Source organism: Paractinoplanes atraurantiacus, from assembly GCF_900215205.1.
GTDB classification, from domain to species: Bacteria; Actinomycetota; Actinomycetes; order Mycobacteriales; family Micromonosporaceae; genus Actinoplanes; species Actinoplanes atraurantiacus.
On sequence record NZ_OBDY01000010.1, the window covers coordinates 185,542 to 287,237 of the forward strand.

Annotated in this window: 91 protein-coding genes, 3 tRNA genes, 2 pseudogenes and 1 riboswitch (1 of these 97 running past the window's edge); of the genes and pseudogenes, 55 read left to right on the top strand and 41 right to left on the bottom strand. The window is 70.2% G+C overall.

Annotation, left to right across the window (positions count from 1 at the left end; all coding sequences use genetic code 11):
* From CRP55_RS23525 to CRP55_RS23535, 3 genes are all read left to right on the top strand, one after another.
* Positions 1-760 carry the 3' portion of a TIGR03620 family F420-dependent LLM class oxidoreductase gene (locus CRP55_RS23525; protein ID WP_097322282.1) on the top strand. 26 nt of this gene lie to the left of the window's left edge, so the window shows 760 of its 786 coding nt (coding positions 27-786); its start codon lies beyond the left edge, outside the window; its stop codon occupies positions 758-760.
* A gap of 2 nt (positions 761-762) precedes the next feature.
* Positions 763-1,500, top strand: coding sequence for an SDR family NAD(P)-dependent oxidoreductase (locus tag CRP55_RS23530; protein WP_097322283.1), 738 nt, complete (start codon positions 763-765; stop codon positions 1,498-1,500).
* Between the two features lie 274 nt (positions 1,501-1,774).
* Positions 1,775-2,314, top strand: a complete 540-nt coding sequence (locus tag CRP55_RS23535; RefSeq protein ID WP_143234832.1) for a DUF6232 family protein — start codon at positions 1,775-1,777, stop codon at positions 2,312-2,314.
* On the opposite strand, the gene CRP55_RS23540 is transcribed toward CRP55_RS23535, so the two are convergent.
* Positions 2,241-3,140 (bottom strand): helix-turn-helix domain-containing protein, encoded by a 900-nt coding sequence (locus tag CRP55_RS23540; protein WP_179855306.1) that lies wholly within the window; start codon positions 3,138-3,140, stop codon positions 2,241-2,243. The two genes, CRP55_RS23535 and CRP55_RS23540, sit on opposite strands and share 74 nt — an antisense overlap.
* A 286-nt stretch (positions 3,141-3,426) precedes the next feature.
* Here CRP55_RS23540 and CRP55_RS23545 point away from each other — a divergent pair, with 286 nt between their 5' ends.
* Complete coding sequence (locus CRP55_RS23545) at positions 3,427-3,642, top strand: DUF397 domain-containing protein (protein WP_097322377.1); 216 nt, start codon at positions 3,427-3,429, stop codon at positions 3,640-3,642.
* Here the strand turns inward: CRP55_RS23545 and CRP55_RS23550 are convergent.
* The 4 genes from CRP55_RS23550 to CRP55_RS23565 all read right to left on the bottom strand — a co-directional run bounded on the left by CRP55_RS23550 (position 3,626) and on the right by CRP55_RS23565 (position 5,049).
* Positions 3,626-4,264 (bottom strand): DUF5753 domain-containing protein, encoded by a 639-nt coding sequence (locus tag CRP55_RS23550; RefSeq protein ID WP_143234833.1) that lies wholly within the window; start codon positions 4,262-4,264, stop codon positions 3,626-3,628. The two genes, CRP55_RS23545 and CRP55_RS23550, sit on opposite strands and share 17 nt — an antisense overlap.
* Before the next feature lie 510 nt (positions 4,265-4,774).
* Positions 4,775-4,846, bottom strand: a tRNA-Val gene (locus CRP55_RS23555).
* A gap of 20 nt (positions 4,847-4,866) precedes the next feature.
* Positions 4,867-4,937: transfer RNA gene (locus CRP55_RS23560), tRNA-Cys, on the bottom strand.
* Between the two features lie 39 nt (positions 4,938-4,976).
* Positions 4,977-5,049, bottom strand: a tRNA-Gly gene (locus CRP55_RS23565).
* Positions 5,050-5,226: 177 nt separating this feature from the next.
* On the opposite strand from CRP55_RS23565, the gene CRP55_RS23570 reads away from it, so the two are divergent.
* The 3 genes from CRP55_RS23570 (at position 5,227) to CRP55_RS23580 (ending at position 7,517) form a co-directional block, all read left to right on the top strand.
* Positions 5,227-6,408 carry a GNAT family N-acetyltransferase gene (locus CRP55_RS23570; RefSeq protein ID WP_179855307.1) on the top strand — a complete coding sequence of 394 codons (1,182 nt, stop codon included), beginning with the start codon at positions 5,227-5,229 and terminating at the stop codon, positions 6,406-6,408.
* An 11-nt stretch (positions 6,409-6,419) separates the two neighbouring features.
* Positions 6,420-6,668, top strand: a complete 249-nt coding sequence (locus CRP55_RS23575) for a hypothetical protein (protein WP_218854682.1) — start codon at positions 6,420-6,422, stop codon at positions 6,666-6,668.
* Between the two features lie 267 nt (positions 6,669-6,935).
* Positions 6,936-7,517: a TetR/AcrR family transcriptional regulator gene (locus CRP55_RS23580; RefSeq protein ID WP_097322289.1), complete on the top strand. Its 582-nt coding sequence runs from the start codon at positions 6,936-6,938 to the stop codon at positions 7,515-7,517.
* A 165-nt stretch (positions 7,518-7,682) separates the two neighbouring features.
* Here the strand turns inward: CRP55_RS23580 and CRP55_RS23585 are convergent, their stop codons facing one another.
* From CRP55_RS23585 to CRP55_RS23600, 5 genes and pseudogenes are all read right to left on the bottom strand, one after another.
* Positions 7,683-9,398, bottom strand: coding sequence for an ABC transporter ATP-binding protein (locus CRP55_RS23585; RefSeq protein ID WP_097322290.1), 1,716 nt, complete (start codon positions 9,396-9,398; stop codon positions 7,683-7,685).
* Positions 9,395-10,984, bottom strand: a complete 1,590-nt coding sequence (locus tag CRP55_RS23590) for an ABC transporter transmembrane domain-containing protein (protein WP_245923322.1) — start codon at positions 10,982-10,984, stop codon at positions 9,395-9,397. Before CRP55_RS23590 ends, CRP55_RS23585 begins: the two co-directional genes overlap by 4 nt.
* A gap of 258 nt (positions 10,985-11,242) precedes the next feature.
* A pseudogene (locus tag CRP55_RS56280) lies at positions 11,243-11,422 on the bottom strand (hypothetical protein); the annotation flags it as partial.
* Between the two features lie 273 nt (positions 11,423-11,695).
* Positions 11,696-12,649 (bottom strand): MBL fold metallo-hydrolase, encoded by a 954-nt coding sequence (locus CRP55_RS23595; protein WP_097322292.1) that lies wholly within the window; start codon positions 12,647-12,649, stop codon positions 11,696-11,698.
* Positions 12,650-12,770: 121 nt separating this feature from the next.
* Positions 12,771-13,634, bottom strand: coding sequence for a serine hydrolase (locus CRP55_RS23600; RefSeq protein ID WP_097322378.1), 864 nt, complete (start codon positions 13,632-13,634; stop codon positions 12,771-12,773).
* 40 nt (positions 13,635-13,674) lie between these two features.
* On the opposite strand from CRP55_RS23600, the gene CRP55_RS23605 reads away from it, so the two are divergent.
* The 8 genes from CRP55_RS23605 (at position 13,675) to CRP55_RS23640 (ending at position 22,597) form a co-directional block, all read left to right on the top strand.
* On the top strand, positions 13,675-14,628 hold the full coding sequence (locus CRP55_RS23605) for a LysR family transcriptional regulator (RefSeq protein ID WP_097322293.1): 954 nt from the start codon (positions 13,675-13,677) through the stop codon (positions 14,626-14,628).
* Positions 14,629-14,684: 56 nt separating this feature from the next.
* Positions 14,685-15,656, top strand: a complete 972-nt coding sequence (locus CRP55_RS23610; RefSeq protein ID WP_097322294.1) for an NAD-dependent epimerase/dehydratase family protein — start codon at positions 14,685-14,687, stop codon at positions 15,654-15,656.
* 3 nt (positions 15,657-15,659) lie between these two features.
* Positions 15,660-16,262, top strand: a complete 603-nt coding sequence (locus tag CRP55_RS23615) for a hypothetical protein (RefSeq protein WP_097322295.1) — start codon at positions 15,660-15,662, stop codon at positions 16,260-16,262.
* Between the two features lie 25 nt (positions 16,263-16,287).
* Positions 16,288-16,785 carry a riboflavin biosynthesis intermediates N-glycosidase gene (gene ybiA / locus CRP55_RS23620; RefSeq protein WP_097322296.1) on the top strand — a complete coding sequence of 166 codons (498 nt, stop codon included), beginning with the start codon at positions 16,288-16,290 and terminating at the stop codon, positions 16,783-16,785.
* Positions 16,786-16,789: 4 nt separating this feature from the next.
* Positions 16,790-19,780, top strand: coding sequence for an NACHT domain-containing protein (locus tag CRP55_RS23625; protein ID WP_143234836.1), 2,991 nt, complete (start codon positions 16,790-16,792; stop codon positions 19,778-19,780).
* Positions 19,781-19,886: 106 nt separating this feature from the next.
* Positions 19,887-20,627, top strand: a complete 741-nt coding sequence (locus CRP55_RS23630; RefSeq protein ID WP_143234838.1) for a hypothetical protein — start codon at positions 19,887-19,889, stop codon at positions 20,625-20,627.
* Between the two features lie 24 nt (positions 20,628-20,651).
* Positions 20,652-21,263 carry an NADPH-dependent FMN reductase gene (locus CRP55_RS23635; RefSeq protein ID WP_097322299.1) on the top strand — a complete coding sequence of 204 codons (612 nt, stop codon included), beginning with the start codon at positions 20,652-20,654 and terminating at the stop codon, positions 21,261-21,263.
* A 140-nt stretch (positions 21,264-21,403) separates the two neighbouring features.
* A complete protein-coding gene (locus tag CRP55_RS23640) occupies positions 21,404-22,597 on the top strand; it encodes a protein kinase domain-containing protein (RefSeq protein ID WP_097322300.1) in 1,194 nt (397 codons plus the stop codon).
* Here CRP55_RS23640 and CRP55_RS23645 read toward each other — a convergent pair.
* Positions 22,594-24,279, bottom strand: coding sequence for an alpha-keto acid decarboxylase family protein (locus CRP55_RS23645; protein WP_179855309.1), 1,686 nt, complete (start codon positions 24,277-24,279; stop codon positions 22,594-22,596). The genes CRP55_RS23640 and CRP55_RS23645 overlap by 4 nt on opposite strands.
* Before the next feature lie 103 nt (positions 24,280-24,382).
* Here CRP55_RS23645 and CRP55_RS23650 point away from each other — a divergent pair, with 103 nt between their 5' ends.
* Together CRP55_RS23650 and CRP55_RS23655 are read left to right on the top strand one after the other, a co-directional pair.
* Entirely contained in the window at positions 24,383-24,865 is a 483-nt protein-coding gene (locus tag CRP55_RS23650) for an Lrp/AsnC family transcriptional regulator (RefSeq protein ID WP_097322379.1), read from the top strand.
* A gap of 309 nt (positions 24,866-25,174) precedes the next feature.
* Entirely contained in the window at positions 25,175-25,777 is a 603-nt protein-coding gene (locus CRP55_RS23655; RefSeq protein ID WP_245923324.1) for a GNAT family N-acetyltransferase, read from the top strand.
* A gap of 23 nt (positions 25,778-25,800) precedes the next feature.
* Here CRP55_RS23655 and CRP55_RS23660 read toward each other — a convergent pair whose 3' ends face one another.
* The 3 genes from CRP55_RS23660 to CRP55_RS23670 form a co-directional block, all read right to left on the bottom strand.
* Positions 25,801-26,415 (bottom strand): GNAT family N-acetyltransferase, encoded by a 615-nt coding sequence (locus CRP55_RS23660; RefSeq protein ID WP_097322303.1) that lies wholly within the window; start codon positions 26,413-26,415, stop codon positions 25,801-25,803.
* A 32-nt stretch (positions 26,416-26,447) separates the two neighbouring features.
* Positions 26,448-27,986, bottom strand: a complete 1,539-nt coding sequence (locus CRP55_RS23665; protein WP_438865809.1) for an APC family permease — start codon at positions 27,984-27,986, stop codon at positions 26,448-26,450.
* Positions 27,987-28,048: 62 nt separating this feature from the next.
* A complete protein-coding gene (locus tag CRP55_RS23670) occupies positions 28,049-28,687 on the bottom strand; it encodes a GOLPH3/VPS74 family protein (RefSeq protein ID WP_097322305.1) in 639 nt (212 codons plus the stop codon).
* 229 nt (positions 28,688-28,916) lie between these two features.
* On the opposite strand from CRP55_RS23670, the gene CRP55_RS23675 reads away from it, so the two are divergent.
* The 3 genes from CRP55_RS23675 (at position 28,917) to CRP55_RS53200 (ending at position 30,435) form a co-directional block, all read left to right on the top strand.
* On the top strand, positions 28,917-29,765 hold the full coding sequence (locus CRP55_RS23675; RefSeq protein WP_097322380.1) for a helix-turn-helix domain-containing protein: 849 nt from the start codon (positions 28,917-28,919) through the stop codon (positions 29,763-29,765).
* Positions 29,766-29,807: 42 nt separating this feature from the next.
* Positions 29,808-30,041 (top strand): DUF397 domain-containing protein, encoded by a 234-nt coding sequence (locus CRP55_RS23680; protein ID WP_245923337.1) that lies wholly within the window; start codon positions 29,808-29,810, stop codon positions 30,039-30,041.
* Positions 30,042-30,258: 217 nt separating this feature from the next.
* Positions 30,259-30,435 (top strand): hypothetical protein, encoded by a 177-nt coding sequence (locus tag CRP55_RS53200; RefSeq protein WP_179855310.1) that lies wholly within the window; start codon positions 30,259-30,261, stop codon positions 30,433-30,435.
* Between the two features lie 160 nt (positions 30,436-30,595).
* Here CRP55_RS53200 and CRP55_RS55730 read toward each other — a convergent pair whose 3' ends face one another.
* From CRP55_RS55730 to CRP55_RS23695, 3 genes are all read right to left on the bottom strand, one after another.
* Entirely contained in the window at positions 30,596-33,715 is a 3,120-nt protein-coding gene (locus CRP55_RS55730) for a CLIPPER-2 domain-containing protein (RefSeq protein WP_179855311.1), read from the bottom strand.
* Between the two features lie 50 nt (positions 33,716-33,765).
* Positions 33,766-34,260 carry a CAP domain-containing protein gene (locus CRP55_RS23690; RefSeq protein WP_245923325.1) on the bottom strand — a complete coding sequence of 165 codons (495 nt, stop codon included), beginning with the start codon at positions 34,258-34,260 and terminating at the stop codon, positions 33,766-33,768.
* A gap of 126 nt (positions 34,261-34,386) precedes the next feature.
* On the bottom strand, positions 34,387-36,288 hold the full coding sequence (locus CRP55_RS23695) for a M4 family metallopeptidase (protein WP_097322307.1): 1,902 nt from the start codon (positions 36,286-36,288) through the stop codon (positions 34,387-34,389).
* A 202-nt stretch (positions 36,289-36,490) separates the two neighbouring features.
* On the opposite strand from CRP55_RS23695, the gene CRP55_RS23700 reads away from it, so the two are divergent.
* Entirely contained in the window at positions 36,491-37,420 is a 930-nt protein-coding gene (locus tag CRP55_RS23700; RefSeq protein WP_097322308.1) for a helix-turn-helix domain-containing protein, read from the top strand.
* On the opposite strand, the gene CRP55_RS23705 is transcribed toward CRP55_RS23700, so the two are convergent.
* The 6 genes from CRP55_RS23705 to CRP55_RS23730 form a co-directional block, all read right to left on the bottom strand.
* Positions 37,400-37,966: a peptide deformylase gene (locus CRP55_RS23705; protein WP_143234839.1), complete on the bottom strand. Its 567-nt coding sequence runs from the start codon at positions 37,964-37,966 to the stop codon at positions 37,400-37,402. The genes CRP55_RS23700 and CRP55_RS23705 overlap by 21 nt on opposite strands.
* Before the next feature lie 102 nt (positions 37,967-38,068).
* Positions 38,069-38,830 carry a class I SAM-dependent methyltransferase gene (locus CRP55_RS23710; protein WP_097322310.1) on the bottom strand — a complete coding sequence of 254 codons (762 nt, stop codon included), beginning with the start codon at positions 38,828-38,830 and terminating at the stop codon, positions 38,069-38,071.
* A gap of 127 nt (positions 38,831-38,957) precedes the next feature.
* Complete coding sequence (locus CRP55_RS23715; protein WP_097322311.1) at positions 38,958-40,154, bottom strand: CynX/NimT family MFS transporter; 1,197 nt, start codon at positions 40,152-40,154, stop codon at positions 38,958-38,960.
* A 31-nt stretch (positions 40,155-40,185) separates the two neighbouring features.
* Positions 40,186-41,010, bottom strand: a complete 825-nt coding sequence (locus CRP55_RS23720; protein ID WP_097322312.1) for a siderophore-interacting protein — start codon at positions 41,008-41,010, stop codon at positions 40,186-40,188.
* A 150-nt stretch (positions 41,011-41,160) separates the two neighbouring features.
* Entirely contained in the window at positions 41,161-42,810 is a 1,650-nt protein-coding gene (locus CRP55_RS56515; protein WP_097322313.1) for a hypothetical protein, read from the bottom strand.
* Between the two features lie 311 nt (positions 42,811-43,121).
* Entirely contained in the window at positions 43,122-43,889 is a 768-nt protein-coding gene (locus CRP55_RS23730; protein ID WP_097322314.1) for a glycerophosphodiester phosphodiesterase family protein, read from the bottom strand.
* 151 nt (positions 43,890-44,040) lie between these two features.
* Between CRP55_RS23730 and CRP55_RS23735 the strand changes: the two genes are divergently transcribed.
* The 8 genes from CRP55_RS23735 to CRP55_RS23770 all read left to right on the top strand — a co-directional run bounded on the left by CRP55_RS23735 (position 44,041) and on the right by CRP55_RS23770 (position 53,195).
* Positions 44,041-44,823, top strand: coding sequence for an L-type lectin-domain containing protein (locus CRP55_RS23735; RefSeq protein WP_097322315.1), 783 nt, complete (start codon positions 44,041-44,043; stop codon positions 44,821-44,823).
* 82 nt (positions 44,824-44,905) lie between these two features.
* On the top strand, positions 44,906-45,736 hold the full coding sequence (locus tag CRP55_RS23740; protein ID WP_097322316.1) for a glycosyltransferase family 2 protein: 831 nt from the start codon (positions 44,906-44,908) through the stop codon (positions 45,734-45,736).
* Positions 45,733-46,836 carry a glycosyltransferase family 4 protein gene (locus CRP55_RS23745; RefSeq protein ID WP_097322383.1) on the top strand — a complete coding sequence of 368 codons (1,104 nt, stop codon included), beginning with the start codon at positions 45,733-45,735 and terminating at the stop codon, positions 46,834-46,836. The genes CRP55_RS23740 and CRP55_RS23745 overlap by 4 nt, the downstream gene beginning before the upstream one ends.
* Positions 46,833-48,734 carry a hypothetical protein gene (locus CRP55_RS23750; protein ID WP_143234841.1) on the top strand — a complete coding sequence of 634 codons (1,902 nt, stop codon included), beginning with the start codon at positions 46,833-46,835 and terminating at the stop codon, positions 48,732-48,734. Before CRP55_RS23745 ends, CRP55_RS23750 begins: the two co-directional genes overlap by 4 nt.
* Positions 48,731-49,528: a hypothetical protein gene (locus tag CRP55_RS23755; protein ID WP_097322318.1), complete on the top strand. Its 798-nt coding sequence runs from the start codon at positions 48,731-48,733 to the stop codon at positions 49,526-49,528. The genes CRP55_RS23750 and CRP55_RS23755 overlap by 4 nt, the downstream gene beginning before the upstream one ends.
* The gene (locus CRP55_RS23760) at positions 49,522-50,826 is read left to right on the top strand and encodes a lipopolysaccharide biosynthesis protein (protein ID WP_143234842.1); all 1,305 of its coding nucleotides are present in this window, start codon (positions 49,522-49,524) and stop codon (positions 50,824-50,826) included. Before CRP55_RS23755 ends, CRP55_RS23760 begins: the two co-directional genes overlap by 7 nt.
* Positions 50,771-51,988, top strand: a complete 1,218-nt coding sequence (locus CRP55_RS23765) for a glycosyltransferase family 4 protein (RefSeq protein WP_245923326.1) — start codon at positions 50,771-50,773, stop codon at positions 51,986-51,988. Before CRP55_RS23760 ends, CRP55_RS23765 begins: the two co-directional genes overlap by 56 nt.
* Positions 51,972-53,195, top strand: coding sequence for a glycosyltransferase (locus CRP55_RS23770; protein WP_245923327.1), 1,224 nt, complete (start codon positions 51,972-51,974; stop codon positions 53,193-53,195). Before CRP55_RS23765 ends, CRP55_RS23770 begins: the two co-directional genes overlap by 17 nt.
* Here CRP55_RS23770 and CRP55_RS23775 read toward each other — a convergent pair.
* The 4 genes from CRP55_RS23775 to CRP55_RS23790 form a co-directional block, all read right to left on the bottom strand.
* The gene (locus CRP55_RS23775; protein ID WP_097322319.1) at positions 53,129-54,634 is read right to left on the bottom strand and encodes a cellulase family glycosylhydrolase; all 1,506 of its coding nucleotides are present in this window, start codon (positions 54,632-54,634) and stop codon (positions 53,129-53,131) included. The genes CRP55_RS23770 and CRP55_RS23775 overlap by 67 nt on opposite strands.
* 137 nt (positions 54,635-54,771) lie before the next feature.
* Positions 54,772-56,670 (bottom strand): precorrin-2 C(20)-methyltransferase, encoded by a 1,899-nt coding sequence (locus tag CRP55_RS54875; protein WP_097322320.1) that lies wholly within the window; start codon positions 56,668-56,670, stop codon positions 54,772-54,774.
* Between the two features lie 2 nt (positions 56,671-56,672).
* Positions 56,673-57,290 (bottom strand): precorrin-8X methylmutase, encoded by a 618-nt coding sequence (locus tag CRP55_RS23785; RefSeq protein ID WP_097322321.1) that lies wholly within the window; start codon positions 57,288-57,290, stop codon positions 56,673-56,675.
* Positions 57,290-58,489 carry a 4Fe-4S domain-containing protein gene (locus CRP55_RS23790; RefSeq protein ID WP_245923328.1) on the bottom strand — a complete coding sequence of 400 codons (1,200 nt, stop codon included), beginning with the start codon at positions 58,487-58,489 and terminating at the stop codon, positions 57,290-57,292. Before CRP55_RS23790 ends, CRP55_RS23785 begins: the two co-directional genes overlap by 1 nt.
* A 129-nt stretch (positions 58,490-58,618) precedes the next feature.
* Positions 58,619-58,691: riboswitch (cobalamin riboswitch) on the top strand.
* 52 nt (positions 58,692-58,743) lie between these two features.
* On the opposite strand from CRP55_RS23790, the gene cobN reads away from it, so the two are divergent.
* The 8 genes from cobN (at position 58,744) to CRP55_RS23830 (ending at position 70,351) form a co-directional block, all read left to right on the top strand.
* On the top strand, positions 58,744-62,367 hold the full coding sequence (gene cobN / locus CRP55_RS23795) for a cobaltochelatase subunit CobN (RefSeq protein ID WP_097322323.1): 3,624 nt from the start codon (positions 58,744-58,746) through the stop codon (positions 62,365-62,367).
* Between the two features lie 289 nt (positions 62,368-62,656).
* Complete coding sequence (locus tag CRP55_RS23800) at positions 62,657-64,378, top strand: galactose-binding domain-containing protein (RefSeq protein WP_097322324.1); 1,722 nt, start codon at positions 62,657-62,659, stop codon at positions 64,376-64,378.
* Positions 64,375-65,622 (top strand): DUF1996 domain-containing protein, encoded by a 1,248-nt coding sequence (locus CRP55_RS56020; protein ID WP_097322325.1) that lies wholly within the window; start codon positions 64,375-64,377, stop codon positions 65,620-65,622. Before CRP55_RS23800 ends, CRP55_RS56020 begins: the two co-directional genes overlap by 4 nt.
* A gap of 371 nt (positions 65,623-65,993) precedes the next feature.
* Positions 65,994-67,295: an RNA-guided endonuclease IscB gene (gene iscB, locus CRP55_RS23810; RefSeq protein WP_097322326.1), complete on the top strand. Its 1,302-nt coding sequence runs from the start codon at positions 65,994-65,996 to the stop codon at positions 67,293-67,295.
* 97 nt (positions 67,296-67,392) lie between these two features.
* Positions 67,393-68,391 (top strand): LacI family DNA-binding transcriptional regulator, encoded by a 999-nt coding sequence (locus CRP55_RS23815; RefSeq protein ID WP_097322327.1) that lies wholly within the window; start codon positions 67,393-67,395, stop codon positions 68,389-68,391.
* 35 nt (positions 68,392-68,426) lie between these two features.
* Positions 68,427-69,158 (top strand): tetratricopeptide repeat protein, encoded by a 732-nt coding sequence (locus CRP55_RS23820; RefSeq protein WP_097322328.1) that lies wholly within the window; start codon positions 68,427-68,429, stop codon positions 69,156-69,158.
* 47 nt (positions 69,159-69,205) lie between these two features.
* Positions 69,206-69,595 carry a hypothetical protein gene (locus CRP55_RS23825; protein ID WP_245923329.1) on the top strand — a complete coding sequence of 130 codons (390 nt, stop codon included), beginning with the start codon at positions 69,206-69,208 and terminating at the stop codon, positions 69,593-69,595.
* An 81-nt stretch (positions 69,596-69,676) separates the two neighbouring features.
* Positions 69,677-70,351: a DUF6766 family protein gene (locus CRP55_RS23830; protein WP_097322330.1), complete on the top strand. Its 675-nt coding sequence runs from the start codon at positions 69,677-69,679 to the stop codon at positions 70,349-70,351.
* On the opposite strand, the gene CRP55_RS23835 is transcribed toward CRP55_RS23830, so the two are convergent.
* Positions 70,348-71,250 carry a GNAT family N-acetyltransferase gene (locus CRP55_RS23835; protein WP_097322331.1) on the bottom strand — a complete coding sequence of 301 codons (903 nt, stop codon included), beginning with the start codon at positions 71,248-71,250 and terminating at the stop codon, positions 70,348-70,350. The genes CRP55_RS23830 and CRP55_RS23835 overlap by 4 nt on opposite strands.
* 114 nt (positions 71,251-71,364) lie before the next feature.
* Between CRP55_RS23835 and CRP55_RS23840 the strand changes: the two genes are divergently transcribed.
* The 8 genes from CRP55_RS23840 (at position 71,365) to CRP55_RS23875 (ending at position 82,070) form a co-directional block, all read left to right on the top strand.
* Positions 71,365-72,795, top strand: a complete 1,431-nt coding sequence (locus CRP55_RS23840; protein WP_097322332.1) for an Hsp70 family protein — start codon at positions 71,365-71,367, stop codon at positions 72,793-72,795.
* Positions 72,796-73,477: 682 nt separating this feature from the next.
* Positions 73,478-74,359 (top strand): TIGR03619 family F420-dependent LLM class oxidoreductase, encoded by an 882-nt coding sequence (locus tag CRP55_RS23845; RefSeq protein WP_245923330.1) that lies wholly within the window; start codon positions 73,478-73,480, stop codon positions 74,357-74,359.
* A gap of 640 nt (positions 74,360-74,999) precedes the next feature.
* A complete protein-coding gene (locus CRP55_RS23850) occupies positions 75,000-76,025 on the top strand; it encodes an ABC transporter permease (protein WP_218854683.1) in 1,026 nt (341 codons plus the stop codon).
* 31 nt (positions 76,026-76,056) lie between these two features.
* The gene (locus CRP55_RS23855) at positions 76,057-77,802 is read left to right on the top strand and encodes an ABC transporter substrate-binding protein (protein ID WP_097322334.1); all 1,746 of its coding nucleotides are present in this window, start codon (positions 76,057-76,059) and stop codon (positions 77,800-77,802) included.
* 162 nt (positions 77,803-77,964) lie between these two features.
* Positions 77,965-78,942, top strand: coding sequence for an ABC transporter permease (locus tag CRP55_RS23860; RefSeq protein WP_097322335.1), 978 nt, complete (start codon positions 77,965-77,967; stop codon positions 78,940-78,942).
* A gap of 46 nt (positions 78,943-78,988) precedes the next feature.
* Positions 78,989-80,077 (top strand): ABC transporter ATP-binding protein, encoded by a 1,089-nt coding sequence (locus CRP55_RS23865; protein WP_097322336.1) that lies wholly within the window; start codon positions 78,989-78,991, stop codon positions 80,075-80,077.
* A gap of 9 nt (positions 80,078-80,086) precedes the next feature.
* The gene (locus CRP55_RS23870; protein WP_097322337.1) at positions 80,087-81,145 is read left to right on the top strand and encodes an ABC transporter ATP-binding protein; all 1,059 of its coding nucleotides are present in this window, start codon (positions 80,087-80,089) and stop codon (positions 81,143-81,145) included.
* Positions 81,146-81,416: 271 nt separating this feature from the next.
* A complete protein-coding gene (locus tag CRP55_RS23875) occupies positions 81,417-82,070 on the top strand; it encodes a carbohydrate-binding protein (protein ID WP_281260806.1) in 654 nt (217 codons plus the stop codon).
* Positions 82,071-82,107: 37 nt separating this feature from the next.
* Here CRP55_RS23875 and CRP55_RS23880 read toward each other — a convergent pair whose 3' ends face one another.
* A complete protein-coding gene (locus CRP55_RS23880; RefSeq protein ID WP_097322339.1) occupies positions 82,108-82,506 on the bottom strand; it encodes an Hsp20/alpha crystallin family protein in 399 nt (132 codons plus the stop codon).
* A gap of 211 nt (positions 82,507-82,717) precedes the next feature.
* On the opposite strand from CRP55_RS23880, the gene dinB reads away from it, so the two are divergent.
* Positions 82,718-83,899: a DNA polymerase IV gene (gene dinB, locus CRP55_RS23885; protein ID WP_218854687.1), complete on the top strand. Its 1,182-nt coding sequence runs from the start codon at positions 82,718-82,720 to the stop codon at positions 83,897-83,899.
* Here dinB and CRP55_RS23890 read toward each other — a convergent pair.
* Complete coding sequence (locus tag CRP55_RS23890) at positions 83,896-85,311, bottom strand: caspase family protein (protein WP_097322341.1); 1,416 nt, start codon at positions 85,309-85,311, stop codon at positions 83,896-83,898. The two genes, dinB and CRP55_RS23890, sit on opposite strands and share 4 nt — an antisense overlap.
* On the bottom strand, positions 85,308-85,694 hold the full coding sequence (locus CRP55_RS23895; protein ID WP_097322387.1) for a hypothetical protein: 387 nt from the start codon (positions 85,692-85,694) through the stop codon (positions 85,308-85,310). Before CRP55_RS23895 ends, CRP55_RS23890 begins: the two co-directional genes overlap by 4 nt.
* A 111-nt stretch (positions 85,695-85,805) precedes the next feature.
* Here CRP55_RS23895 and cobF point away from each other — a divergent pair, with 111 nt between their 5' ends.
* The 3 genes from cobF (at position 85,806) to CRP55_RS23910 (ending at position 87,989) form a co-directional block, all read left to right on the top strand.
* Positions 85,806-86,555: a precorrin-6A synthase (deacetylating) gene (gene cobF, locus CRP55_RS23900; RefSeq protein WP_097322342.1), complete on the top strand. Its 750-nt coding sequence runs from the start codon at positions 85,806-85,808 to the stop codon at positions 86,553-86,555.
* Positions 86,556-86,558: 3 nt separating this feature from the next.
* On the top strand, positions 86,559-86,969 hold the full coding sequence (locus CRP55_RS23905) for a hypothetical protein (RefSeq protein WP_097322343.1): 411 nt from the start codon (positions 86,559-86,561) through the stop codon (positions 86,967-86,969).
* Between the two features lie 126 nt (positions 86,970-87,095).
* Complete coding sequence (locus tag CRP55_RS23910) at positions 87,096-87,989, top strand: helix-turn-helix domain-containing protein (RefSeq protein WP_097322344.1); 894 nt, start codon at positions 87,096-87,098, stop codon at positions 87,987-87,989.
* A 32-nt stretch (positions 87,990-88,021) separates the two neighbouring features.
* Here CRP55_RS23910 and CRP55_RS23915 read toward each other — a convergent pair whose 3' ends face one another.
* On the bottom strand, positions 88,022-88,228 hold the full coding sequence (locus tag CRP55_RS23915) for a DUF397 domain-containing protein (RefSeq protein WP_097322345.1): 207 nt from the start codon (positions 88,226-88,228) through the stop codon (positions 88,022-88,024).
* A 722-nt stretch (positions 88,229-88,950) separates the two neighbouring features.
* On the opposite strand from CRP55_RS23915, the gene CRP55_RS53210 reads away from it, so the two are divergent.
* Entirely contained in the window at positions 88,951-89,100 is a 150-nt protein-coding gene (locus CRP55_RS53210; RefSeq protein WP_179855313.1) for a hypothetical protein, read from the top strand.
* A 58-nt stretch (positions 89,101-89,158) separates the two neighbouring features.
* Here the strand turns inward: CRP55_RS53210 and CRP55_RS23920 are convergent, their stop codons facing one another.
* Positions 89,159-90,403 (bottom strand): hypothetical protein, encoded by a 1,245-nt coding sequence (locus CRP55_RS23920; protein ID WP_245923332.1) that lies wholly within the window; start codon positions 90,401-90,403, stop codon positions 89,159-89,161.
* Positions 90,390-93,104 carry a putative bifunctional diguanylate cyclase/phosphodiesterase gene (locus CRP55_RS23925; protein WP_179855314.1) on the bottom strand — a complete coding sequence of 905 codons (2,715 nt, stop codon included), beginning with the start codon at positions 93,102-93,104 and terminating at the stop codon, positions 90,390-90,392. The genes CRP55_RS23920 and CRP55_RS23925 overlap by 14 nt, the downstream gene beginning before the upstream one ends.
* A 136-nt stretch (positions 93,105-93,240) precedes the next feature.
* Between CRP55_RS23925 and CRP55_RS23930 the strand changes: the two genes are divergently transcribed.
* Together CRP55_RS23930 and CRP55_RS23935 are read left to right on the top strand one after the other, a co-directional pair.
* On the top strand, positions 93,241-93,729 hold the full coding sequence (locus CRP55_RS23930; protein ID WP_143234845.1) for a permease-like cell division protein FtsX: 489 nt from the start codon (positions 93,241-93,243) through the stop codon (positions 93,727-93,729).
* Between the two features lie 55 nt (positions 93,730-93,784).
* On the top strand, positions 93,785-94,285 hold the full coding sequence (locus CRP55_RS23935) for a hypothetical protein (protein ID WP_097322347.1): 501 nt from the start codon (positions 93,785-93,787) through the stop codon (positions 94,283-94,285).
* A gap of 52 nt (positions 94,286-94,337) precedes the next feature.
* On the opposite strand, the gene CRP55_RS23940 is transcribed toward CRP55_RS23935, so the two are convergent.
* From CRP55_RS23940 to CRP55_RS23960, 5 genes are read right to left on the bottom strand one after another with little or no spacing between them, the layout of a single operon-like run.
* Positions 94,338-95,345, bottom strand: a complete 1,008-nt coding sequence (locus CRP55_RS23940) for a DNA glycosylase AlkZ-like family protein (protein WP_245923333.1) — start codon at positions 95,343-95,345, stop codon at positions 94,338-94,340.
* A complete protein-coding gene (locus CRP55_RS23945) occupies positions 95,342-95,764 on the bottom strand; it encodes a PPOX class F420-dependent oxidoreductase (RefSeq protein ID WP_097322348.1) in 423 nt (140 codons plus the stop codon). The genes CRP55_RS23940 and CRP55_RS23945 overlap by 4 nt, the downstream gene beginning before the upstream one ends.
* Before the next feature lie 10 nt (positions 95,765-95,774).
* Positions 95,775-96,290 (bottom strand): P-loop NTPase family protein, encoded by a 516-nt coding sequence (locus tag CRP55_RS23950; protein ID WP_097322349.1) that lies wholly within the window; start codon positions 96,288-96,290, stop codon positions 95,775-95,777.
* Complete coding sequence (locus CRP55_RS23955; RefSeq protein WP_097322350.1) at positions 96,287-96,937, bottom strand: response regulator; 651 nt, start codon at positions 96,935-96,937, stop codon at positions 96,287-96,289. The genes CRP55_RS23950 and CRP55_RS23955 overlap by 4 nt, the downstream gene beginning before the upstream one ends.
* 13 nt (positions 96,938-96,950) lie before the next feature.
* Positions 96,951-98,060, bottom strand: a complete 1,110-nt coding sequence (locus tag CRP55_RS23960; RefSeq protein ID WP_097322351.1) for a sensor histidine kinase — start codon at positions 98,058-98,060, stop codon at positions 96,951-96,953.
* Positions 98,061-98,182: 122 nt separating this feature from the next.
* On the opposite strand from CRP55_RS23960, the gene CRP55_RS23965 reads away from it, so the two are divergent.
* The 3 genes and pseudogenes from CRP55_RS23965 to CRP55_RS23980 all read left to right on the top strand — a co-directional run bounded on the left by CRP55_RS23965 (position 98,183) and on the right by CRP55_RS23980 (position 100,979).
* Entirely contained in the window at positions 98,183-98,710 is a 528-nt protein-coding gene (locus tag CRP55_RS23965) for a hypothetical protein (RefSeq protein ID WP_097322352.1), read from the top strand.
* Between the two features lie 4 nt (positions 98,711-98,714).
* On the top strand, positions 98,715-99,329 hold the full coding sequence (locus tag CRP55_RS23970) for a dihydrofolate reductase family protein (protein WP_245923334.1): 615 nt from the start codon (positions 98,715-98,717) through the stop codon (positions 99,327-99,329).
* 406 nt (positions 99,330-99,735) lie between these two features.
* Positions 99,736-100,979: pseudogene (locus CRP55_RS23980) on the top strand (IS256 family transposase).
* A 16-nt stretch (positions 100,980-100,995) separates the two neighbouring features.
* Here CRP55_RS23980 and CRP55_RS23985 read toward each other — a convergent pair.
* Together CRP55_RS23985 and CRP55_RS23990 are read right to left on the bottom strand one after the other, a co-directional pair.
* Positions 100,996-101,310 carry a transposase gene (locus CRP55_RS23985; protein WP_097322353.1) on the bottom strand — a complete coding sequence of 105 codons (315 nt, stop codon included), beginning with the start codon at positions 101,308-101,310 and terminating at the stop codon, positions 100,996-100,998.
* A 36-nt stretch (positions 101,311-101,346) separates the two neighbouring features.
* On the bottom strand, positions 101,347-101,696 hold a 350-nt coding region (locus CRP55_RS23990; protein WP_179855316.1), incomplete at its 5' end, for a transposase.

The following is a 101,696-nucleotide window of genomic DNA, read 5'->3' on the forward strand; positions in this document are numbered from 1 at the left end:
GAAGTTCCGGGACGTGGCCGAGTTCGAGAAGCTCGGCTGGGACACGTTCTGGACGCCCGGCCTCGACGGTTCCGGCGCCCTCGGCAACGTGGCCCGGCTGCTGGCCGCCGCGCCGAAGAGCACGGTCGCCACGGGCGTGCTGAACATCTGGGGCCAGACACCCCGCGAGCTGTCCGACTTCTACGCCACCCACAACGACCGGCTGCTGGTCGGTCTCGGCATCGGCAACGCGGCCGGCGCCGCCGCCCGCGGCCAGGACTACGGCAACCCGATCGCGTCGATGGGCCGCTACCTCGACCAGCTGGAGATTCCGGCCGAGCGCCTGCTGCTGGGCGCCCTCGGCCCGAAGATGGTCGACCTGGCCGTCGCCCGGACCGCCGGCTGGCACCCGTTCCTGGTGACCCCGTCCTACGTGGCCCGGGAACGTGCTCGCGTCGGCCAAGGTCCGCTGATCGCCCCTCACCAGGCCGTCGTCGTCGGCCTGCCGCCGGCCGAGTCCCGGGCCCTGGCCCGCGCCCAGGTCGGCATGTTCATCGGCTTCCCCGCCTACCGCAACAACCTGCGCCGCCTCGGCTTCACCGACGACGACCTCGTGCCCGGCGGCAGCGACCGCCTCATCGACGCCCTCGTCGCCCACGGCAGCACGTCCGACATCGCCGACCGCGTCCAGCAGCATCTGGACGCCGGCGCCGACCACGTGGCCCTGCACGTGCTCGGATCACAGACCCCCACTTTCGCTTCAATCGTCAAGGAGAACTGATCATGGGACAGCTCGACGGCAAGACCGCCCTCGTCACCGGCGCCACCGCGGGCATCGGCCTCGCCTCGGCCCGCCGCCTGGCCGCCGAAGGCGCACACGTCTTCGTGACCGGCCGCCGCAAGGAGGCCCTGGACGAGTTCGGCGAGGGCTTCACGGCGATTCAGGCCGACGTCGCCAACCCCGACGACCTGGACCGCGTCTACGCCGCCATCGCCGAACGGGGCAAGGGCCTGGACGTCCTGTACGCCAACGCGGGCGGCGGCGAGTTCGCGGCGCTGGCCGACATCACGTGGGACCACTACGCCACCACGTTCAACACGAACGTCGGCGGCACCATCTTCACGGTCCAGAAGGCCCTCCCGCACCTGAACGAGGGAGCCTCGGTCATCATCACGAGCTCCAACATCGACGTGAAGGCGGCCCCCGCGTTCAGCGTCTACGCGGCGACGAAGGCGGCCCTGCGCTCCTTCACCCGCAGCTGGGCGGCCGAGCTGGTGGACCGCAAGATCCGCGTCAACGCGATCGCCCCCGGCCCCATCAACACCCCTGGCCTGTCCGGCCTGGCCGGCACCCCCGAGGACGCCGCCCAGCTCCTGAAGGGCCTGGCCTCCGGCGTACCCATGGCCCGCCTCGGCACCCCCGACGAGATCGCCGACACGGTCCTGTTCCTGGCCACCCCGGCCAGCGCCTACGTAACAGGCTCCGAGATCTACGTGGACGGCGGCGCCAGCCAGGTCTGACCAGTCTCACCCGCACCGGCCCAGGCCTTCACCGGTCTGGGCCGCCTGCACTACGCAGTCCTCCCGCCGACCGGGTGGAGGCGCTGCTCGCGGAGAAAGTCATAAAGACCCGCCAAAGTGGACGTAGTTAGCGAGCACAATCGCCCGTGAAGGCGTACAAAATAGTGGGTAACGGGTTTCTGCAATCCGCAGATTGGGCTACGCAGTCAGCAGATGCACGTGTGATGGTTGCTGACTGCGTATTGATCGGCGACCATGGCGGTAGGAGGTCGCCATGGCACAACAGTCCGTATCCCCGGCTTCCCGACCCGATCCGGAAGTCGTCTACTACCCCGGCCCCGGCATCGTAGTGACCAGTCGGCGCGTCGACACCGACCAGGGCCGTTTCCTCGTCCGCGACCTGACCCACATCTACCGCGAGTACCAGGAAACCCACCTCCCCTTCAAGATCGCACTGTTCTGCGGCGGAGTCGAAGTGGCACTGGCCGTGCCGCTGGCCGCCGCCTACGGCGCGGTGTCCCTGCTCGCCGCCGGCGTCCTCGCCGCCGGTGGCACCGGCATCGCGGCGGCGATCGAGAGCCGGAGCCGTCCTTCGTGGATGGCGCTGGTGGCCGAGCACCAGGGCCGTACCGTCACGCTCTACAGCACCAACGACCACCAGAGGTTCAACCAGGTGCGGCGGGCGGTGCTCCGGGCGGTCGAAGCAGGCGAGACACCGACGTGGCCGGCGGTCACCGACCTCACGGCCGCGTCAGGTCGGCCCGCGCTCTCCGCAGCATCTCGATCGCATCCTCGCCGGTCCGGCCGTAGGTGAGCATGTCCTGCATGATGTCGCGGAACAGGGGAGTACGGCTCATCTGCAGCGACGACGCGCCCGCGGCAGCCTCGACATAGAGAACGTCGTCATGGTCGGGCGCGTCGAACTGCAGGAGCTCGAAGGTGCCACCCAGACCGGAATGGTGAACGAGGTCCAGCGGGGTGATGCCGATGGTGTACACGTCCGTGTCCTCCGCCAGCTCGAGCAGATGATCGATCTGCCGGCGCAGACAGTCCGGGCCGCCCACCGGGCGCTTCAACACCGATTCGTCGATCACCGCGACGATGCGCGGAGCGTTCGGCCGGGCGAGCCGCTCGTGGAAGGCCTGCTGCCGGTCCATCCGCAGACGCACCCGGGACAGCACCTCTTCGTGGTGAGGGCTGCGCCGCATGGACAGCGCGGTAATCTCGCGGGCGTACTCCTCCGTCTGCAGGAGTCCGGGGAAGAAGAGCAACTGCCAGATGTTGATGACGGAGGCTTCGTACTCGTACGCGACGAAGCGCTGGAAGGCCCCGGTCAGGCGGTGCTTGCTGTACCACTGCCGGGCCCGCGACGCCTGGGACAGCCGGGCGAGCGCCGTCACCTCGGTCTCGTCCTCGACGGCGTAGTACGACAGCAGGGCGCGAAGCTCGAACGGCTGAACCGTGACCTCGCCGTTCTCGATCCGGTTCAGTTTGGACACCGACCAGCCGGTGTGCTGGGCGACGGTCGCGGCACTGAGCTCGCTCGCCTCGCGCAGATTCTTCAGACGGGCCCGGACCAGTTCCCGGGCGACGATCGGGCCGACCTCAGCCGGTTCCGAACCGGACCTAGTCACTGCCACCCCGCCCGCCCTTCCCTTCTCCGGCCGACCGCTGGACGCAAACAGCGGAATGCAAATTCAGGCGAGTCTATCGCAATGCTCTCGCCATTCCTCGAGTGTCCGGCAGCGGACTCCGGGCGCTTATCCACCAAGCTGAATCTCGGGTACTGTAAGTGATCGGTTGGCTCCAACGATGGGGCCTTCGCCCACGAGCGCGGCAAACACCGGCAGCCGCGCTGCGGCCAAGACCTCGCGCGACTGGAGAGCTTCCGTGCGCGGGTTCTTGCTGGTGCACGCGGGAGGCGCGATGACTGACCGGCGCGAGCTCAACTGGCGAACGAGTTCCCGAAGCGGTGGGGGTGACTGCGTGGAGGTCGCCCTCGAGGAGGAAACCGGCCTCGTTCACATGCGCGATTCCAAAGACCGCTCGGGACCTGTCCTGACATTCGACCGAGAGACGTTCCGCGCCTTCATCGCATTCGTCGCGGAGACCGGCGCGAACGACCTCACAGCTCGCGGCTGATCGTCTCCAGCAGCGCCCGCGCGTCGTCGCCGGAGACGACCGACGCCATCATCGAATCGACGACTCGGCGGCGGCGCTCGGCCTCGGCCTCGTCCAGCACGATCTTGCTCTCGTCGGTGCTCTCGAAGTAGACAGCGTCGTCGCCCTGCGCATCCCGGTGCACCTCGAACGGCCCAGCCAGCCCCGAGTAGGCGCCGAAACCGAACGGAACGATGCCCAGCTCGACGGTGGGCAGCTTCGCGACGTCGCTCAGATGGGCCAGTTGCTTGCGCATGGTCTCGCGGCCACCGACCAGGCGCCGCAGCGCCCCCTCGTCGATCAGCACCGACACCCGCGGCGGCTCTTCGCCCTCCAGTCGCTCGGCCAGGCCGGCGGCCCGCTTCATCCGCGTCCGGACCCGGTCGGCCAGCTCCTGGTCGCCCGGATCGAGCGACCGGATCCGGCCGATCATCTCGGTCGCGTAGCCCTCAACCTGCAACAGCCCGGGCACGTAGTTGGTCTGCATGAGGTGAATCTGAACCGAGGCCGCTTCCCGCTTCAGCAGCTCATCCAGGGCGGCTTGCCCTCGAGCCTCAGGTGAAGTGGTCGCGTCGCCGGTCCGCGTCATTGTCAAGCCCCTCATCCGAATCAGCCTAGACCGGTCTGCCGGTGGCTGTCTGCACTTTGCAGATGGTTCAACGCAGACGGACCTTAGCGACCCGCGCACCCCGAGTCGACCCCCAACGCGCCCGTGTCCGATTTTTGTCCCTTTTACCCCAAAGCGATCACACCCGAGACGGACTACCGCCGTCAATCCCTGGCCGCCTCGGCCGCGCCGGCTCGCGATCCCAGGTCGCAGTGAGCTCCCGGGCGTCGTCAGATTCACATTCGGGGGTGTGGGGTGCCCAGGCGCCTTGCTTCCGCGAGGCCTTTCTCCGGAGAGACCTCGAGGGTTCTTACCGACGACAAGCCAAGGGGCCGGCCCTGGTGCGCGCTTCGGCCCCTGGCGCGGCTGAGACCCGGCAGGAAGCGCGACCGTCGCTCCCGCGCGCCCACCGCACCGCGGGGCTTCCGGGGGCTCGGCCCCCGGAGCAGATATGACGAGGCGGCCTGGGTTCGCGCGTTACGCGAACACAGACCGCCTGCCGTCTCGTGGGCGATACTGGGATCGAACCAGTGACCTCTTCCGTGTCAAGGAAGCGCGCTCCCGCTGCGCCAATCGCCCTTCGGGTACTGCATACTGCGAGGTGGAGACGGGATTTGAACCCGTGTACACGGCTTTGCAGGCCGTTGCCTCGCCTCTCGGCCACTCCACCGAGCCAGCCCTGCACACGTGTCCTGTGAAGGCCTCTCCGAGCGGACGACGGGATTCGAACCCGCGACCCTCACCTTGGCAAGGTGATGCGCTACCAGCTGCGCTACGTCCGCTTGTCTGTCCGGGCCGTTGTCCCGGCGACGGATGAAACATTAGCGGGTCCGCGGGCGCCTTGCCAAACCGGGGTACCCCGGCGCGTCGCGGCACCGCGTTCACCAGGTGTTTCCGGGTTATCCACAGGCCGGGAAACAGGGCAGCGGGCGTACGGCCCTCCGGTGTTGGATGGGCTCATGGACTTCCGGCAGATCAGCGCGGCGGAGCGCACGGCGACGATGTTTCCCCTCCAGACGTATGCGTTCATGCCGTCGCCGTGGCCGGAGGAGGAGGTGGCCGCCTACCGGCGCCGGCAGCCGTTCTTCGAGTCCACGATCAGCATGGTCGCGGAGGAGGACGGCGAGGCTCTGGCCTGCGCGGCGGCCCTGCGCATGCGGCAGAACGTGCGCGGCCTGGTGCATGACATGGCCGGTGTGGCGTCGGTCGCGTCCCATCCGTCGGCTCGCCGTCGGGGGATCGTGCGGGAGCTGCTGACGAGGCTGCTGCGGCAGTCGCGGCAGGAGGGGTTCGCGGTGAGCGCGCTCTACCCGTTCCGTCCCAGCTTCTACGCGCGGTTCGGATTCGTCGGGATTCCCCGCCACCGCACGGCCGGCTTCGCCCCGGAGGGGCTGTCCCATCTGGTGCGGGCCGATCTGCCGGGCGAGGTGGAGCGGCTGTCGATGTGGGATGGCCATGAGGCGTACGAGGAACTCAATCGCCGTTTGCTCGGTGAGCGTCACGGGTTCTCGGTGTTCGACGCGGTGCGCAGCGCTGAGTTCCGCGAGGAGAAGCAGTGGGTCGCCGTCGCCCGCGTGGGCGGCGAGGTGGTGGGCGCCGTCAAATACCGGATCGATCGGTACGGCGGTGACCTGACCGGGTCCGACCTGCTGGCCACGGGGCCGCTGGGGCGGGCGTTGCTGCTCCAGTTCTTCAGCCGGCATGTCGACCAGGTGTCGCGGGTCGTGGTGCGGGTCGGCCCCGACGAGGTGCCCGAGTTGTGGGGCACCGATTTCGCGGTGACCACCGAGGCGCAGGTGAACCATCCGCGCCGCGGCGGGGCGATGGTGCGGGTGCTCGACATGGAGGCGCTGACCGGCACGGCGGTCGGCGACGGTGACGTGACGATCGAGATTCCCGACGACGAGCATGTGGCCGGCGTCTGGCGGCTGACCGGCGAGGGCGGCCGGTTGTCGGTGACGAAAGGCACGTCCGATCCGTCGGCGACGCTGACGGTGGGCGGCTTCAGTGGGTTGCTCTACGGCGTGCTCGACCCGGTCGAGGTGGTGACGCGCGGCCTCGGGCGGGTCGACGGGGCGGCAGTCGAGTCGCTGAGCAGTCTGTTCCCGCGCCAGATGCCGTACATCTGCGCGGACTTCTGAGAGGGGTGGGTGTGCGGAAGGGTTCGATCCTGTCGTACAAGTCCGAGGATTCGGTTCTGAGCATCTATTCGAAGGGCTCGGTGTTGTCGATCGGCTCCACCGGCTCGGCGCTGTCGGTGGGCTCTGTCGGCTCCTTCGGCTCGATCCTGTCGATCGGCTCCTGGCTGTCGGCGGGCTCGGTGCTGTCGGCGCTGTCGGTCGGCTCGGTCCTGGCCTGGCGCGCCCGAAAGGCGGTCATGAAAGCCGGCGGCCAGGACTGAGACCGCGCCGCGGGCCGGGGCCGCGCCGGCGCTGGGCCGCGCCGAGGCCGAGGCCGCGCTATGGGCCGGAGCCGCGCTATGGGCCGGAGCCGCGCTATGGGCCGGGGCTGCGCCGCGGGATGGGGCTGGGCGAAATCGTGGGGCGCCGGATCGGTGGCGTTCCCGCGATGGAGCGTGGGCGGGGTACGAACCTGTTCCGAGAAATTGAACTTCATGACATTATCGTTACTTGCCAGTAACGTTGGTCATCTCGGAGAGGGGTGGGCCTTGATCTACGGCGTACAGACCCCGCGCCGCCGGGACGCGCAGCGGAACCGCCAGGCGATTCTCGAGGCGGCCAGTGACCTCATGACCGGGCGGCGGGACGCGGTGGGCATGCCGGAGATCGCTCGCCGGGCGGGTATCGGGCAGGCCACCCTTTACCGGCATTTTCCCGACCGGTATGCGCTGACCTCGGGGGTCATCGCCTTTCAGGTGGAGCGCCTCGAAGCCTGCGTCGACGCCAACCGGCATCAGCCGGCCGCGTTCCGGCCGTTGCTCGGCGCCGTCCTGAGCTCACAGGTCGCCATGCGCCCGCTCGTGCATCTGGCCCGCCGCCTCGAACCGGCCGTGCAGGGGCGCTACCTTCGGCAGATCGTCGGGCTGCTCGCCGGTCCGTTGCAGCGGGCCCAGGAACAGGGCTTCGTGCGCCGAGACCTCGTGCCGGCCGATCTGCTCCTCTTCTTCGGCATGGTCGAGGGCGTGGCCGAAGGCATGATCACCGACGGCGCCGCCGAGCGGGGCGGCGCCGTCGAGCATGCCGCGAAGGCCATCGAACTCGCCCTGGACGGCCTCGCGCCGACCCCGTGAGGCCGGGTGGCCGCGCGCCGGCCCCGTGAGGCCGGGTGGCCGCGCGCTGACCCCCGTGGGGCCGGGTGGCCGCGCGCCGACTCCCGTGGGGCCGGGTGGGCGCGCGCCGACTCCCGTGGGGGCCGGGTGGCCGGGCGGTCGCGCGCTGCTGGGTGGCTGGGCGGCTCAGGCGGGCTCGTGGCCGTGCCAGGAGTGCCACAGGGCCGCGTACGGGCCGGCGGCTGCGACCAGCTCGTCGTGGGTGCCTATCTCGATGATGCGGCCGTCGTCCATGACCACCACGCGGTCGGCGTCGTGTGCTGTCTGGAGGCGGTGGGCGATCGCGATCACCGTGCGTTCGTGCAGGACCGCCGCCAGCGCCCTCTCCGCTGTTCTGGCCGCCGTCGGGTCCAGCAGCGCTGTCGCCTCGTCCAGGATCACCGTGTGCGGGTCGGCCAGCACCACCCGGGCCAGCGCCAACTGCTGCGCTTGCGCCCCGTCCGGCGGCTCCTCGCCGAGGTCACGGTCCAGGTCGTCGGCCCAGTCCGCGCCCACCGTCTTCAGCGCCCGGCGCAGCTCCTCGTCCGGCGCCGCCACCATCAGGTTGTCCCGCAGCGTCTCCCGGAACACGTGATGCTCCTGCGTGACCAGCACGACCTGGCGGCGCAACTCGTCCGGCGGCAGCTCCGCCACCGCCACCCCGCCCACCGTCACCGAACCCGCGCCCGGCCGGTCCACGCCGGCGATCAGCCGGCCCAGCGTCGACTTGCCCGCCCCCGACAGCCCCACGATCGCCAGCCGCTCACCCGGCTGCACCGTCAGGTCGACGTCGTGCAGGACGTCACGGCCTTCGTCGTACGCGTACCGGACGTTCCGGACCTCGATCCGGTCGCCCTCGGGCAGGCGCGTCTCGAATCGGGGCGCCGGGATCTCGGCCAGCCCCTCGACCCGGGCGAACGACGCGCTGCTGCTCTGCAACTGCTCGATCCAGATCGTGATCGTGTCGAGCGGTCCCACCAGCTGCCTCAGGAACAGCACCGCCGCGCTCACCGTGCCCAGGCTGACGTGACCGTCGATGTAGAGCAGCCCGCCCACCAGCAGCACCAGCACGCTCGGCAGCGCGTACGAGATCTCCACCGAGGGGAAGAAGAAACTCCGCAAGCTCAGCGTGGCCAAGCGGGTGCGGCGCGTCTCGGCGAGTGCCGCACGGCCCGCCGCGAGGCGGCGTTCCGCCAGGTCAAAGGCTTCGATGGTACGGGCTCCGGCCGTCGTCGCCGCGAGTTCCTCGGCCAGCTGCGAGTTGGCCTCGCCCTCCTTGAGATAGGCCGGGCGGGCCCGCTTCAGATACCAGCGGGTCGAGAACCAGATGCCCGACAGCCCGATCAGGCCGATCACCCCGAGGAGCGGGTTGAGCAGCAGCAGCGCCGCCACCAGGAAGATGATCTGGACGAAGCCGATCAGCAGGGTCGGCAGGATGTCGCGCAGCGTGGTGGCGACCGCGTCCACGTCGGTGGTGCCGCGGGCCGCGATGTCGCCGGCCGGCACCCGCTCCACCACGGCGGCGGGCAGGGCCAGCGAGCGCCGGAGGAAGTTCTCCCGGATGCGGGCCGCGGTGCGCTCGCCGAAGCGGTAAGCGATCGCCAGGGCGTACCGGGAAAGAAAGGTTTGAAAGATCGCGCAGGCCAGGACCGCCGCGGCCAGCTTGTCGACCGAGGCGACCCCGCCGCCGTGCGTGACCTCGTCGATGATGCGGCCGAGCAGCCACGGGCCGGCGACGCCGGCCAGCGCGACCAGCGAGTTGAGGGCGAGGATGATCACGACCGAGCGCCGGTCGAGCGCGATCAGGCGCAGCGCCGCCCGCGCCACCGTCCGCTGATCGGCGACGGGGAGGACCGAGCTCATTCTTCCCCCTCCTCGCCGAAGACGCGGGTGACCAGCGCGCGGTAGCCGGGCTCGCCGGCCAGCAGGTCGCGGTGGGTGCCGGAGGCGGCGACCCGGCCGTCGACCAGGTAGTGCACGACGTCGGCCTTGTCGAGCAGCACCGGCGACGTGGTGGCGACGACCGTGCCCCGCCCCCGGCGGGCTTCGACGAGGCGCTCGGCGATGGCCGCCTCGGTGTGCGCGTCGACGGCCGAGGTCGGCTCGGCCGCGAGCAGCATCTCCGGGTCGGCGTGGACGGCGCGGGCCAGGCGCACCCGCTGGCGCTGCCCGCCGGAGAGGTTGCGGCCGGCCCACTCGACCGGCCGGCCGAGATCGTCGGCGACGTCGTGGGCGACAGCGGTGCCGATCGCGGCCCGCACCTTCGCGTCGTCGGGCTCGTGGCGGCCGGCGACCACCTGGCGGAGCTCGCCCGCGAACAGGTCGGCGCTCGGCTCGGTGACCAGGATCCGTTCCCTGATCAGCGGTGGGGAGATCTCGGCGAGCTCGACGCCGCCCCAGGTCGCGGTGGTCGGACCGTACCGCCCGAGCCGGTCGATCACCTCGGCCGCGTCGGCCGGGCGGGAGCCGGCCAGCGCGGTGAACCGCCCCGGCTCGGCGACCACACCGGACTCCGGATCGTGCAGCACCGCCGGCCCCTCGGGCGCCGCCCGGCCGGCCGGGTCGTCGACCGGGATGCGCAGGAAGTTGACCACCCGGCGGGCCGCGACCAGCCCGCGGGTGACGTCGAACGAGCAGAAGATCAGCACGTTGACCGGGATGACGAGCATCGCCGTGTAGCCGTACACCGCGACCAACTGTCCCGCGGTCAGCTGCCCCTCGGCCGCGAGCCGGGCCGCGAGCCAGACGACCACGGCCAGGAACACGACCGGCAGGCCGTCGCCGAGGGCCCCGATCCAGCTCGACGGGCCACCGACCCGGTAACCCTGCGCCCTCAGGCGGCCGGACTCACCGACGTACCTCCGCAAATGGGTCTCTTTGCCCCCGAGCCCGTTGAGGATCCGCAGGCCGCCGAGCACGTCGACCAGGCGGGCGTTGAGTTCACCCTGCTGATGCCGGTAGCCCTGCGAGGCGCGCTGGCTGCGCTGCAGCAGCGGCCCGACGAACAGCGCCAGCACCGGAACCCCGGCCAGCACGACAACCGCCAGCGACGGCGCCGTCCGCGACAGCAGGACCGCCACCACGATGTACGCCAAGGTGGACGCCACCCCGACGCCGCCCACGTTCATGGCCCGCCCGATGGTCCACACATCCGAGATGCCGATCGTGACCACCTCGCCGGCCGTCACCCGCCGCGGCAACGCCGACCCCAGCCGCGTGGCATGCGTCATCACGAGATCGGCGGTCCGCAGCGCCGCCGCCATCCGCAGCTTCGACATGCTGCGGTGCCGCATGATCCCAAGCACCGCACTGGCCACACCGACGATCAGGACCGCCGCGACCCAGCCGATCAACACGCCTGGTTGCCGCGCGCCCAGGCCGCGGTCGATGGCTTGCGAGATGAGGTACGGGGTGGTCGCCAAGCTCACGAACCACAACGACCCGAACATCGCCCCCAACCCGACTCGTCCTCTGTGCTCCCGCCCCAGCCACCACAAAAACCGTCCCGGTCCCCGTATCTCCACTCGGCCACTCTGCCCCAGAGCGACCCAAGACCGCTGCCCGATTTCGGTCGATGTGACAGGTGCAGCGGGCGCTCGGCCGTTCATAGGCGACTCGGCGGAGCTGGACGGTGATGGCGGGGTCGGCGATTTTGTCGTCGGCGTCAACCGGTGGACCTCGCGGAACGCCTGCTTGACCGGCTGCTTCTCAGTCCGGGCCCGCCACCGGGCCACCTCGCTCGGACCGGCCATCGCCGGATGCCAGAGCCGCACCCGCCAGCCCGCCCCGGGTGCCGTGTCGTGATCGGACGGGATCCAGCCGTCGTCGACGCGCTCGGGCAGGCCCGACGTCCACTTCGCGCGGTCCGGTGAGGTTTGCCAGATCAACCGCCGGCCGATGGCGCCGGTGATCGGGTGTCCCGACCCCAGAGCCTTCCTGCGAGAACAGCCCCTCCAGGCGCAGCCGCTCCAGGCCCAGCGTCTGGTTGATCTCGCTCACCAGGCGGCGACAGGGCGCGAACCCGTCACAGGCCGCCGCGGCCTGCGCCTCCCAGCCGGGCCGCATCGTCTCGTCGCGCACGACCACCTCGGCATGACCCCTCCCGTTCCGTGTGCGCCAGATGGTGCCGGAGGGGTACGACAATTCCTCGGAACCCCGCGTCAGAACGTGTAGGGGGTCAGGTACTCCGGTAGCTGGATCCTGGTGCGGGGTGCTGTCCGGCGGACGGCGGTCACGAACGCGTCGAGACGGGCCCGGTCGGTGGGGGTGGTGGCCGGCGGGTTGGTCAGCGGAGTCTCGAAGTTGTCCCAGTGGACCGGCACGACGGTCGGCGGCCGGTTCAACGCGGTCAGCAGGCGTGGCACGTAGTCGTGGGTGACGTCGGTGGACGGCACCGCGATCATCGCGACGTCCGGGCTCAGGCCGCTGAGATTGCGCTCGGCGAAGTCGCTGGCGCCCATGAAGAACACCGACGGTCCGCCCTGGACGCTCACCTGATAGGTGAGCGTGTCGCCCTCGGGCAGGTCGGCGATGGTCGCCGGCCGGTCCGGCACCGCCGTGCGGACGCCGGGAAAGGCCAGCGAGTACGAGGCGTTGCGGCTGTGCAGCCCCGCGATCACCTCGACGGTGTGGTCGCCGAAGTCCAGCACCTCGCCGCCCTTGACCGGGCTCAGCTGTGCGGCCGGCAACCCCAGGGCCAGACCGAGGTGGTACGAGGTGAGCGTGCCGAATACTCGGGCGCCGGTCCGGCCGGCGATGTGCGGCACGTCGGTGAAGTGGTCCCAGTGGGTGTGGGTGACGAGGATCGTTTTCGGGCGGCCGGCGTGCCGGTCGACAGTGGCCGCGTCGACCCGCAGCGGGGTGGCCGGATCGAACGCCCCGGCGAACAGCCCGGTGCGGAAGCGGCTCAGATAGGGGTCGACGAGCACGGAGCTCCCGCCGATGTCGATGCGCCAGCCGGAGGTGCCCAGCCAGCGGAAGGTCGCGGCGGACGTCCGGCGCCGGGATGCTGTGGAGGCGGCGGAGGCGGCGGACGGGATCGTGGGCGCGGCGGCCGCGGCGGCCAGGGCGGCGGTGCCGAGCAACCGGCGCCGGCCGAGTCGTGGGTTGGTCATGGCGGGCAGACAATCACCGGCCGGTGCGCCCGGTCCAAGAGCATCCGGCCGCGTCGCCGATATCCGCGGGCGTATCAGCCGAGGCCGGGCGCGGCCGGCGCCGGCCGCGCCGAGGCGTGGATCACATCCGCCGGAGCTGCTCGACGGCGGCGTGGGCGGCCTCGCCCATCGCGAGGTCGACGTCGATCTGCCGGGTCGCCAACCGCGGGGTCCGGGCGAAGACCGCGATCGCGTACCGGCCGCCGTCGGGGTACTCCGCGACGCCGGCCTCGATGTGCAGACCGGGCAGGGTGCCCGTCTTGGCGGCGACACGGACCTCGGGCGGGAAGCCGGACGGCAGCCGGGTCCAGGCCATCTGCCGGGCCATCAGGTCGCGCACCATCGCGCACGCGGCGGCCGGGCCGGCCTCGTCCCGCCAGATCAGGCCGAGCAGCCGCGTGATCTCCCGTGGGGTGCTGGAGGTGGTGTGCTCGGGGTCGAAGACACGCAGCGACCGGATCCGCTCCTCGGGCAGGGCGGCGAAGACGCGGGCGAACTCGGCGGCGTCGCGGGCGCCGACATCGTCGAACATCGACTCCAGCACCTGCCGCGGGCCGCCGATCAGGCGTGTGCGGGTGAGACCCAGTTCCGCTGTGAGCAGAGGCAGGACGTCCGGTCCGATCCGGCGCAGGAGAAGGTCGGCCGCGGTGTTGTCGCTGACCGACATGGTGAAGTACGCCAAGTCGCGCAGCGACAGCTCCACATCGTCCGCGCATCCGGCCGTGCCCCAGCCGCCCAGCCGGTCGGCCGCGCGCACCAGGACCCTTTCCGTGGGATCGAGCTGCCCGGCCACGGCCTGCCGGGCGAACTCCAGAACCAGCAGGATCTTGAAGACGGACGCGATGACGACCTGCTCGTCCGGGCGCGCTCCGACGTCGTGACCGGTGTCGATGTCGACCACGTGGGCGTGGGCGCCGGCGCCCACCTTGTCGAAGATCGTCAGCACGCCGCCACGGTAATGGGCGCGGCCCACGTACCGTCGGGTCGTGGATCTTTCCCGGCACCTGCGTTACTTCCTCGTAGTGGCCGAGGAACTGCACTTCGGCCGGGCCGCCGAACTGCTCGGCATCGCCCAGCCTCCGCTGAGCCAGTCGATACAGAGGCTGGAGCGGGAGCTCGGGGTCGAGCTGTTCGACCGGTCCCGGCGCCAGGTCGGGCTCACCGCCGCCGGGCGGCTCCTGCGCGACGAGGCCCGCGCCCTGCTCGCCGCGGAGGGGCGACTTCGCGGCCTGATGCGGTCGGTGCGGGACGGCAGGCTCGGCACCCTGCGCGCCGGCGTGCCACCCGAGACACCCGCTCCGGTCCTCCAGGCACTGCTCCAGCACGTGGACCGCCGATTGGCGGGGCTCGATGTCGACCTGCGGGAACTGACCACCGCCGAGCAGGTGCGCCTGCTCGGCGAGGGCCACCTCGACGTGGGGCTGGTCCACCACCCGGTCGACGCGCCCGGCCTGCGGTTCGGCCCCACGGCCGGGGTGCGGCTGGGCGTGGTGCTACCCCGTGGCTCGCCGCTCGCCGCGACCGGCGAGCTCGCCCTGGCCGCCCTCGCCGGGAACGATCTGATCCTGCCTCCGCGCGCCGCCGCGCCGGGCTGGCACGACCATGTCCTGGAGGTGTGCCGCCGGCACGGCTTCAGTCCTCGGACGATCCGGCCCGCCCGCAATCCCGGGTTCCTGCTCGGGCTGGTGCTCGCCGGCCAGGGGGTCGCCTTCGAACCGGAGGATGCCGTCCGCCGCGAGCCGCGGGTGGCCTGGCGCCCGATCGCCGGTCATCCGCTGCGCCGGACGATCACCGCGGCCTGGCCGGCGCCGTCGCCGCATCCCGCGGCGGAGCGGTTCGCCCAGATCGCCGCCGAGACACTCGACGACGCCGCACCCGTCCCGATGGCCGTCCCGGCCGCGGACGCGGCGCGCCCCTGGAGCGTCGTTTTCGGGCAGTAGCCCGTGCCGGTGAGAACAGAGGTCGACAGGGGACGCCGCAGGCTTATGGTGACGTCATGAGGATCGTTGTCATCGGTGGCAGTGGGCATATCGGCACGTTCCTGGTTCCGCGGCTGGTGCGGGCGGGACATGACGTGGTCAACATCAGCCGGGGGCAGCGGAGCCGCTATGTGGACGACCCGGCCTGGGCTCAGGTGCGTCACGTGGCCGCTGACCGGGAGGGCGAGGACCGGGACGGCACCTTCGCCGATCGGGTCGTGGGGTTGCGGCCCGATGTGGTCGTCGATCTGATCTGCTTCACGCTCGAGTCGGCCACCGCGCTGGTCGAGCGGCTTCGGGGGGAGACCGGGCACCTGGTGCACTGCGGGTCGATCTGGCGATTCGGGCCCAGCCTCAAGATTCCGATCACCGAGGAGAACGGGGCACCCCCGATCGGTGAGTACGGGATCGGCAAGGCCGCCATCGCGAAAATGCTCCAGGAGGAGTCGCGCCGGGGCGGGCTGGTCACGACGTCGCTGCATCCGGGGCACATCGTGGGGCCGGGCTGGCATCCGGTGGGTCCGCTCGGCAACCTCGACCCCACCGTGTGGCGCAAGCTCTCCAACGGGGAGCCGCTGGAGATCCCCGGGATCGGCGCCGAGTTCATGCACCACGTCCACGCCGACGATGTGGCTCAGGCCTTCGAGGCCGCCGTCGCGCGGCGGGAGGCGGCGGCCGGCGAGGACTTCAACGTGGTCGCGCCGTCGGCCCTCAACGTTCGCGGCTTCGCCCAGATCGCCGCGTCGTGGTTCGGGCAGACGGCGGAGCTGCGCACCGTGACGTGGGAGGCGTTCCGCCGTACCACCGAAACCGAAGCCGCACAGGCGAGCTGGGAGCATCTGGTACGCAACCACTACTTCAGCATCGACAAGGCGCACGCGCTGCTCGGCTACGCGCCGCAGCACGAGCCCGAGGACGCGGTGCTGGAGTCGGTGCGCTGGCTGGTCGAGCACGGGCAGCTGGACGTCGCCGGCCCGCTCAAGATCTGACCCATGGACCGGGTGATCGATACGGATGACCGGCTCCTCGAACTGATGGCCTCGGTCATCGCCATCCTCACCGTGCCCGCCCCACGGGAGACCGACGCCCTCGCGGTGCCGATCGGCCAGGGCGAGGAGTGGCGCCTCAGCCATGCGATCCAGCTCTGGGAGACCTCACCGCACATCCGCCACCTGCTGATCGCCAACGGCAACCCGGCCGAGCGGACCTACACCGATCTCACCCCCGCCTACCTGCGGAGCCTGGGTCTCCGCCGCCTTGACGGGGTGCAGGTCCAGCCCGAGCCGGCCCCCAACACGGGCTTGCAGGCCACGTGGATCGCCACCCAGGCGTCCCGGCTGGAGATCGAGCATCTCGGGCTCGTGGTCACCCCGTACCACCTGCCCCGGGTCTTCCTGACCGTCCTGAAGGCCCTGCGAACCCCGGTGCGGCTCCACCCGGTGCCGGTGCCCGTGCCCCCGGGCGAGAAGATCCCGGAGACCGGCGCCACGTCGTACGACCTGGTACCCGGCGAGATGCTGCGCATCCTCGACTACGCCGGCCAGGGCTGGCTGGCCACCCCCGCCGAGCTGCGCGAATACTTGATGGCGCGGTAGCGGGCCGACCGGCACACTGCTGTCCATGCCGAAGTACCTGTTCTTCTGGGGGCACCAGCCCGAAGCCGACGGCCGGGCCGGGGCCGGGTGCCTCAGCCAGTGGTGGCCGTCGCCGTTCGAGGTGGACGGGGTGCGGTTCGCCACGGCCGAGCACTACATGATGTGGCGCAAGGCCGTGCTCTTCGGCGACGAGGACATGGCCGGGCAGATCCTGGCCGCCGAGCATCCGCACGCGGCGAAGAAGCTCGGTGGGCGCGTCGCCGGCTTCGAGCAGCAGACCTGGAACGACAACCGGCTGCCCATCGTCGTCGCCGGCAACGTGGCCAAGTTCGGCGCCCACGACGACCTGCGCGCCTTCCTGCTCACCACCGGCGACCGGGTCCTGGTCGAGGCTAGCCCGCTCGACCGAGTCTGGGGCATCGGCCTGAGCCGCGACGACCCGCGAGCCCAGGACCCGAAGCAGTGGCGCGGCCTCAACCTGCTCGGCATCGCCTTGATGCGGGTCCGTGAGGTCTTAGCCTGACAGCATGCCGAAGGGTCTGTCCTACCTCGACGCTTGTCGCATCCTTGGCGGTGATCGTGTCTCGGCGGCCGTTGTCCGCGGTCACAGCCGTCACAACCGCAATGAACGGCTCCAGGCCGCCCACGTGGTCCTGGTGTTCGAGGCCTTCGCCGGATGTCTCGGCCCCACTGCCGAGAGTGTCCTGGTGGAGCGTCTCGGCGACCTCCCCGTCCCCCTTCCGTCGGCCGAGCGCGGCTACGACCAGCTTCTGACCGCCCTCGGACGTTGGTTCGCGACCGCCACCGCCCGCGTCACCGACGACCTGAAGGACCTTTCGGCGGGTGAACAGATCACCGCCGACCTGCCGGACCGGGCTGTGACCCGTTACGACGAGGCGCACGAAACGTTTTCCGGGCAGATCCCCGAGTTCGCCATCGGAATCCCGGAGCCCGGATCGGGCGCCCGGGGCCTGGATCGTCTCGAATCCGCTCTGCGGCGTGCCACCTCGGGCCGCGACCCGAGTCGTCACCGTGCCGCTCTGGCCCGCGTCTATCGCGCCGAACTGGCCGAGCCCGTCCTCGGTGGCGACGTCGGTGACCTGGTGCTGCCCACACTGGGCGACGCTTATCTGGATCCGTTCTTCCGCGTCAAGGCGGCCGACCCGGCCGCCCGGCCCGCTGACGAGCATTGGTGGGACGACGACGTTCGGACCGACCTGGCCGAATTCCTGGCCGCGTACCTGACGACCACTCAGGCCACCGAGGCCCCGTTGCTGTTGCTGGGTCAGCCGGGTGCGGGCAAGTCGTCCCTCACCAAGATCCTCGCGGCCCGCCTGCCCGTCGCCGACTATCTCGTCGCCCGAGTCGCCCTCCGGGACGTGCCGGCCGAAGCCGAGATCCAGGATCAGATCGAGCAGGCGTTGCGCGCTGCCATCGGTGAGACAGTCTCCTGGGCCGATCTGACGAGCGCGGCGGACGGCGCCCTGCCGGTGATCCTGCTCGACGGGTTCGACGAGCTTCTTCAGGCGACCGGCCTGCACCAGTCGGACTATCTCCAGCGGGTGGCGCGCTTCCAGCAGCGTGAGGCGGCTCTCGGCCGGCCGGCCGCGGTCATGGTGACGAGCCGGCTGGCGGTCGCGGATCGGGCGAAGCTGCCGATGGGAGGCCTGGCCGTACGTCTGGAGCCGTTCAACGAGGACCAGATCGCCGGATGGGCGGAGGTCTGGAACGAATCCAACGCCGGCCGCCTGCCCCAGCCACTCGCCCTGGCCTCGCTCCTGCGATTTCGTCAGCTGGCCGAGCAGCCGCTGCTCCTGCTCATGCTGGCCCTCTACGAGGCCGCCGGCCACGCGTTGCGGGACACGAGGGCCGACTTCGACGACGGGCGGCTCTACGAGCGGCTCCTTTCCGAGTTCGCCGAGCGTGAGGTGCGGCGGGTGCATGACACCCGGCCTGGCGCCGAGTTGCCGGCGCTCGTCGAGGCTGAGCTGCAACGGCTCTCCGTGGTGGCGTTCGCCATGTTCCATCGGCTGCGGCTGTGGGTCACCGAGCGTGAGCTCGACGATGACCTGACAGGTCTCGGACTGGCGCCGTCCCGGTCGGCGCCGACCGAGATGTTCCGGACTCCGCTGAGTGCCGGCCAGGAGATGGTCGGCCGGTTCTTCTTCATCCAGAGATCGCATGCCATCCGCGACGACCATGTCCTTCAGACCTACGAGTTCCTGCATGCCACCTTCGGCGAATACCTCGTGGCGCGACTGGTCGTGCAGGCGGTTCGCGACACGGAAAGGCGTGAGTCCGCCGGCACGATGACGCTGCGGGTCGACGCGAACACCGGAGACGATCTGCTTCAGACCCTGCTCGGCTACACCCCGCTGAGCGCGCGACTCAACGTGTTGTCCTTCATCGAGGTCTTGATGAGACAACCGGACACCGGACGTCTCCGAGCCTGGCTCGTACGGCGGGCAAGCAGTGCCCTGACGCGACCGCAATACACACCGCGCAAGTACCAGCCCGTCGACAAGCGCATCGACCATTGGATGGCCACCTATTCGTTCAACCTTGTCCTGCTGATCCTGAAGTGTGGCGGAGAGTTGAGGGCGTCCGACCTCTTCACCGAGACCGATGATCCGGCCGACTGGCTGCAGGGCGCCGCTCTGCAATGGCGTGCGGCCGTCCCGTCCCGCATGTGGCTGGAGACCATGGCGATCCTGTCTGTCGGGCGGGAGTGGCACGGAGACCGCCGCGACATCGTTGTCTCGCCGTTGCCGGCCGCCCTCGGGGCGATGGCCGACCCCAACTGGTTCAACCGGCGGCCCCCGGCGGGCGACCATTCGGCCGGCGGCGCCTATGACAGCGAGTTCGAGCTCGTTCCGGCATTGAATTCGATGAGACTGAGCAACGATCTGGCCGATGACGCCCTGCTTCACGCCGTGACACCGTTGCTTCTGGGCCTCGCCGGATCGGTTTCGTCGTTCGTCGTTCAGGAGGAGAACCGGGTCGAGTCCGCCGGATTCAGCCTCACCGAACTGTGGATGGCATCGGCCCTCGACGCGCCGCGGGACGTCAAGATCAGCGCCTACCGTCGCGCGATCCGAGCGGCGCTGGGCAATTCCCAGGGCATGGCCGACAGCGCCGCCCTGCTCATGCACTCTCTCTATGTCGACACGACGCGGCTCGAACCCGCGGATGTGCTGCGTCTGATCAACGACATGTTGGTCGCGAAGGGGCTCGACTTCGAACGAGCCGCGACATTGGCCGTCCACTGCCTTCTCGCTCCCGGGATGGATTCCGGACCGGGCTGGCACAGCGTCCTCACCGATGTGCTCCTCTACGGCATCGACGTGCTGGAGGTACCGCTGCTGGCAGCCGCCTTGCACGCCGTACTGGACGACTCACCGGAGGAGGCGAACAGATTTCTGATCGACCAGCTCTCAGCGGTCGGCGACGGCGATCGCATTGTCGCGCTCGAGCGTTTTGATCCCGTACTCAAGGTGAAGTTGGCGCGCTACCGCTGAGCCGCGGCCGGGAGCGGTCGGGGTGCGAGTCGGTAGCTGTGCTCAGATCCCCATCGCGGGGGCCGAACCTGAGGGCCTCACGTAACGCCCCCGGAAGGAACCCCGCATGAAGCGCCGACTTGCTGCTGTCACGGCTGTTGCCACGATGACGGTGCTGTCGATGTCCGGTACGGCCATGGCCGCCGGCCACAAGGCCAAGCCGAAGGCGAAGCCGGCGGTGCAGGCCGCCAAGGACACGGATCGCGACGGGATGCCGGACGCGTACGAGAAGGCCAACGGGCTCAACGTCAAGAAGAAGGACGCCGGTGGGGACAAGGACGCGGACGGGCTGACCAACCTGGCCGAGTTCAAGGCCGGCACCAGCGCGGCCAAGGCCGACACCGACGGGGACACGCTGCCCGACGGCTACGAGGTCAGCAAGAAGCTCAACCCGAAGGGCAACGACGCCAAGTCGGACCCGGACGCGGACGGGCTCATCAACAAGACCGAGCGGATGCTGGGCCTCAACCCGCGCTCCGCCGACAGCGACGGCGACGGGGTCAAGGACGGCGACGAGGACGCCGACGGCGACGGGGTGGTCAACAGCAAGGATTCCAAGCCCAAGGTGTACGACCGTCCGGCCGCGGCCAAGGCGACGATCAAGACGTTCGACGCCGCGACCGGGGCGCTCGTCGTGGCGTACCCCAAAGGTCTGTCCCTGACGGTGACCGTGACCGAGGCGACCGAGATCGAGTGGCACGGGAAGTCCGCGGCCTGCGCCGAGCCGGCGACCGTGGCCGACCTGACGCCGGGCCGTGGTGTGCACGAGGCGTCGGCCGAGGAGATCAGCCTGATCTGCTCGGCGTAACCGAGAAGCTCTATCGTCTGCGGCATGACGCGCATCCTGCTGATCTCGGGCAGCACCCGCGATGAGTCCCTGCACAACGCCGCGCTGCGTACCGCCGCTCATCTCGCCCCGGAGGACATCAACGCCGGCCTGTTCGAGGGTCTGCGCGGACTGCCGGCGTTCGTGCCGGGCGAGCAGAGTCCGCACGACACCGTCGTCCTGCTGCGGCACCAGGTGCGCATCGCCGACGCGGTTCTGTTCAGCACGCCCGAGTACGCGGGGTCCATCCCCGGCAGTCTGAAGAACCTGCTCGACTGGCTGGTCGACGACAACCTGCTCGACGGCAAGCCGGCCGCGTGGCTCTCGGTGGCCCACGCGGGCGAGGACGACCTCGCCCGCGCCACCCTGGAGGCCGTGCTCACCCACGCCAACGCCAAGATCCTGCGGGCGGCCTGCATCCGCATCCCGATCGCGGCCGAGTCGGTCGACCGGCACGGTTTCGTCGCCGATCCGCTGCTGCACCAGGCCCTGCGGGACGCCCTGCAGGGCCTGGCCCGGGTGCTGGCGCTGAGCGAGAAGCCGGCGCGGCCGTCGTGGCAGACCTACTCGAGCGTCTTTCCCGTCATCGAGCGCCGCGACGGCCCGCTCACCTTCTAGTCCTTCTTACTTTTGGGGGAATCAAGTGACGGGCATTTGACCGTACGGGGTGTGAGCTCCCGGAGAACCTCCACCCTGGGGTGTCCCCATCGCCTTTCGCGAAGGCACACCATGCTTGTTTCACTTTTTCACGGTCCGGCATGAGCGATTTCGAGCGTGCCCATCCCCGGCAGGCCCTCGCCGACTTCGAGCTCGCGGCGAAGCTCGGCGAGTCGCCGGCGGCCGAGGTGTTCCGCGCCCGCAACCGCACGTTCGACATCGTGGTGGCCCTGAAGCGGTGGCGGCGGCCCTTCGCGCCGTCCGCCCAGCGGGCGTTCGACGAGACGTGCCGTCTGCACTACGAGCTGTCCGAACACCCGAACGTCGTGCGCCTGCTCTGGGCCGACCTGGCCGGCGACCCGCCGTGGCTGGCCACCGAGCTGCAGCCGGGGTCGCTGGCCGACCTGCTGCGGCGGGGGCCGGTCCCGCCGGCCCAGGCGTGGCGGATCGCGGTCGACGTGCTGCGGGCCCTGTCCGCGATTCATCATCGGCGGCGGCCGCACGGAGCGCTCAAACCGGCGAACGTCCTCGTGTCGGAGGGCCGGGCCATGCTCCGCGACCTGGCCCCGGCGACGTCGTCGGTGCCGGACGTGGGCTTCCCGGTGGCGGTGCCCGACATGCAGGCGATCGTCGCCCTGATCGGCGTGCTGTTCCCCGACCCGCCGCCGGCGTTGCGGGCCGTGCTGGCCCGGCCGCCGCGCACCGCCGACGCGTTCCTGACCGCGGTGGAGGGTGCGCGCGGGGAGGGCCGGGAGCCGTACGTCGAGAACGCCGGCCCTTTTCGGGCCGGCCCGGGGACGCAGCCCACCCGCACCGGCCCGGCCGTCACGGGAGGCCGCGCGGGCATGGCGGCCGGAGACCGAACGGGCCCGGCGGCCTCGTTGGATGGCCGGCTCAGACCGGGCGGCGCCCAGAACACCGGCGCCTACGGCGTGCCCCGCCCGGCCGAGCCGGGTGACCTCCCGGCGAACCTGCACACCCCGGCTCCGGCGTCGCGCCGCGAGAACGCGCGGAGCTATCCGGAAAAGCCGCCACAAACGGGCGGATCGCTCCCCGCGGGTATTTCCGGGCAGGCAGGTCCGGCGGGTGTGGCTTTCCCGGGGACGGCCGTTCAGCCGTTCCGGCGCCCGGAGCCGGTTCGGGCCGGGCGCCGGTGGCCGCGCGCGGTGGTCATCGCGGCCGGCGCGCTGGTGCTCGCGGCGGTCGTGGCCGTCGTCGTCGCGTACGGCCGGAGGAATGACTCGCCGGGCCCGGCGCCGCCGGTCGAGTCCGTCCCCAGCCTGATCCGCTCCTAGGACGCGCCCTTCGCGGCGGCCGTCGCGCGTTCGGCCAGGCGGCGCAGGAGCGGGGGAGTGTCGTACGCGTCCAGCTGCACCTCGATGAAGGCCAGCCGGTCCGGGTGATCGCCGGCCCCGCGCAGGGCCTTGTCCAGCTCGGTCGGCGTCGCCGCGTGGTGGTAGTCGGTCTCCGGGCCGGTCAGGCCGGCGACCAGGGCGCGCCAGTTCCACGGCGTCACGTCGTTGTAGACGGCCTGTGGGCTCTGCAGCGCCCGCTCGATCGTGTAGCCGCGGTTGTTGAGCAACAGGATCACCGGCCGGAGACCGGCGGCGGCGATCGTGCCGAGCTCCTGGATGGTCATCTGGGCGGCGCCGTCGCCGATCATCAGGACCGGGCGGCGGTCCGGCTCGGCCAGGCCCTGTCCGAGGACGGCGGGCAGGGCCCAGCCGATGGAGTTCCAGATCGGCTGGCCCACGAACGTCGTGCCGGCCGGCAGCCGCAGCGACAGCGCGCCCCAATAGGCCGTGCCGGTGTCCGCGATCAGCGCGGTGTGCTCGGGCAGCCATTCCTGCAGCGCCCGCCACAACCCTGCCTGCGTCAGCTCGTCGTCGTCCGGACCCGAATGAGGCGCGGACGCGGTCGGGGAAGCGCCAACGGTCGCGGCCGGGGAAGCGCCAACGGTCGCGGCTGGGGATGCGCCGAGGGCCGCGGCGACCGCTTCCACCGCGTCGGGGAACAGGACGTCCTCGAAGCGCTGCTCGCCTACGCCGGAGACCGTGGCCGACGTCCACACCGTGCGGTCGTCGATCGGGCGGGCCGAGAAGAATCCGGTCAGCTCGGCCGTCTGCACCGAGCCGAGGTGCAGCACCACGTCGGCCGCGTCGACCGCGGCGGCGGGGACCGGGTCGAGCATCGTGCCCGCGTAGTCGCCGAGATAGCCGGGCGTGCCCTCGTCGATCACGCCCTTCGCCGCCAGTTGGGTCACCATCGGCAGGCCGAGGCCCGCGATCCGCTCCCCGAGCCGGTAGCGCGCGGCGAGTTGACCGACGACCAGCACCGGACGCTCGGCCCGGGTCAGGAGCTCACGGACGGCCGCGCTGAATCCCCGTACAGCAATCGGGTCTGAAGTGATCTTCAGAGGCTCTCGCAGGGGCGCCGCCGGAATGTGGTGCAGCGCCAGGTCCTGCGGCACGCTCAGATAGGCCGGCTTGCGTTCGCGGCGCGCCGCCACGATGACCGCGTCGATCTGCTCGCCCGCGCGGTCCGCCGTCAGCACCTCGGTGGTCACGCTTATTTCGGCGTACGCCCGGTGGAAGTGCCCGAAATCGCCGTCGGCCAGCGTGTGGTGCACGAGCGCGCCGGCCGCGACCGTGCCGGTCCGCGGCGAGCCGACGATGTGCAGCACGGGCGCGTCTTCGGCCGCGCTGCCGGCCACCGCGTTGATCGCGCTCAGCTCGCCCACGCCGTACGTGGTGATCAGCGCGGCCAGGCCGCGCGTGCGGGCGTAGGCGTCGGCCGCGTATCCGGCTCCGAGCTCGTTGGGCGACCCGGTCCAGCGCAGGCCGGGCACCTCGGCCAGGCCGTCGAGCAGGTTGAGGTTGAAGTCGCCGGGCACGCCGAACAGGTGGGACACGCCGGCCTGCCGGAGCCGCTCGCCCAGGTAGGCGGCGACGGTCACCGTGGAGGCATAGTCGATCATGGGGGCGAGCCTGGTAGCTGTTGCGCATCCTGCACAATGTGATGTCTCCTGCTTGTGCGTTCTGCTCAGCTCAAGGGGCCGACACGGGGAAGGATTGCGCACCATGCGAATCTTGGACGGCACCGACGCGCGGATCCTGCTCGCCCTGGACGAGGACCCCGACGCCACCGTGGTGGCGCTGGCCGACCGCCTGAACATGTCTCGCAACACCGTGCAGGCCCGGCTGCGCCGCATGCGCGAGTCGGGCGCGCTCGGCGCCTACTCCCGGCGGCTCGACCCGGCCGCCCTGGGCTATCCGCTGATGGCTTTCATGACCCTGTCGCTGAGCCAGCGCGAGGGCGACCGGGCGGCCCAGCTGGTGGCCCGCATCCCCGAGGTGGTCGAGATCCTGGCCACCACCGGCGACGGCGATCTGCTGGTGCGGGTGGTGGCCCGGGACACGGCCGACCTCTACCGCATCACCAACCTGATCGTGGCGGCCCCGGGCGTTGTCCGGACCTCGACGTCGATCGTGCTCCACGAGGTGGCGCCGAGCAGTCTCGACGGCCTTCTGCTAACGGTGCGTAATGTGGACCGCGGCGCGTAGAGTGGGTCCCTGTGGCCGCTGATCTCTCATTCTGAAGATCAACGATCTATTGGCCGTGATGAATTGAAAAGCGTGATTCCTGAGCGGTAATCGGGGCCTGGACCAGGAGTAATGCGCAGCGTGCGTAGTACTCGAAGGCCATAACCGTCTGCTGGATCGAGGGCGATTTCGTGCCGGTGATTGCAACTTGCACACCAAAACGGGCACGGAGGGCATCCGGTAGATGAATTGGCACATTCAATCGGCGCACACGCATTGTCATGACGCGCTCACTCTTCGTACAGTGATGAGCACAGATCATCGATCAAGATGAGTGCGACAAGCGGGCCGACCTGGCGGCGGCCTGCGGGGGAGCCGAACATGCTTATCAAAGTCATCGACCAGATCACCGATGCAGAGCAGAACCAGGCAATGTGGACCATGTACACGGACGCCTTCGAGGAGTTGAACCACCTCGCGGTCCAGCGTCACCTGATGTACAAGTCGGAGTTCGACGAGGTAATGGCGGATCCGCGGGTCGGCAAGTATCTGGCCCTCGATGATGACGGCACGATGTGCGGCGTCGCCACCTACACCAACGATCTCAACGCGGTTCCGTTGATCGCTCCCCAGTACTTCGAACGGCATTGGCCAGAGCACTACGCGGCCCGGAAGATCTGGTACATCGGATTCGTCGCCGTGAGTCCGCATGCCCAGGGTCGTGAAGCCTTCTCCCAGCTGGTCGAGCAGATGTACCACATCGCCTCGGCCCAGAACGGGCTCGTGTGCTTGGACATCTGCAACCACAACGACGAGGTTCGCCGCATGTCCCGAGTATTCCGGATGATGGTCAGCCGGCTCTCGGACAACATGAAGTTCACCCGGATCGACCAGCAGTCGTACTGGCTCTACGAGTTTCCGGCAGCCGCGTAGTAACTCGGCAGGGGGCACCACTGTCAGTTCATAGGCATCCTCCACATGGACCACAGAGGTGGTCCGCCGGGAAGCTCGATGACTGACCGGATCCGGTATCCGTGCCGGAGGTAGAGGTCCCGGTTACGCGGGTCGTTCGCCTCCAGATACGCGGGAATGCCGGCCTCGTCGAGTCGGGCGTGATGGCGGTCGAGGAGCGCACTGCCGATCCCACGGCCCTGGTTCTCCGGATGGACGGCCAGGAAAGCCAGATAGTGGTGGGGATCGGTGGGATGGCGCGCCTCGATCGCCGCGTCCAATTCACAGTTTCGGTCGTACGCCGGGCCGGTCACCTCCTTCATGCGCTGCTCATAGTCGAGCGGCGGCGGAATTTCGGCGGTCAAGGGGAACCACAGCGCCACTCCGGAGACGCGGCCGGTGTCGTAGTCCGAGGTGGCGTACACCTCGCCGTACCGGACGGCGTGCTCGACGAAGATCTCGAAGTAGCGCGGGCTGTCGCGCCGGCGCACCTCGGCGTCCGGGTGCAGCCAGCGGGCCACCGGCCCGTCCCACATCGCCGCGGCGACGAGGCCGGTGATCTCCTCGACGTCCACGGGTGCGACGTCGCGGATCACCAGTTCCTGGATCGCGTAGGTCATGACTTCCTCTCGTGGGGGGCCGGTGGGGCTGTCTAGTAGGGGTATCCGCCGCGCGCGCCGACCGGGTCGGCGTGCAGCGCGCGCATGAGCTCCTGGGTCTCGGCGGCCACTGTGGACCGGCTGTCGGAGCCGCGGCCGATCGCCGCGTACACCTCGGGCCGGGCCGCCCGCATGATCAGGGCCCAGACGATGCCGACCAGGCCCACGGCCAGGTAGCAGACCGGGATGAGCCACTGGAACGGTGAATCCCCGGAGACTTGCAGTAGCTCGCCGAAGCCGATGCAGGTTGCCGCCAGCACGACCGTGAGCAGCAGGAACGCGAGTCCGGGGGCGAAGTAGGCGCGCCAGATGTTCTCCCCTCGCCGCTTGTGCACGAAGAACGCGATGACCGCGGCCGACGCGGCCCACATGAGGATGAGGACGCCGAGCCCGCCGATCGTCGTGAGCCACGCGAACACGTAGACCAGCGGGTCGGCGCCGGCCAGGGCGTACGCGCTGAGCACGATGATCGCCAGCACGCTCTGGGTGATGGAGCCGAGGAGCGGGGCGCCCGTCCGCGGGTGGGTGCGACCCCACGCCGCCGGCAGGACGCCCTCGCGGCCGAGGGCGAACTGATAGCGCGACACGGCGGCGTGGAAGGCCAGCAGAGCCGCGAAGACACTGGTCAGGAACAGGATGTAGCCGAGGTCGACCATGACCTTGGGCAGATGGGGCCCGACCAGTGTGAAGACGAGGTCGGTGCGGTGCTCGGCGGCCTTCGTGGCGATCTGGTCGGGGCCGGTGTTGACCGACATGGCCCAGGCCGAGACCGCGCAGAGGATGCCGGCCAGCAGCACGGCGATGTGGGTGGCCCGGGCGATCGTGCGCTTCGGGTCCTTCGCCTCCTCGGAGAGCACCACTGTCGCCTCGAAGCCGACGAAGCCGGCGATGGCCAGCACCAGCAGCACGCCGACGACCGGGGTGGCCAGCGGCGCCGGTGAGAACTGCGAGAAGGTGACCTCGCCGTTGGCCGGGTTGCTGACCATCACGAGGTCGTAGATGAGCACGATGCCGATCTCCAGCAGGAGCAGCACGGCGAGAACCCGGCCGCTCAGATCGACCCACAGAAGGCCGAGCACTGTCACGGCGGCCCAGGCGCCGACCGCGCAGGCGTACCAGGGAACCGAGAACCCCAGAGCCGCGAGGATGCCGGAGGCAGCCGACCCGAAGAGGCCGAAGAGGCCGATCTGCATGAGTGAGTAGGCCGGCAAGGCGACGAAAGCCGCCCCGACGCCGACCATCCGGCCTAAACCGTGACTGATGTACGAGTAGAAGGCGCCCGTGTTCACGATATGCCGGCTCATGGCGACGAACCCGACGGTGAACAGCGACAGCAGCCCGGCCACCACCACGTACGCGATCGGGACGGCGGTGCTCCCGATGATCGCGTAGATCGTGGTGATGGACCCGATGATCACGGTGAGCGGTGCGGCTCCCGCGACGCCGAAGAACACCACCGAGGGCGTGCCCAAACGGTTCTTGGCCAGCGCCTGTGTGACGATGTCCGGCTCTGCGGGTTTCGTACGCTCCATCAACATCCTCCCGGCCCAATGGTCGTGGTTGTGGGGCCGGAGGTGATGGCGCCCGACGCCGCTCACCGTCGGCCGACGGTCAGTACCGAGCCCACTGAGGTCTCGGTGATCTCGACGAGCTCCCGAAGGTCGCCCGGAAGCGACCCGACCGCACTCGGCAGCGAATGGAACGCGTGCCGGTGCATCTCGAAGTCGTAGAGCACGTGTCTGGTGAGGCCGGTGGCGGCCACCAGTCCGATGAGCACCCGGTCGCTGGTGCTCATGCCGATGCCGCGCACCAGCAGGTTGGCCAGCCGGGCCGGAGCCCAGGCGGCCGCGTTGCGCTGGGCCGCGGTGTTCGGCATGTACAAGGTCTCGGTGGAGAGCATGCGGCGACGGGTCACGGCCTCGACCGCGCCGAGGCGCGAGAGCCGCTCACCGACCCGGATCGCCGCGTCCTGCGACAGGAACGCCAGCCACACGCGGACATCCCGGTGTTGTGGTTGTGCGATGAGAAGGTCGAGGATGTCGTGTGCGAGCGCGTCCGTCGGAGGATGCCGGTCGAGGATGACCAGATCTCCGTCGGTGATGCCGATCCGTCCTTCGAGGACCAGCTCGCCGAGGAGAGCGGCGGCCAGGCCCAGGCCGGTCGCGCGTGGATGGAGACGGGACCGGCCGGTGCGGTCCTCGTGTGCGATCAGGAAATACTGGTCAGCCAACACGCCGCCACGCCCCTTAGACAACGTCTTGATGTGGTGTCGGTGTCCCTTTTGGTGGGATTACATCGAAGATCACTCTCTGTGCAGAAAGGTATGACTCGATGTGCTCCGCATCATGTACCCGACAGCAAGGTCATGACAAGAAGTACTAGACTTTTTGTGGAGTCCTCCTTGTTTGGATCATCAGCACGGCGGTCGTACTATCGGCATCATCAGGACCGAGGGAGTCCAGGTGTCCGTTGATGAAGGACCCACGCTGCGCCGCCGTCGTCTGGGCGCGGAGCTGAAACGGTGCCGCGAGGCCGCCGGATTGACGCAGGAAAATGTGTCGCGTCATTTCGAGTGGCACGCCGCCAAGGTGACGCGCATCGAGACCGCGCGCGTCGCCGTGACCCCGCGCGACGTGAAAGACCTGCTGACGCTCTACGGCGTCGGCGATCAGGAGTACCGCGACGCGATGGTCGAGCTGGCCCGCCTCTCGCGCGAGCGCACCTGGTGGACGGACTACCGCGACATCATGCGCCCCGGAAACTTCGTCGGCCTGGAGGCGGCCGCCGCCTCGATGCGCTGCTGGGAGCCGGTGCTGGTGCCCGGGCTGCTGCAGACGGAGTCGTACATGCGCTCGCTGATGGAGGCCGGCCGCACCAACGACACCCCGGCCCACATCGATCGACGGGTGAAACTGCGCCTGACCCGGCAGGCCCGGCTGCGGGCCGACCGGCCGCTCGAGCTGGAAGTCGTCATCGACGAGTCGGTCGTCCGCCGCGTGGTCGGCGGCCCCCGCGTCATGAATGAGCAGCTTCGACACCTTATCGAGGCCGCTCAATTACCGAATGTGACGTTGAGGATTCTCCCGTTCCACGCCGGCGAACACACGTTCCTCGGCGGGTCAGCGGCCCTTTTGGAGTTTCGGGAGACCACCCATTTGGATGTTGTCTATCTTGAAGGTCTTGCGGGAGACTACTACGAAGAGCAACCATCCGAGGTTGCCCGTTACCGGCAAGAGTTCGAGCGATTGAGCGCTATGGCGCTCGACCATCGCATGACCATCAAGATGATCGAGAGCCTGCTCGTCGCGTAGGGCTCCCCGAGACAACCGCATATCCGAAGGGGGGTGCTTGAATTGCTCACGCACCAGCTCGCCGATGCCACCCTGCTTGCCGAGGCCACATGGCGCAAGGCCAGCCGTAGTAATGGCAACGGTGGCAACAACTGTGTCGAAGTCGCCTTCCTCGACACGGGCGTCGCCGTCCGGGACAGCAAGGACCGCTCCGGTCCTGCGCTCCTGTTCACCCAGGCGGAGTGGACCGCCTTTGTGGACTCCGCCAAGGAAGGCGAGTTCGACATCAATTCCTGAGGCTAGAGACTAACCATAGGCACGGACCGATGGGAAGTGCCTACGCAAAGTCAACTTCTCAGTAATGGGGCCCGCGGCTCCGCTCACCGGGAGTCGCGGCGCCCCTACTCTGCATAATTGCTATTTCGTTCCAGCAAACGCGAAGCTCCTTCGGGTGAATCCCCTCGTCGGATCCGCGACCCTCCCCCACGCTCGGCGTGGGCGTACCTTTGCCGGCGTGACTGATCTTGCGGGAATCCTCCTGTTCGCCGGCATTCCGCTCGCCGTCGTAGGCCTGATCTTCGGCCTCGTCTTCCTGACCAGCGCGAAGCCGAGCCGCGAGCCGATCACCAAGCCGGTCATGGACAAAGACGCCGAGAAGCCAGTCGACTCCGGCGAGCCGGCCACGGACTAGGACTCCGCGGGCCGAGGCCGTGCCCGCCTTGCCCGTGCCCGCCTTGCCCGTGCCCGCCTTGCCCGTGCCCGCCTTGCCCGTGCCCGCCTTGTCCGTCGGCTCGCCACGGCCGGGGTCTGGGGCATCAGCCAGAACCGATCAACTGATCGGCGAGACGTGCCTAGCCCTTTCCGGCCTTTCGAGGCCACCAGCGGCCGCGCAGTGAGGCCAGGACGATCAAGCCGCCTGCCAGTAGGGCCAGGCCGAAGATGGTGGCGGTGGCCAGAGGGCTGCCGCTGAACGGGACCGGGTCGGGGATGGGATCGGCCCAGTACTGCTCACGGGTGGGTACGACCGCCGGCGGTGGAGTGATGACGGTCGGGGTCGGGTTCGGGACCGAGGGGTCCGGGGTGGAAGGGCTGCCGAGCTGCGGGACCGCGCCCCGGGCGGGGACGGCGGTGGTGGCGGTCGGCGCGGGGGCGGCCGGAAGCATGGGGGTCTGCTGCCCGGGGGCCTGACGGGCGGGAGCCTGCTGCGCGGATCCGAGCCGGGCGGCGCCCTGCTGGCCGACGTTCTTTTGGGCGGCGCCCTGCTGGCTGACGTTCTGTTGGGCGGCGCTCTGCTGTGCGGCGCTCTGTTGGGCGGCGTTTTGTTGGGCGGCGCTCTGCGCGGCCGGTGTGTTGGGCAAGGGCTTTGCCTGGCTTTGGGCTTGGCCCCGGGGATGTTCGGTTCCCAGGCCGTTGGCCGGTGTCTCGCCGGCGCCGGCTGGAGGCCCGGTTTGTCCCTGTGCTTCGCCGCCGGCTGAAGGCCCGGTTTGTCCCTGCGTTCCAGTGCCGGCTGGGGGGTCGGATTGTCCCTGCGCGTTGCCGCCAGATGAGGGCTCGGGTTGACCTTGCGCTTGGCCTCTGGGGGGAAGGCCGGTCTGTCCCTGCGTTTCGTCGCCGGACGAAGGCGCGGCTCCTCCCTGCGCTTCGCCGTTGGCTGGCGGGATGGTTTGACCTTGTGCTTCGCCGTTGGCTGGCGGGCTGGTTTGACCTTGTGCTTCGCCGTTGGCTGGCGGGCTGGTCTGACCCTGTGCTTCGCCGTTGGCTGAGGGGTGGGTCTGGTCTTGGGGACCGTTGTCGGCTGAGGGCTTGGTCGGGGAGGTGCCGGCGGACTGGGGGCGCGGTGTGGTGGTGAAAGGGCCGAAGGCGGTTGCGGTGGTTGCGCCGGGGGCGGTGCCGTAGGCGTAGGTGCGTTCCGTAAGAGCGGCGGGGTTGGTGGGCGTGCAGGTGGTGGAGGCGCCGGGAGGTAGAACGGTGCGGGTGCATGTGGCCCGGCCTGCGGTGGTGCTGGTGACTCGGACGTTGCTCAGGGTTTGGTTGCCGTTGTTACGGAGCAGGTAGGCGCCATCGAGCGAGGCCACGGTCAGTGACGGAACCGCGGTCACGATCGGTATGTCGGCGGTGATGGGGCCGAAGAAGAGAAGGTCGGGGGCGTACGCCTCGGCGGTGACGATGTTGGTGAGGGGGCCGGCGGCGTCCACGTCGTCCTGGGTGACCGTGTAGGGCGGAGCCTCGCACAGCATGGTGGCGGTGGGGGCCAGGAAAGTGGCGGGGCAGGTGGCGGGGCCGGAGAGCGTGTCGATGACCACGATGCGGTCCAGAGGATCGGTGCCGTTGTTGGTCAAGCGGTAGCGGAACGGGACCAGGGCGCCCACGTCGTACGGGCGGGGGGAGCGCGGGCGGTCCACGGTGACGGCCAGCGAAGAGCTGCTGGGAGCGGCCGTGATGGTGGCCTTCTTCTTCGTGCCGGTGGTGGAGACGGTCAGCGACAGCCGGCCGGCGGTCAAGGGGGTCGCGGTCAGTTCCAGGTGGGCGGTGGCGCCGGAGGCGAGGCCGGGCAGCGTCCAGGTGCCGTCGGTGTAGGTGCCCTGGTCGGGGGTGCCGGTAGTGATGGCCAGGCCGGGGGCGGGGTGGACACGGATGGTGGCCGGGGCCGTGGTGGGGGTGTCGTTGCGTACGGTCGCTTGGAAACTGGCTGTGCCGTTGGGCTCGACGGTGGGGGTGCTGGTGGTGACGGCGAGCGCGAGAGGGCGGGTGGCCGGGGGAGCGGCGCCGGGCTGCGCGGGATCGAAGCCGATCACGTTGTCGCCGGGGGTGAGCTCGTCGGTGGGGCTGGAGGCGGTCACCGTGATCTCGTCCGTGGACGACGCGGTGGATACGGCGGTGACGGTCATGGTGCGGGTCTCGCCGGGAGGCAGCGTGGGATAGGTGCACTCGGCGGTGGTGCTGGTCAGGGAGCAGGTGCCGCCGGGGGAGGAGGCGGAGACGGCGGTCGTGCCGTCGGGGAGGGCGGCGGTCACCTGGGCGGCGGTGGCGGGGCTGGGGCCTTTGTTGCCGGTGGTGATTTTGTACGTGGTGACGTCGCCGGGTGAGGTGGTGGCGTCGACGGTGAGGTCGGCGGCGGGGGCGATCTCGGTGCTGACCGTGTTCGAGGTCGAGGTCAGCTCGTCGTCAAGACCGGGGAGGGCCGCGAGGGACGTCGAGTAGCCGGCGGTCGCCCGGGTGCGGATCGTGGAGCCGGCGCTGGCGGGGGCTACCCGGACGTCGTACGAGAAGGTGTGGCTCTGCCCGGGGCGCAGGACGCCGACCGGCTGCGAGTGTGGACCGGACGTGATGGTCGTGGAGCGGGCCGGGTTTCCGCCCGCGTTGCGCGCCGTGACGGCGTACGTCAATCGGTCGTTGACCTTGGCCGTTGACGGCGACGCCGTGATGGTGGTGATCAGGCAGGCGGGGGTGCCGAAGGAGACGGCGTCGACCCCGGTGCGGCCGGAGGCGCGCAAGGCGAAACGCGTGGTGGTCTGGCCCTCGGGGACCGTGTAGACGCCGGCGTAGGTGGCCCAGGCGGCGCGGTCGCCGGTGATGTCGTCGCCCTGTTGGGCGAGAGGGGCCGTGGGGGCGCCGGCCAGGACGGTCAGCGTGCCGCCGCGATGGCGGAGCTCCCAATGCAGCCTCTGGCCGGGGACCGTGGTCAGGTCCTGGTGGATCGTGCCGGTGGTGAGCTCGGCGTGCTGGCCCTCGCCGGTGTGGCGGAGCAGCGTCCGGGCCGGCTGCCAGCCGGGGAGGTTCACGGCGGCGACCGAGCCGTCGGCGATCAGCGGGGACTCGAAGTCGCCGTTGCGGAGCGCGACGGGGGAGGCGCAGGTGCTCTGCGCGGCCTCCACCGGATGCTGGTCCAGTGGATCGGCGGCTCCGACGACGTACAGGACGGCGGCCATCATGATGACCGCCATCCACCGGGAAAACGCAGCCCAAGGCACATCAGCACGCTAACCGTGGGTTAGGTACCTTTCGGGCTGTATCGGCAAAATCAGACGCGGCCGAAGTCCTGCGTCCAGTACGGTGCGCCGCCCGACGTGTAGGCCACGCCCACCCCGACCGCGGTGTTCGCGCAGTTCAGGATGTTCTTGCGGTGGCCCGAGCTGTTCATCCAGCCGGTGACGACCTGCTGCGGGGTGCGGTAGCCCCAGGCGATGTTCTCGGCGGCGGCGCCGTTGCGCGGGTAGCCGGCGCGGACCTCGCGGGTGACGAAGTTGCTGCCGTCCGAGCCGGTGTGGCTGAAGAAGCTCTGCTTGACCATGTCGGTGCTGTGGGCACGGGCGGCGGCGGTCAGGCGGGCGTCGGTGCGCGACGCCTTGCAGCCGTGGGCGGTGCGCTGGGCGTTCGTGAGCTTGACGACCTCGGCCTCGTACGCGGCGGGTGTCGTCGGCGCGGCCGTGGCGGCCGCGAAAGCCGGAGCGCCGAACAGCGTGGGAACGGCGGCGAGGGCGGCGGTGACGACGGCGCGGCGGACGAAACGCTTCAAGAGGTGGCTCCTTCTGTCGATCGGGCTGTACGCCAGTCAGATCGGGGCCCGGGAACGCTGATGAAGCGGCGGAACCGGGAAGCAACCTGGGGCAACCCAGGTGCTCCCCGGCACCGTCAGAATCGGTCAGAGAGTCAAGGTCCAGGTGTTGATGTAGCCGGTGTCGGCCGAGTACACGTCCTGCGCCCGCAGCTTCCAGGCGCCGTTCGCGGCCTCGCTCGACAGGTTCTTCGTGTACGTGGTCACGATGTTGTCGGCGCTGTCGGTCGACGACGTGGCCTTCAGGGCGTAGACCGTGCCGTCCGGTGCGACCAGGTCGAGCTTCACGTCACCGCGGTAGGTGTGCACCACGTTGACCGCGATGGTCGAGGTCGCCGAGGCCGACCGGGCACAGTTGGCGATCGTGATCGTGCTGGTCACCGCGGCTCCGGCGTCGGGGATCGTGACGTCGGTGGCGTTGGTACCGCTGCAGCCGGTGGTCGGCGGCGGCGTGGTGGTGGGCGGCGGGGTGGTGCCGCCGCCGGTGCAGGTCGGGTCGGCCGACTGGGCCGGCACGCTGACGGCGTCCCACGCGGCCTTGACCGTGTTGAACTCGGTGCAGCTGTTCGGGAAGAGGTTCTTGGCCGCGGTCAGCGTCCAGGTGCGGTACTTCAGGTACGACGAGCTGGACGTCTTCATCAGCATCGCGTTGTACATGATCTTGATGGCGTTCTGGATGCCGAGGCCGGTGATCGTGCTGCTGTTGCAGGTGGTGCTGGCCGGCTGGCCGTTGCCGCTGGTGCCCTGGGCGAGCAGGTAGAACCAGTGGTTGCCGGGGCCGGCGGCCGCGTGCACCTCGTCGCCCGGCGTGCTGCTGGAGTAGCAGTTGTCATCGCCGGCCAGCGACGGGTTGTACATGTACCGGATCGGGCCGCTGCCGACCAGGTTGACCTCCTCGCCGACCTGGTAGTCGGGGGCGTCGTTGGGGTTGTTGATGTACCACTCGGTGGCCGCGCCGAGGGTGTCGGCCACGAACTCCTGGGTGTTGCCGCGCGAGATGCCGCCCGGCGTGTAGTCGTCGATGCCGTGGCCCAGCTCGTGGCCGACCACGTCGGCCGAGGAGATCCACTGGCCGGCGGTGTTCTTGCCGATCTGGATCTGCGTGCCGTCGTAGTACGCGTTCTGGTCGTTCAGGCCGACGCGGATCGGCCAGGCGCCGCCGCTGCCGTTCTGGCCGTTACGGCCCAGCCACGCCGAGAGCATCGCGTACTGCTTCTGCGCCACGTAGAAGGCGTCGACGCAGCCGGTCTCCTTGTTGGTGCCGGTGCCGTTGCCCCAGACGTTGTCGCTGCCGCTGAAGGTGGTGTTGTTCGCGGCGTCCTGGCAGCGGATCGTGGTGTGGCTCGGGTCCTGGAGCGTGTAGGTCGAGCCGGACTGGGTGGTGTCCAGCGTGACCGAGCCGTTGATCCAGCCCGTTCCGGTGCCGGAGACGTCGGTGACGTGCTCGTACTCGCGCAGCACGGCCCCCGAGGCCGCGTCCACGTCGACGGTCAGCCGGCTCGGGCCCTCGGCGCTGGTGCCCTTGACCGTGGTCTCCCAGGCCAGCTTGCCCGGCTTGCCGTCGAGGGCGACCACGACGAGTTTCGTGCCCTCGACCTCGGTGACGGTCTTGAGCTGCTCCTTGGCGACGCCGGCGGCGGCCGTGTCGGTCAGCTGCGGCACGGTCGAGATCTGGCCGATCGGCTGGGTCATGGCCACCGACGTGTACTTGGTGGCGCCGGCCGAGTCGGTCACGACGACGAAGTCGCCGCCGATCACCGGGAAGCCGTTGTAGGTGCGGTCGTACGAGACGTAGTGGTAGCCGGCCGACGTGTACACCTGGCGGCGCTGGAAGGTCTCGGCCGGGCTGGCGGCCAGGACCGCGGGGCGGGACGCGACGAGCGCGTCGGCCTTGGCCGCGGCCGACTGCGGATCCTGTGGGACGGCGGTGGCCGGCTGGGCGACGGCGACCATGGCGGTGGCGGCCAGGGTTCCGGCGGCCGCCGCCATGATCAGGGGGGTTCGACGTTTCACGCGCGTACTCCTTCAGAGACGACTTGCTGAAGGACGCTAGGCATCGACGGTCGTCACCGAATCAGGGAAAACCCTTGCGCCGGTCATTCAACAATTTCTTTCGGTGACGGCCTGAGCGCTGGCAGTGACTGTCGCGGTGGGGCATCATGACCGGACAGCGTCCCGTCAGGAGTGTGTGATGACCTCACAACTCGAGTTCGCGGCCCGGTCCGCGTTCGCACAGGTGCTGAACGCCTGGCGTACGCGCAGGGGCCTCTCCAAGAAGCAGCTCGCCGCGTCGATGGGCTACCACCCGTCGTACATCAGCCACGTGGAGAGCCTGCGTCACCACCCGACGTTCGAGTTCGCCTGCCGCGCCGAAGCGGTCCTGGCGAGCGGGAACGAGATCATCGAGGCGTACACGGGCTGCCTACCGACCGGCGCGCTCGAGCCGGCCGCCCGCTCCGGCTACGAGCCGAGCCCGATGCTGCCGGCCACGATCGTCATCGAGGACGAGCTGGCCACCCTCACCTACACCGACGACTGGTACGTGTGCCGGGTCGAGCGGCTGGTCCGCAACGTCGGCGACCGCCCGGTCACCACCTGCCCGGTCCGCATCGACGTCGACCGCTTCCCGGATCAGCCGGGCGTCTCCCGGCAGCTCTACCAGGAGAGACCGCTCCGTCTGGCCGATCTCGACTTCGCCGCCGCGGCGGGCGAGGAGCTGATGGACGTACGCGTCACGCGCACCAGCGACGCCTATCTGAAACTGGCCCTCGTGTTCGGCAACGCGCGCGCCCGGTTCCCGCTCTACCCCGGCGAGCAGACCCGCGTGGCCTATTCGTACCGGGTGCCGGCCAGCCAGTACGGCCAGTGGTTCCAGCGAGAGGTCCGCTTCCCGACCCGGGCGCTGACCGTGTCGCTGCGGCTGCCGGAGTCGCTCGGGGCCGAGGTCGGCGCCGAGGTGCTGTCGTACGCGGGCATCAAGTCGTACACGCCGACCGTGGCCCACGCCGACGACGGCACGGTGCTGCACACGATGCGGATGCGGGAACTGCTGCTGACCAGCCAGGTGCGGCTGCGCTGGCGGTTCGCGGCGCCCAGGGTGTCAGCCCCACGGGCGGCCTGAGCCGCGGTACTGCGACAGCGGGATGACCTCGTCGCCGGCCGGCATCCGGTCGGTGTAGAAACGGCCCTCCAGATGGTCGATCTCGTGGCAGACGTGGCGGGCCAGCCCGCCCGTGAACCGCGTGATGACCAGGCCGCCGTCGAGGCGCCGATGCTCGACCTCGACCCTGAGCGGGCGGTCGACCCGGCCGCGCACGTCGAAGAAGCTCATGCAGCCCTCGTACTGCACGTCGCGGCGCCGCGACTCGTCGACGATACGGGGGTTGAGCAGCACGATCTCGCTGCCGCCGGGGTCGGCCGGGCGGATCACGGCGGCGGCGAGGTCGATGCCGATCTGCGGGGCGGCCAGGCCCATGCCCTTGGCGAAGACGTGGGCCCGGGCGACGCGGTCCATCGCGGCGAGGACCCGGTCGATGACATGGCGGGCCTGTGCGGCGTCGCGGGGCAGATCGAAGGGACGGGCCGGCGTACGCAGGGCGGGATCGTCACGCTGGAGGATGCCGATCGCTGCCATCCGGTGGGCTGGGGTGAGTTCTTTGGAAACCACGAGAACCCCTCGGTTTTGGTTGGCTCAGCCCCATTGATACATGGGGAGAACCTGAAAACCGCATGAACGGTCGTGAATGAGACCGTGAATGAAGGGGAGGACTCAGCCTGCGGTTTTGCGGCCTTGGACGGCCCACGCGGAGGCGGTCAGTGCGATTTCGCCGGTCTCTGTGGTCGGCAGTCTGCGGCGCAAATCGTCGCGAATCCGGCGGCGTTCGGCGTCGTCCAAACTGGCCAGATAGGCGGGCGCGGGGCCGGTGGCGCCGAGGAATGGCGTCCAGTAATCGTCGAAGCTCGCGAAGATCGTCGGGATCTCGATGGCGCGGGTCCGCACATCATCCAGGCCGGCGTCGGACCAGGCCCGCCTCAGCGCCTCTTCGCGACAAATCGGAAATTTACGACTCTCGTCGCGATTGGGTGCGGCGGCGACATCCCAGAAGTGGCGCATCATCTGCATGCCGTCGGCGTAGTCCCAGACATAGGCGGCGATGATCGCTCCGGGGGCGGCGACGCGAGTGAACTCGGCGACGGCACGGGCGGGATCGGGCACGAAATTGAGGGCGAGGCCACTGACGACCACGTCGAAGGCGCCGTCCCGCAGGGGGAGCGCGGCGGCGTCACCGGCGACTCGGGTGGCGTCCAAGGCCGACCGCAAGAAACCCTGCGAGGGGTCGAGGCCGATCACATCGGCCGGGCCGGAGGCCATGATCGCCGCCGTGAGCGCGCCGGTGCCGCAGCCGGCGTCGAGCCAGCGGCGCCCGGCCGGGACACCGAGCCACTCGACGAAGAGCGGGGCGACCCGGCGACTCCACCGGCCGACGTAAGCCTCATAGGCGTCGCCGGCCGCCCAGACGTCGCCCGTCATGGGTTGAAAGTAGGCCATCCGCCGCCGCGGCTGAAGGGGCCGAGAGGAGGAGGGGTGGCGCCGGTGGCCGGGGGAGCAGGCCACGAGGGCCGCGGCGTGGGGCTGGGCGGGAGGAGGGGCGAGGGGGTCAGATCTGGCGGTCCCGGCCGGCGAAGAAGCCGGCGATGATCTGGGGGATCATCAGCAGGAGGACGAAGGTCAAGGGGGCCCGCCAGCCGTCCGTGTGGTCGTGCAGGACGCCGACCAGGATCGGGCCGGGGATGGCGAACAGGTAGCCGGTGCTCTGGGCGAAAGCGGACAGCTTCACCACCGTCGCGGGGGTGCGGCCGCGGAGGGCGATCATCGTCAGGACCAAGGGGAACGCCGTGTTGACGATGCCCAACAGGACCGCCCACAGCAGCGGGGCGGCGGCCGGGTCCCACCACAGGCCGCCGTAGCCGGCCAGGCCGAACACGCCCAGGCCGACCGCGATCCAGCTCTGGCTTCGGACCCGGCCGGCCAGCGACGACAGCAGGAAGCCCAGCGGCACGCCCAGGAACGAGGTCACCGCGAAATAGATGCCGGCCCGCTCGGCCGAGATGCCGGCGTCGCGGTAGATCTGCGGAAGCCAGCCGATGATGACGTACGCCGAGGTCGACTGCATGCCGAAATAGACGGCCAGCGCCCACGCGACCGGGTGGCGGGTCACGCGTACGACATCGGCCTTGTGGGTTTCCGGGTCGGCGGTGAAAGGCTGCCGGGCCAGCGGGAGCCACGCGGGCACGGCCAGCACGGCGACCGCCGCCCAGCAGGCCAGGCCCAGGCGCCAGTCGTCGCCGAAGACGCTCGCGGTCAGCGGGACGGTGGTCGCGGCGGCCACTGTCGCGCCGACGTTGAGCGAGACCGTGTAAAGGCCGGTCATCGTGCCGACCCGGTCCGGGAAATACGCCTTCACGACTGACGGCAGCAGCACGTTCACCACCGCGATGCCGGCCAGCGCGACCAGGCTCAAAAGCAGGAAAAGAGCGGTTCCCGGCGCGTACGGGCGGACCGCGAGCCCGGCCGCCAGCACCACCATGCCGGCGAGGATCACGCGGGCCGGGCCGAACTGCCGGGCCAGCCTCGGCGCCAGGAAGCCGACGCCGGCGAAGCAGACCGCGGGCACCGAGGTGAGCAGGCCGGCGACGCTGGAGCTCATGCCCAGCCCGGAGCGGATCTCGCTGAGCACCGGGCCGACGCTCGTGACGGCCAGCCGCAGGTTGACCGCGGCCAGCAGCAGCGCGGCCACCGCGATCAAGCGGCCCTTGGTGGAGCTTTGTGTCAGGTCTTCCTCGGCGGTCACCACTTACTCATCATCGACCGCCGGGCCGGGACGCTTACGCCCGGTCCTGCTCCTGTTCCACCTGCTGGTTCCACTCGCGCTTGGACGACTGCCAGCCGTCCTCGTTCATGCCGCGCCGCCAGTAGCCCGAGATCGAGAGCTGGTCCATCGGGATACCTCGCTCGACCTTCAGGTATTTCCGCAGGTCTTTGACGAAGTTGGCCTCGCCGTGGACGAAGGCCTGCACGTCGTCGCCGCCGAAGTCGAGATCGCGCACGGCCTCGATCAGCAGCTCGCCGGGCGCGCGGCCGCCCCGGTGCAGCCAGGTGATCCCGGCGCCGGTCTCGATCTTCTGCTCCTCGTCGGGGCCCTCGACCTCGATGAACGCGGTCACCTTGGCGCCGGCGGGCATGCCCTCGAGCGCGGCCGCGATCGCCGGCAGGGCGCTCTCGTCGCCGGCCAGCAGGTGCCACCCGGCCTCGGCGCTGGGCGAGTAGCCGCCGCCGGGGCCCATGAACCGGAAGGCGTCGCCGGGCTTGGCCCGCGTCGCCCACGGGCCCGCGATGCCCTCGTCGCCGTGCACCACGAAGTCGACCCACATCTCGGGGACCTCGGGCAGCCATTTGCGGATCGTGTACGTCCGCACGACCGGCCACTGCTCGCGCGGGAAGGTCTCGCGGATCGCGCCCATGTCGAACGGCTCGGGATAGGTGACGCCGTCGGCAGGGAAGATCACCTTTACGTAGTGGTCGGTGCACCTGCTGGCGTCGATGCCCTTGAGGGCGTCGCCTCCGACCACCACGCGCACCATGTGCGGGGTGAGCTGCTCAACGCGGGTGACGACCGCCTCGGTCGCCGCGCGTGCCGGCCTGTTCGCCATGTCGAACCTCTTCCTTGGGCGTCCGGTTGGTAAGGCTACCCTCAGTCGCTGAGTTCGGGATCACTGATCCCCGCCCGCTCAGGTTTTCCGGCCAGGCGCACAAAGGGGCGGCCCGCACTTGGCGGGCCGCCCCTTTACTGCTGTCGGTGCCTACTCCCAGGTGCTGCCCGGACGGCGGCGGCGGGTGAAGGCCATGATCGCCATGCCGATCAGCAGCAGGACCGCGGCGCCGGCGACCGCGGCGAACGTGTTGCTGCCGGTCAGGGCGAGCAGACCGCCCTGCTCCTGGTTGCCGCTCTCGGCCTGGACCTGCGCGACCTGCTCGGCCACCGGCGCCTTGTTGCCGGAGTTGAACTGGCCGTCCTCGCCGTTCGAGTAGGTGTAGTCGGTGCCACCGGCCGCCGCGGCCGCCGAGCTGCTGGCCCGGGGCTTGGGCGCGGCCTTGGTGGTGGTCTCCGGGGCGGGCGCCTGCTCCTGCTCCGTGCTGTCGCCCGAGCTGGTGTTGCCGCCACCGGTGTTGCCGCCGCCAGTGTTGCCGCCACCGGTGTCGCCGCTGCCGGCGTCGTCGCTGCCGGAGTCGCCGGTGTTGCCGTTGCCCGTGTTACCGCCGGTGGCCGGCTTGGCCGGGGCCTTCGTGGTCGGCTTGGTGGCCGGGGTGGTCGGGTCCGGCGTGAAGTCGTCCTTGGTGTCGGCCGGCGTGCCCGGGGGCGCCTGCGTCGGGGCCTTCGTCGGCGGCTTGGTCGGCGTCACACCACCGCCGTTGGTGCCGTTGCCGCCGCCGTTGTTCCCGCCGCCGGTGTTGCCGCCGTTGTCGCCGCCGGTGTTGCCGCCGTTGTCGCCGCCGTTGTTGCCACCGCCGTTGTTCCCGCCGTTGTCGCCGCCGCCGTTGTCGCCGCCGTTGTTGCCACCGCCGTTGTTCCCGCCGTTGTCGCCGCCGCCGTTGTCGCCGCCGTTGTTGCCACCGCCGTTGTCGCCACCGCCGTTGTTCCCACCGTTGTCGCCACCAGTGTTCCCGCCGTTGTCGCCTCCGCCGTTGTCTCCTCCGCCGTTGTCTCCTCCGCCGTTGTCTCCTCCGGCGGCGTTGCGGACGGTGATGCGGATGGCGTCGATGGCGGGCGTCTGGTTGGCGCGCTGCATCATCGGCACGCGGTGCGAGCCGTCACCGGCCCACGACGCGCACTGCGCCGTGCCCTCGGCCGGCACGCCCGGCACGGTGATGGACACCTCGTCCGGCGTGGCGCTGCCCCGGCTGTCCTCGGTCGCCACGAAGAACGCGGGAACCGGCTCGGGCGCGGGCGCCTCGTTCGTGTTCTCGAGCATGCGGCAGGCCGTGTGGAAGTGGCCGCGGACCAGCCCGTCCTGCAGGACCGAGCTCTCCACGTAGTACCCGCCCTTGCCGGCCGCCAGGAAGCGGTCGCGGATCAGGTTGCGGGTGCTGATCTTGAGGGTGAACGGGGTGTTCGGCGCGACCTGCTGGGGCGCGTCGGTGATCAGCAGCGTCGGGTTGTTCGCCGCCTCACCGACCTCGCCGAACTCGGTGGAGACGCAGCGGTTGCCGTTCTGGAAGCCGTCGTGCGGAGTCAGATTGCTGTCGACGCACGTGTCGGTGAGGATCACCTGCCCGTTGACCACCTTGCCGGCCCCGCTGCCCTCGGGCCGGTCGTCGTTGGTGGCGGCGTTACCGATCTGGGCGAAGGCGACCGCCGCGCCGGCGGCGGTGACGACCGCGCCGACCGCGAACAGCCGCCGGTTGCGTCCCGACGGCGTGGCGGCCGCACGGCGGTAAGCAGACCTGCGCATGCGCGATACCTCAATCTTCCCGGAAATCCACCCGGCGCCAATTCCCACCGGCACCCAGACGGTAGGAGGGCGCCCGCCGAAACGCAATTCCGGCGAGCAAGTTGATGAATTCTTATCCGGGATTTAAAGAAAAGATATGCGGCCGCCCTCGAACCCCGGACATCCTCCGAACGGATGATGCCGGGGGTTCACCAAGATCACGAAAAACTTTGCTGACCAGTGGACATTCCTCAGCGTCACTGGCCGGCTCCAGCGTAGGGCGCGAACCTGAGAATAGCCTCGGAATGTTACCGGCGAGCCATCCTCGGTGACTATTCACCCGGCCAGGCGCCGCGTTCGCGATAAACATTCCGCAGTATTTCCAGGCGGTCGGTCATGATGCCGTCCACGCCGAGGCCGAGCAGCCGGGTCATCTCGGCCGGGTCGTCCACCGTCCACACATGGACCTGGAGTCCCGAGCGGTGCGCGGTGTCGACGAACCGGCGGTCGACCACGGTCACCGGGCCCTGGCGCGCCGGGACCTGGGCGGCCGCGATCGACGGGGGCAGCTTCATCCGTACGCCCAATAACGACGCCAAGCGCAAGCGGGCCACCGCGGCCGGGCCCATCGATGTCGCCACCTCCGGACCGGCCAGAGTGCGCAGCCGGGACAGGCGGCGGTCGCTGAACGACGCCAGCAGGACGCGCTCGGCCGCCCCGGCGCGCCGGACGGCCGTGACCGCGGGCTCGGCGCCGGCGTCCGCCTTGACGTCGATGTTGAACCGGATCGTGGGCCAGGCGTCGAGGACCTCGTCCAGCCGGGGGATCGCGGACGCGCCGCCGATGCGCACGGTCCGGAGGTCGGCCCAGCTCAGCGCCCCGATCCTGCCCTCCGTGCCGGTCAGCCGCAGCAGTGACGAGTCGTGGAAGACCACGGGTACGCCGTCGGTGGTGGCGTGCACGTCCGTCTCCACGTAGCGGTAGCCGAGGGCCACCGCCCGTTCGAAGGCCCCGGCCGTGTTCTCGTCGCCTTCGGCGGCGCCGCCCCGATGGGCGAAGGCGAGCGGGGTCGGGGCGTCCAGGAACGCGAAGCGGCGCACGCACCACAGCTTAGGAGTCGCTGTGGGCTAACCGGCCGACTGCCTCCCATTAGGGACAAATAGTCGAGACTCGGGCGCGCGGTTCGGCGTGCTGCCCTACCTTAGGCTGCGTCCCACTTGGGGCAAATAATCCGATTTGGAGCGCAGAACCGTGTCTTCTTCACGTTCCACGAGAGTTGTCCGGGGAGGTCTGGTCGCTGCCGTCGCTCTGTCGATAGCGGCCGCACTGTCCCCGGCGGGCGCCTCGGCGGCGTCCGACGATCCGCTGATCGACTATCCGACCTTCAAGGGCGCGTCCTCGACGCTCGACCGCAACGGCAGCGCCGACCTGATCTGGTCGTCCGGCGGCCGGGCCGACCAGCGTGTCCTGCGGCTCACCGCCGGCGGCTACAAGCAGATGGGCTCGGCCTGGGCCACCCAGAAGCTGGACGTCACGCGGTCGTTCGAGTCGACCTTCAAGGTCTACCTGCACCACGGCCAGCCCGGCGCCGACGGCGTCGCCTTCGTCGTGCAGTCGAAGGGCCCGCGCGCCCTCGGCGGATGGGGCGGCGGCCTCGGCTACCGCGGCATCAAGCCCAGCGTCGCCGTCGAGTTCGACACCTGGCAGAACACGCACGACCCGAGCAGCAACCACCTGGCCGTCGTCATGGGTGGCAACCCCGACTATCAGGCCGGCACGGCCGAGTCGGGGATTCCGCTGTTCGGCAAGCCGTTCTCGGCCCGGGTCGTCTACGACGCCGAGGAGTCGCTGCTGCAGATCTACGTCAAGTCGCTGAGCGCGGGCGCCGAGGAGCAGCTGGCGCTCGAGCACGAGGTCAACCTGGCCGACGAGATCGACGGGTCGGACGCGTGGGTCGGCTTCACCGCCGGCACCGGCACCGCCCTGTCCAAGCAGGACATCTACTCCTGGTCCGTCGACGGCTCAGGGGCCTGACCGAACAGAAACGCCGGTGCCGCCGGTAGTGAAAGGCGGTACCGGCTCCCGGGTAACCACCACCGAGTTTTGGAGAACAGTCATGTCGACGGTCCCCTACGTCCGCCCCGAGGCCGGGACGGGAACCGAGCTACCGCCGCCGGTGGTCGTGCCCGCGAGTGAGCCTCTGGTCAGCGTCATCATCCCCGCCCTCAACGAGGCCAAGAACCTGCCGCACGTGATGGCCCGGCTGCCCGAGGTCGACGAGGTCATCCTGGTCGACGGCGGATCCACCGACGACACCGTCGAGACCGCGCGCCGGCTGATGCCCGGCATCCGCATCGTCACGCAGAACCGCAAAGGCAAGGGCAACGCGCTGGCCTGCGGTTTCGCCGCCGCCACGGGCGACATCATCGTCATGATCGACGCCGACGGGTCGACCGACCCGAAGGAGATCCCCAGCTTCATCGCGGCGCTGCGCTCGGGCGCCGACTTCGCCAAGGGCTCGCGCTTCAGCGGCAGCGGCGGCAGCGCCGACATCACCCGCCTGCGCCGGGCCGGCAACCGCTGCCTCAGCCTCATGGTCAACGTCATGTTCCGCACCCGCTACAGCGACCTCTGCTACGGCTACAACGCCTTCTGGTCGCGCTGCCTGGACGTCTTCGACCTGGACAGCACGAGCCCGGTGCCGGTCAAGAGCCGCGACGGCCGGCTGTGGGGCGACGGCTTCGAGATCGAGACCCTGCTGAACCTGCGGGCGGCCCGGGCCCGGCTGCGCATCGTCGAGGTGCCCAGCTTCGAGCAGCAGCGCATCCACGGCGAGAGCAACCTGAACGCGCTGACCGACGGCCTGCGCGTGCTGCGCACCATCGCCCGCGAGTGGCCGCGCCGGCGCTCGGCCGGGGCCCGGCGGGCGCCGGAGCGGGCACGGTGAGGATCGGCGTCGTCACGAACGCCTACCACCCCGACATAGGCGGGGTGGAGACCCACGCGCGCCGGCTCTGCGCGGCCCTGGTCGCCGCCGGCGACCAGATCGAGGTGCTCACCCAGCACGCCGCCGGCTCCGAGGAGGAGATCGACGGGGTGCTGGTCCGCCGCTTCCCGCTCACGGTCGCGGCGGCCAACTACCGTTTCTCGGTTCCGCTGTGGCGGTGGTTGCGGCGTCATGCCGGGCGGTACGACGTGTTGCACGCGCACAGCTACCACGCGCTCGCCGCCCTGCCGGCCGCCCTGACCAACAGCACCCCGCTGGTTTTCACGCCGCACTACCACGGCACCGGGCACAGCCGCCTGCGCGCCGCCCTGCACCCGATCTACCGCCCGGTCGGCCGCCGGGTCGTGGCCCGCGCGGCCCGGATCATCTGCGTCACCCGGGCCGAGCGGGAGCTGCTGATCCAGCACTTCCCGGAGGCCCGGGAGCGGATGGTGGTGGTGCCCAACGGCACCGATCCGCTGCCCGTGGCCACCGTCGCCGCCGAGGAGGGCAGGTCCCTGCTCTGCGTCGGCCGGCTGGAGCGCTACAAGCGGGTCGACCGGGTGATCCGGGCCATGGTCCATCTGCCCGCCGACCACCGGCTCGACGTGGTCGGCTCGGGGCCCGCCGGTGACGAGCTCGAACAGCTCGCCCGCCGGCTCGGTCTCGGGCCGGAGCGGGTGACCTTTCACGGCCGGCTGCCGGACGACGCCTTCGCCGTCCGGATGGCCACCGCGGCCGCCCTGGTCTCGGCCTCCGAGCACGAGGCGTTCGGGATGGCCGTGGCCGACGCGCTGACCGCCGGCATCCCGACGGTGGCGTCGTTCATCCCGGCCCACCGGGAACTGGCCGCGATGGCCGGGCCCGGGGTGCCGCTGTGGCTGGTCAACCCGGACGACGAGGCGGCGCTGGCCGAGGCGCTGCTGACCGCGGCCGAGGCGGAGCGGGCCACCCTCGGCCGCAACCCGCTGCCCACCTGGCACGACGTCGTGGTGGCGACCCGGGAGATCTACGCCGGCGTCGCCCCGCCGGTCCGGGTCATCCAACAGGCCGGCCGATGACCCTGACCGAGGCTCGCCCGGCCGAGCGGACGCGCCCGGTGTACGCACCGGCGAGAAGCCGGCCGATGTGGTGCGCCGCCTCCCTGACCGTCGCGGGGGCGGCCGGGGCGGCGCTGCTGGTGGCCGCCAACCGGGCCGCCGAGTGGGACCGCGGCACCCAGTTCGGCCTGTTCTGGCTGGGCATGCTGGTCTTCACGCTGCCCGCCGCCGGCTGGGCGGTGCGCCGGTCGACCAGCACACGGCTGCGCGTCGCCGTGCTGGCCGGGTACGCCGGCTTCACGTTTCTGCCCAAGCTGCTGCGCAACCCGTTCGGGCCGCTCTACCACGACGAGTTCGCCCACTGGCGGCAGAGCAAGGAGATCCTGCTCGACGGCCGCCTCTTCGAGCAGAACCCGATCGTCAAGGTGGTCGGTGACTTCCCCGGCCTGCACTCGACGGTTGCCTCGGTCAGCGCGCTGACCGGCATCTCGATCTGGCACGCGGCGCTGCTCGTGCTGGCCGCCGCCCACGTGCTCGTGGTGCTGGGCGTGACCGTACTGGCCGAGGAGATCTGGCAGGACGGCCGGATCGCCGCCGTTTCCGCGATCATCTACAGCCTGAACAGCTCGTTCCTGTTCTTCGACACCCAGTTCGGCTACGAGTCGCTGGCGATCGCGCTGCTGGTGTGGACGCTGGTGGCGCTGCACCGGGCGATGCGCGGCCCGGCCCGCCGCTCCCGCGCCGGCTGGGCCGCGGTGACCGTGATGCTCTCCGGCGCCACCATCGCCACCCACCACCTGACCGCCATCGCCCTGATCGCCGTCATGATCATCATCTGCCTGGTGGTCACCGTCCGGGCCGTGCGCCGGGGCACGCCGGTCGCGGTGCCACTGACCGCGTGGGGGCTCACCCTGGCCGCGGCGGCGCTGGTCGTGGCCTGGCTGGTGCTGGTCGCGCCGCGCACCACCGGCTATCTCGACCCGTACCTGGCCCGGGCCCTCGACCAGATCGCCGGGATGGCCGGCGACGGCGGCGGTGGCGGCCGGACACTGTTCCGCGCGTCGGTCGCACCCTGGTGGGAGCAGGCGGCCGCGTTCGGGGCGCAGGGCCTGGCCGCGGTCGCGATGGCGGCCGCCGCGCTGCGCCTGCGCCGGGGCCACGGCACCGAGCCGGTGGCCCGCAGCGGCGCGCTGGCGATGCTCGTGCTCGGCGCGTTCTACTTCCCGGCCGCCCTGCTGATCCTCACCCCGTCCGGCGCCGAGGGCGCGCGGCGGTCGTGGGCGTTCAGCTACCTGGGCATCGCGCTGGTCGTCGCGCCGCTGGTGGTGGCGCTGCTCGACCGCCCGGTGAGCAGGCTCGGCAAGACCACCGCGGCCGCCCTGCTGCTCGCCGTCGGCGCGATCGCGATGATCGGCAACACCGCGGCCGGGATGAACCCGTCCTACCGCTTCCCCGGCCCGCCGGTCTTCGGCTCGGACACCCGCTCGTCCATTCCCGAGGTGCGGGCGGCGTCGGCCTGGCTGCGCGCCACACAGGGACGCGAGCTGCGGATCGTGGCCGACCGCTACTCCGGCTTGATCTTCGGCTCGTACGGCGGGCAGAACCCGGTCACCGGCTCGGTCACCTTCCCCACGTACGACCTCTATCTCACCCAGCCCGGCCAGCCCGCGCCGCGGCAGCTGATCCAGCAGCTCAGCGCGTGGCGGTTCGGCTACCTGATCGTCGACAAGCGGATGGCCCGGGAGGTGCCGGAGATCCAGATCTACTTCGAGACCAACGAGCCGGTCCCGCACGACGGGCGGCCCGCGTTCACGCTCGGCCAGCTGACCAAGTTCGACCGCACACCGTGGACCATCAAGATCTACGACAGCGGCAACATCGCGATCTACCGCTTCGACTTCGCGCGGGCCGGACGATGACGACCTTCCGGCTGCTGACCGCCGGCTCGGCCGGGCTGCTCCTGCTGGCCTTCGGCCGCGGCGCGCCGCTGGTCTTCCCGGTGGTGCTGCTGGCCGTGCTGCTCGTGCTGGGCGAGCTGTGGCTGCGCGCGCTGGCCGCCGAGACCATGCCCGCCCTGGCCCGCCTCGGCCTGGCCACCGCGGCCGGCCTGGTCAGCCTGCCGTTCACCGCGATCGCCCTGCACGCGGCCGGCGTACGGATCCGGGCCGAGTCGATCACCGCCGGGCTCGGGGTGATGCTGCTCGTGGTGACCGTGGTGGTGCTGGTCCGCGAGCGGGCGGGCAAGGTGGCGGATGATCCGCGTCTGGCCCGCACCGCCCTCGCGATCGCCATCCCCGGTGTGCTCACGCTGGTCGTGGGAATGGCGGCGGTTCAGATGTACGCCCGGATGCCGCACCCGCCGGAGCCGGGATATACGAGCCTCGCGCTGAACGGTTGGGCCGGTGACGTCACCGGCCCCGTGCGCATCCCGGCCGGCGGCCTGATGCTGCCGCTGAGGGTGAGCAGCGCCGGTTCACCGCCCGCGGTCGAACCGCTTCGCGTCCGCGTCGGCGAGCGGCTGGTCTCGGCCCGCCCACTGCGGATCGCCGCCGACACGACGCGGGCTCTCGAGGTCTTCGTGCCGTCCCCGCCCCCGGACGGCTGCCTGCACCGCATCGAAGTCAGCCTCGGCACCACGAGCACCGTCCTCTACGGACGTGGGGTGGGGGCCGGGGCCGGTGTGGTGAGGGGGCGTGGGGTGGGGTCGTGCTGAAGGCTGTCGCTCGGGACTCGCTGGCCCGGAACAGTGTGCTGATCATGGGGAGCACTGTGGGCACGGCCGGGCTGGGCTACCTGTACTGGCTGCTCGCGGCGCGGGAGCTGCCGCAGCCGGCCATCGGCACGGCGACCGCGCTGATCTCGGTCGCCACCGTTGTCAGCATGGTGTCCAATCTGGGCGCCGGGCACATGTTCATCCAGCGGCTGCCCGGGGCCGGCCTGGCCGCCTGGTCGCGGATCGTCAGCGCCGGCCTGCTGCTCGGCTGCTCGTCGACCGCCCTCGCGGCGTTCCTGGCCGCGGCCCTGCTGCCCGCACTGGGCGCCAACTTCGCGTTCCTGGCCGGCGCCGGCGGGGCCCCGGCGCTGATCGTCACCGCGGTCGCGCTGACCGCGTCGACGCTGCTCGACTACGTCTTCATCGCCCACCGGGCCAGCCACGGCATGCTCGGGCGCAACCTCGGCGTGGCCGTCGGCAAGGTGCTCACCCTGGCCGCGCTGATCTGGTGCGGCGTGGGCGGGCCGGCGGCGGTGCTGCTGGCCTGGACGGTGCCCTCGGTGGCCGTCACGGCGTACACCCTCGGGGTCAGCCTGACCCGGCTGCGTCCGGGAGCGAAACTGCGGGGCGCCGGGATCAGCGCCGAGCTGCCGCACCTGCGGAGCTCGCTGACCGGGCACCACCTGATCAACCTGGCCCAGGCCGGGCCCAGTGCCCTGCTGCCGGTGCTGGTCACGGCCCGGCTCGGCGCCGAGGCGAACGGGCACTTCTACGTGGCCTGGATGACCGCCTCGGTGCTGTTCATGGTGTCGCCCGCGGTGGCCTCGGCCATGTACGCCGAACGGGCCAACAAGTCGGCGGCCGGCCTGCCTCGCGCCGCCCTGGTCGTGCTGGCCGTGATCGGTCTGCCGGCGCTCGTCCTGTTCACCGGCGGCGAGCAGATCCTCGGCCTGTTCAGCGCCGGCTACGCGGCCGAGGGTGAGCTGCTGCTGCGGATCCTCGTGCTGGCCGCGATCCCCGACGCGATCACCAACCTGGCCGTGGCGCACTGGCGCTCGCTCGGCCGGTACCGCCGCTGCCTGCGCCTCAACCTGCTGATGGCCGCCACCTGCCTGGCCCTGGCCTGGGTCTGGCTGCCCGGCACCGGCATCGAGGGCGCCGGCATCGCCTGGCTGGCCGGGCAGTGCGTGGGGGCTCTCGTCGTCGCCGTCATCGCCCTCCGTCGTCGTTCCCCTGGGAGAGATGTTGAAGATCCTGCACCTGTCCAACCTGTACGCGCCGATCATCGGCGGGCTTGAGCGCAGCATCGCCACCAGCAGCGAGGAGCTGGTCCGGCGCGGGCACGAGGTCACCGTGCTCACCCTGGCGACGCCGCGGGCGGCGCACGACGAGCTGATCAACGGGGTACGTGTGACACGCGTCCGCAGCGTGGCCACCACCGTGCTGCCGGGCATGAACGAGGACGCGTCCAAGCCGTTCCACCCGACCACGGCCGACCCGCTGACCATGGCGGCGATCCGGTCCCATCTGCGCGAGAACGACTACGACGTGGTCCACAGCCACGACTGGCTGATGTACAGCTATCTGCCGCTGCGGTTCGGCCGGCTCGGGCGGCCGCATGTGCACACCGCCCACGACTTCGGGCTCACCTGCGTCAAGAAGACCTTCACCCGCAACGACAAGACCTGCGGTGGTCCCCGGCTCGGCCGCTGCCTGCCGTGCGCCTCCGGCCAGTACGGGCGGCCCCGCGCGGCCCTGCTCACCACGGCCCTGCGCTCGCAGCGGCACCGCGGCATCGACGCGCTGACCGCGATCTCCCCGGCCGTCGCCGACGCCCTGTCGCAGGGGCGCGTGCCCGGCGACCTGCCGGTCAAGGTGATCAGCAGCCTGGTGCCGGACGGCCTCGACGAGCTGGCCCGCCGCACGCCCCGGCCGTCCTGGCTGCCGGACCGGCCCTATCTGCTGTTCGTCGGCGCGCTCGGCCCGCACAAGGGCATCGACGTGCTCTTCGACGCCTATCAGCGGCTCGGCGACGACAAGCCGCCGCTGGTCTGCGTCGGCACGCCGCGGCACGACACTCCGCCGATCCCGGAGGGAGTGGTCGTGCGGCACAACGTGCCCCACCACGAGGTGATGGCCGCCTGGCACGGCGCCGCGGCCGGCGTGGTGCCGTCCCTGCTGGAAGCCATGGGCCAGGTCGCGGTCGAGGCGCTGCTGGCCGGGGCCCCGCTCATCGCGTCGAGGACGGGCGGGCTGGCCGACATGATCCGCGACGGCGAGACCGGCCTGCACGTGCCGCCGGGCGATCCGGTCTGGCTCGCCGCCGCCATCGTCCGGGTGCTCACCCAGCCCGGCCTGGCCGACCGGCTGCGTGTGGCCGGTCACCAGCGCGGCCTCGACTACACCGCCGCGCGCGTCGTCCCGCAGATCGAGGAGGTCTACCGTGAGTGCGTCGCCTGACGAAAGCCCCACCACCCGGATCGTCGTGGTCGGATCCGGCTGGCGGTTCCTCTCCGGGATCAGCTATTACACCTGCCGGCTGAGCAACGCGCTGGCCGGCCGCTACGAGGTCGGCGCGATCCTCATGCGCCAGCTGCTGCCGACCCGGCTCTACCCGGGGCGTTCCCGCGTCGGGCAGCGCCTGAACGACCTCGACTACGCGGACGGGGTGCGGGTCTTCGACGGGATCGACTGGTGGGCCGTGCCGAGCCTGATCCGGGCCGTGCGCTTCCTGCGCACGTTCCGGCCCGACGTGCTGGTGCTGCAATGGTGGACGGGGACGGTGCTCCATTCGTACCTGATGCTGTGCTTTGTGGCCCGGCTCCTGGGCATCAAGATCGTGGTCGAGTTCCACGAGGTGCAGGACACCGGCGAGGCCGCGCACAAGTGGGCCTCGCTCTACTGCCGCAAGCTCATTCGTCCCCTGCTGCGCAGGACGGACGGCATCGTGGTCCACTCGCGCTTCGACCGGGTCGCGCTGCGGCAGACGTACGACTTGACGGGCGTCCCGGACGAGATCGCGCTCCACGGGCCGTTCGACCACCATGTGGTTCCCGCGCCCCGAGCCGCTGCCTCCGGCCGCCGTCGCCTGCTCTTCTTCGGCACCATCCGACCGTACAAAGGCCTCGAAGATCTGATCGAAGCCTTTGCTCTCCTGCCGGACGACTACGAGCTCACCGTGGTGGGGGAGACGTGGGAGGGCTGGACGCTGCCCGGGGACCTGATCGCAGCGTCGCCGGCCGCATCCCGCATCACCTTCGTCAACCGCTATGTCACCGACGCCGAGGTGGACGGGTTCTTCGCGGCGGCCGATGTCGTGGTGCTGCCCTATCGGCGCAGCTCGGCCAGTGGGCCGCTCCATATCGCGATGAGTCATGGGCTGCCGGTCGTGGTCACTGCCGTGGGAGGCCTCGTGGAGGCCGCGGTGGAATACACGGGTGCTGTTTTCGCGCCCGCCGCGTCGCCTTCGGCACTGGCTTCGTCGATCGTGTCTGCCTTTTCGGAAAAAGCGGGCAGGCGGCACACCGACCCCTCCTCGTGGGAGCGGTCGGTGGCCGCCTATGAGCGCCTGTTCATGGAGATCGGCGTGGTGCCGGTCCCTCAGGACGCGGTGATCACCGCGTCGTCGAACCAGACCGTGCCCTTGTTCTCGCCCGACTTGATGTGAACCTGCATGCTGGCCGAGCCGGCCGGGGCGACGCCGTCGACCGCCAGCTTGGTCCAGCCCACCGTGCCGTTCGGCAGCCAGTTCGAGGCCACGCCGCCCAGCCACTTGTCGTTGATGTCGAACCAGCTCAGCGCGATCTGGGTGGTGCCGGTGGTGGCGTTGCCCCGGGCCCACACCTCGGCGTGCCACTTCTGGTTCGACTTCACCGGCGTGACCGGGGCGACCCGGTAGGACGGCGAGCCGGCCGCGCTCTTGCCGGTGTTGGACATGGTCACCGACCATGACCCGGTCCGCTTCACCGCCTGGGTCTTGGTGGCCAGGCCCAGCTCGGGCAGGTACTCGCGCCACGGGCTCTGTCCGGCCGACAGCTCGAAGCCGGGGTCCATCAGGGTGGCCGGCATGGCCGCGCCGGCCCAGCCGGCCTTGACCACGGCGGCGGCCGGCTTGGCGGTGCCGTCGAGGCGGAACAGGCCGTAGTAGTACTGCCCGGGCAGCTTGGAGACGGCCGAGGTCGGGATCGAACCCTGTGCCGAGTCGACAAGCGTCCACGGCGCGACCGGCACATCGGCGATCTCGGCCGCCTCGAACACGCGGCCCAGGAAGGCCGCCTGCTCGCCCTCGGAGTTCTGCAGGGTGTTCAGGCCGGTCTCACCGATCACCATGGGGGCCGGGGCGACGGTGGCCTCGGCCTGGTTGATCATCGCGAGGGCGCGCTCGGAGTTGCCGTAGAAGTGGTAGTCGTAGTAGTCGATCGGGGACGCGGTCAGCGCTGCCTTGATCTTGGCCATGCCCTTGGCGCCCTGACCCCCGTCGACCGAGAACGTCAGCGGCATGGTGGGGAACGCGGAGCGTACGGCCGGAACGATCTTCTTGGCCCAGGCGACCGCGGCGGTGTTGTCCGGGTTGAACTCGTTCTGCAGCTCGACCGAGATCACCCGGTTGTCGTTCTTGTACGGCGCGAGCACGGTCTTGGCCCAGGTGATGCTGCGGTCGACGTCGGTGTAGCCGTCCCACCAGTCGAAGAGCGTGAACTTGACCGACATCCCGCGGGCGCCGGCCATGTCGACGAACTGGTCGAGCCGGTTGACGTAGGTGGCCGACGGGGTGGGCCAGCCGAACGTCGTCGGGAAGACGATGATGCGGATGTTGTTGGTGCCCAGCGTGGCCGCCTTGGCCAGATCAGCGTCGATCTTGGCGGCGTCCCAGCTGGTCCACATCTTCGACCAGCCGGCGGCCGACGGGTAGTAGTTGAGGGTCTTGGCGGTCTTGACGGCGTTGAGGCGGCTGGCCAGGGTGGGCACGGACGACGTCGTGGTGGCGGCCTTGACGGTCGTGGTGGTCGTGGTCGTGGTCTTCGCGAAAGCGGCGGAGTCGACCAGGCCGATGCCCAGGAGCAGCGACGAGGCCAGCACGGCGGCGCAGTGGCGAGGGGAGATCACCGGGTTCGTGCCCTTCAGTCAGACGAATGGGGTGCGGAAGTGACCCTCAATTCGGCGGACTGCCTGCCGGGTGTCGAAGAGTGCTGATTGCATCGCGGTTGCGCCGCGGTGCGTCCCGGTTGTCAAGGCACCTGTGATCAGACCGGGTAGTGGCGGGGCGTGTATACGACCGTGGTGCCGTCACCGCGGGACACGGCGCGGGTCTGCGACGATCCGATGATCAGCAGGCACCGCATGTCGATCGTGGCCGGGTCGAGCTCGCCCAGCGTGGTCACCCGCACCGACTCGTCAGGGCCGCCGACGTCGCGGCCCACGACCACCGGGGTCTCGGGCGCCCGGTGCTCCAGGAGCACCGCGCGGGCCCGCACGAGCTGCTCCCGCCGGGTCTTCGAGGCCGGGTTGTAGAGGGCGATGACCAGGTCGGCCGCGGCGGCGCCGGTCAGCCGGCCCTCGATCACCGGCCACGGCTTGAGCCGGTCCGAGAGCGAGATGACACAGAAGTCGTGCCCGAGCGGGGCGCCGGCCCGGCTCGCCACGGCCTGGGCCGCGGTCAGGCCGGGAACGATCCGCACCGGGACGTCCTTCCACTGCGGGTCCTCGGCCACCTCGAGCACCGCGGCGGCCATGGCGAAGACACCGGGGTCGCCGGAGGAGACGACGGTGACGCGGCGGCCGCGCTTGGCCAGGTCGAGGGCGAAGGCGGCCCGCTCGGCCTCGACCCGGTTGTCGGACGGGTGCAGGGTCTGGTGCGGCCCCGGTGTGACGCGCTGGAGATAGGTCACGTAGCCGATCAGGTCGTCCGCGTCGGCCAGCGCCGCCTTCGCTTCCGGGGTGAGCCAGCGCGGATCACCCGGCCCGAGCCCGACGACCGTCACCTGGCCCGCCCGGCCGGCCCGGCCCGCCTGCCCTTCCGGCTCGGCTTGGCCCTGGCGCTCCGCTTGGCCTTGGCGCTCCGTCTGCCCCTCGCGCTCCGCTTGGCCCTCGCGCTCCGCTTGGCCCTCGCGCTCCGCTTGGCCCTCGCGCTCCGCTTGGCCCTCGCGCTCCGTCTGCCCCTCGCGCTCCGCCTGCCTTTCGGGCTCCCCGTGCCGCTCCCGCTCCGACCTGTCGGATTTTTCGGATTTGTCGACAGTGGAAGTGATGGAGGCCGCGGAAGTGATGGAGGCCGCGGAAGTGATGGAGGCCGCGGGGGTGGTGGAGGCCGCGGGGGTGGTGGAGGCCGCGGGGGTGGTGGAGGCCGCGGGGGTGGTGGAGGCCGCGGGGGTGGTGGAGGCCGCGGGGGTGGTGGAAGCGGCGTGGGTGGTGGAAGCGGCGAAAGCGGTGGCGGCCGGGCTCGGCAGCAGGGCCAGGGAGAAGTACGGGACGGACTCGGGGTCCACGTCGGCGAAGGGGGCGGAACGCTCGCGGTCGGTGGTGGCGCGCTCCACGTACCAGGCGTCCTCGAGCCGGCCCGCCCGGTCGAGGGCCTCGCGGACCCCCTCGAAGGTGCGGCCCAGCTTCATCACGGCGGCCGACTCGGTGCCGGACAGGCGGGCGGCCAACTCGGCCGGGGGCAGCGTGCCGGGCAGCACGGTCAGCGTCTCGTCGCGCTCCATCAACGGGCGGCCGAGGACGGCGCTGGCGGCGCTCACCGAGGTCACGCCGGGCACGACCTCGGTCTCGTAGCGGTGGGCGAGCCGCTTGTGCATGTGCATGTACGAGCCGTAGAAGAACGGGTCACCCTCGGCCAGCACGACGACCGTACGGCCGGCGTCCAGATGGGCCGCCAGGCGGCCGGCGGCCTCGGCGTAGAACTCGTCGATCGCGCCCTGATAGCCGCCCGGGTGATCGGTGTTCTCGGTGGTCACCGGATAGATCAGCGGCTCCTCGATCTGCTCCTCGCGCAGCAGGGAGGCGGCGATCGCGCGGGCGTTGCTGCGGCCGTGCCGGGCCGCGTGATAGGCGACCACGTCGGCGCCGGCGATCAACCGGGCCGCCTTCACCGTGATCAGCTCGGGGTCGCCCGGTCCGACGCCGACACCGTAAAGCCGTCCCGCCATGCTCACTCCGCCTCCGAGGCCAGCGCGTTCACCGCGGCGGCCGTCATCGCGCTGCCGCCACGGCGGCCGCGCACGATCAGATGGTCCAGATCGGACAGCGCCAGCGCGTCCTTCGACTCGGCGGCCCCGATGAAACCGACCGGGATGCCCAGCACGGCGGCGGGCCTGGGCGCGCCGCCGGCGATCATCTCGAGCAGCCGGAACAGGGCGGTCGGCGCGTTGCCGATGGCCACCACCGAGCCCTCCAGCCGGTCGAGCCACAGATCGAGGGCGGCCGCGCTGCGGGTGGTCCGCAGCTTCTCCGCGAGGGCCGGCACCGCAGGGTCGCGCAGCGTGCAGACGACGTCGTTGTTCGCGGGCAGCCGCTTGCGGGTGACACCACTGGCCACCATCTCGGCGTCACAGAGGATCGGGGCGCCGTCGAGCAGAGCCTTACGGGCGGCCGAGGCCACATTCGGGCTGTACGCGATGTCGCGCACCAGATCGACCATGCCGCAGGCGTGGATCATCCGCACGGCGACCCGCGCCACATCGGACGGAAAGCCGCTGAGGTCGGTCTCGGCCCGGATCGTGGCGAACGAGCGCCGGTAGATCTCGGCGCCGTCGCGCTCGTACTCCATCAGATCCTCCTCGCCGACGCGATCGCATCGAACGTCTCGCCGGTCGGTTGCCGGGTCACGGCGTAGCCGGCCGGGGTTGCCTCAACTCGAACGTGTGGGCCGGACGGGCTGCCGCAGCCCCGGGCGCAGCCGATCCAATGCACCGGCAGGCCCTCGGCGTAGGTGCTGGTCGCCGCCGCGTCGGCGCGGACGTCGGCCAGCGACTTGGCGCAGCCGGGGCGGCCGGCGCAGGCGGTCACGCCGGTCCAGCGGGAACCGGCGGTGGTGGGCAGGCCGGCTTCTTCGAGGCGGCGCTGCCAGCGGCGGGCGTCCTCGGGGGCCAGATCGGGCACGACGATGCCGCGGGCGGGGGTGACGACCAGGCGGCGGGCGGTCGTGAGCAGATGGAGGGCCTCGCCGCCGAGCATGCCGAGCGGGACCAGCGCGCTCACCGCGACCAGGCCGCCGGGCTGGTCGAGGAGGCCGAGAGCGGTCGGTGCGGGTGTTCGCGTCACGGGCTCGGGCGTGCCGGGGGCGCCGATTTTCGTGGCGACCCGGGCCGGGCCGTCGGGCATCTCGTGCAGGCGCCAGGCGGTGACGTCGGCGCGCTCCTCCAGGAACGCGCGGGCAGCGGCCAGCAGCGTCTCGACGACGGCGGCCGCGGGCACGCGCAGACCCACGTCGTGGCCGGCCAGCAGGATCGCGAAGGTGGCGCCGTCGGGCGCGGCCCCGATGTGGTCGGCCCGAGTGGCCCCGTCGGGCGCGGTCCCGATGTGGTCGGCCGAGGCGGGGACCGCCGCCAGGTCGGCGGTCAGCGGGACGTCGCCCAGCGCGAACAGGAAGCGGCCCGGGAGGGCGGCCAGGACCGGGTCGGCGCACAAGGCGCGGTCCAGGCCGGTCACCAACGTGCGCAGCGTGGCGTCGGCCAGGGGTGGGGCCGCGATGTTGCGTACGGTCTCGTGAGTCGACGAAGGCAGCAAGCCGGCGGCCGACAGCCGGGCCGCGAGGGCCGTCGGGTCGATGTCGTTGAGGGCTCTGAGCTGCAGATTCGCGCGAGACGTGAGCTCTAGCGGGCCGATCTCGCCCAGGGCCGCCAGTTGGGCGCCGGTAAGCATGCCGCCGGGCAGGCGGACGCGGGCCAGCGGGCCGTCGGCGGCTGAATGCAGCCGCAGGGCTCCGGGGCAGGCGTCGACCTTCGTCCGGCGGATGGGGGGAGGCACGGCCCGGATACTACGTTCGTGCACCGATGTGCCCGCATCCTCGGGTCGGGATCGTCACACCGCCGGACCCTCCTTGACGGCGGGTGGGAGCGCCCGGAAGGGTGGGAGGTCACGAGCGGCGACGCCGCGGAGGAAGCCGGTGTGAATCCGGCGCGGTCCCGCCACTGTCACCGGGCCTCACCGGCCCGGGAGCCAGGAACTCCGGTCGCCGTGGATTCCTACGACCCGGGGCGCGGACCCCGAGGGGAGCGCGCGTGTTCCTGCTGCTGTCGACCTCCGACACCGACCTGCTCAGCGCCCGGGCCAGCGGCTCGGCCTGGCGACTGGCCAACCCGGCCCGCACTCAGGTGGGCGACCTTCCGGCGCTGCTCGACGGGGTCGAGCTCGTCGTGGTGCGCATCCTCGGCGGGCGCCGGGCCTGGGAGGAAGGGCTCGACGCCCTGCTCGCCGGGCCGGTCCCGGTGATCGTGCTCGGCGGGGAGCAGGCGCCCGACGCCGACCTGATGAAACTCTCCACGGTGCCGGCCGGTGTGGCCGCCGAGGCGCACGCGTACCTGGCGCAGGGCGGCCCGGACAACCTGAAGTCGGTGCACGACTTCCTCTCCGACACGGTGCTGCTGACCGGCCACGGGTTCGCCCCGGCGCAGGCCGCGCCCGAGTGGGGGCCGCTGCCGCGCACGTCGAACGTGCAGGGCCCGGTCGTGGCGGTGCTCTACTACCGCGCGCACCACATGGCGGGCAACACGACCTTCGTCGAGGCGCTGTGCCAGGCGGTCGAGGCCAAGGGTGGGCGGCCGTTGCCGTTGTTCACGTCCTCCCTGCGTACGGCGCCCGAGGAATTGCTCGTCGAACTGCGCAAGGCGGACGCCCTGGTCGTGACGGTGCTCGCGGCCGGCGGCACCAAGCCGGCCACCGTGGGCGCGGGCGGTGACGACGAGGCCTGGGACGTGGGCGTGCTGGCCGATCTCGACGTGCCGATCCTGCAAGGGCTGTGCCTGACCAGCAGCCGCGCGGCCTGGGAGGAGAGCGACGACGGGCTGACCCCGCTCGACGCGGCGACGCAGGTGGCGATCCCCGAGTTCGACGGGCGGATCATCACGGTGCCGTTTTCGTTCAAGGAGATCGACCCGGACGGGCTGTCGGTCTACGTGGCCGACCCCGAGCGGGCGCTGCGGGTGGCCGGCATCGCGGTGGCGCACGCCCGGCTGCGGCACGTCCCGCCGGCCGAGCGGCGCATCGTGCTGATGCTGTCGGCCTATCCGACGAAGCATTCGCGCATCGGCAACGCGGTCGGCCTCGACACGCCGGCCTCGACCGTCGCCCTGCTGGCGGCGATGCGGGCCAAGGGCTATCAGATCGGAGACTTCGGCCGGTACGACGGTGACGGGCTCATTCACGCTCTCATCGCGGCCGGGGGCCAGGACCCCGACTGGCTGACCGAGGAACAGCTCAGCGGCAACAAGGTTCGGATCTCCGGTTCTCTGTACGCCTCGTGGTTCGCCACCCTGCCGGCTGACTTGCGGGAATCCGTCGAACGGCACTGGGGGCCGCCGCCGGGCGAGCTCTACGTCGACAACGGCGACATCGTGCTGGCCGCGCTGCGCGACGAGAACGTGGTCGTCATGGTGCAGCCGCCGCGCGGCTTCGGCGCCAACCCGGTGGCGATCTACCACGACCCCGACCTGCCGCCGTCGCATCACTACCTGGCCGCCTACCGGTGGCTGGCCGACGACTTCGGCGCGCACGCGGTGGTCCACGTCGGCAAGCACGGCAACCTCGAGTGGCTGCCGGGCAAGAACGTGGGCATGTCGGCCTCGGACGGCACCGACGCGGCGCTGGGCGACCTGCCGCTGATCTACCCGTTCCTGGTCAACGACCCGGGCGAGGGCACGCAGGCGAAGAGGCGCGCACACGCGACGCTGGTCGACCACCTGATCCCGCCGATGGCGCGGGCGGAGTCGTACGGCGACATCGCCCGCCTGGAGCAGCTGCTCGACGAGCACGCGACGATCGCCACCCTCGACCCGGCGAAGCTGCCGGCGATCAGGGCCCAGATCTGGACGCTGATCGAGGCGGCCCGGATGGACCACGACCTCGGCCTGTCGGTCCGGCCCGGCGACGAGGAGTTCGACGAGTTCATCCTGCACATCGACGGCTGGCTGTGCGAGGTGAAGGACGCGCAGATCCGCGACGGCCTGCACGTCCTGGGCGCGGCCCCGAAGGGCGAGGCCCGCGTCAACCTGGTCCTGGCCATGCTGCGGGCCCGCCAGATGTGGGCCGGCCAGGTGGCGGCGCTGCCGGGCCTGCGCGAGGCGCTGGGCCTGCACGACGGCGCCTCGACCGCCGAGACCGACCGCATCGAGACGGTCGCCCGCGCTTTGGTGATGGCGATGGAGGAGGCCGGGTGGCCGAGCGACGAGGCGGCTATCGCTGCCATCGTTGCCTCCGCCTCCGCCCATTCCGCAACCGAAATTTCGGAAATGTCCGAAGTGGGGAGTGCCGGGGCGGTCGGCGTGAGCGCGGGCGGCGCGGGCTCCGGCGGCGTGCGGGCTGTGCTCGCTTTTGCCGCGCGGGAGGTCGTGCCCCGGCTCGACCGGACCACCGATGAGCTCGGGAACCTGCTGCACGCTCTGGATGGCGGCTATGTGCCGGCCGGGCCCAGCGGGTCGCCTCTTCGTGGGCTGATCAATGTGCTGCCGACCGGGCGGAACTTCTACTCCGTCGACCCCAAGGCGATTCCGAGCTCGCTCGCCTGGGAGACCGGCCAGGCCATGGCTGAGTCGCTGCTCCAGCGCTATCGGGCCGACTACGGCGACTGGCCCCGCTCGGTCGGGCTCTCCGCGTGGGGGACCAGCGCCATGCGTACGGCCGGTGACGACATCGCCGAGATCCTGGCCCTCATCGGCTGCCGGCCGGTCTGGGATCCCGCCTCGCGCCGGGTCACCGGGCTCGAGCCCATCGACCGGCAGGAGCTCGGGCGCCCGCGGGTCGACGTGACCGTGCGGATCTCCGGGTTCTTCCGGGACGCCTTCCCGCACGTGGTGGCCATGCTCGACGACGCCTTCCGGATGGTCGCCGAGCTGGATGAGCCGGACAACTTCGTCCGTGAGCACGCCCTCGCCGACCAGGCCCGCCACAGCGACTGGCGCCGGGCCACCACCCGCATCTTCGGGTCGCGGCCGGGTGCGTACGGCGCCGGAATCCTGCCTTTGATCGACAGCCGCAACTGGCGTGACGACAAGGACCTGGCCGAGGTCTACGCGGTGTGGGGCGGCTTCGCCTACGGTCGCGGGCTCGACGGCGTGCCGGCCCGCGACGACATGGAGAACGCCTACAAGCGGATCGACATCGCGGCCAAGAACATCGACACCCGCGAGCACGACATCGCCGACTCCGACGACTACTTCCAGTACCACGGCGGCATGATCGCCACCGTGCGGGCGCTGACCGGTAAGGCGCCGGCCGCGTACATCGGCGACTCGACCAACCCGGACGCCACGCGGACCCGCAGCCTCACCGAGGAGACCGCGCGGATCTTCCGGGCCCGCGTGGTCAACCCGCGCTGGATCGCCGCCATGCGCCGCCACGGCTACAAGGGAGCGTTCGAGCTCGCCGCCACCGTCGACTATCTGTTCGGCTACGACGCGACGGCCGGCGTGGTCACCGACTGGATGTACGAGCAGCTGGCCGCGACCTACGTGCTCGACCCGGAGAACCAGAAGTTCTTCCAGCAGTCGAACCCGTGGGCCCTGCACGGCATCACCGAGCGCCTGCTCGAGGCGGCCGACCGCAACCTGTGGGAGTCGCCCTCGCCCGAGACGCTGAGTGCCCTTCAGGAGCTCTATCTCGAAACCGAGGGCGACCTCGAGGACGCCTAGCCTCTCCGCCGCGGTCATCTCGGCCGGCTGGTTTCCCGTGGGACCAGCCGGCCGTCTTCGTCTTCGTCTTCGCCGGCCGTCGCGGTTGACGGTTCCGGAACCGTCGTGTGATTTCCGGGCTCACCTGCGTCGATCCGTACCGTGAAGATCAGAAAGCGCTTCCCGGGCCGGGACCAGGCATTGACAGGGGTTGAAACGCCGGTTCACAGTGACGGCACGAAGAGCGCTTTCACACGGTGTTCCCCCACCGGAAATCGCTCTGACACATCCCCCCATCTGGAGTCGCCCCATGACATCCCCCGTCCTGGAGAGACCGTTCCGGGTCGCCGCTCTCGTGGCCGGCCTCGTCGGCCTGTTCGCCGCCTATCTCGTCGCCACCGTTCAGCCCGCCCGCGCCGCCGAGGTGCTGGTGTCGCAGGGCAAGACCGCCACCGCCTCCTCGACCGAGGCGGCCGGCGCCTATCAGGCCGCCGAGGCCGTCGACGGCAACGCCGGCACGCGCTGGGCCAGCGCGTTCTCCGCCGCCCAGTGGTGGCAGGTCGACCTCGGCGCCACGACCAGCGTCTCGCGCATCGCCATCAACTGGGAGGCCGCGTACGCCAAGGCCTTCACCATCCAGTTCTCGACCAACGGCAGCACCTACACCCAGGCGTACGCCACCACGACCGGCACCGGCGGCCAGCAGAGCATCGCCGCCACCGGCTCGGCCCGATACGTCCGCATCAATCTGACCGAGCGGGCGCTGGCGGCGTACGGCTACTCGTTCTGGGAGTTCCAGGTCTTCTCCGGCGACGGTGGCCCGACGACGCCGCCCACGACCCCGCCGGCCGGAACCACCCGGCTCCTGTCCTACAACAAGCCGGCCCAGGCCAGCTCCTGGCAGAACGACGTCAACTGCAACCCGTGCAGCCCGGACAAGGCGTTCGACAACGACCCGGCCAGCCGCTGGGCCACCAGCTCCACCACCGGCTGGGTCGACCCCGGCTGGATCTCGGTCGACCTCGGCGCCACCGCCCAGATCAGCCAGGTCGTCCTGCAGTGGGACCCCGCCTACGGCCGGGCGTACCAGCTGCAGACCTCGAACGACAACGCCAACTGGACCACCTTCTACTCCACCACCACCGGCGACGGCCTCAAGGACGTCATCAACGCCACCGGCACCGGCCGGTACGTGCGTCTCTACGGCACCGCCCGCAGCAGCGCGTACGGCTACTCGCTGTGGGAGTTCAGCGTCTACGGCACCGGCGGCAACCCCACCGCCCCGCCGGCCAAGCCGGCCGACCCCACCTTCCCCGCCACCCGGCTCGTCTTCTCCGACGAGTTCAACGGCGCCGCCGGGGCCAAACCCGACCAGGCGAAGTGGACGTACGACCCGGGCGTCCCGCAGAACGGCGAGATCCAGTACTACACGCCGAACAGCGAGAACGCGCAGATGAACGGCCAGGGCTCGCTGGTCATCGAGGCCCGCCGGCAGGACTACCAGGGCCGCCAGTACACGTCGGCCCGGATGAACACGAGCAACAAGTTCCACGTGCAGTACGGCCGGGTCGAGGCCCGCGTGAAGGTGCCGAAGGGCAACGGCCTGTGGCCCGCGTTCTGGATGATGGGCGCCGACTTCCTCACCGGCCGCCCGTGGCCGTACAACGGCGAGATCGACATCATGGAGGTGCTGGGCCGCAACACCAGCGAGGCCTACTCCACGCTGCACGCGCCCGCCTACAACGGTGCCGGCGGCTACGGCCAGAAGTACGCCACGGCCGACCTGTCGCAGGACTTCCACGTCTGGGCGGTGGAGTGGGACAGCAAGGGCATGCGCTTCCTGCTCGACGGCAACCAGGTCTTCTACGCGAGCAAGGAGACCGTCGAGAACACCCGCGGCCCGTGGATCTACGACCACCCGTTCTACGTGATCCTCAACCTGGCCGTCGGCGGCGACTTCCCCGGCCCGATCGACGCCAGCACCCCGTTCCCGTCCCAGATGCTCGTCGACTACGTGAGGGTTTACCAATGAGATGGGTCGCCGCGGCCCTGCTGGCCGCCTCTCTCCTAGCCGTACCCGCCAGTGCGAGCGCCGCCGACGCCCTGATCTCGCAGGGCAAGCCGGTCACCGCCTCGTCGACCGAGTCCGCCGCCTTCCCCGCGTCCAACGCGGTCGACGGCAACCTCGGCACCCGCTGGTCCAGCGCGTTCAGCGACCCGCAGTGGCTCCAGGTCGACCTCGGCGCCACGGCCACGATCTCGTCGGTCGTGCTGAACTGGGAGTCCGCGTACGCCCGGGCCTTCAGCGTCAAGGCGTCGGCCAACGGCTCCACCTGGACCACCCTCTTCAGCACGAACGCCGGCACGGGTGGCCGCCAGGCGCTGACCGTCACCGGCAGCGGCCGCTACGTGCGGCTCGAGACGACGGCCCGGGCGACCCAGTGGGGCGTCTCATTGACGGAGTTCCAGGTGTACGGCAGTGGCGGCGGCAGCACGACGCCGACCATCCCGCCGGGCGCCGTGCGGGTGGCCGAGTTCCTGGCCGACTGCCCGTTCAGTCACCGCCTGCCCGACGACCCGATCATCTTCCCCAACCTGCCCGGCGCCTCGCACATGCACAGCTTCTTCGGCAGCGAGGTGACCAACGCGTCGACGACCACGCAGGACCTGCTCAACGCGAACAGCAACTGCAACCCGTCGATCGACAAGTCGTCGTACTGGATCCCGACGCTCTACAACGGCAACACCCCGGTCGAGCCCACCACGGGCATCTTCTACTACCTGGGTGAGGGTGTGCGGGACGACCTGATCGCGCAGACCCAGCCGTTCCCGCTCGGGTTGCGGATCGTGGCCGGCAACGCCAAGGCGACCGGCCCGGCCGACAACACCATCGCCCGCTGGTCGTGCCTGCACGCGGGTGAGGTGGGCTCGTCGCCGAACTTCGTGACCTGCCCGGCCGGCACGATGCTGGAGTCCTACCTGGACTTCCCGCACTGCTGGGACGGCGTCAACCTGGACTCGGCCGATCACAAGAGCCACATGGCCTATCCGGTGAACAACGCCTGCCCGGCCAGCCACCCCGTGGTGGTGCCGAAGCTGCGCCAGGTGATGCGGTACCCGGTCAACGGCAACCCGGCCAACTTCCGGCTGGCCTCGGGACCGGGCTACACGATGCACGGCGACTTCTTCAACGCCTGGCCGGTGGACGAGTTGGCCCGGCGGGTCAACGACTGCATTCGGATCATCGTCAAGTGCGGCACCGACGGACATCCGTAGGATGAACCGGGTGTTATAACGAACGCCGTCAGCTTCTCGGCCCTGAAGCACCGAGCCTGCGCGAGCAGGCTCGGTGTGAAAGGGACGGCTGACCAGCCCAAGGCACCTTGAAGGAGGTGACTACGTTGCACACAAGATCGAAGACCCACCAGCCTGTGCTTCCTCAGCGGGCTGCTCTGGAATCCGTGTCAGCAGACAAGCCGACGAGAGTGCACGAAACGGGGCGCGGACACCGTGACAGTGTTGCGGTACCTGGTGTGCGACATGGGCGAGGGGAGCCCGCCACCCCGGTTGCTCCGGGGCGACGGCGTCACCCGGACGGGCAACCGTCCGGAGGCCGGGGCCTTGCGACCCCACCAACTCACCCGGTCGTGCTCGTCCTGGACAAGCACGGCCGACCGCTGCAACCGTGCACTCCTGCCCGTGCCCGGACGCTGCTGGGCGCCGGCCGGGCGGTCGTGCACCGACACACACCGTTCGTCGTCCGGCTCAAAGACCGCACGATCGAACAGTCCACGATTCAAGGCGCCGAGGTAGGCATCGATCCCGGTTCCAAGGCGACCGGCATCGCGATGTTCACCGCGAAGGAGGGGAACCGAGCGGGTCTGTTCGCCATCGAGGTGCGGCATCGTGGCGGGCAGATCCGGGACAAGTTGACCGCACGAGCGGGGCGGCGTCGCGGCCGCCGGTCGCGCAATCTGCGGTATCGGGCACCCCGGTTCACCAATCGGGCCAGGCCGACAGGCTGGTTGGCGCCGTCGCTGCGGCACCGGGTCGAGACGACCATGTCGTGGGTTACCCGGCTACTCCGCTGGGCGCCGATCACCAGGTTGCATGTTGAGCGGGTCGCGTTCGACACTCAGCTGCTGCAAGACCCGAACGTTTCTGGTGTCGCCTATCAGTCCGGAGAACTCGCCGGCTACGAGATCCGCGAGTACCTACTGGAGAAGTGGAAGCGCCGGTGCGCGTATTGCCAGGCCACCAACGTGCCGCTCAACTCTGACCACATTGAGCCGAGATCCCGCGGCGGGTCGGACCGAGTCTCGAATCTGACCTTGGCGTGTATCCCGTGTAACCAGGAGAAGGGGTCCCTGCCGGTCGAGGTGTTCCTCACCGACCGGCCGGCGGTGCTGGCCCGGATCCGCCGGCAGGCGAAGGCGCCACTGCGGGACGCGGCAGCGGCAACGTCGACGCGGTGGGCGTTGTGGAGTGCGCTGACCGGCACGGGGTTACCGGTCCGGGTGGCCACCGGTGGACGTACGAAATGGAACCGGCACCGGACCGGCGCACCGAAGACCCACACGCTGGACGCGATGCACGTCGGCGAGCTGGCTTCGATGATGCGATGGCCGTCCACAACGATGGTCGCGACCTCGGCCGGCCGAGGCAGCTACAGTCGCGCCCGCACTGACCGGTACGGGTTCCCGCGGCTGCGGCTGCCGCGCACGAAACGCGTGCACGGGTTCGCGACCGGGGACCTCGTCCGTGCTGTCGTCCCGACCGGCGTAAAGCGAGGTACCCACACCGGGCGGGTCGCCGTCCGGAGCACCGGCCGTTTCAACATCCGCACCAGTGCGGGCCTGATCCAGGGCATTGACCACCGGCACGTCCGGCTGTTGCAACGTGCCGACGGATGGGCCTATACCCGCCGACCCGAACCCGCTCGTGCCTGACGGATCGCCGGCGGGCCGTAACGGGCTTCCTCCCGGCTCGGAAAGCCCGGTTTTCCGCCCACACCTTGCCATGACACCCCGGCCCCGCCATCCGACCATGGACCAGGTCGCCGAGGCGGCGGGTGTCTCCCGGGCAACGGTGTCCCGGGTGATCAATGGCGCCACCAGCGTGGACGCCAAGATCCGGGAGGTGGTCCAGCGGGCCATCGCCGAGACCGGCTACGTGCCCAACGTGGCCGCCCGCAGCCTGGTCACCCGCCGCTCCAACTCGGTGGCGCTGGTGATCAGCGAGCCCGACCGGCCGGACAACCACTCGTTCCTCAACCGCATCTTCACCGACCCGTACTTCGGGCGGGTCACCGCGGGCGCGACCGGCGCCCTGCGCCCGCACGACATCCACCTGGTGGTCATACCGACCGACTCCACCGACCACCACCAGGTGATGCGCTACCTGCGGCAGGGTCATGTGGACGGGGTGCTGCTGATCAGCAGCCACGAGCAGGACACGCTGCCGCGCCAGGTGCACGAGCTCGGCATCCCGGCCGTGGTCTCGGCCCGGCCGACCTCGCCCATCGCGGTCAGCTACGTCGACGTCGACCAGCGGCTCGGCGCCCGGCTGGCCGCCGACCGGCTGCTGTCGCTGGGCCGCACGCGCCTGGCCACGATCAGCGGGCCGCTCGACATCCCGAGCGGCCTCGACCGGCTGGAGGGCTTCCGCGCCCACCTGCGGGGGCATGACGTGCCCTCGATCGAGGGCGACTTCACCCGGGCCGGTGGCGAGGCCGCGGCCCGGCGGCTCCTCTCCCAGCACCCCGACATCGACGGGCTTTTCGTGGCCAGCGACCTGATGGCCGAGGGCGCCCTACGGGCGGTGCAGGACCTGGGCCGCCGGGTGCCCGAGGACGTGGCGGTGGTCGGCTTCGACGACTCCAGCGCGGCCCTGGACTGCCGTCCGCTGCTGACCACGGTGCGCCAGCCGGTCGAGGAGATGGCGGCCGAGATGGCCGAGGTGCTGCTCGCGCACATCGCCTCGCCCGGACGATTGCCGCGCTCGGTGACTTTTCATCCCACTCTGGTCGTACGCGACAGCGGGTAACCACAGAGCGTCCCCGGCCGGTAACGTACCGTCCCATGGGGAGCGAACCGACCTCCGGGGCGCTGCTCGCCGCCGGGAACGAGGCCATGCTCGAGGCCGCCTTCCGGACCGGCGACTTCCTGCCCGCACGCCAGATGCTCGAAGCCGCCCGCGACCGCGCCCACGCGCAGCGGGAACGGGTCGCCGAGGCGACCGCCCTGACCCGGCTCGGCATGCTCGCGCACTTCGCCGCCATCTCGGGCGACCTCACCCGGGCCGACTGGGCCGGCGAGCAACGGCTGTTCGCCGAGGCCCTGCTGATCCAGCGCGAGGTCGACGACCCGGCCGGCGCCGCCGAGTCGCTGTTCGGGCTGGGCCTGGTCCACCAGGTGCTGCGCGGCGACTGGGGCACGGCGATGCCGTTCTACACCGAGGCGCTGACCCTGGCCGAGCGCTACGCCGACGAGATGGTCCGCTCCGAGGTGCACCGCCACATCGGCTTCTTCCACGTCTTCGTCTCCGGCGACTCCGAGCGCGGCCTGCGCCACCTGCGCATGTCGCAGGTGCTGCGCGAGCGCTACGGCGACCCGCGCCGGGTGGCCACCGGCACGCTGGCGCTGGGCGAGGCCGAGATGGCCGCCGGCAACCTGCCCGAGGCTCTGCGTCTGCTGCGCGAGGCCGTGCACCAAGCCCGCATGGCCGGGCTCAGCGCGCAGCGCGTGGGCTGGGCCGAGCACGCCCTGCGCGACGCCGAGCGGGCCGGCGCCCTACCCGACCGGGGGGCTTAGCGGGCCGATCATGATTGGACCGCCGCGTTTTGGGGCATGCTGGCCGGGTGCGTCGATCTCTGGCAGCGCTGATGGTGGTGGCGTCGATCTCCGGGTGCGCCACGGTCGGCGATCAGGAGGGTGCCGCCGCCGGCGTCGCGGCGCGGCTGCTGAGCGCGGTCGAGGCCGGTGACGGTGACGCGGCGTGCGCGGCCCTGGCGCCGGAGACGGCGAAGTCGGTGGCCGAGGACGAGCCGTGCCCCGAGGCAATCCTGGACAAAAGCCTGCCGCGGCCCGGCCAGGTCGTCGAGACCTCCGTCTACGGGCAGTGGGCGCAGGTCAAGCTGACCGACGACACGATCTTCCTGGCCGCCTTCCCCGAGGGCTGGCGGGTGGTGGCGGCCGGCTGCACGCCGCAGGCGTCCCGCCCCTACGACTGCTCGGTGGAGGGCGACTGACATGCGCGCGCTCTTCGTCCTCCTGCTCCTGCTGGTGGGGGCCGGCCTGGCGTACGTCATCACGCTGGGGGTGTTGCACCGATGAAGCGGTTCCTGCGGGAGAACGGGATAGGGCTCGTCTTCGGCGTGCTCTTCCTGATCGTGCTCGTCGGGCAGGCCTTCGCCGGGCTGGCCCAGTTCAACGACGCGCAGCGCGCCTCCGGGCTGCCCGACATCGCGTTCTGGCGCTACGTCACCTCGGCCAGCTTCGGCGTCGACGTGGCCGAGAACTGGCAGTCCGAATATCTCCAGTTCTTCCTGTTCATCATCTTGACGGTCTGGCTGCTTCAGAAGGGCTCGCCGGAGTCGAAGTCGCTCGACAAGCCCGGTCGCGAGACCGACAAGGAGCAGAAGGTCGGCCCGTACGCCACGCCCGAATCCCCGAAATGGGCCGGCGCCGGCGGCTGGCGCACGTCGCTCTACTCGAACTCGCTCGGCCTGGTGATGGGCCTGATCTTCGCGGGCTCGTGGCTGGCCCAGTCGATCGCCGGCGTCGCCGCGTTCAACGAGGAGCAGCTCAGCGAGCGCCAGGACCCCGTCTCCTGGGGGCAGTATCTGCTCGAGGCCGACTTCTGGAACCGTACCCTCCAGAATTGGCAGTCCGAGCTCCTCGCCGTGGCCTCGATGGCCATCCTCGCCATCTTCCTGCGCCAGCGCGGCTCCTCACAGTCCAAACCGGTCGGCTCTCCGCACGACGCCACCGGCGTCGAAGGTTAGAGGTCCTTCACCAGCTGCTCGGAGACGACGGGAAAACCGAGGCGGTCGGCGAACTCCTGGGCGCCATGGCTCGAGGCCGACACAAAAAGACCGATTTGGGGTACGCCGTGACGCGCGACCGTCGCCTCGGCGGCGGCCATCAGTTCACGACCGAGACCCTTGCGGCGGTACGGCTCGTCGACCCACACGTAGAGGACGGTGCCGATGCCCGGGCGCGCCGGTGACGGCTTGGTGATCCAGATCCAGCCCACCGGCCGGCCGCCGGCGACAGCGGTGTGCAGGCCGTCCGGGCCGAGCTCGGCCGCGCGCTCACGGGCCCGCTCGGGGCGCTCCCGGACCAGCACCATCGGGTCGGTCGCGATGAGCTCGTCGAGGCGCCGCGCGTACTCCTCCGGCGTCATCGGCGTCAGGGTGACCGAGCCGGCCGCGTCCGTGGCGGGGCGGGCCCGGATCTGGGTGAGCAGGCGATATCCGAGGCGGCGGTAGAGGCGCCGGGCGCCGGTGTTGTCACCGAAGACGTGCAGCCCGACCCGGCCGACCCCACGGGCGGCCAGGTCGGCCTCGGCGGCGCGCAACATGGCGCCTCCGTAGCCGTGCGAGCGGTGCTCCTCGGCCACCTCGATCTCGGAGATCCAGGCCATGGTGGCGAAGGTGGTGCCGGGCAAGGAGATCCAGAGGAAGCCGACCTCGGTACCGCCGGCCATGCCCTTGCACAGCAGCTGGCCCTCGGTGGCGACGCCGTCGGGCAGCATCGCGCGGGTCTGCCGTTCGGACTCGCGGGCGGCCTCCTCGGCGGAGAAGCCGTGGTTCTCGGCGAGGGCGGCGGCGAACTGGGCGGTCATGGCGGGTAGCCGCCGGTCGAGGTCGTCGCGGGTGAACGGGACCAGTTCGATGGTCATCTCTGTTGTCCAGCCTTCGTCGGATGTACGACGGATCGATCGCCGTCTGTTCTGTCGGCTCCGTGACCGATGGTAATTTGACGGCCAGAAGCACGACGGTCACAGGGGGCGGCCTTGACCGATGACTCGGGTTTCCACGGCGTGATAGGCATCGACGTCGGCACCAGCTCGTGTGCCGTGTCGGTGTGGGACGGCACGAAACTCGTCGTCGTGTCCTGCCCCGACGGCACGCCCACCATGCCCGCGGCCGTCGGCCAGGACACGGCCGGCCAAGTGGTCGCCGGGCTGCCGCCGGCGTCCGACCCCGAGGCGGTCATCGCCGGCATCAAACGCCAGCTCGGCAGCGGCGAGCGGGTCCGGTTCCGCGGCCGCAGCTACCAGCCCCGCGAGATCTGCGCCTTCCTGCTGCTCGAGCTCAAACGCCGGGCCGAGGGTTTCGTCGGCGGCGCCGTGCACGACGCGGTGATCACCGTGTCGGCCGCGGCCGGCGAGGCCCAGCGCCGGGCCCTGCGCGAGGCGGCCGGCCTGGCCCAGCTCAACGTGCGCCGCCTGGTCGAGGACCCGGTGGCAGCGGCGATGGCGCTGGCCGCCGACGACCGCCCCGGCATCTACGCCATCTACGACCTGGGCGGCGGCACCTTCGACGCGTCGATCGTGCGGATCGCCCCGGGCACAGTCGAGGTGCTCGGCAGCGCCGGCGACCCCCGCCTCGGCGGCGACGACTTCGACGCCCGGATCGTCGAGTTCACGCTGCGCCAGATCCGCGAGCGGCACCACGTCGACCTGAGCCAGGACGCGAGCATCCGCCGCCGGATCCGCTGGGAGGCCGAGATCCGCAAACGGGAGCTCTCGATCACCGACACCACCACGTTGGAGCTGCCGCGCCTCACGGCCACGGTCAGCGCGGCGGTGCCACTGACCCGGCGCGGCTTCGAGTCGATGATCGAGCCGGACGTGCAGCGCTCCCTCGACCTGCTCACCGAGGCGGTGGCGGCCGCGCACGCCGCACACGGCATAGGCTGGGGCGACATCGACCAGGTGGTGCCGGCCGGCGGCTCGTCACGCATCCCGATGGTCCGCGAGCGCCTGGCCGGCTACTTCGGCTTCGGCCCGTCCGGCATCCGCGACGACCTGGACCCCGACGAGCTGATCGCCCGGGGCGCCGGCCTGGTCGCCCGCGACTACGAGCCGGCCCAGCTGTTCGAGGGCTCGCCGGTGGGCCTGCTCAGCGCCAGCCTGCGCCTGAGGGCCGAGTTGGCCGGCGCGCCAGTGGTCCCGTCAGCCACCGGCCCACCCGAGGCCACAGGCCCACCCGACCTTTCGGGCCCGCCGGCCGAGACCCCAGCCGACTTCCGCCCGGCCGCCGTGGCCGCCTACCTCCTGCTGATCTCCCCGTCCCCTTCCCCCGACGGCCTGCTGGCCCCTTTGCGCACCGCCTACCTCAACTTCGTAGCGGCCGTACACGCGGCCGCCCCCGACACGCGCCTCTCCGAGCTGGGAACCACTTTGACCACCGAGTACAAACGCACCCAAACCCCCGGTTAACGCCAACACCCCCTGCCACCCACCCATGCCGACCCGCGCCGCCTACCCGCGTGGTCTGCCCCTGGTTGGTCCGTCGCAGCACTTTCCCTCCCCAGCGCCCTTCACCCCGATCCTTTCCGCAGCAACCCCGCCAAACTCGACCTCCGGGTCGGAGCTGAGCAGGCAGGGGGTGAGGGCGCAGGTCGGCCGCGGGGAAGACGACGGTCGCGGGAAGTGGGCGGCTGTGTGCCGCTGGCCAACCCCGATCCCACCTTCACCCCACCCCCATCCTTCGGGGGTCGCCGCCGGCTCCGGCCGCGGCTGAGCAGGCGGGAGGGCGAAGGGCGGCGGCAGGACGAGGTGCTGCGGGAGGTGGGCGGCTGCCGGTCGGCGCCGGAACCACAACCACAACCCGGTCCGGCCTTCGGGGGTCGCCGTCGGCTCCGGGCGCGGCGGGCAGGGTGGGCGCGAGGACGAAGGTTGGTCGCAGGAAGAGGGCGGCCGAGGGGCGAACCCCGAACCCGGCCCCAACCGGGACGAAGGTCGGCCGCCGGGAAACGGACGGCCGAGGGGCGGCGTCTGAACCCGCACCCCCGCAGGTTGGCGCAGCCGGGCTGTGGGCCGGCGCCTGAACCCACCTCGACGGCTCGATTGCGGAGCGCAAGGCTAACGTTGGCGGATGTTGATCAGTTGCGGTGCTCCGGTGGCTGGGGCCTGGGGCGGGCCGGTGGAGCTGACGCAGTTCGCCCGGCGGGCCGAGGATCTCGGCTATCACGGGCTCTGGGCCTTTCAGCGGCTGCTGGTCGGTGAAGGGCAGCGGCTCGAGCCGGTCTATCACCGGGTGCTCGACCCGCTGCTGGCGCTGAGCTGGGCGGCGGCGCACACGACGTCGATTCGGCTCGGTGTTGCGGTGATCAATATTCCGTACGTGTCGCCGGCCTATCTGGCCAAGCAGGCGGCGACCCTCGATGTGCTGTCGGGTGGGCGGTTGGATCTCGGTCTCGGCACCGGCTGGTCGGAGCCGGAGTTCGCCGCCACCGGCTCCGATCCGCATCCGCGCGGGGAGCGCATGAACGAGTATCTCGAGGTTTTGCGCACGCTCTGGAACGACGAGGTCGCCTCGTTCGACGGCCGGCACTACCGGGTGCCGCCGAGTGTCATGGCGCCGCGCCCGGTGCAGCCGGGTGGGCCGCCGGTGCTGCTGGGCGGCACTGCCGACGCCGCCCTGCGCCGGGCCGGGCGGGTCGCGGCGGGCTGGGTGAGCAGCAGCCGGGCCAGCTTCGAGCAGATCGCCCAGGGCACCCAGATCGTGCGGCGGGCGGCCGAGGAAGCCGGCCACGACCCCGACCTTGTCCGGGTCGTGGTGCGCGGGGTGGTCCGGCCGGGGGAGCGCGACGACGCCGTGCCGCTTTCCGGCAGCTGGGAGCAGATCCGGGCCGGTGCCGAACTGTACGAGCGGGCCGGGGTCACCGAGCTTTTCTACGACCTCAACTGGGATCCGGTCGTCGGCGCGCCCGGTGCGGAGCCCCGGGTCGCGGCCGAGCGGGCGGAGGAGATCCTGACCGCTCTGGCTCCGGGCGCCTGACGGCGCGGGTACCTCTCCGCAGGGTCATACCGTCGTCGTGATGACGGACATCGAACTCGGTATTGGCCGCGAATGGCTACCCGATTCGTTATCGGAATGGCCGTCGTCTCCGTATGGGCTTCTTTCCGGGTTGTACGCGGCGTGACGCGGGAGCAACGGAGATCACCTCTGATCCCCGTCCCGCTGGCCGGGATCACCGTCGATACGGTCCCGTCTTCACACATGTACCGAAGATCTTGCGCCGTGAGGGCCCGAACGCCGGAGGAATGAACGGCGGCGGAGGCCCAAGATCGACACTCTCGCGAAACTGTCGTGAAACAGCGGTCTGTTGCGCCCCGGTTGAGAGTTCCATAACTTTGCGCAACAGTACGATTGCCCTCTGGCTTTCCAAATCGGACATAGGAGGCAAATATGAGTGTCATTACGGGTGGTTTGCCCGCTGGAGTGGCAGTTCTGCCGTACTCCCGGTTGGACCGGATGTGACATGGGCCATCCCGAGCTTTCAGCGGGCCGTTATTCATTCGATGCGTCAACTCATTTCCTACGAGCCAAGTTCGAAGTACCTTGCCAACCGCAGCATCCGAATACCTCTCACGCACGGCGCATGTGAGGTGTGTCGTTCGAAGGAGGTGACCGACGCGTGGAACCGCTGATCGAGGAAGCCGAGTTGTCCCGTACTCCGGCCTCGACCGATCCCATGACGGCCGCCGCGGGTGATCACGAGAAGAAGGTGACCACCCGTCGCAAGTCCCCGACGCAGATCGCCCTGGCGCGCCTGCGCAAGGACAAGGTGGCGGTGATCTGTGCCAGCATCTTCATCTTCTTCGTGCTCATCGCGATCTTCGCGCCCCTGCTGGCCAAGCTCGAGGGGCAGAGCCCGACCGAGTACCACCAGGACCTGATCGACCAGTACGGCTACCCGACGATCGCGCCCAACAGCGAGCACTGGTTCGGCGTCGAGCCGCGCCTGGGCCGCGACCTGTTCGCGCGCTTCGTCTACGGCGCCCGGCCGTCGCTCATCGTCGCCGGCTCGGTCACGATCATCACGACGGTCATCGGCGTGGTCGTCGGCCTGCTCGCCGGCTTCGTCGGCGGCTGGCTCGACCGGATCATCTCCTGGGTCATCGACTTCGTGCTGAGCCTGCCGTATTTGCTCTTCGCCATCGCCGTCCCGGCCGTCCTGCTCTCGGTGTTCGTCGGCACCTCGGAGGACGTCGCCGCGGACGATGTGGCCTCGGCGCGTTTCTACTCGCTGATCATCGTGCTCTCCTTCTTCGGCTGGGCCAGCCTGGCTCGCCTGATCCGTGGCGAGGTGCTCTCCCTGCGCGAGCGGGAGTTCGTCTCCGCGGCCAAGGTGCTCGGCGTGCCGACGCACAAGATTCTCTTCAAGGAGTTGCTGCCCAACCTGGTGGCGCCCATCGTCATCTCGGTGTCGATGGCCCTGCCGACCTACATCGTCACGGAAGCCGGCCTGACCTACCTCGGCGTCGGGCTCACCGAGCCCACGCCGTCCTGGGGCCTGACGATCGCGGCAGCACAGAATTTCTACCGGGTCGACCCGCTGTACCTGTGGATCCCGGTAGCGGCCATCACGATCCTCGTGCTCGCGCTGAGCCTGCTCGGCGACTCGATTCGTGACGCATTCGATCCCCGCACCCGACGGTGACGTGGTGACGCCCAGTATGAGAAGAGGAGAAATGGCAAGGCGATTTAACGTTGCCGTGGCGGCCACCGCCGCCCTGGCACTCGGCATCGCGGGCTGCAGCAGCCCGTCGTCGAACAACGACTCGTCGAACGGCGGATCGTCCGACGCCGGCAAGATCACCCAGCAGGCCAACGCGCTCGACCCGAGCGCCAAGGGCCCGGCCAAGGAGATCGAGGGCGCCCGCAAGGGCGGCGTCCTGAACATTCAGGCGCAGACGACCCCGAACACGTTCGACCCGACGGACATCTACTACGTCGACTCGAACGAGATCGGCAAGCTCCTGTTCCGTACGCCGACCCAGTTCGACATCCGTGACGGCAAGCCCACCCTCGTCCCGGACCTCACCGACCTGGGCACCCCGTCGGCCGACAAGCTGACGTGGACCTTCAAGATGCAGCAGGGCATCAAGTACGAGGACGGCACGGACGTCAAGGTCGAGGACCTGGCGTACGCCATCAAGCGGTCCTTCGCCCACGACATCTACGTCAACGGCCCGACCTACCAGCTGTCCTACTTCAAGGACGGCGACAAGTACAAGGGCCCGTACAAGGACGGCGACACCTACTCCGGCGTGGAGACCCAGGGCACCGACACCCTGATCATCCACCTGAAGACGCCGTTCCAGGACCTGCCGTTCTACATGACCTTCCCGATGTTCACGCCGATCCCCAAGGCGAAGGACACCAAGCAGGACTACAAGAACAAGCCGCTGGCGACCGGCCCCTACAAGTTCAAGTCCTACGCGGCCGGCACCTCGCTGGTCCTGGAGAAGAACACCAACTGGGACGCCAACACCGACCCGGCCCGCCACCAGTACCTCGACGGCTACGACTTCAAGTGGGGCGTCGACGCGGTCAAGTCGCAGACGGCCATCCTCAACAGCAACGGCCAGGACGCCAACGCGATCAACTACGACGTCCTCGACGCCACGCTGATCCCGCAGCTGGCCAGCAAGAAGTCGCAGCTGGTCCAGGGCGAGAGCCCCTGCACGATCGTGTGGCAGCTCGACAGCCGCAAGATCCCGCTGGAGGTCCGTAAGGCGATCGCCAAGGCCTACCCGAACGACCAGATCTGGAAGGCCGCGGGCTACAACGACTACGTCGCCGAGCCGGCCAGCACGGTCATGCCGCCGTCGGTCCCCGGCTACGAGAAGTACACCCCCGTCGCCGACCTGACCGGCACCGGCCCCGGTGACCCGGCCGCCGCCAAGGCTATGCTCGAGGCCGCCGGCAAGGCGAACTTCGAGGTCAGCTGGTACTACGACAACCAGAAGCCGCAGACGCAGCAGATCAGCCAGATCCGCGCCGACGCGCTGACCAAGGCCGGCTTCAAGGTCAAGCCGATCGGTGTCGCCACCGCCGACCTGCGTACCAAGAAGGGCGACTACGACGCCCCGGTCAACATGGGCCAGAGCCCGGCCGGCTGGTGCTCCGACTGGCCCGCCGGTGGTTCGTGGTTCCCGGTCCTCTTCCGCTCGCAGAGCATCGACGAGGGCCAGAGCTGGGGCATGCTGAGCGACCCGGCTCTCGACAAGGAGATCAACGACGTCGCCAACCTCCCGGCCGACCAGTCGACCCCGAAGTGGGCCGCTCTGGACAAGAAGGTCATGGAGCAGTACATCGCGATCCCGACGTACTACGACAAGCTGGCCGTCGTGCAGGGCACCAACGTCGGCACCACCCTCGGCGACCCGACCATGGGCATGCCGCTGTTCGGCTCGATGTACCTCAAGAGCTGACGTAACACCTGAGCAGTAGGAACTGGTAGTACCCCGGGGTGGTCCGGTCCGCTCATCCGGCGGACGGGACCACCCCGGGCGCAAAATCAAACCCGGCGTTACCGGCGCCGATGAGAGAACTCCGGGAAACCCACCCGGCGCCGTGACAAAGAGGAGCAAGCGGTGCTGCTGTACATCCTGAAACGCGTCCTGAGCGCGATCTCCGTCGTGATCGTGACGCTGGTGGCCAGCTTCGCGTTGTTCTTCCTGGCGCCGACCGACCCCGCCGGCGTCATCTGCGGCCCCCGATGCACCCCCGAGCGCGTCGCCGACATCGAGGCGAGCCTCAGCCTGGACCAGCCGCCGCTGGTGCAGATCGGCCAGTACATGAAGGGCATCGTGGTCGGCCGCGACTACGAAGCCGGCGGCACCACCCAGCACTGCGAGGCGCCCTGCCTCGGCTACTCGTACACGCTCGGCCAGCCGGTCACGAAGCTGCTGGCGGCGGCGCTGCCGGTCACCGTCTCGATCGTCATCGGCGGTGCGGTCGTCTACCTCATCGTGGGCGTCCTGGCCGGCACGATCGCCGCCCAGGTACGCGGCACGACGCTGGACAAGGGCGTCGTCGGCACGACGCTGTTCGTCCAGTCGATCCCGTACTTCGTGGTGGCCCTGCTGGTCGCCCTGTACGCCACCTTCCTGCCCGACTCGGGCTATCACCCGTTCTTCGACAACCCACTGACCTGGGCCAGCGGACTACTCGCGGCCTGGCTGTGCGTGGGCCTGACGAACGCGGCGGCGTACACCCGATACTCCCGGGCCTCGATGATCGAGACGCTCGGCCAGGACTTCGTCCGCACCGCGACCTCCAAGGGCATCAGCCGCCGCCGCGTCGTCTACCGGCACGGCCTGCGCGCCGGCCTGACCCCCGTCGTCACCATCTTCGGTATCGACCTCGCGTTCCAGCTCACCGGCGCGATCTTCACCGAGAGCATCTTCGGCCTGCCCGGCCTGGGCCAGCTCACGCTGCGGGCCTTCGGCCAGTACGACCTGCCGGTCCTGCTGGGCGGCGTCCTGGTCGGCTCCGTGGTACTTGTGGTGATGAACCTCGTGGTGGACATCGCCTACACCTTCCTCGACCCCCGGGTCCGGCTCGGATGATCCCGAACCGTCCCGTCTCCCCACCCCGCAGCACGAAGGCGGCAGTATGAGCGACCAGACCATCCCGGGACCCTCCACGGTCACCCGCGTTGCCCGCACCCCCGGGACCAACGAGGAGCCGTACCTGGAGGTCAACGACCTCCACGTGCAGTTCCCGACGGCCGACGGACTGGTCAAGGCCGTTCAGGGCCTGAGCTACTCGGTCCCGCTGCGCCGCACGCTGGCGATCGTCGGCGAGTCCGGCTCCGGCAAGAGCGTGTCCAGCATGGCCGTGCTCGGCCTGCACGACCGCCGCGTCGCCCGGATCACCGGCTCGATCAAGGTCGGCGGCCGCGAGGTGGTCGGCATGTCCGACAAGGAGCTGGAGAAATACCGCGGCGGCGACGCCTCGATGATCTTCCAGGACCCGCAGTCCTCGCTCCACCCGTACTTCACCATCGGCGACCAGATCATGGAGTCGTACCGGGCGCACCACAGCGTCAGCAAGCGCCAGGCCAAGGACCGCGCGATCGACATGCTGGGCCGGGTCGGCATCCCCAACCCGCGCCGCCGCGTCGACCAGTACCCGCACGAGTTCTCCGGCGGCATGCGCCAGCGCGCCATGATCGCCATGGCGCTGGTCAACGACCCGAAGCTGCTGATCGCCGACGAGCCGACCACAGCGCTCGACGTGACCGTGCAGGCGCAGATCCTCGACCTGATCGCCGACCTCCAGCGCGACTTCGGCTCCGCGGTCGTCTTCATCACCCACGACCTCGGCGTCGTGGCCGAGGTGGCCGACGACATTCTGGTGATGTACGCGGGAACGGCCGTCGAGCACGGCCCGGTCAACAAGATCCTGGGCGAGCCGCTCCACCCGTACTCCTGGGGTCTGCTGGAAAGCATCCCGGCGCTGACCGGTGAGCCGGCTCCGCTGCACCCGATCCCCGGCTCCCCGCCGAGCCTGCTCGCGGTGCCCAGCGGCTGCCCGTTCCACCCGCGGTGCGAGTTCAAGGACCGGGTGCCGGACGACCTCTGCCGCACCCTCAAGCCCGAGCTGATCTCGCGGACGGCGGACCTCGGCCGCACCTCGCGGTGCCACCTGAAAGACCCCGACAAGGTCTTCGAGACCGACGTCCTGCCCCGGCTGCCGTAAGAGGAACCGATGACCACTGACACCACCACCGCGAAGTCCGGCGTCAAGTCGGTTCCGGGTGCGCCGCTGCTCGAGCTCGACAACGTCAAGATGCACTTCAAGACCAAGGGCGACGGCATGCTGTCGCGCGGCACGAAGTGGGTGCAGGCCGTCGACGGGGTCAACCTGACCCTCAAGCCCGGTGAGACGCTCGGCCTGGTCGGCGAGTCCGGCTGCGGCAAGTCGACCACGGCCCGGCTGATCACCCGCCTGCTCGAGCCGACCGCCGGCGAGATCCGCTACCAGGGCGTCGACATCGCCCACATGAAGGAGCGGAAGCTGCGCCCCTACCGGCGCGAGATCCAGCTGATCTTCCAGGACCCGTACTCGTCGCTGAACCCGCGGCACACCGTCGGCACCATCGTCGGCACGGCGCTGCGCACCCACGACATGGTCGACAAGAAGGGCGAGCTGGCCCGGGTCCAGGAACTGCTCGAACTGGTCGGCCTCAACCCCGAGCACTACAACCGCTACCCGCACGAGTTCTCCGGCGGCCAGCGCCAGCGCATCGGCATCGCCCGCGCGCTCGCGGCCCGCCCGAAGATCATCGTGGCCGACGAGCCGGTGTCGGCGCTCGACGTGTCGATCCAGGCCCAGGTGATGAACCTGCTGGAGAACCTCCGCAAGGAGCTCGGCATCGCGTTCGTCTTCATCGCCCACGACCTCGGCGTGGTGCGGCACTTCTGCGACCGGGTCGCCGTCATGTACCTCGGCCGGGTGGTCGAGGAGGCGCCGCGCAACGAGCTCTACGAGGCGCCGCAGCACCCGTACACCCAAGCTCTGCTCTCCGCCGTGCCGGACATCGCCGTGGTCCGTGGTGTGCCGCCGAAGAACCGCATCCGCCTGGTCGGCGACGTGCCGAGCCCGGTCGACCCGCCGTCGGGCTGCCGCTTCCGCACCCGCTGCTGGAAGGCGCAGGACATCTGCGCCACCAACGACCCGGCGCTCGAGGAGAAGGCCCCGTCGCAGCGCGTGGCCTGCCACTTCGCCGAGCCGCCGGCCGAGTCGATCATCGCCGAGGCGGTCTGACCCGTTGTCCGTCCCGCCCTCCTACCCGCAGTCGTCCCCGGAGCCCTACCAGACGTCGCCCTTTCCGCCCGGAATGTCCGGCGCGGAGGGATACCCGCGGCACGGGGTGGGTGGTGAGGGCCTTCCGCCAGGGATGTCCGGCGTGAGGGCTCCGCGGGAAAGGCCCGGTGGTGAAGGCTTTCCGCCGGGGATGTCCGGCGTGGGGAGACCCTCGCGGGAAGTGCCCGGTGCTGGGGGCTTTCCGCCGGCGGGGACCGGTGTGGAGGGGCTGTTGCCTGAGGGTGCCGGTGGTGGGGGTAGCAGGGTCTATCGCACGCGGGCGCATCGGTGGCGGCAGCGGACGCTCTATGCGCTGGCCGCGGTCGGGCTGCTGCTGGTCGGCTATCTGATCGGGCGGTGGCAGGACTCGCCGGCGCCGGCTGTGGCGCTGCCGCCGGTGCCGTCAGCCGCGGCGGGAGGGCCGGCGTCGGCGGTGGCCGAGGAGCCCTCGGCGGAGCCCACCACCAGTCCGCCGCCTACGCCTACGGTCTATCCGACTCTGCAGGCCGAGGCGGCGGACGAGAAGGTGGGCATCGAGGCGCAGGACACCGAGGATCAGGGCGGCGGGCAGAACGTCGGCTGGATCGCCAACGGTGACCGGCTGCGCTTCGACGACTTCCAGTTCGGCGAGGTGCCGGCGACCAAGGTGGACGTCCGGGTGGCCACCGACGCCCAGGACGGCGGCCGCATGGAGATCCGGCTGGACAGCGCGGACGGCCCGGTGATCGGCACGATGCGGGTGACCCGCACCGGCGGATGGCAGACCTGGCGTACGGACGAAGTGACCCTCATTCCGACCACCGGGAGGCACACCGTCTACCTGGTGTTCGCCCGGGACGACGGCAGCGAGTTCCTGAACGTCAACTGGCTGTTGTTCGGGCACTGAAAAGGCCCCGCGGGAAGCGGGGCCTTGTTCGTCTTCGTCAGGCGACGGTGACCGCCACCTTGCGCGGCTGCGCGACCGCGACCGGGATGTCCAGGATCAGGACGCCCTGCTCGTAGCGGGCCTCGAGCCGGTCGGTGTCGAGGGTGTCGGAGAGGAACACCTGGCGGCTGACGGGGCCGGACGGCCGCTCGGCGACGATCGTCTCGGCGTCCTCGCCGTCGGCGCGGCGCTTGCGCTCGGCGCGGACGGTCAGCACGTTGTGGTCGACCGTGATGTCGATCCCAGCCGGGTCGATGCCGGGCAGGTCGATGTCAATGTAGAAGTGGTCGTCGATGCGGTAGGCATCGAGGCGCGCGCCGGAGCTGCGGGTAGCAGTGTCGAACACGCGAGCGGTGAGCCGGTCCAGGTCACGAACCGTCGCGCTACTGAGCAACATGGGTGGTTCCTCCAGCGGAACTCTCATAAAGGTTGAGCGTTGTGCGCTCAAGTCTGAATGCGACAACAGAGATTCTCGTCGTGGAATTCCCCGAAGGACATGACCGGCGTCACGATCGGACGTAAAGCTTCGTTACATTCCGTTGTCCAACCGACGAAATCAAACGAATATCGACACCCTGCGTGACGTATTAGAACAGGTGTTCTATGCTCTGCGCGTGGCCATTCTGCATGCCGACCTGGACGCCTTCTACGCGTCGGTCGAGCAGCGCGACGACCCGGCCCTGCGCGGCCGGCCGGTCCTGGTCGGCGGCGGCGTGGTGCTGGCGGCCAGCTACGAGGCCAAAGCCCGGGGCGTCCGTACGCCGATGGGCGTGGCCCAGGCGCGGGCGCTCTGCCCCGACGGCGTCGTCGTCCCGCCGCGGATGAGCGCCTACTCGGCGGCCAGCAAGGCGGTCTTCGAGATCTTCCGCGACACCACGCCGCTGGTCGAGGGCATCTCGATCGACGAGGCGTTCCTCGACGTGAGCGGGCTGCTGCGGGTCAGCGGCACCCCGCGCGAGATCGCCGCCCGCCTGCGGGCCGAGGTCCGCGAGCGGGTCGGCCTGCCCATCACGGTCGGCATCGCCGGCACCAAGTTCCTGGCCAAGGTGGCCAGCGCCGTCGGCAAGCCGGACGGGCTGCTCGAGGTGCCGTCCGGCGGCGAGCTGGCCTTCCTCCATCCGCTGCCGGTCGAGCGCCTCTGGGGCGTCGGCCCGGTCACCTCGGCCAAGCTGCGCGAGCGGCACATCGACACGGTCGGTCACGTGGCCCGGGTCGGCGAGGCGGCCCTGGTCTCCCTGCTCGGCGCGGGCGCGGGCCGGCATCTGCACGCGCTGGCCCACAACAAAGACCCTCGGCGTGTACGGGTCGGTCACCGCCGCGGCTCGATCGGTGCTCAGTGCGCGCTCGGCCGCCGGCCGCGCCCGTTCACCGAGATCGAGGCGACTCTGGACGCGCTGGTCGACCGGGTCACCCGCCGGATGAGGCGGGCCAAGCGGGCCGGCCGCACGGTGACGGTGCGTCTGCGCTTCGACGACTTCGGGCGGGCCACACGGTCGCGCTCGCTGCTCAAGGCGACCATGCAGACCCGGACGATCGCCGACACCGCCCGGCAGCTGCTCACCGAGGCCCGGCCGCTGATCGACAACCGGGGCCTGACCCTGGTCGGCGTGGCGGTGAGCAACCTCGACGGCGACGGCCACGTGCAGCCGTCACTGTTCGACGACACCGCTGACGACGGCCTCGACGTGGCCATGGACGCCGTCCGCGACCGCTTCGGCTCATCGTCGCTGACCAGGGCCGCCACGATCGGCCGCCAGCTGGGCCCGTCGGTGCCGATCCTCCCCGACTAAGCGGCCGAGATTCGAGCCGTGCAGTACTGATTCCAGACGTACGCCTTCGCGCTGCCGCCCGGCCTGAGCATCAGCGGGCCGCCGCCCTGGGCGACCGTGCCGAAATCGAGCTGCCGGCCGTTGCCGGCGTCGCGCAGGGTGAAGTCGCAGCTGTTGTTGCCGTGGAAGTCGATCACCTCGATGGAGACCGGCCCCGTCACCGCGAAGGCGTCGGTGTCGCCCAGCGTGGTCTGCACGAAGGGAAGGGCGACGCTGCCCGTGCCCGACTGCAGAGTGGTCAGGCAGCCCGGGTCGTTCACCGACCAGTTGAACGTGCCGCCGCGCTGGATCTGGAACGACATCGGGCCGTAGATCGCCGTCGGCAGGACGATCGGCTGGCCGCTGTCGTTGTGGACCATGGTGACCGTACAACCGGCGTCGTTGCCTTGAATGTTGTCGCGGATCAGAAGCCGCCAGGGTGCCGCCGCCTCGAAGTTGTCCGCCGGCAGCGGTCCGTCCGGCGCGTTCGACGCCGGATCCTCCCCATCGGTCAGCAGCAGCGTGGTCACGACCGCGGCGGCGGCGAGCACGGCCACACCGGCGGCGTACATCCAGCGGCGGCGGCGGGGGCGGCCCGGCTCGGGATGCTCGGCCGGGGCGGCGGCCGGCGGGCGCACCTCGGGGATCGGGCGGCGGCTCCTGGCCACGTACAACTCGCCCTGCATCTCGATGTCGCGGCTGGGCGTCTGATGCGGCGTGCGCTCGCGGACCCGGTCGAAGACGTAGTCGTAGAGCTCGTTCAGGGAGACCCAGCCGTCCTGGTCCCGGTCGGCCTCCCCGGTCGCCAGGCCCTCGACGAGGGCGGAGGTGAAGACCGACGGGCGGCTGTGGTCGTCGGCCAGCCGGTCGCCCTCGAACGCGTACTCCATGGCGCTGGAAGCGGTGATGACGGCCCGGCCGCGGCTGCCACCGGGGAAGTTGTCGAGCACGTCGACGTCGCCGGCCGCGCGCACCCGCACGCCGCGGCTGAAAGCGCCGCCGTAACAACAGTCGAGCAGCAGCACGACACTGCGGGAACGGCTGGCCCGCATGCAGCGCTGAACGAAATCGGCCGACACGGCGGTCGAGCCGAGCCGGTTCGGCCGCGTGTTCGTGGTCGCGAAGAACAACTCACCCGACTCGCCCTTGAGCCCGTGACACGAGAAGTGCAGCAACAGCACGTCGTCGGGGCGGCTGTCGGCGAACAGGTCCTCGATCCGCTCCTGGATCACGTAGGCCGGTTCGTTGCTCACGACCCGTACATCGAAATCCCCGATATTGGGGTCTCCGAGAACGCCGGCGAGCGCCGAGGCGTCGGCGGCCGGCGCGAGCAGACGGCGAAAACCCTCGTGCTCGTACGTGTCGTTGGCGACGATGAGGGCCTTGCGGCTCATGTCTCGCCACCGTGCTTGTTCACGAAGAGATCGATGAGCCGCTGCTGCTCGGCCTCGCTCGCCTCGGAGATCTCCAGTACGTCGCCGCCCAGCTCCAGCCGCACGGTCCGGCGGGTGCCGTCACCGCGCCCGAGCCAGCCCCGGACCACCGAGACCACCTCCTTGAGGCTGGTCGCCGAATTGCCGAGCATCACCAGCAGCGCGCCGACCGCGCCCACCTCGATGGCGCGGGCCCCGGTCGGCGGCGCCTCGGCCGAGGTGATCCGGCGCACGTCATCCACCTCGAGCAGGCCGATCTGGTCACGGACCTGACCGGTGAGCAGGTCGAGCCGTTCCGCGTCGGCGCCCTCCTCGGCCAGGTAGAGCCGCAGGTCATCCGTCAAGACGTCCACCCCCCTCCCACCAAGATGCACCCAAGGTGAGCGGGTGGGAACCGTCCGAAAGTCGACCCCCGCGAGGCGTATCCCGGGCGCCGCTACGGCACACTTGCCCAGGTGCGGAAAATCTGTCTGATCGGGATCGGCGCCGGCGACCCGGACCACCTCACCCTGCAAGCGGCCAAGGCGATCGGGCGTACCGACGTCTTCTTCGTCCTCGACAAGGGCGAAGTGAAACAGAGCCTGGTCGACCTGCGGGAACGCATCATCCGCGGCTACTCCAAGCCGACACGCAAAATCGTCGAGGGCCGCGACCCCGACCGCGACCGCACGCCGGCCGACTACGAGGGCACGATCGCGGACTGGCGCAGCCGCCGGGCATTGGTCGTGGAGGAGCTGATCCTCGAACACCTCAAGGAGGACCAGCAGGGCTCGCTGCTGGTGTGGGGCGACCCCGGCCTGTACGACTCGTCGATCGCCATCGTGGAAGAGGTGCTGGCCCGGGGCACCGTCGAGTTCGAGTACGAGGTGATCCCCGGCATCAGCAGCGTCTCGGCCCTGGCCGCGAAGCACCGGGTGCCGCTGAACCGGGTGGGCCGCCCCTTCCAGGTGACGACGGGCCGCCGCCTGGCCGAGGGCTGGCCCGAGGGAGTGGACGACGTGGTGGTGATGCTGGACGCGCAGCAGGCGTTCACGGCCCACCCGGACGCCCAGATCTATTGGGGCGCGTACGTGAGCACGCCCGACGAGATCCTCCGCTCGGGCCGCGTCGCCGAGGTGGCCGACGAGATCGTGAAGGTGCGTCAGGAAGCCCGGGACCAACACGGCTGGATCATGGACACGTACATCCTGAAGCGCGACGCTTAGGCGGTGACCGACCCTTACGCGACCTTCGAGGACCGCATAGTCGCCGAGTTCGCCGACGGCCACGACGTGGAGGGCATAGCGGCGCGTCACGGCCTGACCGTCCCCCAGGTCTACGCCATTGTGGAACGCACGGTCGGCCCGCCTCCACCGCCGCCGCCCGGCTATTACGCCCCTCACCCGGGCCCCTATCCGCCGCCGGGTTACTACGCTCCTCAGCCGGCGCCTTACTCACCGCCTCAGGGCGGGTACCACCCGCCCGGCGTTCCCAGCTGGGTGCCGAACGTCCTCGACGAGGACGCCATCGTCGCCGAGTACGGCGACGGCCACGACGTCGAAGCGATCGCCCACAAGCACGGCATCACCCCCGACCAGGTCCTCCACGTGGTCCAGCGGGCGCTGGCGGACGGCTCGTAGGAGCCCGCTCGTTCTGGGCCGATAATTCGATCTCTGACCATCCACTATGCTGCAAATCACTCGGCGAGTCGGGGGCGCCGGACCACACCAGGTGCAGCGGCGCTGCGGGGCGCGACAGAGGTGCGTATGGCAAGCGGTCTGGATCCAGTGGTGCAGAGACGGCGTTTGCGTGTGGAACTGCGCAGAGCACGCGAGGCCGCGGGCCTCTCCCAGAAGGACGTTGCGCCGGAGATGGACTGGTCGATGTCCAAGCTGATGCGGATCGAAGCCGGGACGGTTGCCATCTCGGTGAACGATCTCCGCGTGCTGCTCCAGCTTTATGGAATCACCGACGCGGAGCGTATCGAGTCGCTGATCGGGATGGCGCGTGCCGCCAAAGAGCCGGCCTGGTGGTCGTCGTTCCGGGACCCTGCGAAGATGACGACCGAGTTCTCGAACATGCTCAGCTACGAGTCGGCCGCCTCGATCATCCGTAACTACGAGCCGTTGCTGATGCCCGGCTTGCTGCAGACCGAGGATTACGCGCGGGCGACTCTGGCGGAGATGGTGCCGCAGGCAACCGACGCTGTCTCGGACGGCCGGGTCGACAACCTCGTCGGTCTTCGAATGAAGCGCCAGGAACGGCTGAGCTCCCGCATTGATCGGCCGAAGCTCTTCTTCGCGCTCGACGAGGCGGTGCTGTACCGATGGGTCGGTGGTCCGGACGTGATGCGCCGCCAGCTCGAACGCCTCAAGCGGACGCTCCAACAGCCGGACACCACGATCTGGATCGTCCCGTTCAGCCAGGGGCTCTATCAGCGCATGCGAGGGTCGTACGTGCTGCTCGAACTGCCTTCGGCCGAGGAGAACGAAGACATCCTCTACTTCGAGGACTCCCGCGGCGAGTGGCTGATCCGCGACGACCTCGAGGAAACGGCGATCTACCTGGAAGCGTTCTGGGGGATTGAGCAGGTCGCACGGAAGAACGAGGAAGCGCTGGTGCTCGTGGACCGGGCGATGGCGAGTCTGGAGCAGCCCTAGCCACCGCCCGGACTGCGCGGTGTCGATTGTGCCTAATCCGGGAGATTGAACTCTCCGTCGTTGACGCCGGCCACGAAAGCTGACCATTCGCTGCGGGTGAAAGTGAGAACTGGCCCACGTCCTTCAGCCTTGGTGTCACGCACGAGGATGGCGCCTTGATCGGCACGGTATGACACTTCGACGCAATTTCCCTGTGCGCTGCGCATGCTCTTGCGCCACTCGGCGCCGAGTGGATTCATTCTGATCACCTATGTACGTCGGAGTGGTTGCCGAAAGTATTGCTAGATGCTGTCTAACGGTTACAATAAGCGCACGCCTCGCGACTCGCAGCCCATCTGCCTGATCGGTGGTTCGCCGGCCCAATTGGGCCGCGTTTGACTCGTGCGTGAGTTGCCCGCGCGAATGCTACCGGCCAAACTGGGTCGCTGTCCATTATCTGAAATGAGAGAGTCTCGCGATGGCTGTATGGCGAATAGCGGAGGGCGGACTGCCACATGGCAGATTGCCGGCGGCGGACCGCCGCAGTCGGATCGCTCCGAAACTCCGTGATGTTGGCAGGCTGCCGAACGGCAATCTGCCCGAGGCGGATCACTGCAGGCTTTTTGCCGTAAGTCGGTGTGCGGGCATCAATCGGCCGCCCGGCGAATGGCGTTTCGCGAGATGGTAAAAGTCAGAGCGCTATAGAGCAGGCGGGTACTTGGCAACTTGGGCTCGATCTCGCATACTGAGTTCGGATCCGCTGCCTCATCTCTCGACGGCAGTGCCAATATTCGAGGCGGCTACCTCGAATCGAGCCGGATTGTCCGCTTTTTGCGACGGGCAATCCGGCTTTTCGTCGTCAGGCGGCGATTTGCCGCTAGGAATTCCTTGCGATCGTGAGGCACTATTACTGAGTGTCATTGATTCTTCACTTATGGGTCGTGAGTGGAGATCGAATTCGACCGGGAAGGAGGTGCTACGGATGCGCACTCAGTTCATGGATGTCGTGAGAGAGGCGATGGGATCGTGGCCGGCCACATTTCGCCTCTGCCTGATTCTCGTGGTAGCCGCCACGATCACGATGTACTACTACCTGATGGGCGTTCCGGACCTGCCGGGTCTCATGAGGTAGCGGATCCGAGAAGAGCCTCTCCCAGCGGCAACTGGGCGGGGCTCTTCGCCGTGAAGGGTCAGTGGGCGAAGCGGCGAAACAGGTGTGGGGCGGTTGTCAGGCCGGCCCAGATGATCAGGGACAGGACGCCCAGGACCAGGGCGCTGGCGCTGGCCGCCATGCCGATGGCGGGGGCGGCGATCATCATGGGCAGGGCCCGTACCGCCACCGCGCCGCCCAAGGCTCTGAACGAAGCGCTGTAAGCCAGGTCCCGGGTCAGGGTTCCCGGCTGTGCCTCCGCCGCCACCCGGGCGTCCATGTCGCCCTCGAAGGCCGTGGTGGCCAAGCCCGCCGCGAACTGGGCCAGGAGCACGAACGGGGCGTACAGCGGGGCCAGGATCCAGCCCGCCAGCATGCCCAGGCCCCACAGGGACCAGCGCAGGACCGCCGGCAGGCCGAGGCGCCCGATCCAGCCGACCGCGCTGTCGGCCAGCAGCGTGCCGGCGCAGAACGCCACCGCCGCCCCGGCCACCCAGCTGCTTCCGTAGAGCTCCTCCGTGACCGGGACCGCCAGCAGGGACGGGCCGGCCGCGATCAGCATGACGCCGCCGCCGGCCAGCATGAGGCGGGGCATCGGCAGGCGCCAGCCGGGCTTGGCGTGGCGGCCGCGGGCCGGTGAGCGGGGGAAGACCGAGCCGGCCGGGATGATCCGGGCCCGGCGGGCCACCAGCATCACCGGCAGCAGGGTGCCCAGGAAGACCACGAAGATCGCGCGCAGGAGCCAGCCCGCCGGTTGGCCGTCGGGGCCTGTCGGCAGCAGGGCGGCCAGGGCCGTGCCGGCCGCCTCCACGCCGACGATGCAGATGACGAAGCGGGTCATCGTGCGCGGCGAGGCGTCCACCGCTGTCACCTCGGCCCGCAAGCCGGCGTATCCGGCCCAGGCCGCCGTGTGCATGACCAGGATGAACACCGCGACCAGCCAGGCCGGCAGGCCCGAGATGACGCCGAACAGGACCAGGAAGCGCATCGGCAGTTCGACCCCGGCCGCCGTGCGCAGCAGGGCCCGGCCGTTCAGGCGGCTCGACATCCAGCCGGCGGCCGGGGCCGACAGCACCGTGCCCACCAGCATGGCCGCGTTGTACAGGGCGGCCTCGCCCAGGCCGCCCCGGGCCGTGCCCACGAGCACCACGAACGTCCAGCCCAGCGCCATGCCGAACGAGTCGACGACGCCGGTGACCAGCAGTTCCCGCAGGCGGCCGGCCCGGCGCAGGCCGCCGGGGCCGGTGGCGCGGTGGGTCCCGCGGTGGCGATCAGCCAGTAACACGGGCGCCCTGGACGAACAGCGGGCCGGCCTCGTCGGCCGGGACCGGGCGGGAGAAGTAGTAGCCCTGCGCGAAGTGGCAGCCCATCTCGCGCAGCGCCTCCAGCTGGACGAACTCTTCGATGCCCTCGGCCACCGTGTCCATGCCGAGGCTCTTGCCGAGCTGCACGATCGTGTCGGCCAGGGCCGTGTCGTCGGTCAGGGCGCCCAGGCGCTCCACGAACGAACGGTCGATCTTCAGCGTGTCGACCGGGAAACGGCGCAGGTAGGCCAGCGACGAATAGCCCGTGCCGAAGTCGTCGATGGCCAGCGTCACGCCCAGCGCCTTCAGGCGTACGAGTTGCTCCAGATTGTCGTCCGTGTCGGTCATCAGGACGCTCTCGGTCATCTCCAGGCACAGCTGGTCGGCCGGCATGCCGGTCTCGGCCAGGATGGCCGCGACGACCTCGACCAGGTCGGCCCGGTCGAACTGGCGCACCGAGACGTTCACCGCCATCTTCAGCGGGCGGCCGCCCTCGCGGGACCAGGCGACGGCCTGGCGGCAGGCCTCGCGCAGCACCCAGCGGCCCAGCGGCACGATCAGGCCGGTCGCCTCGGCGATCGGGATGAACTCGGCCGGCGGGATCAGGCCGCGCGTCGGGTGCTCCCAGCGGGCCAGCGCCTCGAAGCCGATCACCTCGCCGGTGGCCAGGTTGATCGTCGGCTGGTAGTGCAGGTGCAGCTGGTGCCGTTCCAGCGCGAGCCGCAGGTCGGCCTCGAGCTCGAGACGGGCGACAAGACCGGAGAGCATTTCCGGGTTGTACGTGGCGTAGCCGCTCCCGCCGGCCGACTTCGCCTTGTACATGGCCAGGTCGGCGTTGCGCATGAGCTGCTCGGCGCCGTCCTTGGCGTCGCCGAGCAGGTCGGCCGAGGCCAGGCCGATGCTCGCCTGCACGTGGATGTCGCGGGTCTCGCCGCCGAACGGCGTGTCGAGCGCGTCGATGATCCGCTGGGCGACCTGCTCGGCCTCGCCGGCCGCGCCGCCGGGAGCGGTGGTGATCAGGACGGCGAACTCGTCGCCGCCGAAGCGGGCCACGATGTCCTGCTCGCGGACCGAGGCTCGCAGCCGGTCGGCCACCTGCACCAGGAGCTGGTCGCCGGCCAGGTGCCCGAGGCTGTCGTTGACCTCCTTGAACCCGTCCAGGTCGAGGAAGAGCACGGTGACCTCGCCGTCGGCGCGGTGCTGCAGCGCCTCGCTGACCCGCTCCCGGAACAGCGCCCGGTTGGCCAGCTGGGTCAGGGCGTCGTGGTACGCCTCGTGGACGAGCTGGTCCTGCAGCTCCTTGCGCTCGCTGATGTCACGGGTGTTGAGCACGAGACCGGCCACGCTGGGGTCGCTGAGCAGGTTCGTGATGGTCATCTCGGCTTGGCGGACCCGGCCGTCGCGGTGGCGGACCACCAGCTCCAGCACGGTCGTCGCGTACGGCCGCCCGGCGACCTGCCGCAGCGCCTGGGCCAGCCGCAGACCCGACTCGGGGTCGAGCATCTTGGTGAGCCGCCGGCCGGTGAAGACGCGGGCCGGGTAGCCGAAGACCCGCTGCACCGACTCGCTCTGGTAGAGCACGTCGGCTTCGGGGCTGACCACGGTGACGACGTCGGAGCTGTGCTGCACGAGCGCGTGGAACCGCTGCTCGCTGGCGAACAGCTCGGCCGTGCGGTCGGCGACGCGGGCCTCGAGCGTACGGGTGAGGTTCCGGTTCTCCCGCAGGGTGAGCAGCTGGCGTCCCACGATGAGCAGGATCAGCGCGGACCGCGTGTAGGCGACGAAGAGGTTGCTGTGCCCCGTCTTGGCGTACCAGATGACCGAAGTGAGAAGGGCGGCGAGAACGGCGACGTACGGCAGCAGGATGCCGACCGGCTGGCCGTTGTCGGTCTCCTCCTCGTCACCGGCCGGCGGCACCGGCTTGGCCGCGGCCAGCAGGATCAGCAGGAAGCCGGCGAACCAGCCGATGTCGGTGGGCCCGCCCGAGCTGTACCGGTCGACCAGGCTGAGATAGGCGTACGCCATGTCGGACACCGCGAAGGCCGAGATGCCGGCGCCGACGAGCGCGAGCTGTCCGAACGTACGCCCGTGCCGCCGCTGCTGGGCCAGCATGTAGAGCACTATCGTGATCGTCACGACGTCGCCCAGCGGGTAGGCCAGGCTGATGTAGAGGGCGAGCCCGCTGCCCTGGCCGTTCTCCAGCAGCGGCGACACCACGAAGATCCAGGCGATCAGCACCAGCGAGCAGGCGATCATCAGGCCGTCGATGACGCTGCGGACCCGGCTGGCGACGCCTTGGGCGCGGCTCGGCAGCACCAGCAGGCCGATCGGCGTCAGCAGGGTCATGCCGAGATAGCCGACGTCGCCGGCCGAGGGGAACGGCATCGCGTCGCCGCGGGCCATCTGCAGGTAGGTCCAGATGCCTTCGCCCAGCCCCCAGCTCAGCACGCCGAGCCCGATCAGCCCCCAGCCGGCGCGCATCCGCCCGGTGAAAAGCCGTGCCCGCCCCAGGCAGGCGACGGCGGCCACCACGGCCACGGCGCAGAGCCCGAAGTTGGAGACCGTTCTGGTCACGTCGTCCCCGCCGATGCCGGCGCCGAGGACCACGGCGAAGACGGCGACGAGCGCGCCGGTCAGCGCACACGCCGCATACCAGCGGCGCATAGCGGTGCTGCCTGCCATCTGATCTCCGGTCGTCCGGTGCGGGGGTCGTACTCGGGAGATCGGGCCGTAGCGGCGTCCCTTGAAGGTTTCGGCTGAGATGCGGCTGTGTTCTCGGGTGCAAATCGGGTGCGAGACCTTCTATACGATGCCCGGCGTGACGGAACCCGAAGCTCCTTCCACGCCTCGTTCCTCCCGCCCTGTCCTGATCGCGGTCGCGGTTCTGATCGCCCTCGTCGGCATCCTGGCCGGTGCGGGCGGCGGCGTGGGCTACCTGCTGTACGCGGGCTTCCGTAAGCCGGTCGAAAGGTCGTACGACATCTCGGTCTTCCTTAAATCGGAGGTGACCGAGGCGCAGAAGACGGCCGTGCGCGACCAGCTGGAGAGGGCGCCGCACCAGGGCGAGGTGAAGTTCGAGAGCAGGGCCCAGGCGCTCGCCCGTTTCAAGGAGCTGTGGAAGGACGACCCGGAATTCGTCAACCAGGTGGGCCCGAACAGCCTGCCGGAGTCGTACCGCTTCACCTGGAGGGGCGCGACGTTCGATTGCGAGCCGTTGGCGGCGGTCCGCAAGCTGCCCGGCGTCAACGACCTCGTGATCGTCATGTACCCCACGAAGAACGAGCCGGCCGGCTCGATCCGCTGCTGACGACCGTGTCACTTCGGTTTCGCTGTTTCGCGCATCGGCCCCTACGCTGCCCGGCGTGACCGAGTTCCCCGCCCCGCAACCCTGCGCGCCGCCCGCGCCCGCGCGCTTCAGCACCACGCTGGTCGTCGTCGCGGTCTCCCTGTTCGCCCTGCTCGTGGGCGCAGCGGTCGGCGCCGGCGGTTTGCTGCTCGCGGGCTTTCGGGAGCCGGTCGAGCACACGTACGACGTCACGATCTCGATGATCTCGGCGGCCACGGAGGAGCAGACGGCCGCCGTCCGGGAGGTGCTCGATCAGCGTCCGCACGAGGGGCCGATCGAGCATCAGACCAGCGCCGAGGCTCTGGCCCTCGCGAAGAGGATCTACAAGGACCGCCCTGAGGTTCTCGCCGCCGCGACCATCGACAACGTGGGCCAGTGGTTCACGGCCACGGTCAGGAGCGCGACGTTCGACTGCGGGGCCCTGCCCTCGGCTCGCAAGCTGCCCGGGGTCACGGGGCTGAGAGTCGTCCAGGGCGGCACGGAGAGCATGGCGCCGGCGTTGATCGACTGTTACTGAGCGGGGAGGTCCAGGCCGAGGCCGAGCCAGTTCGCCAGATCCTGGATCTCGGTCAGGACGGCGGTGCCGGTGGCCTTGCTGAAGGGGACGTCCTGGTGGATGGCGTCGACCCGGAGGACGCGGGTGCGGTGGTCGGCCGTGGCGTCCAGTTTCCGATCAGGCGGTCGCCTCTCAGGATGGGCATGGCCCAATAGCCCCATTTGCGCTTGGCGGGCGGTTTGTACATCTCCAGGGCGTAGTCGAACTCGAACAGGTCGAGCATGCGCTTGCGGTCGAAGATCAGGCGGTCCAAGGGGGAGAGGAGCGCGGTGCGGCCGGCGAAGGGGAGGCCGATGTACGAGGGGTCGACCCGCCAGGTGCCGCGGACGCCCTTGATCGTGGCGGGCTCGCCGGCCTCGAAACCCCGGCGGGGGCGGAGCAGGCCCTGGGAGCGGAGCAGGCGCTCGTCGCGGATCCTGGTCGCCTCGGGCTCGGGGATCGTCTCCGAGGGGTAGACGCGGTGGGCCAGGTCCCAGAGCCTCTCGCGGCCGTCGTGGTCGGCTATGGCTATCTCACCGCGCGAGGCCAGGCACTCCAGCATCATCGTCAGGCTGCGGTTGTTGTTCCAGCCGGAGGAGGACCACGGCACCTGGCACGTGTCGGGCAGCTCGGACTGGGGGAGCGGCCCGCCGTCGTCGAGGCGGCTCAGGATGTCGCGGCGGCAGTCGGCGTTGGCGGTGACGAAAGCGTGGGCGCGGGGATGGCTGAACTGATCGTCCGGGTCGTTCCAGGCGGCCATGCGGGCCTTCAGGAGCGAGATTTGGCCGTACGGACGGATCATGCCCTTGAGTTCTATGAAAGTGCGATCCTCGAGCGCTTCCGTGAGCGATTCCGGACGGTACGAGGATCCGAGGCGGCTCCAGGCGATCAGGTCGGCGCTGGGTGCCACGGCGCTCGTCTGGTCGTACTGAAGAAGGGTCAAATGCTCCACCAGCTCGGAAAGCCCGCGAGGGCGGTCGCGGGTCAGGAGCTGGGCGCGCACGGCTATGCGGCGCGCCTCCTGACGGGTGAGAGCTATCAAGCGGCGGTCCAGCCGTAAAGGTGTTCGATTTTTATCGAGCAGACCAGCCGGCCGTCGGTGACCATGGCCCGGCGGAAATCGTCCCAGTCGGGGTGCTCGTGGCCGGTGATCAGGCGGTAGATCTCGATCAGCTCCTCGACCACGGGGTCGTCGAGCCGCCAGGCGACCGGGCTCAGCTCGGCGGTTCCCTCGCCGACCGCGTAGCCGTGGCCGTCGGTGGCGGTCACCTTGATGCTGACCCGCGGATCGCGGCGCAAATTGTGCACCTTGGCCAGGCTGGTGCGGGTCGAGAAGCGGACCAGGCCGGGCAGGGCGATGTAGCTGACGTCGGACAGCTGCGGCCGCCCGTCCTTCTTGATCGTCGCGACGGTGCCGAGCTTCCCCGTGGCGATGACATTCCACAGCACGTCATCAGACATAGCTCTGACCTTAAAGGGACGCGAGCCAGTCGCGCGCCTCTCTCGGCGACCGCATCAGAATCGTCTCGGGAAAGTCCGGGTCGGCCTGCCACCGGCGCATGCGGGCGCGTTTGCGGCCCCACGAGCGGAAATGGAAGTACAGCAGCGAATCGCGGTCGAGGAAAAGGTTGCGGAACGATTCCCGGTTGCCGTTGCAGATCTCGGTGCGCCGCACCAGGCGGGTCAGCGAGCGGCGCACGAGCCGGCCGTAGGAGACGTGGCGCGGCATGTCGAGGCCGACGATCAGGTCGACGCGCGGCAGGACGATCTCGGCCCATTTCTGGTACGCCGCGTCGATCACCCAAGTGTCGGCGGCGCACACCTCGCGGATGCGGTCGCGCTGAATCTCGTCGGGGACTTCGACCCAGCCCGGCTCCCACATCAGGTCGTCGATCGAGTGGTACGGGATGTCGAGGCGCTCGCCGATGCGGGCGGCCAGCGTCGACTTGCCGGCGCCGGTCACCCCGTACACCAGAATTCTCTTCATCCCGTCAGTCCGTCCTCGAAGGCGATGATCACCAGCTGGACGCGGTCGCGGACACCGAGTTTCGCGATGGCCCGGGTGATGTGGGTCTTGGCGGTCAGCGGGCTGATCACCAGCTCGCGGGCGATCTCCTCGTTGGACAGGCCGGCGGCGACCATGCGGACGACCTCCCGCTCCCGGTCGGTGAGCACGGCCAGCCGGTTCTCGTTCTTCGCGGCCGCGACCGGCCGGTGGGTGAACTGGCCGACCACCCGGCGGGTGACGCTCGGCGAGAGCAGGGCGTCACCGGCCGCCACCACGCGGACCGCCTGCCGCAGGCCGTCGGGGGCGATCTCCTTGGTGAGGAAGCCGCTCGCACCGGCGGCCAGCGCGGCGAAGACGTACTCGTCGGTCTCGAAGGTCGTCAAGATGATCACCTTGGTGTCCGGGTTCTCGGCGAGCACGGCCTTGGTGGCGGCGATGCCGTCCAGGCCGGGCATCCGGATGTCCATGAGGATCACGTCGGGCTTGAGGGACCGGGCGGTGCGGACGGCCTCGTCACCGGTGGAGGCCTCGCCGACGACGTCGATCTCCTTGTCGCGGCGGAGCAGACTGCGAAAGCCGGCCCGCACGAGATGCTGGTCGTCGGCGAGCAGAACCGAGATCGTCACGCTGTCGCCCCCGTCAGGCCGCGAAGGGAATGGTGGCTAGCACGGCGAAGCCGCCCTTGCCGGGGCCGGCCGTCAGGGCGCCGCCCAGCGTGGCCACCCGCTCGCGCATGCCCGCTATGCCGTTGCCGTCGATCACCGTCGCACCGGCGGTGCCGTTGTCCTGCACGTCGACCACCACGCTGGCCGGCGCGTAGCGGACCGTGACCGCGACCCGGCTCGCCCCCGCGTGCCGCACCGTGTTGGTCAGCGACTCCTGCACCACACGGTAGACCGCCGTCGCGACCGGCGCGGGCACCAGCGCCCGTTCGCCGAACTCGTTCAGTGACACCGCCAGCCCGGCCGACCGGACCTGTTCCGCGAGCCGCTCCAGCCCGTCCAGCCCGTCGGCCGGTTCGCCGATCGCCGGCGCCGCACCCTCGCGCAGCACGTCCACCAGCGACTTGAGGTCGGTCATGGCGCGGCCCCGCACCTCCTGGGCCAATCGCAACGACGAGCGTGCCTCGTCGGGGTCGCTGTCGAAGGAGTCCAGCGCCACGTTCAGGTGCACGCCGACCACCGCCAGCGTGTGCGAGACCACGTCGTGCAGGTCGCGGGCGATGCCGACCCTCTCCTCGGCGCGGCGGCGGCGGGCGTCCAGCTCACGCTCGTGCTCGTCCTGTTCGAGGCGGTGGGCCACCTCGGACTGCCAGCGGATCGTGTTGCGATAGGCGGTGGTGGCGGCCAGCACGGCGGCCAGCCACAGGGTCTCCCCGCCGACGTGGGCGAGCGTCCAGTCGCCGCCGTGGCCGTCGGCGACGTAGCCGTCCCAGGCGAAGCCGTAGGCCAGGGCCGTGCCGCCCACGATCATGGCGGTGCGCAGATGGCCGGCGAGCACGACCGCGACGAAGGCGGCGGTGGCCGGCCACACCCAGCCCGAGTCGACCAGGGAGCTGCCGCGCATGCCGGCGATCACCAGCACGGAGAGGACGAGGACGGCCCGGGGCCAGCGCGGGGCGAAGAGCGCGAGGACCGCCAGCCAGGCCGCGAGCGTCATCGTCATGATCGTGTCGAGGCTGCCGCCGGTGATGGCGAGGCCGGCCGGAACGCCGACCAGGGTGAGTGCGGAAGCGAGATATCTGTTCATGGCCGGGACGCTATTTCCGCCGGCGGTCCCGCCGCGTCGTCCAGCCGCCGTCACCCGCACGGACGCCTCCCGACTACTTCCGTACACCAAAAGGAGTACACGCCTCTCGATAAGGTAGCGGGGTGACCGCCGCGGAACTACTGGCCGCCTCCGGCCGCTTCCCGATCGCCCCCGGCCTCAGCGACGCCGAGCTCGCCGCGATCGAGGACGAGTTCGGCTTCACCTTCGCCGGCGACCATCGCGCCTTCCTGTCCGCTGGTCTGCCGACGGGCCGGGGCTGGCCCGACTGGCGCGGTCCCGACCGCGCGGCGCTGCGGGAGCGGTTGGCCTGGCCGGTCGAGGGCGTTCTCTTCGACGTCGGATCAAACGATTTCTGGTACGGCGGGTGGGGCCCCCGCCCGCCGGCGGCCGAGGCGGCCGTCGCCGCGGCCCGCGGCTACCTGCTGACGGCCCCGCGGCTCGTGCCGGTCTATGCGCATCGGTTCCTGCCGGCGGGCGTCTCCGGTCACCCGGTCCTGTCGGTGTACCAGACCGACATCATCTACTACGGCGTGGACCTCACCGACTGGCTGCACCGGGAGTTCGGCCTGGGCTCGGCGTCCCCGGGCGAGCCGCGCGCGACCGTGCCGTTCTGGCGCGATCTGCTCTGACCCGATGAGTTCCGGCTCCGGGGCCGGTCTGACCGGCATGACTGCTACTTACACCTTCGACGTGTTCACCAGCCTCGACGGCTTCGGCGGGGTCACCGACCCCTCGTGGGGCGGCTACTGGGGCAAGCAGGGGCCGGAGCTGCTCGCGCACCGCCTGGCCCAGTACGAGACCGACCAGCGCATGGTGTTCGGCGCGAACACCTACCGGGCCTTCACGCAGTTGCTGGCCGCCGGCGACGAGGAGACCGTGGGCGACCCGTGGGTGACCCGCATGCGGCACCTGCCGGCGTTCGTCGTGTCGAACACGCTGGAGGGGCCGCTCGACTGGCCGGACGCGACGCTCGTCAAGGGCGACGCGGTCGAGGCCGTGGCGCGGCTGAAACAGGAGTCGGACGTGCCGCTGCGCTCACACGGCAGCCTGGCCATGAACCGGGCCCTGATGGCGGCCGGGCTGGTCGACCGGTTGCAGGTGACGGTCTTCCCGGTGATCACCGGGAGGACCGGCGACGATCCGCTCTTCGCCGGCGCCGCCGATTTCGACCTCGACCTTCTGGAGACAAGGACGCTTGACGGCCGTACGCAGGAGCTGGTCTACCGGCCCACTCCGCGCAAGGGATAGCACGCCACGCACCGCGGCACCGGGAAGTCAGATCCGCTGGACGCCCGCAAGTTCTTGAGGGCCAAACAGATCACTGACGTCGGTCGAGCGGAACGAGCAATCGGCCCGATCACCGTTGTGGTCGTCTGTACCGCCTGGTCGCACGCCGCCCTGGCCGGGATCAATCCCCTCCCGCCTCGTCAGGAAACACCACCCGCCGCCGACCCCGACACCCGCGCCTACGCCGAACGACGCCGAGCACAGGGGCGAACGACCAAAGAGATCCGACGCTACCTCGCTCGTCAGCTCTATCGCATCCTCGGGTCGCGTCCACCGAAGTGGTGTATGACCTGGGCTTTCCCGGCGTGCGGAGGCGGCCATCGCAGATCCTTCGGATTGCTTGAAGATCACGAAGGAGAGACCTGCGATGGCCGCAGAACCGAGTCTGAACGTCGCTGACATGTTGCGCGAGCATCTTCAATCGGCGAGCCCTGATCTACTGCGCGCGATGGTGAAAACCTTCGCCGATGTGCTGATGTCGGCCGAGGTCGACGCGGTCTGCGGGGCCGAGTACGGCGAACGCAGCGACGAACGAACCAACTCGCGTAACGGTTATCGGCACCGTGACTGGGACACCCCGGGCCGGCACCGTCGAGCTCGCGATCCCGAAGCTGCGGCAGGGTTCGTACTTCCCGGACTGGCTGTTGCAGCACCGCCGCCGCGCCGAGCAAGCCCTCGTCTCGGTCGTGTCCACCTCGTATCTGCTCGGGGTCTCGACCCGGCGTGTCGAGAAACTGGTCGAGCAACTTGGGGTCAAACAGCTGTCCAAGTCGCAGGTCTCGGAGATGGCGTGGCATCTGGACGCTCAGGTCGAAGCGTTCCGCAACCGGCCGTTGGACGCCGGGCGGTATGTGTTCGTCTGGCTCGACGCCCTCGTGACCAAGGTCCGCGAGCACGGCCGGATCATCAACGTTCATGCTCTAGTCGCGGTCGGGGTCAACGCCGACGGCGGCCGGGAAGTCCTCGGTCTGGACATCAGCTCGGACGAGGACGGGGCCGGCTGGCTGGCCTTCCTGCGTTCATTGACCGCCCGCGGCCTGTCCGGAGTCCACCTGGTCGTCTCCGACGCCCACGCCGGCCTGGTGGCCGCGATCAGGGCCGCCCCTGCCCGGCGCGTCCTGGCAGCGTTGCCGCACCCACTACCTGCGCAACCTGCTCGCTAAGGTCCCCAAAAGCGCGCAGCCATGGGTCGCGACCCTGGTCCGCACCGTGTTCGACCAGCCCGACACCGCAGCGGTCGAAGCCCAATACGGCCGGGTCCTGGAGATGATCGGCGAGAAGTTCGGCGACGCCGCCGAACACCTCGACCAGGCTCGCGCCGACCTGCTGGCGTTCACCGCGTTCCCGCGGGAACTCTGGCGCCAGATCTGGTCCAACAACCCCCAAGAACGCTTGAACAAGGAGATCCGCCGGCGCACCGACGTCGTCGGGATCTTCCCTAACCGCGCCGCGATCATCTGCCTCGTCGGCGCCGTGCTCGCCGAACAGACGGACGAATGGGTCGAAGGACGCCGCTACATGGACCTCGACCTGATCCGCAAAGCCCGCCTCACACCCATTCCCACCAGCCAAGACACCGAACCCGACCAGACTGCAGAGCTCGCCGCCTAGCATCAACTCACACGGATCAGCGATGACCGTTTCTTACACCACGTCCTTGGACGCAACCGGTGATGATCTGTTCGGCGTCCGCCGCGGCCCGCAGCCGAGTCAAGATTTCGGCCCAGACACCGTCGCGCCGCCACTGCCTGAACAATCCGTACGCGGTTTCCCAAGGCCCATACCGCTCGGGCATGTCCCGCCACGGTGATCCTGTGCGCACCCTCGAGCGGATCGCATCGATCACCGTTCGGCGGTCCCGAGGCGGGCGTCCCATCCGTACCTCAAGCAGCACCGCCTCAAGCCTGAACCATTGATCGTTCGTCAAGTCACCACGCGCCACGCATGCTCAACGAACGATCAACATTCCAAACACTCTCTAGTGTCGTGAGTCGTTAATGCGTGTGCAGTGTCGCTTGATGGATTCGAGGATCTGGTCGGCGGTCTTGGTCCAGACGTAGGGCCGGGGGTCGTCGTTCCAGGTCTCGATCCAGGCGCGGATGTCTTTGTTGAGTTCGCGCACCGAGCGGTGGGTGCCGCGCTGCAGCTTTTTGGTGGTTAGTTCGCCGAACCAGCGTTCGACCAGGTTGAGCCAGGAAGAGCTCGTCGGGGTGAAGTGCAAAACGAAGCGTGGGTGGGCGGCCAGCCAGCGTTTGATCGCCGGGGTTTTGTGGGTGGACGCATTGTCCAGAACGACGTGCACGTCCAGATCAGCAGGGACCTCACGGT

Bases quoted from the DNA above. Each gene is read 5' to 3' on its own strand.
- CRP55_RS56020 (WP_097322325.1), top strand. From the start codon at position 64,375: ATGAGATGGGTCGCCGCGGCCCTGCTGGCCGCCTCTCTCCTAGCCGTA.
- CRP55_RS23720 (WP_097322312.1), bottom strand. From the start codon at position 41,010: ATGGCGAACAGGCCGGCACGCGCGGCGACCGAGGCGGTCGTCACCCGC.
- CRP55_RS23855 (WP_097322334.1), top strand. From the start codon at position 76,057: ATGGCAAGGCGATTTAACGTTGCCGTGGCGGCCACCGCCGCCCTGGCA.
- CRP55_RS23925 (WP_179855314.1), bottom strand. From the start codon at position 93,104: ATGGCAGGCAGCACCGCTATGCGCCGCTGGTATGCGGCGTGTGCGCTG.
- CRP55_RS23755 (WP_097322318.1), top strand. From the start codon at position 48,731: ATGACGACCTTCCGGCTGCTGACCGCCGGCTCGGCCGGGCTGCTCCTG.
- CRP55_RS23595 (WP_097322292.1), bottom strand. From the start codon at position 12,649: ATGACCAACCCACGACTCGGCCGGCGCCGGTTGCTCGGCACCGCCGCC.
- CRP55_RS23630 (WP_143234838.1), top strand. From the start codon at position 19,887: ATGAAGCGCCGACTTGCTGCTGTCACGGCTGTTGCCACGATGACGGTG.
- CRP55_RS23530 (WP_097322283.1), top strand. From the start codon at position 763: ATGGGACAGCTCGACGGCAAGACCGCCCTCGTCACCGGCGCCACCGCG.
- CRP55_RS23535 (WP_143234832.1), top strand. From the start codon at position 1,775: ATGGCACAACAGTCCGTATCCCCGGCTTCCCGACCCGATCCGGAAGTC.
- CRP55_RS23645 (WP_179855309.1), bottom strand. From the start codon at position 24,279: ATGATCGACTATGCCTCCACGGTGACCGTCGCCGCCTACCTGGGCGAG.
- CRP55_RS23650 (WP_097322379.1), top strand. From the start codon at position 24,383: ATGCGAATCTTGGACGGCACCGACGCGCGGATCCTGCTCGCCCTGGAC.
- CRP55_RS53210 (WP_179855313.1), top strand. From the start codon at position 88,951: ATGCGCACTCAGTTCATGGATGTCGTGAGAGAGGCGATGGGATCGTGG.
- CRP55_RS23610 (WP_097322294.1), top strand. From the start codon at position 14,685: ATGAGGATCGTTGTCATCGGTGGCAGTGGGCATATCGGCACGTTCCTG.
- CRP55_RS23910 (WP_097322344.1), top strand. From the start codon at position 87,096: ATGGCAAGCGGTCTGGATCCAGTGGTGCAGAGACGGCGTTTGCGTGTG.
- CRP55_RS23640 (WP_097322300.1), top strand. From the start codon at position 21,404: ATGAGCGATTTCGAGCGTGCCCATCCCCGGCAGGCCCTCGCCGACTTC.
- CRP55_RS23950 (WP_097322349.1), bottom strand. From the start codon at position 96,290: ATGAAGAGAATTCTGGTGTACGGGGTGACCGGCGCCGGCAAGTCGACG.
- CRP55_RS23835 (WP_097322331.1), bottom strand. From the start codon at position 71,250: ATGACCATCGAACTGGTCCCGTTCACCCGCGACGACCTCGACCGGCGG.
- CRP55_RS23710 (WP_097322310.1), bottom strand. From the start codon at position 38,830: ATGACGGGCGACGTCTGGGCGGCCGGCGACGCCTATGAGGCTTACGTC.
- CRP55_RS23785 (WP_097322321.1), bottom strand. From the start codon at position 57,290: ATGGAGTACGAGCGCGACGGCGCCGAGATCTACCGGCGCTCGTTCGCC.
- CRP55_RS23915 (WP_097322345.1), bottom strand. From the start codon at position 88,228: ATGAATCCACTCGGCGCCGAGTGGCGCAAGAGCATGCGCAGCGCACAG.
- CRP55_RS23665 (WP_438865809.1), bottom strand. From the start codon at position 27,986: ATGGAGCGTACGAAACCCGCAGAGCCGGACATCGTCACACAGGCGCTG.
- CRP55_RS23750 (WP_143234841.1), top strand. From the start codon at position 46,833: ATGACCCTGACCGAGGCTCGCCCGGCCGAGCGGACGCGCCCGGTGTAC.
- CRP55_RS23635 (WP_097322299.1), top strand. From the start codon at position 20,652: ATGACGCGCATCCTGCTGATCTCGGGCAGCACCCGCGATGAGTCCCTG.
- CRP55_RS23815 (WP_097322327.1), top strand. From the start codon at position 67,393: ATGGACCAGGTCGCCGAGGCGGCGGGTGTCTCCCGGGCAACGGTGTCC.
- CRP55_RS23655 (WP_245923324.1), top strand. From the start codon at position 25,175: ATGAGTGCGACAAGCGGGCCGACCTGGCGGCGGCCTGCGGGGGAGCCG.
- CRP55_RS23820 (WP_097322328.1), top strand. From the start codon at position 68,427: ATGGGGAGCGAACCGACCTCCGGGGCGCTGCTCGCCGCCGGGAACGAG.
- CRP55_RS56515 (WP_097322313.1), bottom strand. From the start codon at position 42,810: ATGCGCAGGTCTGCTTACCGCCGTGCGGCCGCCACGCCGTCGGGACGC.
- CRP55_RS23550 (WP_143234833.1), bottom strand. From the start codon at position 4,264: ATGAGGGGCTTGACAATGACGCGGACCGGCGACGCGACCACTTCACCT.
- CRP55_RS23800 (WP_097322324.1), top strand. From the start codon at position 62,657: ATGACATCCCCCGTCCTGGAGAGACCGTTCCGGGTCGCCGCTCTCGTG.
- CRP55_RS23585 (WP_097322290.1), bottom strand. From the start codon at position 9,398: ATGAGCTCGGTCCTCCCCGTCGCCGATCAGCGGACGGTGGCGCGGGCG.
- CRP55_RS23890 (WP_097322341.1), bottom strand. From the start codon at position 85,311: ATGAGCCGCAAGGCCCTCATCGTCGCCAACGACACGTACGAGCACGAG.
- CRP55_RS23660 (WP_097322303.1), bottom strand. From the start codon at position 26,415: ATGACCTACGCGATCCAGGAACTGGTGATCCGCGACGTCGCACCCGTG.
- CRP55_RS23700 (WP_097322308.1), top strand. From the start codon at position 36,491: ATGACCTCACAACTCGAGTTCGCGGCCCGGTCCGCGTTCGCACAGGTG.
- CRP55_RS23865 (WP_097322336.1), top strand. From the start codon at position 78,989: ATGAGCGACCAGACCATCCCGGGACCCTCCACGGTCACCCGCGTTGCC.
- CRP55_RS23615 (WP_097322295.1), top strand. From the start codon at position 15,660: ATGGACCGGGTGATCGATACGGATGACCGGCTCCTCGAACTGATGGCC.
- CRP55_RS23970 (WP_245923334.1), top strand. From the start codon at position 98,715: ATGAGTTCCGGCTCCGGGGCCGGTCTGACCGGCATGACTGCTACTTAC.
- CRP55_RS23625 (WP_143234836.1), top strand. From the start codon at position 16,790: ATGCCGAAGGGTCTGTCCTACCTCGACGCTTGTCGCATCCTTGGCGGT.
- CRP55_RS23740 (WP_097322316.1), top strand. From the start codon at position 44,906: ATGTCGACGGTCCCCTACGTCCGCCCCGAGGCCGGGACGGGAACCGAG.
- CRP55_RS23765 (WP_245923326.1), top strand. From the start codon at position 50,771: ATGTTGAAGATCCTGCACCTGTCCAACCTGTACGCGCCGATCATCGGC.
- CRP55_RS23880 (WP_097322339.1), bottom strand. From the start codon at position 82,506: ATGTTGCTCAGTAGCGCGACGGTTCGTGACCTGGACCGGCTCACCGCT.
- CRP55_RS54875 (WP_097322320.1), bottom strand. From the start codon at position 56,670: ATGGCGGGACGGCTTTACGGTGTCGGCGTCGGACCGGGCGACCCCGAG.
- CRP55_RS23870 (WP_097322337.1), top strand. From the start codon at position 80,087: ATGACCACTGACACCACCACCGCGAAGTCCGGCGTCAAGTCGGTTCCG.
- CRP55_RS23545 (WP_097322377.1), top strand. From the start codon at position 3,427: ATGACTGACCGGCGCGAGCTCAACTGGCGAACGAGTTCCCGAAGCGGT.
- CRP55_RS23945 (WP_097322348.1), bottom strand. From the start codon at position 95,764: ATGTCTGATGACGTGCTGTGGAATGTCATCGCCACGGGGAAGCTCGGC.
- CRP55_RS23830 (WP_097322330.1), top strand. From the start codon at position 69,677: ATGAAGCGGTTCCTGCGGGAGAACGGGATAGGGCTCGTCTTCGGCGTG.
- CRP55_RS23960 (WP_097322351.1), bottom strand. From the start codon at position 98,060: ATGAACAGATATCTCGCTTCCGCACTCACCCTGGTCGGCGTTCCGGCC.
- CRP55_RS23590 (WP_245923322.1), bottom strand. From the start codon at position 10,984: ATGTTCGGGTCGTTGTGGTTCGTGAGCTTGGCGACCACCCCGTACCTC.
- CRP55_RS23570 (WP_179855307.1), top strand. From the start codon at position 5,227: ATGGACTTCCGGCAGATCAGCGCGGCGGAGCGCACGGCGACGATGTTT.
- ybiA (WP_097322296.1), top strand. From the start codon at position 16,288: ATGCCGAAGTACCTGTTCTTCTGGGGGCACCAGCCCGAAGCCGACGGC.
- CRP55_RS23695 (WP_097322307.1), bottom strand. From the start codon at position 36,288: ATGGCGGCGGCCGCCGGAACCCTGGCCGCCACCGCCATGGTCGCCGTC.